General features: G+C 63.2%; 93 protein-coding genes and 3 pseudogenes (2 of these 96 cut by a window edge). 53 read left to right on the top strand and 43 right to left on the bottom strand.

The features are described 5' to 3' along the window. The 5 genes from AC3WR3_RS04325 to tauD form a co-directional block, all read left to right on the top strand. A protein-coding gene (locus AC3WR3_RS04325; protein WP_492291363.1) for an ElyC/SanA/YdcF family protein crosses the window boundary here: on the top strand, nt 1-646 show its 3' portion. The gene continues 458 nt to the left of window position 1, outside the view; the window shows 646 of its 1,104 coding nt (coding positions 459-1,104); its start codon lies off the left edge, out of view; its stop codon occupies nt 644-646. Between the two features lie 322 nt (nt 647-968). Continuing rightward, nucleotides 969-1,943: a taurine ABC transporter substrate-binding protein gene (gene tauA / locus AC3WR3_RS04330; protein ID WP_492291263.1), complete on the top strand. Its 975-nt coding sequence runs from the start codon at nt 969-971 to the stop codon at nt 1,941-1,943. Between the two features lie 16 nt (nt 1,944-1,959). Continuing rightward, a complete protein-coding gene (tauB, locus tag AC3WR3_RS04335; RefSeq protein WP_139436404.1) occupies nt 1,960-2,727 on the top strand; it encodes a taurine ABC transporter ATP-binding subunit in 768 nt (255 codons plus the stop codon). Next, on the top strand, nt 2,724-3,554 hold the full coding sequence (gene tauC / locus AC3WR3_RS04340) for a taurine ABC transporter permease TauC (RefSeq protein ID WP_492291264.1): 831 nt from the start codon (nt 2,724-2,726) through the stop codon (nt 3,552-3,554). The genes tauB and tauC overlap by 4 nt, the downstream gene beginning before the upstream one ends. A 189-nt stretch (nt 3,555-3,743) precedes the next feature. Continuing rightward, entirely contained in the window at nt 3,744-4,595 is an 852-nt protein-coding gene (gene tauD / locus AC3WR3_RS04345) for a taurine dioxygenase (RefSeq protein ID WP_492291265.1), read from the top strand. A 156-nt stretch (nt 4,596-4,751) separates the two neighbouring features. On the opposite strand, the gene AC3WR3_RS04350 is transcribed toward tauD, so the two are convergent. The 8 genes from AC3WR3_RS04350 to AC3WR3_RS04385 form a co-directional block, all read right to left on the bottom strand. Next, the gene (locus tag AC3WR3_RS04350) at nt 4,752-5,120 is read right to left on the bottom strand and encodes a DUF1428 domain-containing protein (RefSeq protein WP_043133720.1); all 369 of its coding nucleotides are present in this window, start codon (nt 5,118-5,120) and stop codon (nt 4,752-4,754) included. Between the two features lie 74 nt (nt 5,121-5,194). Beyond that, entirely contained in the window at nt 5,195-6,556 is a 1,362-nt protein-coding gene (locus tag AC3WR3_RS04355; RefSeq protein ID WP_492291266.1) for an MFS transporter, read from the bottom strand. A gap of 165 nt (nt 6,557-6,721) precedes the next feature. Then, nucleotides 6,722-7,615: a heme o synthase gene (cyoE, locus tag AC3WR3_RS04360; RefSeq protein ID WP_010673685.1), complete on the bottom strand. Its 894-nt coding sequence runs from the start codon at nt 7,613-7,615 to the stop codon at nt 6,722-6,724. A gap of 10 nt (nt 7,616-7,625) precedes the next feature. Then, nucleotides 7,626-7,958, bottom strand: coding sequence for a cytochrome o ubiquinol oxidase subunit IV (locus AC3WR3_RS04365; RefSeq protein WP_492291267.1), 333 nt, complete (start codon nt 7,956-7,958; stop codon nt 7,626-7,628). A gap of 75 nt (nt 7,959-8,033) precedes the next feature. After that, the gene (locus AC3WR3_RS04370) at nt 8,034-8,645 is read right to left on the bottom strand and encodes a cytochrome o ubiquinol oxidase subunit III (protein ID WP_025327640.1); all 612 of its coding nucleotides are present in this window, start codon (nt 8,643-8,645) and stop codon (nt 8,034-8,036) included. A 107-nt stretch (nt 8,646-8,752) separates the two neighbouring features. Further along, nucleotides 8,753-10,729, bottom strand: coding sequence for a cytochrome o ubiquinol oxidase subunit I (gene cyoB, locus AC3WR3_RS04375; RefSeq protein WP_408804151.1), 1,977 nt, complete (start codon nt 10,727-10,729; stop codon nt 8,753-8,755). Between the two features lie 3 nt (nt 10,730-10,732). Continuing rightward, on the bottom strand, nt 10,733-11,806 hold the full coding sequence (cyoA, locus tag AC3WR3_RS04380) for a cytochrome o ubiquinol oxidase subunit II (RefSeq protein ID WP_139436390.1): 1,074 nt from the start codon (nt 11,804-11,806) through the stop codon (nt 10,733-10,735). Between the two features lie 500 nt (nt 11,807-12,306). Next, complete coding sequence (locus tag AC3WR3_RS04385) at nt 12,307-12,750, bottom strand: carboxymuconolactone decarboxylase family protein (protein WP_319913329.1); 444 nt, start codon at nt 12,748-12,750, stop codon at nt 12,307-12,309. Between the two features lie 119 nt (nt 12,751-12,869). Here AC3WR3_RS04385 and AC3WR3_RS04390 point away from each other — a divergent pair, with 119 nt between their 5' ends. After that, on the top strand, nt 12,870-13,778 hold the full coding sequence (locus AC3WR3_RS04390; protein ID WP_492291268.1) for a LysR family transcriptional regulator: 909 nt from the start codon (nt 12,870-12,872) through the stop codon (nt 13,776-13,778). 103 nt (nt 13,779-13,881) lie between these two features. Here AC3WR3_RS04390 and AC3WR3_RS04395 read toward each other — a convergent pair whose 3' ends face one another. Both AC3WR3_RS04395 and AC3WR3_RS04400 read right to left on the bottom strand, forming a co-directional pair. After that, nucleotides 13,882-14,211: a DUF3634 family protein gene (locus tag AC3WR3_RS04395; protein WP_202046731.1), complete on the bottom strand. Its 330-nt coding sequence runs from the start codon at nt 14,209-14,211 to the stop codon at nt 13,882-13,884. 102 nt (nt 14,212-14,313) lie between these two features. After that, the gene (locus AC3WR3_RS04400; RefSeq protein WP_492291269.1) at nt 14,314-15,282 is read right to left on the bottom strand and encodes a nucleoside hydrolase; all 969 of its coding nucleotides are present in this window, start codon (nt 15,280-15,282) and stop codon (nt 14,314-14,316) included. Nucleotides 15,283-15,545: 263 nt separating this feature from the next. Between AC3WR3_RS04400 and AC3WR3_RS04405 the strand changes: the two genes are divergently transcribed. Further along, the gene (locus AC3WR3_RS04405; RefSeq protein ID WP_492291270.1) at nt 15,546-16,103 is read left to right on the top strand and encodes a HutD family protein; all 558 of its coding nucleotides are present in this window, start codon (nt 15,546-15,548) and stop codon (nt 16,101-16,103) included. A gap of 25 nt (nt 16,104-16,128) precedes the next feature. Here AC3WR3_RS04405 and AC3WR3_RS04410 read toward each other — a convergent pair whose 3' ends face one another. Both AC3WR3_RS04410 and azu read right to left on the bottom strand, forming a co-directional pair. After that, on the bottom strand, nt 16,129-16,332 hold the full coding sequence (locus tag AC3WR3_RS04410) for a hypothetical protein (RefSeq protein WP_408804146.1): 204 nt from the start codon (nt 16,330-16,332) through the stop codon (nt 16,129-16,131). A 202-nt stretch (nt 16,333-16,534) separates the two neighbouring features. Then, a complete protein-coding gene (gene azu, locus AC3WR3_RS04415; RefSeq protein WP_492291271.1) occupies nt 16,535-16,975 on the bottom strand; it encodes an azurin in 441 nt (146 codons plus the stop codon). Between the two features lie 301 nt (nt 16,976-17,276). Here azu and AC3WR3_RS04420 point away from each other — a divergent pair, with 301 nt between their 5' ends. Continuing rightward, nucleotides 17,277-18,314, top strand: coding sequence for an FAD:protein FMN transferase (locus AC3WR3_RS04420; RefSeq protein ID WP_492291272.1), 1,038 nt, complete (start codon nt 17,277-17,279; stop codon nt 18,312-18,314). Nucleotides 18,315-18,356: 42 nt separating this feature from the next. Here the strand turns inward: AC3WR3_RS04420 and AC3WR3_RS04425 are convergent, their stop codons facing one another. Then, nucleotides 18,357-18,782 carry an Hsp20/alpha crystallin family protein gene (locus AC3WR3_RS04425; RefSeq protein ID WP_139436372.1) on the bottom strand — a complete coding sequence of 142 codons (426 nt, stop codon included), beginning with the start codon at nt 18,780-18,782 and terminating at the stop codon, nt 18,357-18,359. Between the two features lie 257 nt (nt 18,783-19,039). Here AC3WR3_RS04425 and AC3WR3_RS04430 point away from each other — a divergent pair, with 257 nt between their 5' ends. The 9 genes from AC3WR3_RS04430 (at nt 19,040) to AC3WR3_RS04470 (ending at nt 33,361) form a co-directional block, all read left to right on the top strand. Then, nucleotides 19,040-20,686 carry a response regulator gene (locus tag AC3WR3_RS04430; RefSeq protein WP_492291273.1) on the top strand — a complete coding sequence of 549 codons (1,647 nt, stop codon included), beginning with the start codon at nt 19,040-19,042 and terminating at the stop codon, nt 20,684-20,686. A 59-nt stretch (nt 20,687-20,745) separates the two neighbouring features. Then, nucleotides 20,746-21,708 (top strand): ion channel, encoded by a 963-nt coding sequence (locus AC3WR3_RS04435; RefSeq protein ID WP_492291274.1) that lies wholly within the window; start codon nt 20,746-20,748, stop codon nt 21,706-21,708. 252 nt (nt 21,709-21,960) lie between these two features. Then, nucleotides 21,961-22,767 carry an exodeoxyribonuclease III gene (xthA, locus tag AC3WR3_RS04440; protein ID WP_139436366.1) on the top strand — a complete coding sequence of 269 codons (807 nt, stop codon included), beginning with the start codon at nt 21,961-21,963 and terminating at the stop codon, nt 22,765-22,767. A gap of 271 nt (nt 22,768-23,038) precedes the next feature. Then, complete coding sequence (locus AC3WR3_RS04445) at nt 23,039-24,238, top strand: efflux RND transporter periplasmic adaptor subunit (RefSeq protein WP_139436364.1); 1,200 nt, start codon at nt 23,039-23,041, stop codon at nt 24,236-24,238. Between the two features lie 9 nt (nt 24,239-24,247). Next, nucleotides 24,248-27,367: an efflux RND transporter permease subunit gene (locus AC3WR3_RS04450; RefSeq protein ID WP_492291275.1), complete on the top strand. Its 3,120-nt coding sequence runs from the start codon at nt 24,248-24,250 to the stop codon at nt 27,365-27,367. 153 nt (nt 27,368-27,520) lie between these two features. Beyond that, complete coding sequence (locus tag AC3WR3_RS04455; RefSeq protein ID WP_139436360.1) at nt 27,521-27,970, top strand: hypothetical protein; 450 nt, start codon at nt 27,521-27,523, stop codon at nt 27,968-27,970. A gap of 273 nt (nt 27,971-28,243) precedes the next feature. Continuing rightward, nucleotides 28,244-29,761 (top strand): efflux RND transporter periplasmic adaptor subunit, encoded by a 1,518-nt coding sequence (locus tag AC3WR3_RS04460; protein ID WP_492291276.1) that lies wholly within the window; start codon nt 28,244-28,246, stop codon nt 29,759-29,761. Between the two features lie 73 nt (nt 29,762-29,834). Further along, on the top strand, nt 29,835-32,963 hold the full coding sequence (locus AC3WR3_RS04465; protein ID WP_492291277.1) for an efflux RND transporter permease subunit: 3,129 nt from the start codon (nt 29,835-29,837) through the stop codon (nt 32,961-32,963). 41 nt (nt 32,964-33,004) lie between these two features. Continuing rightward, nucleotides 33,005-33,361, top strand: a complete 357-nt coding sequence (locus tag AC3WR3_RS04470) for a copper-binding protein (protein ID WP_492291278.1) — start codon at nt 33,005-33,007, stop codon at nt 33,359-33,361. A 76-nt stretch (nt 33,362-33,437) separates the two neighbouring features. Here AC3WR3_RS04470 and AC3WR3_RS04475 read toward each other — a convergent pair whose 3' ends face one another. Both AC3WR3_RS04475 and lplA read right to left on the bottom strand, forming a co-directional pair. Then, complete coding sequence (locus tag AC3WR3_RS04475; protein WP_202046745.1) at nt 33,438-35,132, bottom strand: pyridoxal phosphate-dependent decarboxylase family protein; 1,695 nt, start codon at nt 35,130-35,132, stop codon at nt 33,438-33,440. Between the two features lie 173 nt (nt 35,133-35,305). Next, the gene (lplA, locus tag AC3WR3_RS04480; protein ID WP_492291364.1) at nt 35,306-36,322 is read right to left on the bottom strand and encodes a lipoate--protein ligase; all 1,017 of its coding nucleotides are present in this window, start codon (nt 36,320-36,322) and stop codon (nt 35,306-35,308) included. Between the two features lie 408 nt (nt 36,323-36,730). On the opposite strand from lplA, the gene AC3WR3_RS04485 reads away from it, so the two are divergent. Then, nucleotides 36,731-39,187: a diguanylate cyclase domain-containing protein gene (locus tag AC3WR3_RS04485; protein WP_492291279.1), complete on the top strand. Its 2,457-nt coding sequence runs from the start codon at nt 36,731-36,733 to the stop codon at nt 39,185-39,187. Here the strand turns inward: AC3WR3_RS04485 and AC3WR3_RS04490 are convergent. From AC3WR3_RS04490 to AC3WR3_RS04530, 9 genes are read right to left on the bottom strand one after another with little or no spacing between them, the layout of a single operon-like run. Next, complete coding sequence (locus AC3WR3_RS04490; protein ID WP_492291280.1) at nt 39,184-40,383, bottom strand: ABC transporter permease; 1,200 nt, start codon at nt 40,381-40,383, stop codon at nt 39,184-39,186. The two genes, AC3WR3_RS04485 and AC3WR3_RS04490, sit on opposite strands and share 4 nt — an antisense overlap. Continuing rightward, on the bottom strand, nt 40,383-41,597 hold the full coding sequence (locus AC3WR3_RS04495) for an ABC transporter permease (protein WP_492291281.1): 1,215 nt from the start codon (nt 41,595-41,597) through the stop codon (nt 40,383-40,385). The genes AC3WR3_RS04490 and AC3WR3_RS04495 overlap by 1 nt, the downstream gene beginning before the upstream one ends. Next, nucleotides 41,598-42,287, bottom strand: coding sequence for an ABC transporter ATP-binding protein (locus AC3WR3_RS04500; RefSeq protein ID WP_429107481.1), 690 nt, complete (start codon nt 42,285-42,287; stop codon nt 41,598-41,600). It lies immediately after the preceding gene. Next, a complete protein-coding gene (locus AC3WR3_RS04505) occupies nt 42,280-43,419 on the bottom strand; it encodes an efflux RND transporter periplasmic adaptor subunit (protein WP_492291282.1) in 1,140 nt (379 codons plus the stop codon). The genes AC3WR3_RS04500 and AC3WR3_RS04505 overlap by 8 nt, the downstream gene beginning before the upstream one ends. 27 nt (nt 43,420-43,446) lie before the next feature. Beyond that, entirely contained in the window at nt 43,447-46,599 is a 3,153-nt protein-coding gene (locus AC3WR3_RS04510; protein ID WP_492291283.1) for an efflux RND transporter permease subunit, read from the bottom strand. Further along, nucleotides 46,592-47,647: an efflux RND transporter periplasmic adaptor subunit gene (locus AC3WR3_RS04515; RefSeq protein WP_492291365.1), complete on the bottom strand. Its 1,056-nt coding sequence runs from the start codon at nt 47,645-47,647 to the stop codon at nt 46,592-46,594. Before AC3WR3_RS04515 ends, AC3WR3_RS04510 begins: the two co-directional genes overlap by 8 nt. 41 nt (nt 47,648-47,688) lie before the next feature. Continuing rightward, the gene (locus AC3WR3_RS04520) at nt 47,689-48,135 is read right to left on the bottom strand and encodes a DUF6691 family protein (RefSeq protein ID WP_492291284.1); all 447 of its coding nucleotides are present in this window, start codon (nt 48,133-48,135) and stop codon (nt 47,689-47,691) included. Nucleotides 48,136-48,148: 13 nt separating this feature from the next. Continuing rightward, a complete protein-coding gene (locus AC3WR3_RS04525) occupies nt 48,149-48,562 on the bottom strand; it encodes a YeeE/YedE family protein (protein WP_262110909.1) in 414 nt (137 codons plus the stop codon). Then, nucleotides 48,562-48,876 carry an ArsR/SmtB family transcription factor gene (locus AC3WR3_RS04530; RefSeq protein ID WP_247625900.1) on the bottom strand — a complete coding sequence of 105 codons (315 nt, stop codon included), beginning with the start codon at nt 48,874-48,876 and terminating at the stop codon, nt 48,562-48,564. Before AC3WR3_RS04530 ends, AC3WR3_RS04525 begins: the two co-directional genes overlap by 1 nt. A 91-nt stretch (nt 48,877-48,967) precedes the next feature. On the opposite strand from AC3WR3_RS04530, the gene AC3WR3_RS04535 reads away from it, so the two are divergent. The 3 genes from AC3WR3_RS04535 (at nt 48,968) to AC3WR3_RS04545 (ending at nt 50,836) form a co-directional block, all read left to right on the top strand. Further along, entirely contained in the window at nt 48,968-49,153 is a 186-nt protein-coding gene (locus AC3WR3_RS04535) for a YgaP family membrane protein (RefSeq protein ID WP_043132505.1), read from the top strand. Between the two features lie 365 nt (nt 49,154-49,518). After that, nucleotides 49,519-49,884: a hypothetical protein gene (locus tag AC3WR3_RS04540; RefSeq protein ID WP_247625899.1), complete on the top strand. Its 366-nt coding sequence runs from the start codon at nt 49,519-49,521 to the stop codon at nt 49,882-49,884. A gap of 223 nt (nt 49,885-50,107) precedes the next feature. Continuing rightward, complete coding sequence (locus tag AC3WR3_RS04545; protein WP_139436338.1) at nt 50,108-50,836, top strand: MgtC/SapB family protein; 729 nt, start codon at nt 50,108-50,110, stop codon at nt 50,834-50,836. Nucleotides 50,837-50,905: 69 nt separating this feature from the next. Here the strand turns inward: AC3WR3_RS04545 and AC3WR3_RS04550 are convergent, their stop codons facing one another. The 8 genes from AC3WR3_RS04550 to grpE form a co-directional block, all read right to left on the bottom strand. After that, nucleotides 50,906-51,916 (bottom strand): LacI family DNA-binding transcriptional regulator, encoded by a 1,011-nt coding sequence (locus AC3WR3_RS04550; protein WP_492291285.1) that lies wholly within the window; start codon nt 51,914-51,916, stop codon nt 50,906-50,908. 27 nt (nt 51,917-51,943) lie between these two features. After that, a complete protein-coding gene (locus AC3WR3_RS04555; protein WP_492291286.1) occupies nt 51,944-53,359 on the bottom strand; it encodes a glycoside hydrolase family 32 protein in 1,416 nt (471 codons plus the stop codon). Further along, nucleotides 53,359-54,723, bottom strand: a complete 1,365-nt coding sequence (locus AC3WR3_RS04560; protein ID WP_479758741.1) for a sucrose-specific PTS transporter subunit IIBC — start codon at nt 54,721-54,723, stop codon at nt 53,359-53,361. The genes AC3WR3_RS04555 and AC3WR3_RS04560 overlap by 1 nt, the downstream gene beginning before the upstream one ends. Nucleotides 54,724-54,805: 82 nt before the next feature. Next, the gene (locus AC3WR3_RS04565; RefSeq protein WP_492291287.1) at nt 54,806-55,741 is read right to left on the bottom strand and encodes a carbohydrate kinase family protein; all 936 of its coding nucleotides are present in this window, start codon (nt 55,739-55,741) and stop codon (nt 54,806-54,808) included. Between the two features lie 133 nt (nt 55,742-55,874). After that, the gene (locus AC3WR3_RS04570) at nt 55,875-57,362 is read right to left on the bottom strand and encodes a carbohydrate porin (RefSeq protein ID WP_492291288.1); all 1,488 of its coding nucleotides are present in this window, start codon (nt 57,360-57,362) and stop codon (nt 55,875-55,877) included. A gap of 262 nt (nt 57,363-57,624) precedes the next feature. Further along, nucleotides 57,625-58,761, bottom strand: coding sequence for a molecular chaperone DnaJ (gene dnaJ, locus AC3WR3_RS04575; protein ID WP_139436326.1), 1,137 nt, complete (start codon nt 58,759-58,761; stop codon nt 57,625-57,627). A 253-nt stretch (nt 58,762-59,014) separates the two neighbouring features. Beyond that, nucleotides 59,015-60,940, bottom strand: coding sequence for a molecular chaperone DnaK (dnaK, locus tag AC3WR3_RS04580; RefSeq protein WP_139436324.1), 1,926 nt, complete (start codon nt 60,938-60,940; stop codon nt 59,015-59,017). Nucleotides 60,941-61,274: 334 nt separating this feature from the next. Then, nucleotides 61,275-61,850: a nucleotide exchange factor GrpE gene (grpE, locus tag AC3WR3_RS04585; RefSeq protein ID WP_492291289.1), complete on the bottom strand. Its 576-nt coding sequence runs from the start codon at nt 61,848-61,850 to the stop codon at nt 61,275-61,277. Nucleotides 61,851-62,113: 263 nt separating this feature from the next. Here grpE and nadK point away from each other — a divergent pair, with 263 nt between their 5' ends. Then, nucleotides 62,114-62,998 carry an NAD(+) kinase gene (gene nadK / locus AC3WR3_RS04590; RefSeq protein WP_005332581.1) on the top strand — a complete coding sequence of 295 codons (885 nt, stop codon included), beginning with the start codon at nt 62,114-62,116 and terminating at the stop codon, nt 62,996-62,998. Between the two features lie 39 nt (nt 62,999-63,037). Here the strand turns inward: nadK and AC3WR3_RS04595 are convergent, their stop codons facing one another. Next, nucleotides 63,038-64,198 carry a GGDEF domain-containing protein gene (locus AC3WR3_RS04595; protein WP_492291290.1) on the bottom strand — a complete coding sequence of 387 codons (1,161 nt, stop codon included), beginning with the start codon at nt 64,196-64,198 and terminating at the stop codon, nt 63,038-63,040. Between the two features lie 334 nt (nt 64,199-64,532). On the opposite strand from AC3WR3_RS04595, the gene recN reads away from it, so the two are divergent. The 8 genes from recN (at nt 64,533) to AC3WR3_RS04635 (ending at nt 75,609) form a co-directional block, all read left to right on the top strand. Then, entirely contained in the window at nt 64,533-66,197 is a 1,665-nt protein-coding gene (recN, locus tag AC3WR3_RS04600) for a DNA repair protein RecN (RefSeq protein WP_492291291.1), read from the top strand. Between the two features lie 527 nt (nt 66,198-66,724). Then, nucleotides 66,725-67,606, top strand: coding sequence for a DHHA2 domain-containing protein (locus AC3WR3_RS04605; RefSeq protein ID WP_492291292.1), 882 nt, complete (start codon nt 66,725-66,727; stop codon nt 67,604-67,606). Nucleotides 67,607-67,999: 393 nt separating this feature from the next. Beyond that, nucleotides 68,000-68,440 carry a universal stress protein gene (locus AC3WR3_RS04610; RefSeq protein WP_492291293.1) on the top strand — a complete coding sequence of 147 codons (441 nt, stop codon included), beginning with the start codon at nt 68,000-68,002 and terminating at the stop codon, nt 68,438-68,440. Nucleotides 68,441-68,685: 245 nt separating this feature from the next. Further along, a complete protein-coding gene (locus tag AC3WR3_RS04615; RefSeq protein ID WP_492291294.1) occupies nt 68,686-69,849 on the top strand; it encodes an efflux RND transporter periplasmic adaptor subunit in 1,164 nt (387 codons plus the stop codon). Continuing rightward, a complete protein-coding gene (locus tag AC3WR3_RS04620; RefSeq protein WP_492291295.1) occupies nt 69,846-71,909 on the top strand; it encodes a MacB family efflux pump subunit in 2,064 nt (687 codons plus the stop codon). The genes AC3WR3_RS04615 and AC3WR3_RS04620 overlap by 4 nt, the downstream gene beginning before the upstream one ends. After that, nucleotides 71,906-73,303 carry an efflux transporter outer membrane subunit gene (locus AC3WR3_RS04625; protein WP_492291296.1) on the top strand — a complete coding sequence of 466 codons (1,398 nt, stop codon included), beginning with the start codon at nt 71,906-71,908 and terminating at the stop codon, nt 73,301-73,303. Before AC3WR3_RS04620 ends, AC3WR3_RS04625 begins: the two co-directional genes overlap by 4 nt. A 133-nt stretch (nt 73,304-73,436) precedes the next feature. Next, nucleotides 73,437-74,243 (top strand): siderophore-interacting protein, encoded by an 807-nt coding sequence (locus tag AC3WR3_RS04630; RefSeq protein WP_492291297.1) that lies wholly within the window; start codon nt 73,437-73,439, stop codon nt 74,241-74,243. A 259-nt stretch (nt 74,244-74,502) separates the two neighbouring features. Further along, on the top strand, nt 74,503-75,609 hold the full coding sequence (locus tag AC3WR3_RS04635) for a 3-deoxy-7-phosphoheptulonate synthase (RefSeq protein ID WP_492291298.1): 1,107 nt from the start codon (nt 74,503-74,505) through the stop codon (nt 75,607-75,609). A gap of 476 nt (nt 75,610-76,085) precedes the next feature. Here AC3WR3_RS04635 and AC3WR3_RS04640 read toward each other — a convergent pair whose 3' ends face one another. Further along, a complete protein-coding gene (locus AC3WR3_RS04640) occupies nt 76,086-76,493 on the bottom strand; it encodes an H-NS family histone-like protein (protein ID WP_042653861.1) in 408 nt (135 codons plus the stop codon). Between the two features lie 393 nt (nt 76,494-76,886). Beyond that, nucleotides 76,887-77,831, bottom strand: a complete 945-nt coding sequence (dsdC, locus tag AC3WR3_RS04645) for a DNA-binding transcriptional regulator DsdC (protein ID WP_139436306.1) — start codon at nt 77,829-77,831, stop codon at nt 76,887-76,889. Between the two features lie 230 nt (nt 77,832-78,061). On the opposite strand from dsdC, the pseudogene dsdX reads away from it, so the two are divergent. From dsdX to AC3WR3_RS04660, 3 genes and pseudogenes are all read left to right on the top strand, one after another. After that, a pseudogene (gene dsdX, locus AC3WR3_RS04650) lies at nt 78,062-79,398 on the top strand (D-serine transporter DsdX). A gap of 17 nt (nt 79,399-79,415) precedes the next feature. Next, the gene (dsdA, locus tag AC3WR3_RS04655; protein WP_492291299.1) at nt 79,416-80,747 is read left to right on the top strand and encodes a D-serine ammonia-lyase; all 1,332 of its coding nucleotides are present in this window, start codon (nt 79,416-79,418) and stop codon (nt 80,745-80,747) included. A 323-nt stretch (nt 80,748-81,070) separates the two neighbouring features. Further along, entirely contained in the window at nt 81,071-81,247 is a 177-nt protein-coding gene (locus AC3WR3_RS04660) for a hypothetical protein (RefSeq protein ID WP_080675191.1), read from the top strand. An 84-nt stretch (nt 81,248-81,331) separates the two neighbouring features. Here the strand turns inward: AC3WR3_RS04660 and icd are convergent, their stop codons facing one another. After that, nucleotides 81,332-82,585 carry an NADP-dependent isocitrate dehydrogenase gene (gene icd / locus AC3WR3_RS04665; protein WP_025327693.1) on the bottom strand — a complete coding sequence of 418 codons (1,254 nt, stop codon included), beginning with the start codon at nt 82,583-82,585 and terminating at the stop codon, nt 81,332-81,334. 197 nt (nt 82,586-82,782) lie between these two features. Continuing rightward, nucleotides 82,783-83,658 carry a helix-turn-helix transcriptional regulator gene (locus tag AC3WR3_RS04670; RefSeq protein WP_162519189.1) on the bottom strand — a complete coding sequence of 292 codons (876 nt, stop codon included), beginning with the start codon at nt 83,656-83,658 and terminating at the stop codon, nt 82,783-82,785. Between the two features lie 129 nt (nt 83,659-83,787). Here AC3WR3_RS04670 and manA point away from each other — a divergent pair, with 129 nt between their 5' ends. Together manA and AC3WR3_RS04680 are read left to right on the top strand one after the other, a co-directional pair. After that, on the top strand, nt 83,788-84,987 hold the full coding sequence (gene manA / locus AC3WR3_RS04675) for a mannose-6-phosphate isomerase, class I (RefSeq protein ID WP_492291300.1): 1,200 nt from the start codon (nt 83,788-83,790) through the stop codon (nt 84,985-84,987). Between the two features lie 185 nt (nt 84,988-85,172). Further along, nucleotides 85,173-85,721 carry a YgjV family protein gene (locus AC3WR3_RS04680; protein ID WP_492291301.1) on the top strand — a complete coding sequence of 183 codons (549 nt, stop codon included), beginning with the start codon at nt 85,173-85,175 and terminating at the stop codon, nt 85,719-85,721. A 140-nt stretch (nt 85,722-85,861) separates the two neighbouring features. Here the strand turns inward: AC3WR3_RS04680 and AC3WR3_RS04685 are convergent, their stop codons facing one another. Continuing rightward, complete coding sequence (locus tag AC3WR3_RS04685; protein ID WP_005328920.1) at nt 85,862-86,011, bottom strand: hypothetical protein; 150 nt, start codon at nt 86,009-86,011, stop codon at nt 85,862-85,864. Nucleotides 86,012-86,683: 672 nt separating this feature from the next. On the opposite strand from AC3WR3_RS04685, the gene AC3WR3_RS04690 reads away from it, so the two are divergent. Next, the gene (locus AC3WR3_RS04690; RefSeq protein WP_492291302.1) at nt 86,684-88,585 is read left to right on the top strand and encodes a PTS fructose transporter subunit EIIC; all 1,902 of its coding nucleotides are present in this window, start codon (nt 86,684-86,686) and stop codon (nt 88,583-88,585) included. Between the two features lie 203 nt (nt 88,586-88,788). Here AC3WR3_RS04690 and AC3WR3_RS04695 read toward each other — a convergent pair whose 3' ends face one another. The 4 genes from AC3WR3_RS04695 to AC3WR3_RS04710 form a co-directional block, all read right to left on the bottom strand. Beyond that, entirely contained in the window at nt 88,789-91,110 is a 2,322-nt protein-coding gene (locus AC3WR3_RS04695) for an Ig-like domain-containing protein (protein WP_492291303.1), read from the bottom strand. A gap of 277 nt (nt 91,111-91,387) precedes the next feature. Next, complete coding sequence (locus AC3WR3_RS04700; protein ID WP_492291304.1) at nt 91,388-92,245, bottom strand: aldose 1-epimerase; 858 nt, start codon at nt 92,243-92,245, stop codon at nt 91,388-91,390. Next, the gene (locus AC3WR3_RS04705) at nt 92,242-93,693 is read right to left on the bottom strand and encodes a sugar porter family MFS transporter (RefSeq protein WP_492291305.1); all 1,452 of its coding nucleotides are present in this window, start codon (nt 93,691-93,693) and stop codon (nt 92,242-92,244) included. The genes AC3WR3_RS04700 and AC3WR3_RS04705 overlap by 4 nt, the downstream gene beginning before the upstream one ends. 81 nt (nt 93,694-93,774) lie before the next feature. Continuing rightward, nucleotides 93,775-97,053 carry a DUF5107 domain-containing protein gene (locus AC3WR3_RS04710; protein WP_492291306.1) on the bottom strand — a complete coding sequence of 1,093 codons (3,279 nt, stop codon included), beginning with the start codon at nt 97,051-97,053 and terminating at the stop codon, nt 93,775-93,777. Between the two features lie 119 nt (nt 97,054-97,172). Between AC3WR3_RS04710 and AC3WR3_RS04715 the strand changes: the two genes are divergently transcribed. Continuing rightward, nucleotides 97,173-98,387, top strand: coding sequence for an ROK family protein (locus AC3WR3_RS04715; RefSeq protein WP_492291307.1), 1,215 nt, complete (start codon nt 97,173-97,175; stop codon nt 98,385-98,387). On the opposite strand, the gene AC3WR3_RS04720 is transcribed toward AC3WR3_RS04715, so the two are convergent. Further along, nucleotides 98,377-99,630 (bottom strand): NADH:flavin oxidoreductase/NADH oxidase family protein, encoded by a 1,254-nt coding sequence (locus AC3WR3_RS04720; RefSeq protein WP_492291308.1) that lies wholly within the window; start codon nt 99,628-99,630, stop codon nt 98,377-98,379. The two genes, AC3WR3_RS04715 and AC3WR3_RS04720, sit on opposite strands and share 11 nt — an antisense overlap. Before the next feature lie 215 nt (nt 99,631-99,845). Between AC3WR3_RS04720 and AC3WR3_RS04725 the strand changes: the two genes are divergently transcribed. From AC3WR3_RS04725 to pykF, 16 genes and pseudogenes are all read left to right on the top strand, one after another. Next, complete coding sequence (locus tag AC3WR3_RS04725; RefSeq protein WP_247625873.1) at nt 99,846-100,265, top strand: MerR family transcriptional regulator; 420 nt, start codon at nt 99,846-99,848, stop codon at nt 100,263-100,265. A 133-nt stretch (nt 100,266-100,398) separates the two neighbouring features. After that, nucleotides 100,399-100,680: pseudogene (locus tag AC3WR3_RS04730) on the top strand (hypothetical protein). A 55-nt stretch (nt 100,681-100,735) separates the two neighbouring features. After that, the gene (locus tag AC3WR3_RS04735) at nt 100,736-101,209 is read left to right on the top strand and encodes a GNAT family N-acetyltransferase (RefSeq protein ID WP_492291309.1); all 474 of its coding nucleotides are present in this window, start codon (nt 100,736-100,738) and stop codon (nt 101,207-101,209) included. Nucleotides 101,210-101,625: 416 nt separating this feature from the next. Beyond that, nucleotides 101,626-101,730 (top strand): annotated as a pseudogene (locus tag AC3WR3_RS04740) (ATP-binding protein); the annotation flags it as partial. A 273-nt stretch (nt 101,731-102,003) separates the two neighbouring features. After that, a complete protein-coding gene (locus AC3WR3_RS04745; protein WP_492291310.1) occupies nt 102,004-103,002 on the top strand; it encodes an ATP-dependent nuclease in 999 nt (332 codons plus the stop codon). A 583-nt stretch (nt 103,003-103,585) separates the two neighbouring features. Beyond that, the gene (locus AC3WR3_RS04750; RefSeq protein WP_492291311.1) at nt 103,586-105,493 is read left to right on the top strand and encodes a PTS fructose transporter subunit IIABC; all 1,908 of its coding nucleotides are present in this window, start codon (nt 103,586-103,588) and stop codon (nt 105,491-105,493) included. Between the two features lie 460 nt (nt 105,494-105,953). After that, nucleotides 105,954-107,360 carry a hexose-6-phosphate:phosphate antiporter UhpT gene (gene uhpT, locus AC3WR3_RS04755; RefSeq protein ID WP_139439364.1) on the top strand — a complete coding sequence of 469 codons (1,407 nt, stop codon included), beginning with the start codon at nt 105,954-105,956 and terminating at the stop codon, nt 107,358-107,360. A gap of 213 nt (nt 107,361-107,573) precedes the next feature. Next, nucleotides 107,574-107,879, top strand: a complete 306-nt coding sequence (locus tag AC3WR3_RS04760; RefSeq protein WP_247625868.1) for a PTS fructose transporter subunit IIB — start codon at nt 107,574-107,576, stop codon at nt 107,877-107,879. Further along, the gene (locus AC3WR3_RS04765) at nt 107,880-108,647 is read left to right on the top strand and encodes a PTS sugar transporter subunit IIA (RefSeq protein ID WP_492291312.1); all 768 of its coding nucleotides are present in this window, start codon (nt 107,880-107,882) and stop codon (nt 108,645-108,647) included. A gap of 96 nt (nt 108,648-108,743) precedes the next feature. Continuing rightward, the gene (rluE, locus tag AC3WR3_RS04770) at nt 108,744-109,682 is read left to right on the top strand and encodes a 23S rRNA pseudouridine(2457) synthase RluE (RefSeq protein WP_492291313.1); all 939 of its coding nucleotides are present in this window, start codon (nt 108,744-108,746) and stop codon (nt 109,680-109,682) included. Nucleotides 109,683-109,746: 64 nt separating this feature from the next. Continuing rightward, nucleotides 109,747-110,214, top strand: coding sequence for an NUDIX hydrolase (locus AC3WR3_RS04775; RefSeq protein ID WP_247625865.1), 468 nt, complete (start codon nt 109,747-109,749; stop codon nt 110,212-110,214). A 157-nt stretch (nt 110,215-110,371) separates the two neighbouring features. Then, nucleotides 110,372-111,478: a tRNA 2-thiouridine(34) synthase MnmA gene (gene mnmA / locus AC3WR3_RS04780; protein ID WP_005328710.1), complete on the top strand. Its 1,107-nt coding sequence runs from the start codon at nt 110,372-110,374 to the stop codon at nt 111,476-111,478. 23 nt (nt 111,479-111,501) lie between these two features. Continuing rightward, entirely contained in the window at nt 111,502-112,113 is a 612-nt protein-coding gene (gene hflD, locus AC3WR3_RS04785; RefSeq protein ID WP_247625864.1) for a high frequency lysogenization protein HflD, read from the top strand. 190 nt (nt 112,114-112,303) lie between these two features. Then, nucleotides 112,304-113,674, top strand: a complete 1,371-nt coding sequence (gene purB / locus AC3WR3_RS04790; RefSeq protein ID WP_139439357.1) for an adenylosuccinate lyase — start codon at nt 112,304-112,306, stop codon at nt 113,672-113,674. 152 nt (nt 113,675-113,826) lie between these two features. Continuing rightward, nucleotides 113,827-114,957, top strand: coding sequence for a ribosomal protein uL16 3-hydroxylase (locus AC3WR3_RS04795; RefSeq protein WP_492291314.1), 1,131 nt, complete (start codon nt 113,827-113,829; stop codon nt 114,955-114,957). 378 nt (nt 114,958-115,335) lie between these two features. Next, a protein-coding gene (pykF, locus tag AC3WR3_RS04800; RefSeq protein ID WP_202046793.1) for a pyruvate kinase PykF crosses the window boundary here: on the top strand, nt 115,336-115,343 show its 5' end (the start). Its footprint extends 1,405 nt past the window's final position; 8 of the gene's 1,413 nt are visible here — the first part of the coding sequence; its start codon is at nt 115,336-115,338; its stop codon lies beyond the right edge, outside the window.

Raw genomic sequence — 115,343 nt, forward strand, 5'->3', positions numbered from 1 at the left:
CAAGCGGGTCGGCGAGCTCAACGCCGGTCGCGCCGCCGACTTGCAGCGGCTGTTCGCCACCGTGGACAGGGTGATCGCCACCCCCCTCAAGGAGCGTCAGGGACGGGGCGAGAAGAAGGGGCGCCGCGCCATCGTCACCCTGGGCTATGCCCTCAATCCCGATGGCTCCATGCACGAGATCCTGCTGGGGCGCCTCGAGACCACCCGCGCCCTGGCCCAGGCCGATCCGGCGGCCCTCGTCATCCTCACCGGCGGCGTGCCCCAGAACCGCCAGACCGAGGGCAAGCTGATGGCGGACTGGCTGGCGAAGAAGGGCATCGATCGCTCCCGCATCATCGAGGAGAACTACGCCACCAGCACGGTGGAGAACGCCCTCTACAGCGGCTATGCCCTCGCCCGCCACGAGATTGAATACGCCACCCTGGTGAGCTCGGCGAGCCACGTGCGCCGGGGCCAGACCCTGCTGGAAATCGCCTGCTGGCAGAGCGGCCCGGCCAATATCCGCATCGACAGCGTCGCCTACCCGGACAAGCCCCTCTCCGCCCTGGCCAAGGCAAGCCCCGAGGAGCTGCTCGGCATCTACCGCGACGCCCTGCGCACCTATGGCCTGTGGAGCTACCGCTCGGCCCCGCTGGTAGAGCGCTGATCCCCCGGCCCCGCCACCCTGGCGGGGCCCAAGCCTCTCTCCTCCCCCTGCTAGTCACTGCGGCCCCTCTGCCCTCCCTGCTGACCTGCCCCTGCACGCACTTTACGGCACCTGGGATCTGGCGCTGTGCCCCTTGCGCCAGCCATTCGATAGACGGCGGGCGAGCAAGCTATTCACCTCCTGGCATATCTCAAACAGATCATTGATTTACCGTTCTTTTTCTAAGAACCAAACGACATGAGAGCACCCTTCTCGTTCCTTCGCACTCGGGGATGTTCAGATAAAGATGTGGCTTCCAACCCCCTGAACAAGGAAGTGCATCATGACAGCAAAAGGCATCTCTCTGTGGCTCGCAGCCTCCATGCTGCTCGGCCAGTCCGCCCAGGCCCTCGAGGTCACCGTGGCCTACCAGACCTCGGCCGAGCCCGCCAAGGTGGCCCAGGCCGACAACACCTTCGCCAGGGAGAGCGGCGCCACCGTGGATTGGCGCAAGTTTGACAGTGGCGCCAGCGTGGTACGGGCGCTCGCCTCCGGCGATGTGCAGATAGGCAACATCGGCTCCAGCCCCCTGGCGGTGGCGGCGAGCCAGAACCTGCCCATCGAGGTGTTCCTGCTCGCCTCCAAGCTCGGGGAGTCCGAGGCCCTGGTGGTGAAACAGGGGCTCACCGGGCCAGAGGATCTGGCGGGCAAGCGCATCGCCGTGCCCTATACCTCCACCACCCACTACAGCCTGCTGGCGGCCCTCAAGCACTGGAACGTCGACCCCGCGACGCTGCAGATAGTGAACCTGCAACCACCGGCCATCATCGCCGCCTGGCAGCGGGGCGACATCGACGGCGCCTATGTCTGGGCCCCCGCCCTCAACCAGCTCACCAGGGAGGGCAAGGTGCTGACCGACTCCGCCCAGGTGGGTGACTGGGGGGCGCCGACCCTGGATGTCTGGGTGGTGCGCAAGGACTTTGCCAAGGCCCATCCCGAAGTAGTGCAGGCCTTCGTGAACAGCACCCTGGCCGCCCAGCAGGCCTACCTCGCCAACCCGGACGGCTGGCTGGCCCAGCCCGAGCATCTTGGCAAGCTCGCGGCCCTGAGCGGCGTTCCCGAGGCGGACGTCCCCGCCCTGGTGAAGGGCAATACCTATCTCGATGCGAAGGCCCAGAGCGCCGAGCTGGGCAGCCTGGTCAACCAGACCATCATCGACACCGCCCGCTTCCTCGAGAGCCAGGGCAAGGTGCCAAACGCCGCCTCGGATTACCGCCAGTTCGTGACCGATCGCTTCGTGAAAGCCGTGGCCCAGTAAAACGGAGGAGACGACCATGCTGCAGCTCTCTCATGTGTCCGCCGAGTACGCCGGCAGGCGAGTGCTCGACAACATCAGCCTCTCCCTGCCCGAGGGGGAGCTGATGGTGGTGCTGGGGCCCTCGGGCTCGGGCAAGACGACCCTCCTCAACCTGGTGGCGGGCTTCGAGCCCTGCCACCACGGCCAGATAAGTCTCGAGGGAAAACAGGTCACCGGCCCCGGCGCCGAGCGCGGCGTGGTGTTCCAGAGCGAGGGGCTGCTGCCCTGGCGCAACGTGCTGGACAACGTGATCCTCGGCCTGCAACTGGCGGGGGTGCCCAGGGCCGAGCGCACCGAACAGGCCCAGGCACTGCTGCGTCAGGTGGGGCTGGAAGGCGCCGGCGATCGCGCCATCTGGCAGCTCTCCGGCGGCCAGCGCCAGCGGGTCGGCATCGCCCGGGCCCTGGCCACCCGGCCCCGCCTGCTCCTGCTGGACGAGCCCTTCGGCGCCCTGGACGCCTTCACCCGGGAGCAGATGCAGACCCTGCTGCTGCGCCTGTGGCACGAGCATCGGCGCCAGGTGCTGCTCATCACCCACGACATCGAGGAGGCCATCTTCATGGCCACCGAGCTGGTGCTGCTCTCCTCCTCCCCCGGACGGGTGATGGAGCGGCTGACCCTGGAGTTCGGTCGCCGCTTCGCCGCCGGGGAACCCTGCCGCAGCATCAAGTCCGACCCGGCCTTCATCGAGCGTCGTGAATACGTGCTGGGACGGGTGTTCGCAGAGCGGGAGGCCTTCCCATGACCCTCGCCCTCGCCCGGCAGCGGGATGTCACCCACGCACGCGCAGCGGGCTGGCCCCTGCCCCGCCGTCTGACCCTGAGCCTAGCCACCCTGCTCGTCCTGCTGGCCCTGTGGTGGCTGGTAGCGCACCTTGGCTGGGTCGACCCTCTATTCCTGCCGCCCCCGCAGCAGGTGCTGGCACAGCTCATCACCATCGCCGGGCCCCAGGGCTTTATGGACGCCACCCTGTGGCAGCACCTGGGGGCGAGCCTGGGCCGCATCCTGGTGGCCCTGGTCGCCGCGGCTTTCTTTGGCATCACGGTGGGCATCGCCATGGGGCTGAGCCCCACGGTGCGCGGCGTGCTGGACCCCCTCATCGAGCTCTACCGCCCGGTGCCGCCGCTGGCCTACCTGCCCCTGATGGTGATCTGGTTTGGCATAGGCGAGACCTCCAAGGTGCTGCTCATCTATCTGGCCATCTTCGCCCCCGTGGCCCTGGCGACCCTGGCGGGGGTGCAGAGCGCCAACACGGTGCGAGTACGGGCGGCCCAGGCGCTGGGAGCATCCCGGCCCCAGGTGCTCTGGCACGTGATCCTGCCAGGCGCCCTGCCGGACATCCTGACCGGGCTGCGCATCGGGCTCGGGGTAGGCTGGTCCACCCTGGTGGCGGCCGAGCTTATCGCCGCCACCCGGGGGGTGGGCTTCATGGTGCAATCCGCCAGCGAGTTCCTCGCCACCGACGTGGTGTTGGCAGGCATTCTGGTGATCGCCCTGATCGCCTTCCTATTGGAACTGGGCTTGCGCGCCCTGCAGCGCAGGCTGACCCCCTGGCACGGAGAAGGACAATGAACCACAAGCTGACCGCTCCCATGGTGATCCTTCACATCGCCTTCGTACTGGAACTGGGCTTGCGCGCCCTGCAGCGCAGGCTGACCCCCTGGCATGGAGAAGGACAATGAACCACAAGCTGACCGCTAGCCTTCACATCGCCTTCGTATTGGAACCGGGCCTGCACGCCCCCTGGCATGGAGCAAGACAATGACCGACAAGCTGACCATCAGCCCCCTGGGCCCCCATATCGGCGCCGAGATCGCCGGGGTCAATCTGGCCGAGCCCCTGACCCAGGGGCAGTTCGAGCAGATCCATCGCGCCCTGCTCAAATACCAGGTGCTGTTCTTTCGCAGCCAGCCCATCACCCCGCGAGCGCAGCGGGCGCTGGCGAACCGCTTCGGGGATCTGCATATCCACCCCGTCTACCCCCACACGGAGGAGGCCGAGGAGATCATCGTGCTCGATACCCACGACGACAATCCGCCGGACAACGACAACTGGCACACCGACGTGACCTTTATCGAGACGCCCCCGGCGCTGGCCATTCTGGCCGCCAAGCAGCTGCCTCCCACCGGGGGGGACACCCTCTGGGCCAGCGGCATAGCGGCGCTGGCAGCCCTCTCCCCACCCCTGCAAACCCTGCTGGCGGGGCTGGAAGCCGAGCACGACTTCACCAAGTCCTTCCCGGCCCACCGCCACGACGGCAGCGAGGAGGAGCGACAGCGCTGGCAGGCGGCCGTGGCCCGTCACCCTCCCCTGCGCCACCCGGTGATCCGCACCCATCCGGTGAGCGGCCGGCAGGCACTGTTCGTCAACGAGGGGTTCACCACCCGCTTGCCTGGGCTGCCCCCCAAGGAGAGCGAGGCACTGCTCGGCTTTCTGTTCGAGCACATCCGCCGCCCCGAGTTTCAGGTGCGCTGGCGCTGGCAGGAGAACGACATGGCCATCTGGGACAACAGGGTGACCCAGCACTATGCCAATGCCGACTACCTGCCGGCACGCCGGGTGATGCACAGGGCCACCATACTCGGGGACAAGCCATTCTGGCGCCCGAGCTGACTTGCGCGACTTCGCCTCGCCCAATGAAAAAGCCCGCCAAATGGCGGGCTTTTTGTACCGGCGGCGGACCCTCAGCCCTTGAGCTCCAGCCTCCAGCCACAATGGTGAAGCCCCAAGATCAGGCTGAATGGCGTGCTTGGGCGTCGCTGACGGCCCTCAGCCCTTGAGCTCCAGCACAGTGGTGAAGCCCCCGAAGATCATGCGGGCCCCATCGAAGGGCATGGTCTGGTGCATGGGGCTGGCCGGATCCATCCTGGGATCCTTCATCATCTTGGTCATGGCCTCGTCCCGCACCGCCTTGCTCGGCCACTCCACCCAGGAGAAGACCACGGCTTCGTCCTCCTTGGCCGCCACCGCGCGGTAGAAGTCGGTCTGCTTGCCGTGGGGCACGTCATCCCCCCAGCACTCCAGCACCCGGGTGGCGCCATACTCGAGAAAGATGGGGTCAAACAGCCCCGCATGATCGATCAGGGCCTGCTTGTTGACCGTGGGCACGGCGATCACGAATCCGTCTACATATGACATGAGAGGTTCCTCCTGTGGTTGAGGATCTCAGCATAGCAGCCGTGCCCCTGGCCGCCCTCGGGGCCCGGTCACCCTCAGAGAGAGACCAGCCGCTCCAGATCGCTGCGGGTCAGGCGCTTGCTGTCCACTTTCACGTAGAGGGAGTGCTCCTCGCGCACCAGCAGCACGTCGCTCACCCCGTCGCAGGCGCGGATCCGCTGCTCCAGCGCCGGGGTGGCCTCGACCCCCTCCGGCAACACGATGCGCAGGCTGCTGACGTAGGGAGGCTCGGCCATGGTGAGGCTCACCCCGAGCCAGAGCAGGGCCAGCACGGCGCAGCCGCCAAACACCAGGGGGCCGCCCCCCAGGCTGTAGAGCAGGCCCCCCAGGCTGCCGCCGATGGCGACCCCGAGGAACTGGCTGGTGGAGTAGACCCCCATGGCGGTGCCCTTGTAGCCGGGCGGGGACTCCTTGCTGATAAGGGATGGCAGCAGGGCCTCCATCACGTTGAAGCCGATGAAGAAGAGCTGCAGCCCGGCGAGCAGGCCCCAGAGCTGCAGGCCGCTCTGCCAGAGCACCAGCTCGGCGGCCAACATCACCCCCACGCACCCGATGAAGACCCGCTTCATCTGGCGGTGCTTCTCGGCATAGATGATGAAGGGCACCACACTCACGAAGGCGACCAGCATGGTGACCAGGTAGGCCTGCCACTGGTGCTCCCGAGCCAGGCCCGCTTGTTCGAGCAGAGGCGGCAGCGCCACGAAGCTCGACATCAGCAGGGTGTGAACGCAGAGGATACCGAGGTTGAGCTTGAGCAGGCGCGGGTTGGTGAGCACGGTGCGAAAACCGCCGCGCACCATGGCGGACTCGCGATTCTGCAGGTGGGCCGCCGGGGTCGGCACCACCCAGATCACCATGGCGATGGCCGCCAGCGCCAGCAGGGCGATGAGCCAGAACAGACCGGATAGTCCCACCGCCTGGGTGATCAAGGGGCCTGTCACCATGGCGATGGCGAAGGTGATGCCAAAACTCACCCCGATGAAGGCCATGGCCTTGGTGCGATTCTGCTCCCGGGTGAGATCCGACAGGAGCGCCATGACGGCGGCGGAGATGGCGCCGCTCCCCTGCAGGGCGCGCCCGACGACAACTCCCCAGATGGAGTCGCTCAGGGCGGCGATGACGCTGCCCAGCGCAAACATCAGCAGGCCGCCGACGATGAGGGGCTTGCGGCCGATGCGATCGGAGAGCAGGCCGAAGGGGATCTGGAACAGCGCCTGGGTCATGCCGTAGATGCCGATGGCCAGACCGATGAGCGCCTCCGAGGCGCCCGCCAGGGACATGCCGTAGGTGGTCAGCACCGGCAGGACCATGAACATGCCGAGCATGCGCAGCGAGAAGACGGAGCCGAGCGCCCAGGTCGCACGGCGCTCGCCCCTCGTCATGGTGAAATCATTCATGATGGCCTCGATAGGTCAGGGAGAGGAGACAGAAAGGGGCGGATGACAAGGCACGCCACACCCGAAAAAACCGACAAGGTGCCCCGTGGGGCGGGCCTCATAATAACAGAGCCGGGAAGGTTCCCGGCTCTGGATTTCATGCATTTAGGGGTGCAGTTCACACTATCAGGGCAGCATGCTCACCAATACAGGCGCGGCGTCCGGCTGGAAGTCCACCGACATCATCACGCTCAAACAGGTGATGGTGACGATGGAAAACATGAACAGCTTGCGGGCCCAGAGGGAGTCATCCACCGCCGCCTTGTAACCGGACAGCGCCATCCCCAACCACCAGACGCTCACCGCGGTGGCCACCACCAGATACTTGTAACCGGCGTAGCCGCCGAGGAACAGCATCAGGGTCGGCACCATGAACGCCAGTATGTAGAGGGTGATGTGGAGCTTGGCCACCGGGATCCCCTTCACCACCGGCAACACCGGGATGTTGGCGGCCTGGTAATCCTTGAAGCGGAAGATGGCAATCGCATAGGAGTGCGGCATCTGCCACAGGCTGAAGATCGCCAGCAGGATAAGCGCCCCCGAGTCGAACTGGCCGCTCACCGCGCAGTAGCCGATGACGGGTGGCGCGGCGCCGGAGAGGCTGCCGACCAGGGTGCCATAGACCGAATGACGCTTCATGTAGAGGCTGTAGACCCCCACATAGACCAGGAAGCCCAGCACCGCCAGCAAGGCGGCCAACGGATTGGCCGCGAAGTAGAGCAGTGCAATGCCCGCAACGCCCAGGGCCGTCGCATACCAGAGCGACACACCGGGGGCGATCAGCCCCCTCACCAGGGCGCGGTTCTTGGTGCGCTCCATGATGCAGTCGATGTCCCGGTCGATGTAGTTGTTGAACACGCAACCGGAGGCCACCACCAGTGACACCCCCACCATGGTCAGGATGAACAGGGGCACATCCAGGCTCCCCTTCGAGGCCAGCAGGAAGCCGCCGATAACCGAGATGAGGTTACCGAAGATGATGCCCGGCTTGGTCACTTGCAGGTATTGCTTCATCATCACATCAACCCGCTCAGTGAACCATCATGTTGATGTTGAGGTTGTACATGATCCACAGGGAACCCACGACCACGATGGCGATGATGAGCACGGTAAAGACCAGTGCCACCAGGTTCCAGCGCTCCTCGGAGGAGGTGTTCATGTGCAGGAAGTAGATCAGGTGCACGAAGATCTGCACCACCGCCATGCCGACCACGGTGCCGAGCACCATGGCATGGGACGCGGAGCCGTCCATCACCATCCAGAACGGGATTGCGGTCAGGATGAGTGACAGCACGAAGCCTGTCATGTAGGACTTGATGCTGCCGTGGCTGGCGCCGTGATTGTCAACGGAATGAGTGCTCATTTACATGACCCCCTTCAGATAGGTTCTGACACTGTCGTGGCTGGCACAGTCAATATTGTCAACGGAATGACTCATTTACATGACCCCCATCAGATAGACCACGGTGAAGACGCAGATCCACACCACGTCCAGGAAGTGCCAGAACAGGCTCAGGCACATCAGGCGCGTGCGGTTGCGCTCGGTCAGCCCCTTCTTGCTGATCAGTACCATCATCACGATGATCCAGATAAGGCCGCTGGTCACGTGGATACCGTGGGTACCGACCAGGGTGAAGAAGGCGGAGAGGAAGCCGCTGCGATCCGGGCCCGCATCATTGACGATCAGATGATGGAACTCGTAGATCTCCATGGCGATGAAGCCGGCGCCAAGAATGAAGGTGACCAGCAGCCAGGTGTTGACCGCGGAGACCTTGTTCTTGTTCATGGCCAGCATGCCGAACCCGAAGGTGATGGAGCTCAGCAGCAGCAGCATGGTTTCGGCGAACACGAACGGCAGTTCGAAGATGTCCTTGCCGGTGGGGCCGCCGGCGGTGCCGTTGACCAGGACCGCATAGGTCGCGAACAGGGTCGCGAACAGGATGCAGTCACTCATCAGGTAGATCCAGAAGCCGAATACCTTGGTGGCACCGGCATCATGGTGCCCATCCTCATGGGCACCGTGAGAGTGATGTAGAACGTCAGTCGCCATGGAGTTAAGCCACCTTGTTGATATTGTCGAAATGCTGACCTTCGGGTGCCCATGTTTTCTGGGCACCGTTGAGGTGAATGTGATCTGGAGCGCCAGTTGTCATAGCGTCAGGCCACCTTGTTGATATTGTCGAAATGCTGACCTTCGATGCGCTCGATCTCGTCAACCTGTACGTAGTAGTCCACATCGTCGTTGAAGCTGTGGATGATCCAGGTGGCGATCATGCCGACGAAGCCGGCGATGGCCATCCACCAGATGTGCCAGATCATGGCAAAGCCAAACACCACGCTGAAGGCGGCGATGATGACACCGGCACCTGAGTTCTTCGGCATGTGGATGGGAGCGTACTTGGCCGGCTGGCGATAGGCGCTGCCGTCCTCTTTCGCTTCCCAGAAGGCGTCCAGACCGGTCACCTTGGGCTCGATGGCGAAGTTGTAGAAGGGCGGCGGAGAGGAAGTGGCCCACTCCAGGGTACGGCCACCCCAGGGATCGCCGGTCCAGTCACGGTTCTTCTCGCGGTCACGGATACTGACCACGACCTGGATGAGCTGGCACAAGACGCCGATGGCGATGAGGCCGGCGCCGCAGGCGGCAACCACCAGCCAACCGTGGAACTCGGGATCTATGTTCTGGCTGACACGACGGGTCATGCCCATGAAGCCCAGCACGTAGAGCGGCATGAAGGCCACGAAGAAGCCGGTGATCCAGAACCAGAACGCACGCTTGCCCCAGACGTCATCGAGCTTGAAGCCGAACGCTTTCGGGAACCAGTAGGTGATACCGGCGAAGCAACCGAACACCACGCCGCCGATGATGACGTTGTGGAAGTGGGCGATCAGGAACAGGCTGTTGTGCAGCACGAAGTTGGCGGCCGGCACAGAGAGCAGTACCCCTGTCATGCCACCCACGGTGAAGGTGATGATGAAGCCGACGGTCCACAGCATGGGCGAGCTGAACTCGATGCGACCGCGGTACATGGTGAACAGCCAGTTGAAGATCTTCACCCCGGTCGGGATGGAGATGATCATGGTGGTGATGCCGAAGAAGGCATTGACGTTGGCGCCAGACCCCATGGTGAAGAAGTGGTGCAGCCAGACCACGAAGGAGAGCACGGTAATGGCCACGGTCGCCCACACCAGGGAGGTGTAGCCGAACAGCTTCTTCTTGCAGAAGGTCGCCACCACTTCGGAGAAGATCCCGAACACCGGCAGCACCAGGATATACACCTCGGGGTGGCCCCAGGCCCAGATCAGGTTGATGTACATCATCATGTTGCCACCCATGTCATTGGTAAAGAAATGGGTACCCAGGTAGCGGTCTGCGGTGAGCAGGGCGATGGTGACGGTCAGGATCGGGAAGGAGGCGATGATCAGGATGTTGGCGCACAGGGCGGTCCAGGTGAACACCGGCAGACGCATCATGGTCATGCCGGGGGCACGCATCCGGATGATGGTGGCAAAGAAGTTGACACCGGTCAGCAGGGTACCCAACCCGGAAATCTGCAGACTCCAGATCCAGTAATCGACCCCGACCCCGGGACTGAACTCCAGCCCCGACAAGGGCGGATAGGCCAGCCAGCCGGTCTGGGCGAATTCACCGACCCCGAGGGAGACGTTGATCAGCACCACGGCCGCGGCGGTAAACCAGAAGCTCAGGTTGTTCAGGAAGGGGAAGGCGACGTCACGGGCACCGATCTGCAGCGGCACCACGATGTTCATCAGGCCGATCACCAGCGGCATGGCCACGAAGAAGATCATGATGACGCCGTGGGCGGTGAAGATCTGATCGTAGTGGTGCGCGTTCAGGTAGCCTTCGCTACCGGCGGAGGCCATGACCTGCTGACCACGCATCATGACCGCATCGGCGAAGCCGCGCAGCAGCATGACCATCCCTAAGATGAGATACATGATACCGAGGCGCTTGTGGTCTACCGAGGTGAACCACTCTTTCCACAGATATTGCCACTTGCCGTAATAAGTGATGAGACCGGCAAGCGCCAGCCCACCCAAGATGATACCGGCTATCGTGACCATGATGATGGGTTCATGGTACGGAACAGCCTCGAGTGTCAATTTTCCAAACATCGATTATTCCTCGGATCCTGCTTTCACACTCTTGTCAGCCATGGACGTGGCCATGTGTCCGGCATGCTCGTCGTGACTCATGGCCGCGTGGTCCATGGGTTCTGCTTTTGCAGCGTCATGGTTCATGGCCTTGTGGTCCATGGGTTCTGCTTTCGCGGCGTCATGCTTCATGGCCTCGTGGTCCATGGCGCCATCTTTTGCAGCGTCATGGCCGCCATGGGACATGCCGCCCATGAACTTGTTGATCACATTGACGAACAGCTTGGGATCGGCGCTGGCGAAGTACTCAACCGGGTGGTTTTCGCTCTTCTTGGCCAGGGCATCGAACTCACCCATGGTGCTCAGCATCTTGGGAGACTGTTTCACCTTGGCGACCCAGGCATCGAAACCGGCCTGGTCCTGGGTGGCAATCGCCTTGAACTTCATGCCAGAGAAACCGGCACCGCTGTAACTGCCGGAGATCCCCTTGTACTGACCCGCCTCGTTGGCAATCAGGTGCAGCTTGGTCTGCATCCCGGCCATGGCGTAGATCTGACCGCCCAGCTGGGGGATGAAGAAGGAGTTCATCACTGTGTCTGAGGTCACCCGGAAGTTGATCGGGGTGTTGACCGGGAAGGCCAGCTCGTTGACCGAGGCAATCCCCAGCTCCGGATAGACGAACAGCCATTTCCAGTCCAGCGAAATCACATCGACCTGGATCGGCTTGACGTCAGATTCCAACGGCTTGTAAGGGTCGAGGGAGTGGGAGGTTTTCCAGGTAATCACCGCCAGGATGGCGACAATAATGACGGGCACGGTCCAGACGACCGCTTCAATCTTGTTGGAGTGGGACCAATCCGGGGTGTATTTGGCAGTGGTATTGGATGCTCTGTATTTACGAGCAAATGCCACCGTCATAATAATCACAGGAATCACCACGATTAACATCAACCCGAGTGCGGTCAATATCAGTGACTTCTGTTCCAGACCAACCTGCCCCTTGGGGCTCATCAGAGCCATGTCGCAGCCACTCAGCAAGCCAGCGGTTGCCATCAACAGCAAAGCGCCCAAGCCCCTCTTTACTTCAAAAGGTCTCATGCAATGTCCTCATCGTTTCAAGGCTTATTGGTATAATAAAAATGCCGCATTTTATTGCATCAGACCGGCATGTGAACAACATGAAAAATTAATCCCAAAAATGTTCCAAGGGTGGTGAAAACAGGTATCAGATGTTAATCGCTTGACAGCGACCAATTTATTAAATTCACAGATCCTCAATTCATCTCCCGTTAATTTATCTCCCCGCCAAAATCGCTCACCAATTAATCAAAATGGTCCATTACCCTTATTTCAAGAGTGAGAAATAGGGCAAAAAAGAGCCATTCAACCCTCTCTTGATGCACAGGCGCCCTCTCCATTCCTTGATCTGGATGCGTATATTCCGAGGGGAAATAAAAAAATAATTAATCAAACGAATGTATGATTAACTTCCCGGGACCGAGAGAAGCGCAGAAGGGGCTGCCCTGTCTGGGGCCCGCCATGAAAAACGGGCCTCATGTAAGGCCCGCTTAAGACGACATCCCACCACGGGGTCTCCCTCAGGGGTGTTTATGCTCCATTCGGGTCGCCACAGCGATGCGGTTCCAGGCATTGATGGTGACCACCTGCATCAGGCACTGGGCCAGCAGGGTTTCCCCCAGCAGGGCCAGGGCCTGTTGGTAGGTCTCCTCGGTAAGCCCTCGCTCGCCGATCAGGGTCACCTCGTCGGTCAGGGCCAGCACGGCCCGTTCTCGCTCATCGAACAGCGGGGATTCGCGCCAGGCGGACAGCGCCAGCAAGCGCTGGGGGCTGTCGCCGTGATTCATCGCCACCTCGGCGTGCATCTCGATGCAGTAGGCGCAGCCGTTGAGCATGGAGGCCCGCAGCTTGATGAGCTCCTTGAGCGACAGGGGAATGTCGGTGCCGCCGAGATAGGTTTCCAGCCCCCGCATGGCCTGGATAGCGGCGGGGATCTGGCTGGCGAGCTGGATACGGTGGGACATGGCAAGACTCCTTGGATGAGCGCCCCCATGGGCGATGAGCACATTGTTCACGCTTTCATCCATGGATAGAATACCGCCACAACCTGCAACAGTTTTGCATTTACCGCAAAGGTATACCCATGCTGGATCGCGTCCGTATCCTGGCTCAGGTGGTGGAGTCGGGGAGTTTCTCCCGGGCCGCCCGCGCCCTCAACCTGGCCCCCTCCTCGGTGACCCGCACCATAGATGCGCTGGAGCAACAGCTGGGGATCCCCCTGTTCAAGCGCAGCACCCGCCAGCTGGTGCTGACCGAGCAGGGGGAGTACTTCCTGGCCCGCTCGGTGCGCCTGCTGGAGGAGGCGGATCAGCTGGTGCAATCCCTGCAGCCCCTGCCGGTGGCGCCAGAGGGCCCGCTTCGGGTCTCGGTGTTCGAGAGCTTCGGGACCACCTGGCTGGCGCCGCGCCTGCCGGCCTTCCTGGCCCGCTACCCCGGGGTGCGGCTCGAGATCGAGCTCGACAACCGGCTGGTGGATCTCGACGCCGAAAACGTGGACCTGGCGGTGCGCATCGGGCGCCCCGTGGACAGCGGCCTCCATAGCCGCCATCTGCTCACCAACCGGACCCTGCTGGTCGCCTCCCCCGCCTATCTGGCCCGCCACGGCGAGCCCGTCCACCCCGATGAGCTGGCACACCACAACTGCCTGATCCGCGGCCATGGCCGTCAGCGCCAGCACTGGTATTTCCGGCAAGAGTCGCAGCGGCACAGGGTCGCGGTGCGGGGCAACCTCGCCTCGGTCGGCGGCACGCCGCTGCTGTGCGCGGCCGAGGCGGGCGCCGGCATACTGCTGCTGTCGAGCTGGATGGTGCAGCAGGGGCTGGACAACGGCACCCTGCTGCCGCTGTTGCCGGACTGGCAGGCCTCCCCGTACGAGGATCGTCATGACGAGATCCATGCGGTGTTTCGGGGCGGCCGCTTCTTGAAGCCCCAGACCCGCGCCTTCATCGACTTTCTGATCGAGGTGATGGCGCCCTTGCAAGGGCCGCGCTGATGGCTGCATCCTGGCCATGGCTTATGGGAAAAGCAGACGCCGGGCAGAGTGCCCGGCGTCCGGTGTGAACAACACGTTCAGCGCAAGAGTTCAGCCCGCGGGTTCAGCGAGCATTGCGCCCATCCGGGGGTGAGGTGACACCGCGATAATCCCCGTAAGGGAAGACGCTGCGCAGGCGCTGGGCCACGGGCTCCGGGATGGAGCGGGAGAAGACCAGCCTGACCCCGTTGTCGTCGCGCTGACCCAGGATGCGGCCCCGCACCGGATCCTGCTGCAGGATCTGCTTGGCCTGGGCCAGGAAGCGCGGCGGCACCGAGCCTCGCTTCACCTGCACCTTGCCAGGGGCAAGCCGGATCTCGAACAGGGCACCACGCCCCAGCTTCATCAGCCACCAGATGAGGGCTATCGCCACCAACAAAGACAACCAGGCCATCCGCTTGCTCCTTGAATACCTCAGTTTTCGTCAGTATAGGCCAGCGTCGGCTGGCAATTATTTGGTGAGCCTCACGCTTTGTCCATCACGCTGGCGAGCGTCTCAGCAATCCTTCCCCCAGGCCACCAGCGTCTCACGATAGAGCGCCAGCAGGACCTGATCCCGCACCGCCACCCCGACCCGCTGGGCCGGATAGCCCGCCCACTCATCGTGGGGGTGGGACTTGCCGTCGAACTTCTGCAGGGTGTGGCCGATGGCGGGGCCATGGTCGATGACCCGCACCGGTCCCTCCCGCAGGGTGAACAGCTCGGGATCGATCACGTAGGCGATGGCGGACGGATCGTGCACGTGGCAGCCATTGAGGCCGATGCGCTCGGAATAGAAGCGCAGGTAGAAGCGGCTCACCGCCCACAGGAAGCGGCCGGGCTCACCGGCGTCGTCCCGCAGGGCATCCAGGTAGGCACTGCTGAAGAAGCTCTGCTGGGTCACGTCCAGCCCGATGATCACCACGGGCCAGGGGGCGGTGAACACCCGATCGGCCGCCTCGGGATCGTCGTGAATGTTGGCCTCGGCATAGGGGGTCACGTTGCCACGATGGCCGTTGACGCCAAAGGCGCCCCCCATAACCACCACCTGCTTCACCAGCGAGGTGATCTCGGGGGCGGCCTCGAGCGCCAGCGCCAGGTTGGTCAGCGGCCCGATGGTTACCAGGGTGATCTCGCCGGGATTGGCCTTCACCGTCTCGACTATGTATTGCCAGGCCGGGCGGGGATCCGGGGTCAGGGTCACCTCCCCCGCCTCCACGTCCCCCAGCCCGCTCGGGCCGTGCACCACGATCGTCGGCCCCACGGGCTCGCGCAGCAGCGGCGCAGCGGCGCCCTGAGCCACCTCTGCCTTCATGCCGTATTTCTGCTTGAGCCAGAGGGCGTTGCGGGTCCCGTTCTCTATGGTGGCGTTGCCAAACACCGTAGTGATGGCGAGCAAGTCGATGGCGGGGTGGGCCTCGGCAAAGAGTATTGCCATGGCGTCGTCGATACCGGGATCGGTATCCAGAATGATCTTGTGGGTCATGGGGCCTCCATACGGCAGAAGTGCCAGTGTAGCGACCCCGGGCCCGATTAACAGCGTCAGGATCACAGCCTCGGGGTTTGGCCTGCCATCCCCCTGCCGACCGGCGACATCTTGAGCACCTCATCCGGGGCCTGTCATGGTCAGGGGTCTGAGTGGCGACATTCTGGGCAGTCGGCCTGCCCTCAGACCCCCGCGCCTTGTGGGTAGGTCTGCGGGATGGTATCACTGGCCCCTCTCTCCCCACTCCTCGCCGAGGCGCCAACGTGATCACCCTGATTAAAGAGTCTGAGCAGCTGAAGATGCCCTGGAAAAACAGGCAGGGCACCACGGCCCAGATCCTTGTCTCCCCCCCGGGCTCGAGCCTGGAGAAGCTCGACTTTGACTACCGGCTTAGCTCGGCCCCCATCAAGGCGGCGGGCCCCTTCTCCAAATTTCCCGGTTATCAGCGCATCCTGCTGCCCGTCAGCGGCGCCGGTTTCGTGCTCAACGGCCACCCCTATGCCACCTTCGAGGCGGCCCATTTCAGCGGGGATGACGAGACCCACTGCGAGCTGCTGAAAAAGGAAGTGACGGATCTGGGGCTCATCTACGACCCAGCGCGCATCGGCGCCAACGTGCGGGTGCTCATTGTGCCCTTCCCCCTGACCCTCACCCTGGAGGCGGACAAGACCTACCTCTGCCACCTGCTGAGCGGCCAGCTGACGGTGGCAGGCCAGGCCGTGGCCATCAACGAGACCCTGGTGGTGCAGGGGGAGGAGAGCATCCACTTCGAGTGCGGCAAGAAGACCACCCTCGCCTTCTTTACCCTGCAGCCCAAATAGGCGGCAGGAGCAGGCCTGACGCCGGTCAGCGTTTGGGCGTCCGCCCGCCGCTGTCGAGGCAGGCCTGCATGGAGTCGTAGGGGGTGTAGTGCTTGGTGCGACTGTAGTAGGTGCCGCCCTGGGGATGGCAGATGCCGCTTCTGCTCTTCTTGACCGGGGGCTCTGCCGCCAGCGCGATGGCGCATACCAGCAGCAGGCAACCGCTGATCACCCATTTCATGGCTTTCATGACGACCTTGGTTCCTCTTGGGCAGGCCCATCAGGCCCGAAAGGCGCCCATCTTACCCTTTCACTCCCCTGCTCACCCGGCGCCGGATCATAAAACGGCGCGCGATACCGCCCGCACGGGCATCCGACTGATGCTGCAATCACGGCAAGCGGGCACAAAAAAGCCGGGATATCCCGGCTTTTTCCTGTCAGGCCAGCGCGGCTCAACCGACCTTGAAGGCCCCCTTCATCATGGCGAAGTGGCCGGGGAAGGAGCAGAAGAAGGTGAGATCCTTGCCCGCCAGCCCGTCGGTCTTGAAGGTGACGCTGGTGCTCTCGCCGCCCCCCACCAGCTTGGTGTGCGCCAGGATACGGGCGTCGTCCTTGGGCAGGTAGTCGTGATCGACGCCGGCGCTCATGCCCGCAGTGGCGACGGCCTGATAGTCGGCGGTGTTGGTCAGCACCCAGTTATGACCCATGTTGGCCACCGGCAGCTTGCCCGTGTGATTGAGGGTGACAGTCACCTCTTTGCAAGTGGCCGGCACGCTCATCTCTTTGAGGTTGTACTGCATGGCGTCATTGCCTTCGATGACCAGGGCGCACTCATCGGCCAGCGCCGGGGCAGCCAGGGAACTCAGCAGCAGCAGGGTTAACACCTTTTTCATCATCTTCTCCTTTGATTGGCGAGGAATGGCAACACCCTTGTCTGGCGAATCGCACGTCGACACGCAAAGATGCTGTCATGATCGATCTTCATTGTACCCAAATGTCACCGAAGGGCTGCCGCTTTTGCTCAAAGCTGCGGACCAGGTCACTTCCCGAGTCCATTGAACTGTGGAACAGATCGGCCGGCTTCACCCCAGCACGGCTTAATTATTTTCACCCGGACCCGGCCCCCGGGGCTCGTCAATGGCGGCGCCCTTGGCTAAGCTGCTCCCCCGTCGATGACTCCCGCGAGAATGCAAGATGAAGACCCTCTCCCTGGCCCCCCGCGGCCTGCTGCTCTCCCTGATGCTGCTGCTGACCGCCTGTCAGCCGGCGCCGACCCAGACCCGCATTCAGGGCAACACCATGGGCACCTACTATGCGGTGACCCTGAGCGACCCCTTCCCCGGCGGCCAGGCCGCGCTGCAGGGGGAGGTCGATGCCCTGCTGGCGCGCATCAACCAGGAGATCTCCACCTATGATCCTGGCTCCCTCATCTCCCGCTTCAATCAGGATGCGGGCAAGGCCCCCATGCCCATACCGGCCAGCATGGCGAAGATTGTGCAGCAGGGCATGGATGCGGGGCGCCTTACCCTGGGCAAGCTGGACGTCACCGTGGGCCCTCTGGTCAACCTGTGGGGCTTCGGGCCGGACAAGCGCCCGGTCAAGCGGCCCACCGCAGAGCAGATCGCCAAGGCGCGGGAGCGGGTCGGCATCGACAAGCTCAGCCTGACGCCGCAAGGGGACCATTTCCTGCTTGGCAAGGCCATCCCCGATCTCTATCTGGATCTCTCCACCCTGGGGGAAGGGGCGGCATCCGATGAAATCGCCGCGCTGCTGGAGCGCAAGGGGGTGCACAACTACCTCGTCGAGGTAGCGGGCGCCGTGCGCAGCAAGGGGCACAACGACAAGGGCAACCCCTGGCGGGTGGCCATCGTCGAGCCCTCGGACAGGCCGGGCGCCATCGAGGACGTGGTCACCCCGAACGGCATGGCCCTGAGCACCGCCGGCAGCTACCGCAACTATTACGAGCTCGATGGCCGGCGCTACTCCCACATCATAGATCCCGCCACCGGCGAGCCCGTCACCCACAAGCTGGTCTCCGCCAGCGTCATCACCCCCACCGCGCTCGAGGCCGACGCCCTCGACACCGCCCTCATGGTGATGGGGCCCGAGCAGGCGATGGCCTTTGCCACCGAGCACAAGCTGGCGGTCTATCTCATCGAGAAGACGGCCACGGGCTTTGCGGCGCGCCACACCCCTGAGTTTGCCCCCTACCTGGTGCGCAGCCAGCCATGAACGACGAGGCCCCGCAATGCGGGGCCTTTTCATGACGGCGCGCTATTCGATGGGGACGCGATGGGGCGCCGGGGTGACCGCCTGCTTGGGCAGTTGCAACGTGAGGATGCCGTTCTCGAAGCGGGCGCTGACCTTATCCGGCGCCACCTCCACCGGCAGCTCGACGGTGCGCGACACGCTGCCATAGTAGCGTTCGCTGCGCAGGGATCTCTCCTCCTTGCTCTGGCTGTCGTGCTGGCGGATCTCCGCCTTCAGGGTCACCAGCTTGCCGTGCACGTCCACGTGGATGTCCTCCTTGGCCACCCCGGGCAGCTCGGCCTGCAGCAGGTAACCGCCGTCGCTCTCCCTCAGATCCAGCGTGATCCGGCTGGGCAGGGGATCCCCGTGCAGGGGCCGGATGTAGAAGCCGGAGGCCATGTCGTGGAACAGGTCATCAAACAGGCTGGTGCGGCTCGGTAGCAAACTCATTTGATTCCTCCTTGTGGTGCGGGTGATGTCTGCAGATCGCCGGGATCTGCCTCCCTTCAAGTCTAAAAACCGGGTCGAACCGCGCCACTGCCATCTCGCGTCCGGTTGACGAAGATCAAGGGCGCACCATGATTTTTTTGCGGACTGCCTCTTGCCCTGGCGGGAAAAACGGGGCCCCTTCCCATGTTCAATTGCCTGTCTGCGGACTTTGGTGGCACACTTCTCCCACCAGCCCGCAGCGCCTCGATGCAAGACAGATGCAGACACCGGATCCCGCACCAGAGAAGAAAGCCCAGCCCAAACCCAGGCGCATCCTGCTGGTCAACGAGCAGCGTTCCTTTCAGATGATGATGAAGGCGATGCTGATCAACATCGGCATCAACCGCATCACCTACATCAATTCTGCCGACGAGGCACGCCGCCGCTGCCAGAAGGAGAACTTCGACATCTATCTGCTGGACTACGAGCTGGGAGCGGGCGAGAACGGTCGCCAGTTGCTGGAGAGCCTGCGGGACCAGCAGCTGATCCCGCCCCAGAGCGTGGTGATCATGGTCAGCAGCGACAGCTCCCGCGCCATGGTGCTGAGCGCGCTCGAGGCCGAGCCCGACGAATACCTGATGAAGCCCTTCTCCCAGGAGCAGTTCTCGTTTCGCTTGAAGCGCGCCCTCGCCCGTCGCCAGTCCCTGGAGAGCGTCTTCATCGCCCTCACCCAGAACGATATGCCGGCGCTGATCGAGGCTTGTGCCAGACAGGCCGATGCGGTGCCGCGCTTTGCCAACTTCTGCCGCTGCCTGCAGGCCGACACCCAGCTCAAGCTCGGCCAGGCCAAGGAGGCGCGCAGCCTGATGCGCCAGCTGCTGGCCGCCCAGGAGAACAGCTGGGCCAGATTGACCCTGGGCAAGGCCTGCTACCGTCTGGCGCTCTATGACGAGGCGGTGAGCCACCTGCAGGCGACGCTCAAGAACACCCCCCTGATGGTGGAGGCCCACCTCTGGCTGGCGGAATCCCTGCTCTCCCTTGGCAAGGAGGAGCTGGCCCAGCAGGAGCTGCGCCGTGCGGTGGACATCTCCCCCCAGTCGGTGCAGCTCTCCCGCCGGCTGGCAGAGGTGTGCCTGCAGCGCCACGACTACGGCCAGGCCAAGGATGTGCTGCTCGCCCTCATCGACCTGTCGCGCAACTCCATCCACCGCACCCCCCATTATCTCGGGGCCTACATCCAGACCCTGACCCTCTACGCCCTCAACAGCAACGACGGCTATCACATCGCCAACCTGCAAAAGCAGGTGAACTCGGCCCTGTCGCGCATTCGGGACTCCCTGATGATGTCGGAGTTCAACTACCCGGTGTTCGAGCAGATCTGTCAGGCCAGGGTGCGCATCGCCCTGGGGGAGCTGCTCAAGGGCAAGAAGATGCTCTATCGCGCCAACCAGAACTGGCTCGACAAGCCCGAGACCATGCCCCCCGCCCTGCTCGGCGAGACCATACTCGCCCTCTACCAGCTCGGGGAGTTCGAGTACGCCGAGAGCCTGCAATCCCTGCTGGCGGAGGATGAAGACAGGCTGCTCACCACCTGCATCCAGGTGACCCGCGACGACAAGACGGTGCAGGAGCGCCGTCAGCGCTACCAGCAGCTCAACGATCTCGGCATCAAGGCCTACCAGAGCGGGGAGCTGGAGCAGGCCCTCGGCCATTTCCGCGAGGCCCTGCGCCGGGCTCCCGCCAATACCGGCGCCGCCCTCAACAAGATCCAGGTGCTGCTGCAACTGATGCAGAAGAACCGCAAGAGCCCGGAATTCGGCGCCGAGTGCAAGGAGACCCTGGAGGTGCTGGAGGGCATCCCCCTCAATCCCGCCCAGCAGGATCGCTTTCGCAAGCTGCGCCAGGAATTTAACCAGCTAGCCTAGCCAGCGGCGCCTCTCCCTCACCTATGCTGATACAGACTCAGACAAGGAGGAGCGACAGCATGGGGATGTGCCGATACCTGGTGGCAGATGGCCGCCACTGCAGCGAAGAGGCGGGGGATCACGACCTGTGCCACTGGCACGACCCCCACGCCTCCCACTCGTCACCGGACACGGCCGCGGCGCTGGAGCGCTATGTGCGCCAGGGGGGCCTGTGCCACGGATTGCAACTGGCCCGCGCCGATCTCGCCGGCCTCAACCTGGTGAACAGAGAGGGGCCACAGGGGTTCCTGCTGGAGCAGTGCAACCTCTATCGCGCCAACCTGAGAGGCGCCCACCTCTTTGGCATTCGCATCAAGGGCGGCAGCCTGATGAAGGCCGACCTCAGCGAGGCCAACCTGCACTGCGCCGAGCTGCACGACGTCAACCTGCTCGGCATCCGCTGGAAGAACACCCGGCTCGACAACCTGGATACCGGCAGGCGCCTGATGCAGGACAGGAAGGGACGACGCGAGCGGGATCCGGTGCAGGCCCGCGTCTGGTTCAAGGAGGCGGAAGAGACCTATCGGGATCTGCGCAAGGCCTCGGAGGCCCAGGGGATCTTCACCATGTCAGGCCGCTACATCCAGCAGGAGCTCACCATGCGCCGCCTGCAGATGCCGTTCTGGTCCTATCACCGCTTCGCCTCCTGGATAGTGGATCTCTTCTGCGGCTACGGCGAGGCCCCCATGCGGGTGGTGCTCTTCTCCCTGCTGCTCATCTTCATCTGCAGCATCTTCTACTTCTTCTGCGGCCTCAACTTCGCGGGCAACCACCTCATCTATCGCCCGGAGGCGACCCTCGAAGAGAACGTCATCTTCCTGCTCGAATGCCTCTACTACAGCGTGGTGACCTTCACCACCCTGGGCTATGGCGACTTCACCCCGGTCGGCCTGTCGCGGATCTTCGCCGCCTTCGAGGCCTTCACCGGCAGCTTCACGCTGGCGCTGTTCGTAGTGGTGTTCGTCAAGAAGATGACCCGCTAAAACCTGTCCACGATCTTGCTGCGAGGCCGCTTCCAGGGCTCATATGCGGCTCGCTGATGTGTCACCAGGCGCTCTCATGCATACATATACACTCAGGTTCCTGCGCTTCACCTTGCCGGCGACCTCTCGCGACAGATAGTGAACAGGTCCGATGCAAGTTCAGGAGCGGCGCCGGGCGTCCCCCGGAACTTGCATCCAGACCGGATTCCTAGTCCAATAGCGACTAATAAAAACGACATGAGCACCCCGAACATGAAGATCATCTCTTTCAATATCAATGGCCTGCGCGCACGTCTTCATCAGTTGCAAGCCATCATCGACAAGCACCAGCCGGATGTGATCGGCCTGCAGGAGATCAAGGTGCACGACGAGGCCTTCCCGGTGGCGGACGTGGAGGCCATGGGCTACCACGTGGTGTTCCACGGCCAGAAGGGTCACTACGGGGTCGCCATCATGAGCAAGCAGGCCCCCATCGAGGTGCAGAAGGGGTTCCCCACCGATCCCGAGGATGCCCAGCGCCGCATGATCATGGCCAGCTTCAAGCGGGAAGACGGCTCCGTCATCAAGGTGATGAACGGCTACTTCCCGCAAGGGGAGAGCCAGGATCACGAGACCAAGTTCCCGGCCAAGCAGAAGTTCTACGAGGACCTGCAGCACTACCTCGAGACCCACCACAGCCCGGACGACCAGATAGCGCTGATCGGGGATATGAACATCTCCCCCACGGATCTCGACATCGGCATCGGCGAGGCGAACCGCAAGCGCTGGCTGCGGGATGGCAAGTGCTCCTTCCTGCCCATCGAGCGGGAGTGGATGGAGCGCCTCAAGGGGTTCGGCCTGACCGACACCTTCCGCGCCGCCAACCCCACCGAGTGCGAGCGCTTCTCCTGGTTCGACTACCGATCCAGGGGCTTTGACGAGAACCGGGGCCTGCGTATCGACCTCATCATGGCCTCCGACGCCCTCAAGGACAAGGTGACCGAGACCGGCATCGACTACGAGCTGCGCGGCATCGAGAAACCCTCCGATCACGCCCCCATCTGGACCTGCTTCGCCTGATGATCGCCCGCCAGTGGGGGCATCAGGCCCCCACTGGCACTTGCTTGCTCCTTGCTGCCTACCCTTTCACCGTCCCTGTCACAGGCTGTCGCGCCCCCCCTCTCCTCCCGCCGTCAGGACCCGGGCCAACAGCTCTGGCTCAACTTTGTCACTCTATTATTAAAAAACCCTTGTATTGCAAAACGTTAAATGTGCAAACATGTCATTAACAGCCCCCATTGATATCCAATTTGCACACAACCATAGTGGCTCAACCGGCAGGAGTGTGAAGATGAAGGTTTCAGGCGCCAGGAAAGAAGCATTCAAACGCGGTTTTATGGCCCTGGCACTCGCCAGTGCGCTCACGGGTTGTGGCGACGACAAAAGCGCTCAGGCCCAGACACTGCCCCCGGTCCCCGTGGTGGTGGCCACCGTCACCCCTGCCGATGTGCCCCTCACCACCGAAGTGGTCGGCGAGACCGCCGGCTTTCGCGAGATCGATGTGCGCTCCCGGGTCGGCGGCATCCTGCTCAAGCGCACCTATGTGGAGGGCCAGCCGGTCACCGAGGGACAAGAGCTGTTCCTGATCGATCCCGCCCCCTATCAGGCGGCGCTGGAGCAGGCGCAAGGCAGCCTGGCCCAGGAGCAGGCCCGCCTCAACAAGGCCAGGGCAGACAAGGATCGCACCATTCCCCTCTATCGTCGCCAGGTGGTGAGTCGCAAGGACTATGACGACACCATAGCGAACTACGAGGCAACGCTGGCCTCCCTGCAAGCCGCCCAGGCCAAGGTGAAGGAGGCAGCGCTCAACCTCGGTTACACCAGGGTCACGGCCCCCATAGACGGCATGGCGAGCAAGAGTTCACAGTCCGAGGGCAGCCTCATCACCACCAGCGGCGACAGTGGCCTGCTCACTACCATCACCCAGTTCGATCCCCTCTATGTGAACTTCTCCTACTCGGAGCAGGATCGCCTCACCTTCGAGAACTCCCTCAAGAGCGGCAAGCTGCAAGCCCTGGACAGCACTAACTGGCGTACCCATATCCGCCTCGCAGATGGCTCCGTCTATCCCGATGCGGGCAAGATCAACTTCTCGGATAACAGGGTCGATCCCCAGACAGGCACCATTCGTGCCCGCGCCATCTTCGACAACAAGCAAGGCAAGTTGCTGCCCGGCCAGTTCGTGCGCATGACCATAGAACTCGGGGTGCGCAAGAATGCCATCCTGATCCCCGAGCGCGCCATACAGCAAGCCCAGGCCGATCGCATGGTGATGGTGGTCGGTGCCGACAACAAGGTTGAGCCTCGTCTGGTCAAGCTCGGACAGAGTGTCGAGGGCGGCGTCCTGATCGAAAGCGGCCTCAAGGCGGGAGAACGCTATGTGACCGAAGGCCTGATGAAGGCGCGTCCCGGCGCCATCGTCAAGCCCGTCAGTCCGGAACAGATGAAGGCGATCAGCGCCGAGGTCATCAGTCGCAGCGGCGCTCAGTAAGGAGTTTCTATGTTTTCCAAGTTCTTCATCGAGCGCCCCATCTTCGCCAGCGTGATCTCCATCATCATAGTGCTGGCCGGGCTGGCGGCGATGCGCTCCCTCTCCATCGAGCAGTATCCCCAGATCACCCCACCCGTGGTCTCGGTCACCACCTACTACCCGGGGGCGACCCCGGAAGTGATTGCCAAAACGGTCGCCGCGCCTCTGGAGCAGCAGATCAACGGGGTGGAGGACATGATCTACATGCAGTCCTCCTCCGCCTCCAATGGCCAGATGAACCTCAACGTCTACTTCAAGATAGGGACGGACCCGGATCAGGCCACCATCAACGTCAACAACCGGGTCTCCGCCGCCATGGCGCAGATGCCCGATGACGTCAAACAACAGGGGCTCACGGTACGCAAGAAGTCGACCTCCATCCTCCAGGTCGTCACCCTGGCCTCGCCCAAGGGAACCTTCGATACCACCTACCTCTCCAACTACGCTCTGCTCAACATCATCGATGAGCTCAAGCGCATCCCAGGGGTCGGCGACATCACCTTGTTCGGTGGCACCGACTATGCCATGCGTATCTGGCTGCGGCCGGACCGGCTGGCTCAGCTCGAGCTCACCCCGAGCGACGTGATAGGCGCCATCCGCGAGCAGAACACCCAGTTCGCGGCCGGCAAGATAGGCGCCCAGCCCACCACGGCGCCCATCGACTTCACTTACACGGTGCAGACCAAGGGCCGGCTCGAGGACGTGACCGAGTTCCAGAACATCATCGTCCGCTCCATGCCGGATGGATCCAAGATCCGTCTGCGGGATGTGGCCAGGGTCGAACTCGGCGGCAAGGACTACGATGTGACCGCCAGCCTCAATGGCAAGCCGGCGGTGGGGATCTTCACCTACCTGCAGCCGGGGGCCAATGCCGTCGCTGTGGCCAACCAGGTCCATGAGACCATGGAGCGCCTCAAGGCCCGCTTCCCCCAGGATGTGGATTACCGCATCCCTTACGACACCACAGAGTTCGTGAAGATCTCCATCGAGGAGGTGGTGCACACCCTATTCGAGGCGATCGTGCTGGTGTTTATCGTGGTCTATCTGTTCCTGCAGAACCTGCGTGCCACCCTGATCCCCTGTATTGCTGTGCCGGTGTCGCTCATCGGCACCTTCGCCGGCATGCTGGTACTGGGCTTCTCCATCAACCTGCTGACCCTGTTCGGCATGGTGCTCGCCATCGGGATAGTGGTGGATGACGCCATAGTGGTGCTGGAGAACGTCGAGCGGATCATGCGCGAGAAGAAGTGCTCCCCCAAGGAGGCGGCCATTCTCGCCATGCAGGAGGTCTCAGGCCCTGTGGTGGCCATAGTGCTGGTGCTCTGCGCCGTCTTCCTGCCGGTCGCTTTCATGGGCGGCATGACCGGGGTGATGTACAAGCAGTTCGCCATCACCATCGCCGTCTCGGTCGCCATCTCGGGTCTGATAGCCCTGACCCTGTCGCCAGCCCTGTGCGCCATCTTGCTCAAAGAGGGCCATCATGAACCCGCCCGCTTCTTCGTCTGGTTCAACCGGATGTTCGACAGCCTCACCGCCCGCTACGTACGCGGGGTGGCCTTCCTCAACCGCCGGGTCGGGGTGGCGTTCACCATCATCGCGGTGATCCTGGTCTCCATCTACGGCCTGCTGATGAAGGTGCCGGGGGAGCTGGTGCCCAACGAAGATCAGGGTTACCTGCTCTCCGCCGTCATGCTGCCGGATGCCGCCTCCCTGACTCGCACCCAGGCGGTGGCCAATCAGTACGACCAGATCGCCATGGCCAACCCTCATGTGCAGGACGTGGTGACCTTCTCCGGCTTTGACATTTTGTCGAGCTCCATCGTCAGCAACCGGGGGGTGAGCTTCCTCCCCCTGAAGTCCTGGGGCGAGCGCGAGGGTGAGGGGCAGGACTCCTTCTCCCTGGCCAAGACACTGCAGGGGCTCAGCGCCATGGGGCAGTCCGATGGTTTCGTCGCCTCCTTCAACCCGCCCCCGATCCAGGGCATGTCCACCACTGGCGGACTGGAGGCCTATCTGCAGAACCGCGGCAGCGGCGATGCGAAATCCTTCGCCGCCGAGGTCGACAGCCTGCTGGAGGCGGCCAAGCAACGCCCCGAACTGGCCAGCGTCACCAGCACCTATCGCGCCAATGTGCCCCAGGTCTTCCTGGATCTCGACCGCGAGAAGGCCAAGGCGCTGGGGCTGCCCATCAACGCCGTGTTCGACACCATGCAGGCCACCTTCGGCCAGGTCTATGTCAACGACTTCAACCAGTTCGGCCGCACCTACCGGGTGCAGTTGCAGTCCGAGGCGGACTACCGCGCCAGGAAGAGCGACATTCGCAACGTCTATGTGCGCTCCAACAAGGGGGATATGATCCCCCTCAGCAGCCTGGTGACGGTGCGTGACACCACGGGTCCCGAGCTGGTGGAGCGTTTCAATATTTTCCAGGCGGCCAAGATCATGGCCCAACCCGCACCGGGCTACAGCTCGGGTCAGGCCATAACCGCACTGGAGGAGGTTGCCAACGACACTCTGGGCAATGAGGCCACCCTGGCCTGGACCGGCTCCGCCTATCAGGAGAAAGAGGCCGCTGGCAGCGCCGGCACCGCGTTCGGTTTCGGCATCCTGATGGTGTTCCTCATCCTGGCGGCCCAGTATGAGCGCTGGACACTGCCGTTTGCGGTGATCACCGCCGTGCCCTTCGCCCTGTTCGGCGCCCTGCTCGCCACCTGGACTGTGGGGCTGACCAACAACGTCTACTTCCAGATAGGGCTGGTGACGCTCGTCGGCCTTGCCGCCAAGAACGCCATCCTCATAGTGGAGTTCGCCGTGATGAAGCACGAGGAGGGAATGAACCTCCTCGAGTCGGCATTGGAGGCGGCGCGGCTGCGTTTTCGTCCCATCGCCATGACGTCGCTCGCCTTCATCCTCGGCTGTGTGCCGCTGGTGACCTCGAGCGGCGCCGGTGCCGCCAGCCGCCATGCCCTCGGCTGGCCTGTGATAGGCGGCATGCTGGCGGCGACCTTTATCGCCATCTTCTTCATCCCGCTCTTCTTCCGCCTCATCATGAAGCGATCGGAGTCGCAAGCCCAGCCCCCCAAACCCTGAGCCTGAGCCCCCGCCACGCGGGGGCTTCTTCGTCTGCCAATCCGGCATTTCTTAATCCATATCAACTCTTTGGCAGATGGTACAGGCCGAACCTTGACCTTCTCCTGTAGGTAAGGTTTACATTCATCCCATACGTCACAGGAAAGATGCACCATGTTGTCATCGAGATTGCCCACAGAACTCATCGCCCGGCTGTTGCTGGCGTTGTTGCTCGTCTGCAATCTCACCCTCTGCATCAGCTGGCATGGCGCGGCGGCAAGGGAGGAGGCGACGTCCTCCTCCCTCGCCATGACCGGGGCCGCCACCATGCCTGCGGCCATGCAGGGGCTCTCCTGTCACGACGGCGGTGATGGCTACGCTGCCGCCGACCCCAATCAGGACGAGTGCCAGATGCACGGCGGCCTCACCTCGCCCATGGGGGCCGGGCTGCCGCTGCTGGCCGCCCTGCTGACCCTGCTCGCCCTGCCCCTGTTGCTGCTGCCCCTCGGGACGGCGAGCAGCGTGCTGGACAACTGGTTGCGGGATCCCTTCCTGCGATCCCGCGGTACCCACCCACCCTCCTGGCCGCGCCGACACCTGATGTTGTCGGTGCTGCGCCACTAGAAAGCGCTTCTCTCGCGGCGGCGGCAAGCCTCGGCTTGCCCGTTTTCTGCCGCCTTGCCTGACCCTGTGCCCTGGCCAAACCGGCCCGCTCGCAGGGAGCCGTGCGCGCTGACACAGCTGCGCCCCGTTCGCCGCCCGTGATGCCTTGCCCATCACCCACTCGGCGGCCTGACAGAAGAGAAGAGATACCATGTCATCCACCCCAGTTACCCGGTCTGCCAGCGCGCGGCCGTGCCAGCCGCCCCTTCGCCTCCCGCGCGCCGGAGGCTTGTCATGAACAAGACACTGTTGATGTCCGCCCTGCTGCTGGCCCTCGGCGCCGGTGGCGGCTACTGGGTCGCCAGACACCTGCCTGGCGATGGCGCCAGCGCCGAGAAGACGCCCCTCTACTGGGTCAACCCCATGGATCCCCGCGACAAGCGCGATGGCCCCGCCAAGGACAACATGGGGATGGACTTCATTCCCGTCTATGAGGAGCAAAAAAGCGGCTCCCCCGGCACCGTCACCATCAGCCCCGAGATCCAGCAAAACCTGGGGGTGCGGCTCGCCAAGGTGGAGAAGCTGCCCATCCACCAGCAGATCGAGACGGTGGGCTACGTCGGCTATGACGAGGACAGGCTGGAGGCGGTCAACGCCCGCATGGCAGGCTGGATCCGCACCCTCGCCATCAAGAGCGAGGGGCAGCAGGTCAGCAAGGGGAGCCTGATTTACGAGCTCTACGCCCCGGATCTCGTCAACGCCCAGCACGAGTATCTGCTCGCCCTCAACACCGCCAACCCCCTGCTGCTGCGCGCCGCCGAGGGCAAGCTCAAGTCCCTGCAGGTGCCGGCGGATCAGATAGCGGCCCTCAAGCGCAGCCGCCAGGTGCAAGAGACGGTGCGCATCTATGCCCCGAGCAGCGGTTATGTCTCCGAGCTCAAAGTGCGCGAGGGCCAGTATGTGGAGCCCGCCGCTGCGCTCTTTAACATCAGCACCCTCAAACAGGTGTGGGTCAGTGCCGAGGTGTTCGAGCGCCAGGCCGCCCAGCTGAAGGTGGGGGATCCAGTCACCATGACCCTGGACTACGCCCCCGGCCGCCACTGGCAGGGCAGGGTCGATTACCTCTACCCGACCCTGGATGCCGCCACCCGCACTCTCAAGGTACGGCTGCGCTTCGCCAACCCGGACGAGTTCCTGAAACCCAATATGTTCGCCAAGGTGAGCATTCGCACCGGGCAGGGGGAACCCCGGCTGGTGGTGCCGAGCGAAGCGGTGATCCGCACCGGCAGCCAGGACAGGCTGGTGCTGGCGCTGGGGGATGGCAGCTTCAAGTCGGTCGCCGTCACCCTGGGCCCCCAGTTTGGCGACAAGGTGGCCATCCGGGAAGGGGTCGAAGCGGGGGACAGCATAGTCAGCTCGGCCCAGTTCCTGCTCGACTCCGAATCGGCCATCGATTCTGACTTCCAGCGCATGACGGCGGTGCGCCCCGCCCAGGTGTGGACCCAGGGCGAGGTTGAAAGCATCGATCTGGCCAACCGTACCCTGATGGTCTCCCACCAGCCCATCCCCGAGTGGCAGTGGCCCGCCATGGAAATGGAGTTCACCGTGGCGGACGGGGTGGACATCAGCAAGCTGGCCGAGGGGCAGACCCTGCACCTGCAGGTGTTGCAGGAAGGGGATGAGTACCGCATCACCACCATCCATCAGGAGAGTGCTCCGGCCAGCGCTGATGCGCCGGCAAAGGATGAGATGGAAGGCATGGACCATAGCCAGCATCAGATGGCGATGCCCGAGATGGAGAAGAAGTCATGACCCCCTCCATCATTCGCGGCTTTGCCAACAACCGCTCTTCACTCTCTGCGCCCCATGAGCAAGGAGTCCAATCATGATTCCTGCCATCATTCGCTGGTCCGTCGGCAACCGCTTTCTGGTGCTGCTGTTGACCCTCATGCTCACCGCCTGGGGGCTCTGGTCGGTGAAGCAGACCCCGGTGGACGCCCTGCCGGATCTCTCCGACGTCCAGGTGATCATCAAGACATCCTATCCGGGCCAGGCGCCTCAGGTGGTGGAGGATCAGGTCACCTACCCGCTCACCACCGCCATGCTGGCGGTGCCGGGGGCCACCACGGTGCGCGGCTACTCCTTCTTCGGCGACTCCTTCGTCTATGTGCTGTTTGACGACGACACCGACCTCTACTGGGCCCGTGCCCGGGTGCTGGAGTATTTGAGCCAGGTGGCCCCCAATCTGCCCGCCTCTGCCCGCCCCCAGCTCGGCCCCGATGCCACCGGGGTGGGCTGGGTCTACCAGTACGCCCTGGTGGACAGAACCGGCAAGCATGACCTCAGCGAGCTCACCTCCCTGCAGAACTGGTTGCTCAAGTTCGAGCTGCAGACGGTGGACGGCGTCTCCGAGGTCGCCACCGTGGGCGGCATGGTGCGCCAGTATCAGGTACGGGTCGACCCGGACAAGCTGCGCGCCTACGGCATCCCGCTCTCCCTCATCGAGACCGCCATCCAGCAGGGCAACCAGGAGACCGGCGCCTCCGTCATCGAGATGGCGGAAGCGGAGTACATGGTGCGCTCGAACGGCTACCTGAAGAGCGTGGAGGATCTGAAGCAGATCCCCCTCGGCACCAATGTGCGCGGTGCCCCGCTGCTGCTGGGTGACGTGGCGGATGTGGTCACCGGCCCCCAGAGTCGACGCGGCGTCGCCGAGCTCAACGGCGAAGGGGAAGTGGTCGGTGGCATCATCGTCATGCGTTTCGGCGAGAACGCCCAGCACACCATAGACGGGGTCAAGAAACGGCTCGCAGAGCTGAAAAGCAGCCTGCCGGAAGGGGTGGAGATCGTCACCGTGTACGATCGATCCGATCTTATCCAGCGCGCCATCGACAACCTCTCCGGCAAGCTGGTGGAGGAGTTCGCCGTGGTGGTGCTGGTCTGCCTCGCCTTCCTGTTCCACCTGCGCTCATCCCTGGTGGTGGTCATCACCCTGCCCATCGCCATTCTGGTGGCCTTTATCGTGATGCACCTGCAGGGGATCAACGCCAACATCATGTCGCTGGGGGGCATTGCCATCGCCATCGGCGCCATGGTGGATGGCGCCATCGTGATGATCGAGAACGTCCACAAGCATATGGAGCGGGAGGCGCTCACCGACAAGAACCGCTGGCGCATCATCACCGAGGCGAGCATAGAGGTGGGGCCCGCCATCTTCTTCTCCCTGCTCATCATCACCATCAGCTTCTTGCCGGTGTTCGCGCTGGAGGCGCAGGAGGGGCGGATGTTCCACCCCCTCGCCTACACCAAGACCTACGCCATGGCCGCCGCGGCCGCACTCGCCATCACGCTGGTGCCGGTGATCATGGGTTACTTTATCCGCGGCAAGGTGCTGGCGGAGCAGGCCAACCCGCTGAACCGCTGGCTGAGCCAGGGCTATGTGCCGCTGCTCAAGGCCGTCTTGGCCCGTCCGAAAACCACGCTGATGCTGGCGGCGGTGGTGACGGTGGCGGGCTTCTGGCCACTCAAGTACCTGGGCTCCGAGTTCATACCGCCGCTCGATGAGGGGGACATCATGTACATGCCCACCACCGCGGCCAATATCTCGGTGGGCAAGGCGCGGGAGATCCTGCAGCAGACCGACAAGCTCATTCGTACCGTGCCCGAGGTGCAGAACGTGTTCGGCAAGGCGGGGCGCGCCGAATCGGCCACCGACCCCGCCGATCTGGTGATGATGGAGACCAGCATCCAGCTCAAGCCCCGGGATCAGTGGCGCCCCGGCATGACCCCGGAGAAGCTCAAAGAAGAGCTCGACTCCCTCATCCGCTTCCCCGGCCTCACCAACGCCTGGGTGCCCCCCATCAAGACCCGCATCGACATGCTGGCCACCGGCATCAAGACCCCGGTCGGCATCAAGATTGCCGGGCCCGACCTCAAGGTGATCCAGCAGCTCGGCCAGCAGCTGGAGCAGATCGTCGGCAAGGTGGAGGGGGCCTCATCGGTCTATGCCGAGCGGGTGGCGGGCGGTCGCTACGTCAAGGTGGATATCGATCGGCTGAAAGCGGCCCGCTACGGCCTCAACATCGCCGACGTGCAGGCGGTGCTCGCCACCGCGGTGGGCGGCATGGAGGTGGGGCAGACCATCGAGGGGCGCGAACGCTACCCCATCAACCTGCGCTACCCCCAGAGCTATCGCGACTCGGTAGCCAGTCTGGAGCTGCTGCCGCTGGTGACCCCAAGCGGCGCACGCATCGCGCTGGCGGACGTGGCGCGGGTCTACATCAGCGACGAGGCGCCCATGCTGCGCAGCGAGAATGCGCGCCTCAACGGCTGGGTCTACGTCGACATTCGCGGCCGCGATATCGGCTCTTTTGTGGCAGAGGCCAAGGCCGAGGTAGACAAGCAGCTGGCGCTGCCGGCGGGCTATGCCCTCACCTGGTCTGGGCAATACGAATACATGGAGCGGGCCAAGGCGCGCCTCGCCTACGTGGTGCCATTGACCGTCGCCATTATCGTGTTGCTGCTCTATCTGGCGTTTCGCCGCTTCCAGGAGGTGCTGCTCATCCTCACTACCTTACCGCTGGCGGTGGTGGGCGGGATCTGGACCCTCTGGCTGCTGGACTTCAACCTCTCGGTGGCGGTGGGGGTGGGCTTTATCGCCCTGGCCGGGGTGGCGGTGGAGACAGGCGTGCTGATGCTGGTCTACCTCAACCACGCCTGGGATGACCTGGTGGCGAGCGGCAAGCCGGACAAGGCAGGCCTGCACCAGGCAGTGATCCACGGCGCCGCCCTGCGCCTGCGCCCCAAGATGATGACGGTGGTGACCATCATCGCCGGCCTGCTGCCCATCATGTGGAGCCACGGCACCGGCTCCGAGGTGATGCAGCGCATCGCCGCCCCCATGATCGGCGGCATGGTGAGCGCGCTGGTGCTGACCCTGCTGGTGTTGCCCGCCGCCTTCTATCTGTGGAAACGCCGTGCCCTGGACCAAAGCGTGAATGAACAGGCCGAATAACCCTGCTGCACAACCAAATCAACGACGTTAAGGAAAATCAGATGAACTACAAGACACTCACTTTGACCCTGCTGCTCGGCCTTGGCGCCATGCAGGCACAGGCCGAGATGACCATGAACCACGAGGGGCACGACATGTCCCAGATGAAGGGGATGACCATGGCGGAGGCGGGCGACGTGACCATGACCCGCGGCATCATCAGCCGCATCGACGCACCCAACGGCAAGGTGGGGATCAAGCACGAGGCCATCGCGAACCTCAAGATGCCCCCCATGACCATGGTGTTTCGGGTGGCCGATCCGGCCCTGCTGGAGGAGCTCAAGGTGGGGGATGCGGTGCGCTTCCACGCCGAGAACCCGGCGGGCAAGCTGACGGTGACGCAACTGCAGAAGCAGTGAACGCTGGCCACGGTAATAAAAAAACGGCGGGATAATCCCGCCGTTTTGCTATCCGGGCCCTGGCAATCGAGGCCGTTCAGCCGCGAATATGGTCGATAAAGGCGTCGATCTGCTCGCGGGTGCAGGCGGGGTTCATAAAGACCGCCTTCTCCCCGGCGATATAGGAGTACTTGCCGCGCGCGTCGTACTCCGAGTGGGCCACCGCCTCTACCCAGTTGGTGTAGAGCCCCACCTTGCCGCGCTGCTTGAACAGGTTGCGGTGGTATTCGGTGTTGCGGGCCAGCCGCGCCTTGTAGGCCGCGTCCGGGCTGCGGGCCAGCTCGAAGGCGAACTCGGCTTCCGGGTCGCTCACCCACTCGGGGTTGTAGATCTTGAAGCCCACGCTCGGCCCCTGATTCTCCTGGGCCACCAGTTTGACGTTGCCGAGCTGGCTCAGGCGGAAGCGGAAGTAGTTGGCATTTTGCAGGCAGTGGGCCAGCACGGTGCGATACCCCTCCACCCCCAGGTAGTTGAGGGCGGCATAGGCGCCGAACAGGCCGCTCGCCCCCCGGGAGCACTCTATGGTGGACTGCAGGTGGGTCTGGCCTTGGATGTCCCGCTCGAAGTAGGAGAAGTTCTCCGGGTCGTTCTCCATCGCCTTGAGATCCTCCTGCTCCCTGATCATCACCAGGCTGGAGGTATAGGGCACATAGCCCCACTTCTGGAAGTCCACGGTGAAGGAGTCGGCGTATTTCAGCTCCGCAAAGCGCGCCACGTTGCGCTCTATGCCCGCCAGGGTCGCGCCGTTGATGGCGAGCGGGTTGGCGGCAAAGTCGTAATCCAGGAAGAAGATCATCGACCAGCCGATGGCGGCGTCCACGTGGATGTGCGGCTTGACCGCCACCTCGAAGCGCTCGCACAGCCGGTCACGCAGCTCGACCACGGGTTTGACCCTGTCCACCCCGAAGGTGTCCGTGGTGCCCATGGTGAGCATGATGGTGGGCACCACGTGTTTGAGGGCGAAGCAGGCGGTCAGGGTGCGCTCGAGATCGGCGAGATCGATGTCGTTGTTCTCGCCCACCTGGATGCGGATGGTCTTGTTCTCTATGTCCACCCCGAGCAGGGAGAGGTTGGTGATGTTGGAGTAGTGGCCGCCCTGGGAGTTGATGATGCGGTAGTCCTGATAGTGGCCGAGCCCCTTGTGCTTGGCCTCCGGCAAACTCTTGCGAATGCCGAGCAGGTAGCCATAGAGGTTACAGAAGGTCCCCCCCTGGGTGAAGATGCCGGTGGCACGTGCCGGATCGTAACCCGCCAGCAGGGCAATCTGGCGCACCACCTTCTTTTCGAGCTCCTCCGCCACCCCGGCATACTCGGAGTAGACCAGGTTGGGGTTGGCGAGGATCCCCATCTGGGCGCCGTAGATGGCGGGATCCGCCGACATGGTGATGACGTTCTCGACGCTGGAGGGGTTCTCCCAGTCTTTCGACAGGGCGCCGGCAAACAGCAGCTCCGTCATGGGCTCCCCCGGGGTGCGCATCTGCGCGGGCACCGGCATGGTCTCGCAGAGATCCGCGAGGCGGGCGCGGCCATCTGGCCAGGCGTTCAGGCGCGCATCCGGCGCCAGGCCACGGGCGCGAAACTCGTTGAGGGTGGCGAAACCGGGCTCGCGAAACACCGGCCAGAGATCGGGATTGCGGGAGAAGAAGTTGGCTTTGACGGTGGCGAAACGGGCGGAGAATTCGGGGTGGACGGCGTTGACGCCGTCATCTTTCAGATAGACAAGATCGCTCATGATAAGACCATTAGTACTGCAAATGTGCCCCGGTTATACCCCCGGGGCGGCGCAGGAGACAGCGACAATAACTAATGGCCTGCCCTACTTTTTATCATGACCACGGCAGTCGGGGGCTGGCGAGCCCCCTGCGCCGGAGCCCGTGCTCCGTTTCGTGATCCGGGTCATGCCTCTCAGCGCAGGGCCGTCACCAGCCAGGCCTCCAGCTCCGCCAGCTCATGGGCCCTGGCCGGGAACTCGTCCATCAGCGAGTGCAGCAGCGCCGCCATCGCCTCGGGTCGGTAGGGCGCCCCCACCAGCCGCTCGACCAGGGCATCCAGGGGGGCTGGATCCAGGCTGTCGCTGAAGATCTGCGCCCGTCCTATCACCCCCTTCTCCACGTCGAAATGCAGCTCCACCCCGCCCCAGCCGAAACGTTCGTCCAGCTGATGGCTGAACGCCGGGGCATGGCCGAAGTTCCACTCCCAGCTGCGCTGGCGGGCGAAGGTCTCGGCGAAGCCGGGCAGGTCCGGCATCCGCTCGGGGGAGATATGCTCGGGCGCCACCCGCTCACCGTAGTAGTGGAAGAAGGCCTCGATGAGGGCGTCATTCACCTGCTGATGATCTATCCCCGGCAGCAGCTCGCACAGGTTCGCGACCCGGCTGCGCACCGAGGTGATCCCCTTGGCCGCCAGCTTCTTGGGGTCGGGGTTGAGGTAGTTGGCCAGACGGCCGAGGTCTGCGTCCAGCAACAGGGTGCCGTGGTGAAAGCCGCGATCCTGGGTCTCCCGGTAGGCCGAACCCGACACCTTGCGATCCCCGTCCGCCGTGGCCACCAGCAGATCGTTGCGCCCCGAGGCAGAGGCCGCTATCCCCAGCCGCTTGAGCGCGTCCAGCACTATGGCGGTGGAGACGCCCTTGTCATAGCCGGGCTTGCCCGCCATGAAGGTGAAGCAGCTGTTGCCAAGGTCGTGGAACACGGCCCCACCGCCGCTGCTGCGCCGCGCCAGGGTCACGCCGTCCTCTTCCATGCGGCGGGTGTTGCACTCCTTCCAGGGATTCTGGGCCCGGCCTATCACCACGGTATTGGCGTTGCGCCACAGGAACAGCACCCGCTGGGCGGGGTCCATCTGGCGGAAGATGCACTCCTCCACCGCCAGGTTGAACAGGGGATCGTGGGAGTCGGAGACGAGCAGGCGCAAGGGAGACATGGGAGGAGACATAGGGGGACCTCATTGGAAAAAGGGGAGACTACCATACCACCCTGCTCCCGGGGCGTCCTCCCCTGACCACGGCCCCAGCCACCCGTTCGGCCATCCACTATGGCTGCGATGGCCGGAGTTGACCTGAAAGCGCCGAAAAAATGCAATCTATCAGCAACGGGGCAGCCTGCAAGCATGAAGAGGTGCATGAAATGACTCTCTTTTTCATCCACCAGGGGCCGCTGCCAGGCCAGATTAAGTGCCAAAACGCACTGTTCCTCCACCCAGCGTGATGAATGACACAAAAATGAGTTTTAATAGTCCGCATTCCTTTGCTTTATGGGCTTTCCTCCCCTTGCGAAGGAGAAGAAATTGTCTGACTCTAGCCAGCAGAGCACCTCCCGAGAGAATAGCGGTATGACGGAGTCCGATGCATCCTGCCAGCCTGGCCGCTGGCTACTGTCGATATGGGTGGTGATATCCGCCCTGATCACCCCCTCCCTGCGCGCAGACGAGCACGTCACAGTGCAACTGCCCTGGCAGCACCAGTTCCAGTTTGCCGGTTACTATGCCGCCATCGCCAAGGGCTTCTATCGGGACGCCGGTCTGCAGGTCAGCCTGCGCGAGGCCGGTCCCCGCACCGACGTGATCAACGAGGTGACCACGGGCCGGGCCCAGTTCGGCATCGGTGGCAGCGATCTGCTGCTGGCCCGGGCCGCCGGTCGCCCCGTGGTGGTGCTCGCCGCCATGTTGCAGCACTCCCCCCTGGTGCTGCTGACCCTGGACAGACCCGATATCCGCACCCCGGCGGATCTGGCCGACAAGCGCCTGATGCTGGAGCCGGGATCCAACGAGCTGCTGACCTATCTTCATCACTATACGCAGACCAGGCAGTGGAACACCCTCCCCTACGAGCAGGGGCTGCAGGCGCTGCTGACCGGCAAGGCGGACGCCATCAGCGCCTACAGCTCCACCGAGCCCTTCGCCCTGACGCAGCGACACATCCCCTACCGGGTATTTAATCCCCGCGACATCGGCTTTGACTTCTACGGCGACAACCTCTTTACCTCTGAGCACGAGCTCGCCACCGGGCAGGAGCGGGTCCATGCCTTCCTGCAGGCGAGCCTCAAGGGGTGGCGCTATGCCATGGACAATCCCGAGGAGATGATAGATCTCATCATGACGCAGTATCCGAGCGGGGCCGGACGCGAGCAGCTGGCGTTCGAGGCCCGCGAAACCCGGGCGCTGATGCAGCCCGACCTCATAGAGCCGGGCTACATGCAGCAGGAGCGCTGGCTGCAGATCGCCAGAACCTATCTGGATGCCGGCATGATCAAGGCGGTGCCCAACCTGGCCCCCTTCATCTACAACAGTGCCCAGGCCAGCCTGCGCCAGCAGCGGCAACTGCTCGACAGGAGTGTGGCGGTGGCCATGCTGATCACCTTCTCCCTGCTGGCCCTGCTCGGCATCTTCCTGTATCTCCATCTGCGGCTGCGCCAGGAGGCGCGGGATCGCCAGCGGCTCACCCGGGAGCTGGTCCAGCGCGAGCAGCACTATCGCTTCGTGGCGGAGAACAGCGCCGACGTCATCTGGACCATGGATACCGCCTCCTTGCGTTTTCGCTACGTCAGCCCGGCCATAGGCCCCCTCAGCGGTTACGAGCCCGACGAGCTCTTCACCATGTCCCTCAAGCAACTGCTGCCCGACGAATCCAGGCGACAGCTGCGCGAGGAGATGAGCGCCGCCCTGGCCGCCTGGCAACGGGGTGAGCAGGCCCAGACCCGCTGCGTCATCCACTCCCAGCTGCGTCACAAGGATGGGCATCTGGTGGCCATAGAGACGGTCACCACCCTGCACGGCAACACCCGGGCGCGACCGGACGCCATCCTGGGGGTGACCCGGGATATCACCGAGCGGGCGGCCCGGGAGGAGATGATGCGCCGCCTCGCCTTCCACGACCCCCTCACCGGCCTGGCCAATCGCCGCCTGCTGCAACAGCGGCTGAAAGAGAGGCTGCAGCAGGCGCCCGAGCGTCCCCTGGCCCTCATCTTCATCGATCTCGACCACTTCAAGCCCATCAACGACACCTTCGGCCACGAGACCGGGGATCTGCTGCTCAAGCTGGTGGCCGAGCGCATGGGCCATTGCGTGCGCGAGGAGGATCTGGTGGCGCGGCTGGGGGGCGACGAGTTCGTGATCCTGCTGCCCGATACCGGCGACGCCGCCCTGGGGGTGGCCGACAAGCTGCACCAGAGCCTGCACCATGCGTTCTTGCTCGAGCAGCAGGCGCTGCGCATCTCCAGCAGCATAGGGGTGGCCCTCTATCCGCAGCACGGCGCCGACCCCAAGACACTGATGCACCACGCCGACCAGGCCATGTATCAGGCGAAGAACCAGGGTCGTGGCCGGGTCTGCCTGTTCACGACCGCCTGGGATCCGGCGCAGGGGGCCCTGCTGTGGCATCCCGGCCATGAGTGCGGCCATCCCCGCATCGATGCCGAGCATCACCGGCTCTTCATGCTGGCCAACCGCCTGCTGGAGCACATCAAGGATCCGGGCGAAAATCCCGAGCCGTTTCTGGAGAGTCTGGCGAGCCTGTTCGAGATGGCCCGCCAGCACTTCGCCTTCGAAGAGCAGTTGCTGGCAGAGTACGACTATGGGGAGCTGGCCAGCCATCGACAGGATCACCAGAGGCTGCTGGAGAAGGCCTCCCAGCTGATGGCCGCCGCCAGGGCGGGGACGCTTGGCAACGACGAGCTGCTCAACTTCATCCTTCAGGAGCTGGTGGTCGGCCACATGAGCCAGGCGGACAGGCGCTACTTCCCCCTGTTCACACCAGAGCGCCCCGCGCAGATGACCGGGATCGTCGCCTAGTCCCCCCGCAGGGCGACCACGGGGTCCAGGCGCACCGCCCGCAGCGCGGGGGCGACCCCGGCCAGCAGACCGACCAGGGCGCTGCACCCCAGGGCCAGCAGCAGATAGAGGGGATGGAGGCTGAGCGGCAAGCCGGCCGCCAGCAGGGCGAGCAGCAGCTTGAGCCCCCCGAGCAGGGCCAGCCCCATGGCGCCCCCCAGCAGCGCCAGCACCACGGCTTCGAGCAGAAACAGCAGCAGGATGCGCCGCCGCGGACAGCCCAGCGCCATCAGCAGGCCCACCTCTGGGATCCGCTCCTGCTGGGCGATGCTCATGATGCTGAAGATGCCGACCGCCCCGATCAGCAGCGAGATGATCCCGAGCCCCCCGACCGCCAGCTTGATGATGGTGAGTATCTTGTCGAGGCTCGCCAGCATGTCCTGCTGGGAGGTGAGGGTAAAATCCTCGGCGCCGTGGCGGGCCGTCAGCACCCGCCGGATCTGGGCCGTGATCTCGGCCTCCCCCTGCCCGGCGCCATAGATGACGTCTATCTCCTGCAGCCCCTCCTTGTTGAACAGCGCCTGGGCATGGGCGGCAGGCAGGTAGATCATGTCGTCCAGATCGAAGCCGAGAAACTGCCCCTTGGGGGCCAGCACCCCGGCCACCCGAAAGCGGCGATCCCCGGCCCGCAGCAGGCTCCCCGGCCCGTCTCCATCAGGGAACAGCTCAGCGGCCACCTTGGCGCCCAGCACCGCATAGGCACGGGGCATGGCGCTGTCGTCCGCGGGCAGAAAGCGCCCCTGCACCAGGGTGAGGCGCCAGCCGGAGAGCGCCGCCGAGCCGGTGCCCAGAATGGCGGTGCTGCGGGTCAGCCCGCGGCTGCGCACCTCCCCCTGCCCCTGCACCACCGGCAGGGCGGCTTCTACTCCTGGCAATCTGGCGAGGGCATCGGCATCCTCCAGCAGCAGGGGGCGGCTGCTGGAGAGGATGCCGGGCGGGCCGCCGGCGGTCTCGGTCTTGCCCGGGGTCACGGCGATCAGCCGGGTCCCGAACTGGGAGAAGCTGTCGAGCAGATAGAGTCTGAGCCCCTCGCCTATGCCGGTGAGCAGGGTCACGGAGGCGATCCCGATGGCGATGCCGAGCGCCGACAGCAGGCTGCGGCTGCGCCCTGCCAATAAGGCGCGCCACAACCAGAACAGCAGATCGGCGAGGCGCATCAGCCGCCGCTCCATTGCCCGCTGCGCAGGCTGCTGACCGGATCCTGCCGCGCCGCCCGGGAGGCGGGCAGCCAGCTGAAGAAGAGCCCGGTCAGCAGGGCTGCCGGTATGGTGCAGAGGGTCGCGAGCAGAGGGACCGCCGCCGGGAAGCTGGGCCAGATCAGCGCGGCGAGGGCCACCAGGGCATAGCCCAGGGCCGTGCCAAACAGGGCGCCACCGCCGCTCAGCAGCAGCGCCTCCCACAAGAACAGCTGGCGGATCTGGCGGCTGTCGGCCCCCAGCGCCTTGAGCAGGCCTATCTCGCCGGTGCGCTGGCGGGTGCTGATCAACGCCAGATTCATCATCATGATGCCGGAAACCAGCAGGCTGATGGCCCCGATACCGGCGACCGCCAGGGTGAGGGTGGCCAGAATGGTAGAAAAAGTGGCCAGCATGGCGTCGCGCCGCACCAGAGTCACATCGAGCACCCCGTGGCGCCCCTGCATCAGCTGCTCCAGGCGCGTGATCAGCGGGGGCACAGCTTGCCCGGCCAACGGCTGGATCAGCAGGCGAAACAGCCCCTCGGTGTTGAACAGCCCCATGGCGCTGCCCACCGGGATCAGCGCCGCCTCGGCCATGTCCATCCCCAGATTGCTGCTCTGGCTGGTGAAGACTCCCACCACCCGAAAGCGACGATTGTCAAAACGCAGCCACTGACCGACCGGATCCGCCTGACCGAACAGCTCACGGGCCGCCACGTCTCCGAGCAGGGCGACCGGTCTGTCCTCTGTGGCCTCCCCCGGCAGCCAGCGGCCGGCGAGCAGGGTCAGCCCGTGGGTATGCCGCAAGTCGTTGCTGCTGCCAAGCAGCATGGTCTGACGCACCCGGGCCCCCTGCTTGGCCTCGGCAAAGCCCATCACCAGCGGCACCAGCCTGAGCTGGGGATGATGCTGGCCCAGGTAGTGCATGTCATCCAGGGTGATCTCCCGCAGGCTGTTGCCGGTCACCGGCGGCAGCCCGCCCGTGGTCTCCTTGCGGCCCGGGAACATCACCAGCAGATCCTTGCCAAGGGAGCTGAACTGCTCGGCCACATAGCGCCTCGCCCCCTCTCCCAGCGCGGTGAGCAGCAGCACCGAGGTGACGCTCAGGCTCACCGCCAGGATCAGCACCAGCGCTCGCGTGCGCTGGCGCAGCAGGGCCACGGCGGCGAAGCGGAGGGCATCGGGGCGCCGCATTCAGCCCCCGCCGCTGTCGCTGCTGATGCGGCCGTCATCCATCGAGAGCCGCCTGCCCGCCCGCTCGCCGAGGCGGGGGTCGTGGGTCACCACCACCAGGGTCATGCCCTGCTCCCGGTTGAGCCCCTCCAGCAGGGTGATCACCTCCTCCCCGGAGCGGGAGTCCAGGTTGCCGGTGGGCTCGTCCGCCAGGATGAGGCGCGGCGCCATGGCCATGGCCCGGGCGATGGCGACCCGCTGGCGCTGACCGCCGGAGAGCTCGGCGGGCCTGTGGTCGGCCCTATTGTCCAGCCTCAGCTCCTCCAGCAGGCGCTGGCTGCGACTGTGGCGCTCGGCGGGGGCGACGCCGCACAGCATCAGCGGCAGCTCGACGTTTTCCCGGGCGGTGAGGCGGGAGATGAGGTGAAACGACTGGAACACGAAGCCGATGCGCTGGCCCCGCAGCCGGGCCAGCGCGGGCTCTGACAGGGTGGCCGTGTCCTCCCCTCCCAGCCAGTAGCGCCCCTCGTCTGGCCGGTCCAGCAGCCCCAGCACGTTGAGCAGGGTCGACTTGCCGGAGCCCGAGGGGCCCATCACCGCCAGATACTCCCCCTCGGCGACCCGCAGGGAGACTTGCGCGAGGGCCGCCACCTCAGTGCCCCCCAGGGTGAAGCGACGGCTGACGGCCTCGAGGCGAATGAGATCACTCATCCGTCTGCTCCTTGGCGGCGCTGAAGGGCCCCTCCCCGACTATCTGGCCGGGCTGGGCCGCCAGCCTGTCACCGGCGGCCAGCCCCTCCGCCACCTCAATCCAGTTCCAGTTCTCCACCCCCCAGCGGGGCAGCACCCGCACCAGCCGATCCCCCTCCAGCCGCAGCACGCTGCCATCGTCGGCCCGGCTGCTGGCCGCCACCCGCAGCACATCGGTGGCGCGGGTCACCTCCACCTCGAGATCGGCGCTGTAGCCGATGAGCAGGGGCACGTCGCTCGACGGGGCGGTGAGCGCCGCCTCCACCTCCACGGTGCGGGCCTGCTTCTCCAGCTCCTTCACATAGGGGGCGATACGGGTGACAGTGGCGGCAAGGTCGCGCCCGGGCATGGCATCGAGCAATACCCGGGCCCTCTGGCCCACCCTGAGGCGGGCGGCATCCACTTCATCTATGGGGGCCGAGACATAGAGGCAGCGATCGTCGATGAGATCGATGACGGGGGGCATGGCCACCCCTGGGGGGGAAGGAGTCATGTATTCGCCAAGCTTGCTGTTGACCTCGGCCACCACCCCGGCAAAGGGCGCCAACAGTCGGCGCTCGGCCAGGCGGGCCTCCACCTGGGCGACCAGCGCCTCGTCCACCCGCTCCTGCTGGCGGGAGGCCCGGCAGATATAGCGGCGGGTATCGGCCAGGTTCTGGGCCTGCTCGGCCAGGGTGCGGGAGGTGAGGTTCTTGGCGAGCAGGGTGGCCAGCCGGTTGGCCTCCCGCTCGTAGTAGGCGGCCTCGCTGCAGCGCTCCTCGCGCTGGGTCTTGCCGAGGGCCTGCTGGGCGCGGGCGCGGCTGAGATCGGCGCGGATATCGTCGCTCCAGAGGGTCAGCAGCAGATCCCCCTGCGCCACCCTGTCCCCGGCCTTGACGGCGATCTGCGCAACCACGCCGCCACCGGGCAGACTGAGCCCGGCCCGCTGGCACGACTTGATGGTGCCGGCCCGGGTGTTGACCAGGGTCACCAGCACATCTCCCCGCCCGACCGCCACCAGCTTGACCGGCGTCCCCTGGGGTCGCCACCACCATGCCAGGGCCGCCACCGCCACCCCGGCACCCGCCGCCCACCACAGCCAGCCTCTCTTCATCGCGCATCCTTTCGCTATTGGCTCCCGTCACGTCTGGCAGGAGAGCAGGGCATAATAGAGCAAGGGTATCACCACCAGGGTGAGCAGAGTGGAGACCAGGATCCCGAAAATCAGGCTGATGGCCAGACCGTTGAAGATGGGATCATCGAGGATAAACAGGGCCCCGATCATCGCCGCCAGCGCCGTCAGCATGATGGGTTTGGCCCGCACCTGCGCCGCCTTGATCACCGCCTGCTCGAATACCACTCCGGCGCTGCGCTGCTGTTCGATAAAGTCCACCAGCAGGATGCTGTTGCGCACTATGATCCCGGCCAGGGCGATCATCCCGATCATCGAGGTGGCGGTGAACTGGGCCCCCAGCATGGCGTGGCCCGGCATCACCCCGATGAGGGTGAGCGGAATGGGGGCCATGATGATGAGCGGCACCAGATAGGAGCGGAACTGGGCCACCACCAGCAGATAGATGAGGATCATCCCCACCCCGTAGGCAATGCCCATGTCGCGGAAGGTCTCGTAGGTGATCTTCCACTCCCCGTCCCACAACAGCGCCACCTCCCCCAGCTTGTCGGGCTGCTGCACGTAATACTGGGGCAGATCGATATCGGCGCCAGCGCTAAACATGCCATAGAGCGGGCTGTCGGTATGGCCGCCCATGTCGGCCACCACCATCACCATGGGCTGCATGTTCTTGTGCATGATATAGCTGGGGGCCACCTCATCACGGCGACACACCAGCTCGGAGACCCGCACCAACTGGCCGCTCTGGCTGCGCACCTTGAGGGCCAGTACGCCCGCCAGATCCCGTTTGTCACCGGGGGCCAGTTCGATGCGGATCGGCACCGGATACTTGGCGCCATGCCCCTGCAGCCAGCTGGCATCCTGATAACCCACCCCGCCATTGAGGGTGTTCACAAGGTCGCCGAGATCGACCCCGAGCAGGGCCGCCTTGCTGCGATCCACCACCAGCCGCCACTTGGGCTGCGGGTCGGTCAGATAGATATCCACGTCCACCAGATCCGCCGTAGCCACAAAACGGGCCTGTACGGCGCGCGCTGCCGCCTCACGGGCTGTCGGTGTCGGGCCATACACTTCTGCAACGATGGGGGACCAGACCGGCGGGCCGGGGGGTACCTCCACCACCTTGAGATTGCCCCCCACCGCGCTGGCGATGGCCTGCAGCGGTGCCCGGACCGACTGGGCAATCTGGTGGCTGCTGCGATGGCGCTCATGCTTGTCCACCAGATTGACCTGAATATCCCCCACGTTGGCGCCGCTGCGAATAAAGTAGTGGCGCACCAGCCCGTTGAAATTGATGGGGGCCGCGGTACCGGCGTAGATCTGGTAATCCTTCACCTCCTCCACCTTGGCAAGCTCCCGCCCGACTGCCAGCAGGGTGCGCTCGGTCTGCTCCAGGGTCGCCCCCTCCGGCATATCGAGCACCAGCTGGAATTCCGACTTGTTGTCAAAGGGGAGCATCTTGAGCACCACCCACTGCACCACCGGCATGGCGGTAGCCGCCCCGACCAGCAGCAACACCAGCAGCCAGAGCTTGCGTCTGGCACGCTCGGCGCCATCACCGATCAGGAAAGGGGTCATCAGCCGGTGAAAAAGGCCAGCCTTGGCCTCGCCGTGGGCAGCGTGCACGTCCCCCTTGAGCAAATGGTTCGCCAGCCAGGGGGAGAAGATAAAGGCCACCAGCAGGGAGATCAGCATTCCCATGCTGGCATTGATGGGGATGGGGCTCATGTAGGGGCCCATCAGGCCACTGACAAAGGCCATCGGCAGCAGGGCCGCGATCACGGTCAGGGTCGCCAGTATGGTCGGCCCACCCACCTCGTCCACTGCCCCCGGAATCAGATCCTTGAGGGATCCCTTGCCCAGGCCGCGATGGCGGTGGATGTTCTCCACCACGACTATGGCGTCATCCACCAGAATGCCGATGGAGAAGATCAGCGCAAACAGCGACACCCGGTTGAGGGTAAAGCCCCAGGCCCAGCTGGCAAACATGGTCAGTGCCAGGGTGATGACGATGGCAACGCCCACCACCAGCGCCTCGCGCCAGCCCATGCTTACCAGCACCAGCAGCACCACCGCCGTGGTGGCAAAAATCAGCTTGCCGATGAGGGTGTTGGATTTGGTCTCGGCGGTAACGCCGTAGTCCCGTGTCACCGTCACCTCGACCCCAGCCGGAATAAGCCGATTTTTGAGACTTTCGACCCGCGCCTCCACCCGCTTGGCCACCTCCACCGCGTTCTGGCCCGGCTGCTTGCCGATGGCCAGTGTCACCGCCGGATAACTGGTTTGCCCCTGCCCCATCCAGCTGCGTTTGGTCGGGGTCTCCTGACCCAGAGAGACCTTGGCAACCTCCCCCAGATAGACAGGCCGGCCGTCGTGCAGCCCCACCACCAGTTCTCTAGCCTCCTGCTCGCTTTGCAGGAACTGCCCCACCTGCACCTTGATCTCACTGTTGTCCTGCCAGGTGGCCTGTGTCGTGCCCACCTGATTGGCGGCCGCCAGTCGCTGACTCAGCTCGCCCCAGCTGATGCCATGGGCGCTCAAGGCCGCCGGATCCGGCATCACCCGCAGCACGGCACGCTGGCCCCCCAGGCTGTAGATATCGCGGGTGCCAGGCAGTCGCTTGAGCTCGGTCTCCAGCTCATGGGCGACCCGGGTCAGCTCGGGGGCGCCCAGTTGCTTGCTCCAGAGCGTGAGGCTGACGATGGGGACATCATCGATCCCCCGGGGTTTCACCAGTGGCTGACCGACCCCGATCCCCTGTGGCAGCCAGTCGCGGTGGGAGTCGAGCTGGTTGTTGAGATCGACGATGGCCTGTTCGCGGCTCACCCCCACCTTGAACACCACCACCAGCAGGGCCCCATCGGGTTGGGAGAAGGAGTAGAGGGTATCGATCCCTTTTATCTGGGAGACCACCTGCTCGGCAGGGGTGGTAACGAGAGAGGCCACTTCAGCAGGGGTGGCCCCCGGGAAGGGAATGTAGACATCGGCGAAGGTGACATCGATCTGCGGCTCCTCCTCCTTGGGGGTCACCAGCACCGCAAACAGGCCGAGCAACAGCCCCACCAGCGCCAACAGCGGAGTGATGGCCGAGCCCTGAAACAGCGCAGCCAGCCGACCGGCGGGCCCCAGCCTCTCCCTGTTGCCGTTCAGCTCGCTACTCATGGGCCACCTCCTGCTGCTGCGCCCAGGCATCGGGGGCCAGCTTGTCACCGGTTTGCAGCCCGGCCAGGATCTCGCACTGTCCCTCGACGCAATGGCCGACCCGCACCGGCGTCAGGGCCCAGCCAGCGGGCTGCTGCAGATAGACGCCATTGAACTCCCCTTGCCGCAGCAGGGCGCGATCCGGCACCTGCAACACCTGACGCTCACCCTGCTTGAGCTGCACCTTGAGCCACATGCCGGGCAATACCCCGGCGGTGTGCGGCGGCAAGTCGAGGCGCAACCTGAAGGCGTGGCTCTGGCTGTCGGCATAGTTGAAGCGGGTCAATTTGGCGGGGGTAACGGTCTTGCCATCGGGCAGCAGCACCTGCACATCCGCAGGTTGACCGGCGAGGGCGAGCGCGGATTGGGGCAATTCCACCTCCACTCGCAATTCATCAAGGGAGAAGCCGGAGAGCAGCGGCGTACCTGGGGCGACCGTCTCCCCCAACTCCACCAACCGTTTGGTCACCACACCGGCGTAGGGGGCCAGTATGCGGGTATAACCGTAGGCCTCGCGGGCCTGAGTGAGGGCCGCATCGGCCGCATTCACCTCGGCGCGGGCGGCGCGATCGGAGGCCTCGGCATTATCAAGCTGGGCGCGGGTGATCACCCCCTTGGCAATCAGCGCCTGAAAGCGGGCGAGCTGGCGCTCTGCCTCCACCTGCTGGGCCTGCGCCCGGGCTAGCCGCGCCTCGGCACCCGTGACGGCGGCAAACTGCTCTTTGCCGCTGATCTCCAGCAACGGTTGCCCCGCCACCACCTCGTCGTTCACATCCACCAGCATGCGGGAGACCCGGCCGCTGGTCTGGGCCGCCACCGTCCCCTGATGGATGGCGCTGACGGTACCATCCAGCGTCAGCCAGTCGGTCACCGGCTGTGGCGCCACTGTCAACAAGGGCTCTGTCAGCGGGGCAATCGGCTCCGCGTCTGCAGCCAGGGCCCGGGGGGATGTCATGGCCTGCGATGTCATCACCAGCAAGGTGATCCCCAGCAACCGGATCTTTTCCATCATCACTCTCCTTCCCTGGCGTCATCAGTCACTTCACGGGATCAGGCGGTATGGGGCTGGCGAGCCTTGTTCCGTGCGTGAACCAGCACCCGGTCGACCAGCAAGATCCCGGCCACCATGGCCGCTATAAACAACATTATCATGGGCTGCCCGCTGGAAATCAGACTCAAGGCTGGCCCAGGGCAGATGCCCGCCAGCCCCCAGCCGATGCCAAACAGCGCGGCCCCGCCGATCAGGCGGCGATCCAGCCTGGGGGTGGGGACGGCGACGATGGGCTCCCCCAGCAGACTCTGGCGGCGGGGTTTCACCAGCAGAAAGTAACCCGGCATAAAGACCAGCAGGGCGCCCCCCATCACGAAGGCGAGGCTGGGATCCCAGGCTCCCGCCAGATCGAGAAAGGCGATGACCCGGGCAGGATCCACCATGCCGGAGATGGCCATCCCCAGCCCAAACAGCAAGCCCGCAAACAAACTTGTCAGCAACTTCATGGCGATCAGCTCCTTACAGCAGATGATGAGTGACGAAGACGGTGATGAAGCCTGCCGCCATAAAGGTCAGGGTGGCGACGATGGAGCGCAGGGAGAGCCGCCCCATGCCGCAGATGCCGTGACCACTGGTACAGCCATTGCCAAGACGGGTACCGACGCCCACCAGCAGACCGGCCAGCAGCACGACGGGCCAGCCGGGCAGGGTGGTGAATGCGGGCATGCTGGCCCAGCCCAGGGTCAGCGCCAGCCAGGCACCGCCCCCCAGCCCCAGCAGAAACAGCACCCGCCACGGCGCCCGGTGTTGCAAGGCGCCGGCCAGAATGCCGCTGATCCCGGCGACCCTGCCGTTGAACAACATCAGGATCAGGGCCGACAGCCCCGCCAGCATGCCGCCGCCCAAAGAGAGCAGCCATTGGCTTTCCATCATCAAGATTCCTTATTTTCTGAGTGACAAAAATGGGTTTGCAGCGCCGCCAGCACATCGGCGGCCGCCTCGCTCACCAGCGAGTAGTAGATCTGCTGTGAGACCTTGCGCGAACGGATAAGGCCATGGCGCTTCAATACCGAAAGTTGCTGGGAGAAGGCCGACTGCCCGAGCTGGCTGTGGGCCAACAGCTCCCCGACCCCCTTCTCCCCTTCCACCAGTTGGCAGAGCACCATCAGGCGCTCAGGGTGGGCCAACGCCTTGAGCAGGGAGGCGGCCGCCGTCGCGTGTCCGGTCATCTCGTCGAATGGGCTCATAAGCATAAATTAGCAATTGCTGATATTTAGTCTATTGTATAAATCAACACTAAATTAGCAACAACTAAATAACCAGGAAGAGGAGAGACACATGACAGTCGATAACGGAGTCAGAGTGGTCGCAGGCTGCATCTTGCTGCTGTCGCTGCTGCTCACTGCCTGGGTCCACCCGGGCTTCGTCTGGCTGAGCGTCTTTGTCGGGGTCAACCTGATACAGAGTGCGTTCACCGGCTTCTGCCCCGCCGCCATGATCCTGAAGCGCATGGGCATGAAATAGCCCAGACCGGACGATGAAAACGAGGGAGCTATGGCCCCCTCGTGGTAAAACCTCATTTTGTTTCAATATGTTGCTGTCTGGGGCCCAGGGTTTACCCCGGCGGCCGTATCGGCTACCATGTCGCCTCTAATCAATAGCGGAGACCGTCGGTGGGCAACTCATCAAGTGACAGATCCACGCCGACTCCTGTCGTCGGCACCCTGGTCGCGAGCTAGCCGCAGAGTCCCTCTGCCGCAACTCGCAGCCCTGCGAGAAGCGGAAATCCACTCCCCTCTTCTCTTTATACACTTGACGTCGGGTGACTCCTGGCCAATGGCCATGGGCGCCTTGCCTGCATAGTTTCTGCTTCCCACAAGGAGGCTGCTATGCGTTTGATATCAACCCAGTCTGTATCGACTCACCCCCTGCTGAACAAGCTGGGCCTTGGCATGCTGCCGCGCTGGCTTCGGGGCAAACGGCGCCAGCACCACTACCGGCTGCAGATCCGCTGCGAGGATCGCGCCGATCTGGAGCAGGTGCTGGAGATGGTGAACCACACCCTGCAACCGGCCGGGCTGCACCCAATGCAGTCCATGACACCGGGTCGCAGCGGCGGGCGTGAGCTGGTGCTCAACCTCCAGTGCACCCCGCCCCAGCGCCGCTATCTGGTGCAGTTTGTCCATCAGGTCGGGGCAGCTCACCCGGTTCGCTGGGAACTGCGCCCTCGCGGTGGCGATCCCGGGCGTACCTGACAGCACCATACTGTGTTAACCAGAGTTCAGGGGCCGGCCACGCTGGCCCCTGAACTCTGGGGCGCGCTCTCTACCCGGCGTCCTATGGGGATGTGCAGGCCCCGCACGCCGTGTTTCATTTTTTGCTGGCCAGCAGCGCAATCATCGCCGGGCTCTTCCGCCCTCTTGTGCGGCGTTTCATCATGGATTGCGTGCAGCCATCGCTCATCAGAAGGAGTACCCCATGAGAATGTGGCAACAATTTGATCTGCTTGCCCTGATCGACACCCTGGCCAGCCTGCTGCTCGCCTTCGTGCTCGGCAGCCTGGTCGGGCTGGAGCGCCAGTACCGCCAGCGCACCGCCGGCCTTCGCACCAACGTGCTGGTCGCCGTGGGGGCGGCCCTGTTCGTCAACCTGGCCCAGCGCATCTATGACCTGCACGGCGGCAGCTATGGGGTGGTGCACGTGGTGGCCTATATCGTCTCCGGCATCGGCTTTCTCGGCGCCGGTGTCATCATGCGCGAATCGGGCAACATCCGCGGCATCAACACCGCCGCCACCCTCTGGGGCGTGGCGGCGGTGGGGGCGGCCAGCGGCGCCGGCTTCGCCATGGAGGCCATCCTCGGCGCCCTCTTCGTGCTGGCAGCCAACACCCTGCTGCGCCCCCTGGTCAATCAGATCAACCGTCATCCGGTGGACAATACCGACACCGAGGTGACCTACCGCGTCACGGCGCTCATCCGCCGCACTCACCAGAAAGAGGTGCTGCCCTGGCTGGAGCAGAAGCTGGAGCAGGCCAACTACCCCCTGAGCGAGCTGGATATAGAACCCTTCGGGGAGCAGGACATCGAGATCTCGGCCGTACTGCTCGCCACCTCCATCGACGGCGACGAGCTGGACGCCCTGATGAAGACGCTGGGGGAGCATCCCCGCATCAAGCAGATCTTCTGGCGAGCCAGCACCACGGACTGAGCCCGCAGCCCACAGCAAAAAGCCCCGCCAGCAATGGCGGGGCTTTTTCATATGAGACCTGATGGATAACTAGCGGCGACTGCGCCAGCGCACCCTGGGGAGGATCACCTGGGCGGTCTGCTCAGGAGGGTTACCCGCAATCAGCTGCTGCATCAGCTCGAAGGCGGCCCGGGCCAGGGCCGGACAATCCTGGGCCACCGAGTCGATGCGCATGGGAATGCAGTCGAGCAGATCGTGATCGTCGAAGGTGCACAGGCGCATGCCTGTCTCCATCAGCCCCGCCTCGTTGAGGTAGCGCAGCACCCCTTCCAGCAGGGTGAAGGAGGCGGTGAAGAGCCCGCGGGGCGGCGCCCCGAGCTCCTCCACCAGCTCGGCCATCAGCTGATAACCCGAGCTCGGCTGATAGTCGCGATGGCGCACCCGGGCGGGATCCGCCTCCAGCCCGGCCCGGTGCAGACCCAGCTCATAGCCCGCCAGCCGGTGACGGCTGGGGGAGAGATCCAGCAGGCCGCCGAAGTAGTAGATCTCGGCGTCGCACTCGATCGCCATGTCCCGCACCAGCTCGGCGGTGGCCTTGCAGGCGTCCGAGATCACCATGGGCAGGCGCGACTCGCCGATGTGGCGGTCGAGCTGCACCACCGGCAGGCGGTCGTGAATGCGGGCATAGATGTCGTCGCTGTGGCCGCTGGAGGCGACGATGAGGCCGTCCACCTGGCGGCTGATGAGGTTGTCCACCACCCGCTGCTCCAGGGTGGGATCATCTTCTGAACAGGCGATCAGCAGCTGGATCCCCGCCTCCCGGCAGTGGGCCTCCAGGGCGCGCGCTATGCTGGCAAACCCGAAGTTGGTGAGATCGGGGATCACCAGCCCCCAGGTGTAGCTGCGGCTCTCGCGCAGGGAGCGGGCATGAAAGCTCGGCTGATAGTGGCACTCGTCCGCCACCGCCTGGATCCGCTTGCGGGTATCGTCGGCAATCCTGTACTCCGCACTCTTGCCGTTGAGCACCAGACTGGCGGTGGCCTTGGAGACCCCCGCGAGCTCGGCTATCTGGGCAATCGTGATCCGTTTCTTCTTCTCCACCTGACCTCCCGGCACACTGAGACCGGGCTATTGTACTAGGCAGGCCGCCAGCGGCCAGTGATCGAGGCAAATTTTGCTGCCATCACCACCGCAACGTGCGGAAAGTACTGGGTTTTCACCGGGGAAGTAGCGGGTAGACAGGGTCTGGCGGCCGCTATCCACAAAACACTCCAGGCTGGAGCTGTCGCACAGGACGGTGATCTTGCCTCCAAGCCAGGGGCAGCATCGCTCCTCCCAGGCCCCGCTCTGCCAGTTCTGGCGCCGTAGTGTGATGCGTCCCGGCTGCCAGCGCAGCTCGACCTGGGTGCCGAACCAGAGGCTCCCCTCCCCGCCGAGGTGCAGATCGAGCCAGGCCGAATCGATGGCAAGGCCAGGCAGCTCGTCCACAGCCCCCTCGAAGCGGGTCTGCTCCCCCTTCAATGCCGCGAGCTCCGCCACCGGGCGCTGGCAGAGCCACTCATCCTGCCAGAACAGCTCCCGCGGGCAGCTCATCTGGTGCAGCCAGCCATAGGGGATGGTGGGCTGGCTCATCTCGTTCTCCTCCGGCAACCCCAGCCAGCCGAACAAGAGGCGCCGCCCCTGGCTGTCCTGGGTGGTTTGCGGTGCATAGAATTCGAAGCCCCGGTCCAGCTCGTGGAAAGCGCCGTGCTCGAAGCGCTCGCCGTCGAAGTTGCCCGCCAGCCAGCCGCACTGGTAGAGGTTGCGATAATCGTCCCCCACCGGGGCAATCCCCTGGGGGCAGCTGATCAGCACATGGCGATCCGCCAGCGGGAAGAGATCCGGGCACTCCCACATATAGCCAAAGTCCCCCAGCCCCCCGCGCCCGCTGCCTGCGATGGGGCCCACCAGTTGCCAGTTTTGCAGGGTCTCACCGCGATAGAGCAACACTTCGCCCCGATCGTCCAGGGTGCGGGCTCCCAGCACCATCAGCCACTGCCGGCCGTCGTGCCACACCTTGGGGTCTCGCACATGGCCGCTGTAGCCTTGGGGCAGATCCAGCACGGGGCCCAGCTTGGCAAAACCGCCCTCACAGTCGGCGCGAGCCAGACACTGATAGGCGGTGCGGCCGCCATCCGGGTATTTGACGTTGCCGGTGTAGACGAGGGTCAGGCGCCCCTGCTCGTCGCTCACCGCCGAGCCGGAATAGCAGCCGTGGCTCTCATACTCCTCGGTGGGCAGGAGCGCCACCGGCTCGTGCTGCCAGTGCAGCAGATCGGTGGAGGTGACGTGGCCCCAGCCCTTGTTGCGATGCTCGCAGCCGAGCGGATTCCACTGGTAGAAGAGGTGGTAGCGCCCGTCGTGCTCGATAAAGCCGTTGGGGTCGTTGAGCAGCCCCACCGGGGCTGCCAGGTGCCAGCGGGGCCGATGGGGATCGACCGCCGCCTTGAGCTGTCCGGCCAGCAGGGACCGGACAACCTGGTTGAGGAGATAGGCGTCCTTCATCACTCCACCTTGTACTTGAGCAGGTAGGAGGCGGCGAAGGCGGCACCGAAGGCGATCACCAGCCCGATGACGTAGTGGATGAGGCTCATGGGCTGGACTATGGCCATGCCTGGAATACCGGTCAGCCCCACCGCCGTCATCCCCACCTTGGCCGCCACCACGTAGGCGCCGCCGCAGGCCCCGCCGAACAGACCGGCCAGGAAGGGCTTGATGTAGCGCAGGTTGACCCCAAAGATGGCGGCTTCCGTGATGCCGAGCAGGCAGGACATGGCCGCCGGCACCGTAATGGCCTTGATCTTCACATCCCGGGTCTTGAAGTAGACAGCAAGACAAGCCCCGCCCTGGGCCACGTTGGCCATGGCCCAGATGGGCAGCAGGAAGTTGACCCCGATCTGCGGATTGGCCAGCAGCCCCGCCTCGATGGCGTGGAAGCTGTGATGGATGCCGGTGATGACGATGAGGGAATAGGTGCCGCCGAACACCAGGCCTGCCAGCCAGCCCGCCTGCTCATAGAGGGCGCTCAGGCCGAACGAGATGCCATCCCCCAGCACCCGACCCGCCGGGCCGATAAAGAGCAGCGCCACGAAGCCGGTGATGATGACGGTGAGAAACGGCGTGAGGATGAGATCCAGAGCATCCGGGATGCGCCTTCTCAGCTGTTTCTCCAGGTGCGACATGAACCAGACCGCCAGCAGCACCGGGAAGACGGTGCCCTGATAGCCGATCATGGCCACGTCCAGCCCGAAGAAGTCCATGGTCTTGAAGCCACCGGCCACGCCCCAGGCGTTGGTCAGGGCCGGGTGGGTGAGAATGCCGCCGAGGGTCGCCCCGAGGTAGGGGTTGCCACCAAACTCCCGCGCCGCCGTGAAGCCGATCAGAATGGGCAGTATGATGAAGGCCGCCGAGCTGAACATGTCGAGCATCACGAACAGCGCACTGTCGGCATTGACCCAGCCGTAGGTGCGCACCATGCCGAGCAGCCCCATCAGCAGGCCGGACGCGACTATGGCCGGAATGATGGGCACGAAGATGTTGGAGAGGGTCCGCGCCAGGCGCTGGGCCACATTGAGCTTGGCCGTCGCCATGTCGGTCAGCTCCGCCTTGCTGGCGGTGCCTGTGCCGGTCAGGGTGACGAACTCCGCATAGACCTTGTTGACCAGGCCGGTGCCGAAAATGACCTGAATTTGGCCCGCGTTGCTGAAGCACCCCTTGACCCCGTCCAGCTTGTCGATGGCGGCCTTGTTCACCTTGCTGTCGTCCGCCAGCACCAGCCGCAGCCGGGTGGCGCAGTGGGCGGCGCTGACGATGTTCTCCCTGCCCCCGAGCAGGGGCACCAGATCCTTGGCTATCGCACTGATATTCATAATCTTCCTCTTATGACCCGCCAGCTGGCGGGCCCTTGTCACATGAGAGTAGGGGCTGTCGACCCGGGCTTCTAGCCGCAGATCAACGGCCGCTTGCGCCCGATCGCAAAAATTCATCCAGCTGGGTGCGGGTGGGCAGCGCCGTCATGGCCCCCTTGGCGGTGGTGGCGAGCGCCCCGCAGCCGTGGGCCTGGGCCAGGATGGCGGGCAGCTCGGCCAGCGTCGGCAGCGACGAACGCCCGGCCAGGGCCGCCAGGAGACCGGCGACGAAGGCATCCCCCGCCCCCGTGGTGTCGATGGGTGTCACTTTGGGCCCCACCCACTCCAGCCGCTCGCCACCCACACGGGCCACCACACCGGCCGCCCCCCGGGTCACCAGCACCAGGGCCGGGCCTGAAATGGTGGCGAGCCCTGTGGCGAGATCGTCCAGGCCGCTCAGCAGTTGCAGCTCCTCCACCGAGAGCTTGATCACGTCCGCCAGGGCCATGGCCTGACGTACCAGAGGCAGCATCTCGGCCGGGTTGCCCCACACCTCGGGCCTCAGGTTGGGGTCAAAGCAGACCCGCCCCCCGACCGCCCGGATGGCCGCCATGGCCTGCAGGCAGCTGCCGCGCACCGGCTCGTTGGCGAGCGCAATGGAGCAGGTGAGCAGCCACTGACCGGCCTCGAAGCGGGGCAAGTCAGCCAGTTCGAGGAACTGGTCGGCACTGGGCCGCACCATAAAGGTGAAGCTGCGCTCCCCCTCGTCATCCAGTTCCACCAGCACGGTCGAGGTGTTATGGGCCGGATCCTGGTTCAGGTGGCGAATGTCGACGCCCTCCCTTGTCAGGGTCTCGGCCATAAAGCGACCGAAGGGATCGGCGCCGACCCGGCCGATAAAGGCCGATTCACCGCCGAGCCGCGCCACCCCGACCGCCACGTTGGCGGGTGCACCACCCGGACACTTGAGGTAGTGCACCTTCCCTTCCGGGATAAGATCCACCACCGCATCCCCCATTACCCACACACGATTCCCCACCTTGCTACTCCACTGCTGCACAGGATTTGCCAGAGCCGGGCTCTGTTCTCTTGGTCCGCATTATCAGCTAAACCGTTTTAGCTAACCAACAGATCCCGGCGCCTGCTGCCATTTTTGTGATCGGGATAACGAACTAGAACCAGGTTTCCATCTGCACGCCAAAGTTCCACTCGCCACCGGCGGTGAAATCGCTCTGGCCCATGGCATCTGTGCTGGCGTAGTTGTCGAGCTCGGAGGACCAGTCCATCCAGGTGGCGAATACCCGCAACTCGGGCCGCTCGAAGAAGCCGGCGGTCTGCGCCTTGAAGGTGGGGGCGAAGGTGAGCTTGGTGAAGTTGCCGCTTACCGCCTGACGCCCCTTGTAGCCCTGGGGATCCAAGTCCATGTACTGCCAGGCGGCCTCGTAGACCAGCTCCACGTTCTGGCTCAGCACCTGGGCCACCCGGGTGTTGAGGGTCAGCCACTGATACTCGTCCCCCTTCACGTAGCGATCCTGGCTCTGCTCCGCCAGCAGGGCCGGGGCGACACGCCAGCGCGGATTGAGGTCGGTGGCACCAAACACGGCGACCCGCACCGCGTCGGCATCCGGCAGCAGCTCGCTGTCGGAGCCCAGTCCCTTGAGCTCGGCCCCCAGGCCATGGCCGTAGAGCACGGCGGCCTTGGAGAAGCCGGGGTGGATGCCAAAGAAGCTGTCGGCGTGGTAGGCCACCAGGGTGTGCGCCCCCTTGTCCGCCGCCTCGCTGCCAACGCCGCCGTCGTTGATGCGCGCCTCGTTGTCCTTGGCCGAGAGGCCGTTCACCATCCACTGCCAGTTGCCGAAGCGGTTGTTCATGGTGAGGATGTAGCTCTCTATGTCCGACAGGCCGCTGGCGCTGATGTCGCCGTAGTCGCGCCCGTAGAGGGAGAAGTTCGCCTTCCAGCTGTCGGCCAGCTGCACGTCGTAGACGCCGCCGCCGGTCCCGGCCAGGAAGACCACGTCGGAGTCGAGCCAGTGGATGTCGAAGTTGTCCCGATCGAAGCGCTTGCCCGCCCAGAGCACCGAGTGCTGGAAGGGGCCGCTGAAGCTCGCCAGGTCGCCGATTTCGGCAAACACCTGGCGGGTGTTGAGGCTGGAATCGCTGGCGGTCCAGTCGTTGCTGGTCTCCACCCCGTCCGCCAGCATCAGCTTGTAGCGGGCCCAGCTGCCATCGTCGAAGGTCTGGGTCTTCAACAGGTTGGCCTCCATGTAGGTGTCATCCTCGTTGCCAAGACGACCCACGGCCCCGCCCACAGAGCCGGCTGGCGTCACGTAGGGGCCGCCGCGCCCGCCGCTGCCGTTGCCGTTGACCAGCAGGCCGGAGCGGGCGTAGCCGTGGAACTCGAAGCCCTGGGCCCCGGCGGTCTGCTTGTCCACCTTCTCGCTCTGGGCCTTGGCCACCACGGCGGCCTCCCGGGCCTCGCTCGCCTTGCTCTGGGCCTCATCTGCCCGCGCTTCGGCGGCGGCGCGGGACTCTGCCGCCTGCACCCGTGCCTCCAGCGCCGCCAGTCGGGCTTCGATACCGCCATCCGCCGCCCACAGCGGGCTGCTCATCCCCAATCCCAGCGCCACCGCCAGCGCCAACTTGCTCTTGAACATCGTCATCTTCCTCACCTGTCATCTGCCGCCCGTCCGGGCGCTGTTGTTATGGACGAGCAGAGGATAGCTAAACCGCTTTAGCTGATTCAATATGCCAGCTAAACCGTTTCAGCTACTTGTGATCAGAGTAACGTTTGCACAGGGAAAAGCGCCGGGAGTTGTGAGGAGGATCCCTCATCGGGATCCACTCAATAGAGGGGATCCAGGGCAAATGGCAGGCAAAAAGAAAGCCGGCACTGAAGGCCGGCTTGGGTCACGCGAGTCGCGGTTACTTGGTCAGGTCGTCGAAGAAGCGTTTCACCCCTTCGAAGAAGCCTTCGGATTTCGGCTTGTGAGTCTTGGCGGCGGCACCGCTGAAGGACTCGTCCAGCTGGCGCAGCAGATCTTTCTGGGTCTCGGTCAGCTTGACCGGGGTCTCGATCACCACCTTGCACATCAGATCCCCGACCTGGCCGGAGCGCACGGACTTGACGCCCTTGCCCCGCAGGCGGAACAGCTTGCCGGTCTGGGTTTCCGCCGTGACCTTGAGCTTGACCCGGCCATCCAGGGTCGGTACTTCGATCTCGCCACCCAGGGCCGCTGCGGTGAAGCTGATGGGCACCTCGCAGTAGAGATCGTTGCCGTCACGGACGAAGATCTCGTGCTCCTTGACGTGGACCTGTACGTAGAGGTCGCCGGCCGGTGCGCCGGCCTCCCCCGCTTCCCCTTCGCCGGAGAGGCGGATGCGATCCCCGGTGTCGACGCCCGCCGGGATCTTCACCGACAGTGTCTTGGTCTTCTGGTAGCGACCCTCGCCATGACACTTGCGGCACGGATCCTTGATGATCTTGCCGCGACCATGACAGTGGGGGCAGGCCTGCTGCACCGCGAAGAAGCCCTGGCGCATCTGCACCTGACCGGAGCCATGGCAGGTCGGGCAGGTATGGGCCTGGCTGCCGGTGTGGGCACCGGACCCGTTGCAGACCTCGCAATGGACCTGGGTCGGGATCTTGATCTCCTTGGAGACCCCGCGCACCGCCTCTTCCAGGGTCAGCTCCATGTTGTAGCGCAGGTCGGAGCCACGGGCCGGGCCGCGACGACCACCACCACGACCACCGAAGATGTCACCAAACACATCGCCGAAGATGTCACCGAAATCGGCACCACCGCCGAAGCCGCCGTGGCCGCCGCCCTGGCTCTGATCCACGCCGGCATGACCGTACTGGTCATAGCGGGCACGCAGGTTCTCGTCGGTCAGGACCTCGTAGGCTTCCTTGACCTCTTTGAACTTCTCTTCCGATGCCGCATCACCCTGATTGCGATCCGGGTGATACTTCATCGCCAGACGCTTGTACGCCTTCTTGATCTCGCGCTCGTCGGCACCTTTCGATACCCCGAGCACTTCGTAGAAATCGCGCTTCGACATACTCATCCTGTTCTACTTGAGCCGTTATGCAGACGGGCGTTGGTTACCCAACGCCCGTAAATTCATTGACGAATCTGCTCACACTCTTACTACGAAGCCGTGATCAAGGCTCATGTGCTGCTCGGAATCCTCATGTATTCACATACACTCCGGTTCCTGCGCTGCTCTTTACCTTGCTGACGGCCTCTCGCGACAGACCGCGAACAGATTCTGAGCCGATGGGCAGAGTCTGCTCTGCCCATCTGGGTTGGGCTTATTTCTTGTCGTCTTTCACTTCTTCGAACTCGGCGTCGACTACGTCGTCGTCAGCCTTGGCGGAAGAAGAGGAGTGACCGGCCTCGGCACCGGCGCCTTGCGCCTGAGCCTGCTGCTGGGCAATCTCCATCAGCTTCTGGGACGCTTCCATCAGGGCCTGTTGCTTGGCTTCGATGGCAGCCTTGTCGTCACCCTTGATGACGGCTTCCAGCTCGGACAGTGCAGTCTCGATCTTGGCCTTGTCATCGCTTGGCAGGGCTTCACCGGCTTCGGTCACCTGCTTGCGTACCGAGTGGACCAGACCGTCAGCCTGGTTGCGGGTCTGCACCAGCTCTTCGAACTTCTTGTCTTCCGCCGCGTTGGCTTCCGCCTCGCGTACCATGCGTTCGATCTCTTCATCAGACAGACCGGAGGAGGCCTGGATGGTGATCTTCTGCTCCTTGTTGGTCTCCTTGTCTTTCGCAGAGACGTGCAGGATGCCGTTGGCGTCGATGTCGAAGGTCACTTCGATCTGCGGCAGACCACGCGGTGCCGGACGGATGCCTTCCAGGTTGAACTGGCCCAGGGACTTGTTGTCGCTGGCGCGCTTGCGCTCACCCTGCAGCACGTGAATGGTCACGGCAGACTGGTTGTCTTCGGCAGTGGAGAACACCTGGGACTTCTTGGTCGGAATGGTGGTGTTCTTCTCGATCAGCGCAGTCATCACGCTACCCATGGTCTCGATACCCAGCGACAGCGGGGTCACGTCCAGCAGCAGTACGTCGGTCTTGTCACCGGACAGTACGGCACCCTGGATGGCGGCACCCATGGCCACGGCTTCGTCCGGGTTGACGTCTTTACGCGGCTCTTTGCCAAAGAAGTCGGCAACGGTCTTCTGAACCAGCGGCATACGGGTCTGACCGCCCACCAGGATGACGTCGTCGATTTCGCCGACCGCCAGACCGGAGTCTTTCAGGGCGACACGGACCGGCTCTAGGGAGTCTTTCACCATGTCTTCCACCAGGGATTCCAGCTTGGCGCGGGTCACCTTGATGTTCATGTGCTTCGGACCTGTGGCATCTGCAGTGATATACGGCAGGTTCACGTCGGTCTGCTGGGCGGAAGAGAGCTCGATCTTGGCCTTCTCGGCGGCATCTTTCAGACGCTGCAGAGCCAGCTGGTCGTTGCGCAGGTCGATGCCCTGCTCGCGCTTGAACTCTTCAACCAGGTAGTTGATGACGCGGTTGTCGAAGTCTTCACCACCCAGGTGGGTGTTACCGTTGGTCGCCAGCACTTCGAAGGTGGTTTCGCCTTCCACTTCGTCGATCTCGATGATGGAGATGTCGAAGGTACCGCCGCCCAAGTCATACACGGCAACCTTGCGCTCGCCCTTGACCTTGTTCACGCCATAGGCGAAGGCCGCAGCAGTCGGTTCGTTGATGATGCGTTTTACATCCAGACCGGCGATGCGACCGGCATCCTTGGTGGCCTGACGCTGGGCGTCGTTGAAGTAGGCCGGTACTGTGATGACGGCTTCGGTCACCGGCTCGCCCAGGTAATCCTCGGCGGTCTTCTTCATCTTCTTCAGCACTTCGGCAGAGATCTGCGGCGGTGCCATCTTCTTGCCTTTGACTTCTACCCAGGCGTCACCGTTGTCAGCCTTGGCGATGGCGTACGGCATGATCTTCAGATCGCGCTGTACTTCTTCATCTTCGAAACGACGGCCAATCAGACGCTTGATGGCGAACAGCGTGTTCTTCGGGTTGGTGATGGCTTGGCGCTTGGCCGGCTGACCAACCAGGATTTCGCCGTCATCGGCATAGGCAATGATGGACGGAGTAGTACGGTCGCCTTCCGCGTTCTCGATCACGCGAGCATGGTCGCCATCCAGAATAGCAACGCAGGAGTTGGTAGTACCCAGGTCAATACCGATGATTTTACCCATTTGACGAATCTCCAAATACTTTGAATAAACTGGCGAGGGGCTCGCCTTAAATACGTTAACGGCTAGGTGGGGCCTGACACTGTGGCTTTCAAGCACCCGACATCAAATTCTTTCCGTGTCACTCAAGTTTCCATGCCACTGAAATCAGATGCCGCCGTGGCCTTGCCACCTATATGGGGTCTCAAGCCGACGCTTCAAGCCCTGACCTTAAAAAACCGCGCATTCTTGCCACTTGGGCGCAAGAGTGCTTGCCAAATGGCGCCATTGCATATTCTGATGGCGCCGCTACCAATAAAAAGCCCGCCGAGCGGCGGGCTCAGCACAGGGACGGGACTCAGGCCGGGGCCTTGGAGACCATCACCATGGCCGGACGGATCACCCGACCGTTGAGTTCATAGCCCTTCTGCATCACGGCGATGACGGTGTTGGGCGCCAGTTCGACGTTCTCTATCATGCTCATGGCCTGATGGGCGTTGGGGTCGAACGGCTGGTTCTGCGGATCCAGGGCGACCAGGCCAAACTTGGCCACCGAACTCTGCATGGATTTGAGGGTCAGCTCGACCCCTTCGATCATCGGCTTGAGCGCCTCGCTCTCCTTGTCGGCCAGCTCGATGGCGCGCTCCAGGTTGTCCAGCACCGGCAAGAGCTCTGCGGCGAACTTCTCCAGCGCGAACTTGTGGGCCTTCTCCACGTCCTGGGCGGCACGACGACGCAGGTTTTCCATCTCGGCGACGGCACGCACGGCGCGCTCGCGCTCTTCCAGGGAGGCCTGCTGGGCCGCTTCCAGTTGGGCCTCCAGCTCGGCAATGCGGGCCTGCTCGGCTGTCACTTCACTGTCTACATCGGTCGGCTCGACTGGCTGGACTTCCACTTGCTCCATCGCTTCAACCTTTTGTTCTTCGTGGCTCATGACATCTCCAATATTCAGGGTTGCTTATGAGGGGCTGCTGACGTTCAGACAAGCGACACGCGTCAGCGGACCCTGTGTTGGCGCTATTATGGGGACGCAGCCCCGGCTTTCAAGGGGAAAAGGGCATATCGGGCACAATGCCTGCCGCCAGCCGGCCAGCTTGCCGCTTTTCGGGGCCGATTGCGCCAAGGGGCATGGAGACAGACAAATCCCCGGCAAAGCGCGGTATACTCCCCGCAAGACTTCCCCAGACCCGATAACCTATGGATTCTCCGTTCAAAACCGTTGCCCTCATCGGCAAGCCCCATCATGAAGGGGCCAACCAGACCCTCAGCGGCCTGTATCAATACCTGAGTACCCGCGGTTTTCGGGTGCTGCTCGAGAGCCGGGTCGCCCAGACCTTGGGGATCCTGGGTGACAACGTGATGGATCTGGTGCAGCTCGGCGAGCAGGCGGATCTCGCCATCGTCGTCGGCGGTGACGGCAACATGCTGGGGGCCGCCCGGGTGCTGTCGCGCTTCGATGTGGCGGTGATAGGGGTGAACCGGGGCAACCTCGGCTTCCTGACCGATCTCTCGCCCCAGGACTACCTGCTGCCCCTGGAGCAGGTGCTCTCCGGCCACTTCAAGAGCGAGCACCGCTTCCTGCTGGAGGCCGCCGTCTATCGCCACGGCGAGCGCAAGTCGAGCAACCTGGCGGTCAACGAGGCGGTGCTGCACCCGGGCAAGATAGCCCACATGATCGAGTTCGAGGTCTATATCGATGGCAGCTTCATGTACAGCCAGCGCTCGGACGGCATCATAGTGGCCACCCCCACCGGCTCCACCGCCTACTCCCTGTCGGCGGGGGGCGCCATCCTCACCCCCAAGCTCAACGCCATCACGCTGGTGCCCATGTTCCCGCACACCCTGAGCAGCCGTCCCATAGTGCTGGACGCGGACAGCGAGGTGCGGCTGCTGGTCTCCCCCGACAATCAGGATGACGCCATGCAGGTGAGCTGCGACGGTCAGGTGACCCTGGCGGTCCACCCGGGGGACGAGATCCTCATCAAGAAGAGCCAGCACAAGCTGCACCTGGTGCATCCGCTGGATTACAGCTATTTCCACGTGCTGCGCAACAAGCTCGGCTGGGGCAGCAAGCTGTTCTAGCAAGCGGGCCCGGGCCGACGCTAGCCTGAAGGCGAGGGCCTAGCCCTCGCCCCCCTCAACCAGCCGAAGCGGTCCGGGTTCGAGCTGCAGATGCATGCCATTTCTCCCCGCTGCCTTGACCCTGTACATGGCCTCGTCGGCCTTCGTCAGCAAGTGCGCCAACCCTGTCTCTGCACAGGCGCAGACGCCCCCCACACTGACCGTCACCCCCTCGCACGGCGGGCAGGCCCCCTGACGGGAGCCCGTCTCTATCTGACGGCGGATCCGGTCGCAGATGTCATGGGCCATCTGGCCGTTCACCCCTCCCATGATGAGGGCGAACTCCTCGCCACCTATGCGCCCCACCAGATCATCCTTGCGCGCCTCGGCCAACAGCACCCTGGCCACGTAGCGGATCACCTCGTCACCGCAGCCGTGGCCAAATCGGTCATTGACGCTCTTGAAATGGTCTATGTCGAGCACCACCACGCAGCGCATCTGCCCCGGCAGCGCCCACTCCCCCAGCCTGAACAGGCCGCGCCGGTTGAGCACCCCGGTGAGGGGATCCCGCTCCGAGAGGGCCAGCAGCGCCTGCTCCGCCTCCACATAGGCCACCAGGGGCAGCAGCAGTACCGAGCCTATGGTCAGCACCATGTGCATGAAGAAGATGCCATCCAGCAGCCCGTCCCCGTTGCCTATGCGACTATCAGGCCCCAGCAAGAGCAGCAGCCCCTGGCTCAGCAGTATGGTGAAATGCAGCAGATAAATGGCAGCGACGGCATGGAGCACCCGCTTCTGGTGCCGGCTGAGGGAGACGATGAGACAAGCACACCAGAGGTAGACCACCGACTCCATCAGGGCCAGCACAATGCGCACCTCGAAGCGGCTCGACAGCCCCAGATAGGCAAGCAGCAACAGGACAACCCCTCCCCACAGGGGACGGGGGCGCCAGGACCGACCATAGAGGGCATAAAAGCCGGCCAGCAACAGCAATATGCTCATGAGGGAGACCAGGCCACCGACTCTGATCCCCAGGGCCGGATGACCATTCCCTATTCCCAGACTGAGCAGCAGGATGGAGAGGGAGAAGAGGAAGGCCGACAGGGACCAGAACAGGAAGTTGCGCCGACCCGGCTTCAAGAAGTGGATAAACAACATGAGCAGTGCCGACATCAGATTGATTGCCAGGGAGATCAACAGCAGGGTCGGGGTGTGGATCATCTGGACGCATCCTTGGTGTGAGGCACGGTGGCCTGCCCTTGAACCTGAGCCATGCCTGTCTCGAGTGTGTCTCAGCTACCCCGATTCCACAAGTTCACCGCCGCGACAAGACCCCATAAAGGTGAACGAATACAGGCTCATCGCGCGACTGCCCCAGGCTCACATCCCCCATGGAATGCCATGGCGGCTCAGCGCCTCTCCCAGTGCAGCCCCCCTCGCACAGCCCCTCATCCCCTTGCCCGGCAAAAAATCCCGTCACGCACACTTTACTGTATATAAGACCAGTATATACTGGATGCATACACAGTAATGTTGACCCATACAGGATGAGACCATGCTGACCCAGCTGACCGTCAACAACTTCGCCATCGTCAAGTTTCTCGAACTCGATCTGCAATCCGGCATGACCTGCATCACAGGGGAGACGGGGGCAGGCAAATCCATTGCCATCGACGCCCTCGGCCTCTGCCTCGGCGAGCGGGCCGAAGCCAGCATGGTGCGGCCGGGCAGCGACAAGACGGAAGTCAGTGCCCGTTTCCTGCTGGACGGCAACCCCGCCGCCCGCGCCTGGCTCGCCGCCAACGAGCTGGAGAACGACGGTGAGTGCATCGTTCGGCGGGTGCTCTCCGCCGAGGGGCGCTCGCGCAGCTACATCAACGGCGTCCCCGTCCCCCTGGTGCAGCTCAAGAGCCTGGGTCAGTTGCTGGTCAACGTTCACGGCCAGCACGCGCATCAGCTGCTGCTCAAACCCGACTATCAGCTCGCCCTGCTGGACGGCTATGCCGGTCACCACCTGCTGCTCGATGAGGTGCGCCAGCACTATCAGCAGTGGCGCCAGCTGCAGAACGAGCTCAACCGTCTCAAGGCCGAACAGCAGCAGCGGGAGGCCCGCCGCCAGCTCATCGAGTATCAGGTGCAGGAGCTGGACGAGTTCGCCCTGCAACCCGGGGAGTTTGAGGCCATCGAAGAGGAGCACCAGCGTCTCGCCAACGGCACCGAGCTGATGCAGGAGTGCGGCTATTGCCTCGACCTGCTCTATGACAACGAGGAGACCACCATAGCCGGCCTGTTGCAGGTGGCGGTGGACAGAGCCGAGACCCTGGTCGGCATGGACAGCCGCCTTGGCAACGTGCTCGGCATGCTGAACGAAGCCCTGATCGGCGTGCAGGAGAGCCACAGCGAGCTGCGCAGCTATCTGGATCTGCTGGAGCTGGATCCCGAGCGTTTCAACGAGCTGGAGGCCCGCCTCTCCAAGGCGATCAACCTGGCCCGCAAGCACCACGTCAAACCCGCCGAGCTGGCCCAGTTCCACCAGGATCTGGCCAGCGATCTCGCCCGCCTCCACTCCGATGAGGAGCGGTTAGAGGGGATGGAGGATGAACTGGCCGAGGCCCGTCAGGCCTTTGTCCAGGCGGCAGAGGTGCTCAGCCAGAGCCGTCAGCGCTATGCCCAGGAGCTGGCCACCCAGGTGACCGCCAGCATGCACGAGCTGGCGATGCCCGACGGCCGCTTCGCCATCGAGGTGCGCCCCGACGCCCAGAGCAGCCTCTCCCCCCTTGGTATCGATCGGGTGGAGTTCATGGTCACCACCAACCCCGGGCAGCCCATACAGCCGCTGGGCAAGGTGGCCTCCGGCGGCGAGCTGTCGCGCATCAGTCTCGCCCTGGTGGTGATCAGTGCCCGCAAGATCTCCACCCCCACCCTGATTTTCGACGAGGTGGACGTGGGGATCAGCGGCCCGACGGCGGCCGTGGTGGGCCGCCTGCTGCGTCAGCTCGGCGAATCCACCCAGGTGATGGTGGTCACTCACCTGCCCCAGGTGGCCGGCAAGGGTCACCAGCATATGGTGGTCAGCAAGCACACGGACGGCAAGACCACGGAGACCCAGATGCAGGCGCTCAACCAGGGTGCCCGCCTCAACGAGCTGGCCCGTCTGCTGGGGGGGGATCAGATCACCGACAACACCCTGGCCAATGCCCGCGAGCTGCTTGCCTCCTGAGGGCGGTGCGGCAAGCCATCGACGCCGCTCGCCGCCTCTGGGGCGGCGAGTCATCCAGCCTTCGTCGACATGAGCGGGAGTGAGTCATCAACCTTCCGAGGCCAGCCCTAAACGGCATGTCATCCACCTTCATGGTGACCTGACCGGAAGGAGAGCCACCAAGCGGCCGGTACGGGGGTAGTGATCAACCTCCCCGGTTGCCTGTCCAACGCGGCGGATCTTGGCCCCAGGTACGATCTGCCCGAGGCTCCGAGTCATCGCCCCCGGCAATCTGCCAGGGGGGGCGGGCACCGGCACTAGCGGACCACCCTATGCCTTGGCTGCCAGGCGCCAAGTGCCACCAAGGGCTTGGGTCGATGGCGTGCTCCCGGCACCTCCCCAACCCTCGGCGCCCCGAGCGAAGAGCGGCCGAATTTGCCCCCCTGGCCGCCAGACAGTAGAGTGGAACCGACTCGGGCCCCATGGCCCTCTCTGGCCCGCGCCGCGACATGCGGCCGAGACCATCACCCGACATCAGGAACCACCTCATGCTTCATGTCTTTGGCCACAAGAATCCCGACAGCGACAGCATCTGCACCGCGCTGGTCACCGCCGACTGGCTCAACCGTCAGGGTCGACCCGCCCAGGCCTATGCGTTGGGTGAACCCATTGCCGAGACCCGCTTCATCCTGGAGACGGCGGGCGTGGCGGCCCCCCCGGTTCTGACGGGCAGCGTCGCCAACAAGCCGGTCTTTCTGGTGGATTTCAGCGAATTTGAGCAGGGGCCGGAGGGGCTGGCCGAGGCCGATGTGCAGGGCCTCATCGATCACCACCGCATCGGCACCCTCATCACCCGTGGCCCCCTCGACGCCTGGATCAGAGCAGTCGGGTGCAGTGCCACAGTGCTGCTGGCGCTGATGGGCCATGACAATCTGTCCCGCGCCCAGGCCAGGCTGTTGCTGGGGGCCATCATCAGCGACACCTTCAACTTCACCTCCCCCACCACCACGGCAGAGGACAGGCTCGCGGTCGAACGGCTGCTGCCCATCGCCGATCTGGCCCTGGCCCCCTTTGCCCAGACCCTGCTGGAACGGCGCACCCAGTTGGGCGATACCCCCCTGTGCGAGCTGCTCGTTGCAGACGAGAAGGCCTATCAGATAGCGGGCCATTCCCTCATGGTCAGCCAGATCTGCGTAATGGACCCGAGCCAGATCCACAACCGGATGGAGGAGCTGCATCACGCCATGGCGCAGAGGCTGACCCTGGACTCGCTGGATGGCTATGTCTTGATGCTGACCGATCTGGCCAAGGGGAGCAGTGAGCTCCACTTTGCCAGCAGGGGCATACTGCCAGCCGAGCCGGTTCACCTGGCGGGGGCCCTCAGCCGCAAGAAAGAGGGGCTTCCCTGGTTGACCCGACAGCTGTCATAAGCCCCCAGCCAGCCCCTATCACAGTGGCGGCCCGCCGACCGCCACTGGGATTCCCCCCTTCGACATCGGCTCCCTGCACCTTGGCTCGAAGCCGGGCGAGCAGCATGATCACCAGGCACAGCCAAGACAAACCCCACGGCTGTGCTACCCATGGACCATTTACCCATCCCATTCCTCCATCAAGGGGGCCATGGGCGGCATGTCTTCATTCTCCGTTCAACTGCGTCTGTTATGCTGATGTAAACAAAGGTGATCTTGCGCGCCCTCACCGACAAAGGATGACGTCTGGCGCCCACAGACAAGTGAGAACCATGCAATACAGGGCGGGATCACTGTGGTAGGGGGCAGCTCCTTTGTCCCCGGTGACCCGCGCCATGCCAAGGAGAACTGCTGATGACCCACACCAACATAGTGCTGTTGCTGGAAGGCAAGGATTACGAGCAGGAGACGCTGGCCAAGGCGAGCCGCCTGGCGCAGGGGCTGGGGTGCGGTCTGACCCTGTTGCACCTGACGCACAGCAGCAAGGTGCGCCGCAATAGTCTGTCGCTGTCCGAGGAAGAACGCAGTGCCCAGGGCACATTGGATGCCAAGGCCATCATCAGCGAACTCATCACCCTGCTGCCTCATCCGGTGGATTACCACTGCCTGGTGGTCGATGACGTGGTCAGGGATCTGGGCCAGTGGCTGAGTTCCCACCCGGCCTCGCTCCTGCTGGTCGGCAGCCGCCACCACTGGATGGAGGGATCCTTGGCCCGCCTGCTCATCTACAAGCTGCCCGTCGATATCCAGATCTGCCACGAGCCCTATGCCGAGCAGCTCAAGGCAGTCGGCTGAGTACCCGGGAGCCCGCTCAACGAGCGGGCTCCCTGCATTTCTCCCCTAGGTAGACCTCCCGGCCCCTTGCACTGCCCCCAGCGGGTATCCTGCAGGGCTCGCCTCCCCTCCTCCGGCGGTCACCCGGCCCCTTAATTGACAACTTCATCTACATGATTTCTTACACATTGCTCGCTTCTTTTTAAGTGCCATTTGCTGCAGGATATCGCCCTTGCACGCCTTCGCTCGTTTCGTTCAGGTGATAAATGAAGACTCTTCCAAAACCGGGCAAATATGCCCTGCTTGCCCTGGCACTGCTGGCCCTCGTGGTCTGGCTGGCCTGGCCCGGCAAGACCCCGGACCCCGTGCTGACCGCCACCGTGACCCGTCAGGATGTGGAGCAGACGGTGCTGGCCAGCGGCGTACTGCAGGCCATAGAGCAGGTGGATGTGGGGGCCCAGGTCTCGGGTCAGGTCACCTATCTGGCGGTGGAAGCCGGGCAACAGGTCAAGCAGGGGGACCTGCTGGCAGAGATAGATCCCCTGATAGCCCAGAACAACCTCAAGACCGCCGAGGCCGAGCTGGCCAGCCGCCGTGCCCAGCTCAAGATCAAGCAGGCGCAGCTCAAGCAGAACGAGCTGGCCTGGCGCCGCCAGCAGCAGATGTTCAAGCAGGAGGCGAGCTCCCGGGCCGATCTGGAGAGTGCAGAGGCGCAGCTCGCCGTCACCCGGGCCGAGCTGCAGAGCGCCCAGGCAGACATCGACAACGCCCTGATCAAGGTGGAGCGCACCAAGACGGAACTCGGCTATAACCGCATTCAGGCCCCCATGGATGGCACAGTGGTCAGCATAGTGACCCGCCAGGGGCAGACCCTGGCCGCCAGCCAGACGGTCCCGACCCTGCTCAAGCTCGCCAACCTGGACACCATGACGGTCAAGGCGCAGATCTCGGAGGCGGATGTCACCAAGGTCAGGGCCGGCATGCCGGTCTACTTCACCCTGATCGGAGACCCGGACCGCCGCTATCACGGCACCCTGCGCACTGTCGAGCTGGCCCCCACCAACATCAACGAGCAGAGCGCCAACACCACGACCACCAGCAATGCCGCCATCTACTATTACGCCCTGTTCGATGTGCCCAACCCCGACCATCAGCTGAGGGTTGCCATGACCACCCAGGTCACCATAGTGCTGGGGGAACGCAAACAGGTATTGGCCATCCCCCAGACCGCCCTCGGCAAGAAGCTGGGGGATAACGAATATGAGGTCACCCTGCTCAAGGAGGACGGGCAGAAAGAGACCCGCCGCATCAAGACCGGCATGAAGGATGACATCAAGATAGAGGTGGTGAGCGGTCTTGACGAACAGGACAAGGTGACCCTGGAGCAGGGCAAGCCTGTCCAGAACGATGAGATGGAGATGGTCCCGTGAGCGAGCCCCTGATCCAGCTCAAGGGCATAGAGCGCCGCTACCAGAGCGGGGAGCACGAGGTGACGGTGCTGCACCCGCTGGTTCTGACCATAGCGGCGGGGGAGATGGTGGCCATAGTCGGTGCCTCCGGCTCCGGCAAGTCCACCCTGATGAACCTGCTGGGCTGCCTCGATCGTCCGAGCGGCGGCCAATACCTGTTTCGTGGTCAGGACACCGCCGGCCTGGATGCCCTGGCCCTGGCACGGCTGCGCTGCCACCACTTCGGCTTCATCTTCCAGCGCTACCACCTGCTGCCCCATCTGGATGCGGCCGCCAACGTGGAGATCCCCGCCATCTATGCCGGCACCTCCCGCCCCGAGCGCCAGATACGTGCCCGCACCCTGCTGACCCGCCTGGGCTTGAGCGATCGCAGCCACCACAGGCCGGGCCAGCTCTCCGGCGGCCAGCAGCAGCGGGTCAGCATAGCCAGGGCGCTGGCCAATGGCGGCGAGGTGATCCTGGCCGACGAGCCCACCGGCGCCCTCGACAGCCACAGCGGCAAGGAGGTGATGGCCATCCTGAAGGAGCTGCACGCCCAGGGTCACACCATCATTCTGGTGACCCACGACATGGCGGTGGCCAACCACGCCAATCGCATCATCACCCTGCGGGACGGGCGCGTGGTAGAGGACAGCGGCCAGCCGGCTGCCAGCCCCCCCATTTCCCCGGATAAGGCCCACGGGGTGGAAGAGCGTCAGCAGATCCCGCAGGCCACTGTCGAACAGCTATCTTGCGCCCTCCCCCGGCCAGCTACCGGGCAGAAAGCCCGCGAGCCGGCGCCGGACCGGCTCCCCACTGCCTCCGTCGCCAAACGCGGCAGCCAGGGCTGGGATCGCTACCGGGAGGCGGGTCGCATGGCCCTGCACGCCATGCTGGCCCACCGCATGCGCACCTTCCTCACCATGCTCGGCATCATCATCGGCATCGCCGCCGTGGTCAGCGTGGTGGCGCTCGGCCAGGGGGCCCGCGCCAAGGTGATCGACGACATCAACGCCATGGGCACCAATACCATCGACATCTTCCCCGGCAAGGACTGGGGCGACGAGAAGGCCGCCAGCATCCAGACCCTGAACGAGCGGGATCTCGACGCCCTGCTCGGCCAGCCCTATCTGGAGGGGGCCAGCCCCCAGATCGCCACCTCGGGCCAGTTGCGCTATCGCAACAAGACCAGCAGCGGCAGCGTGGTGGGGGTCGGCAGCGACTTTTTCCGGGTCAAGGGGATGACCCTCACCCAGGGCCGCCTGCTCGACGAGCGGGACATCCGCAGCCGGACGGCGGTGGCCGTGGTGGATGGCAAGACCATCACCAGCCTGCTAGGCAAGACTGATCCCGTCGGCCAGGTAGTGCTGGTCGGCACCCTGCCGGTGCGCATCGTCGGCGTGGTGGCCCAGGAGACCGGCTTTGGTCCCAGCAGCCAGTCGGTCAATGTCTGGCTGCCTTACAGCGCCGTGATGAGCCGCCTCATCTCCCAGAACCACTTCAGCCAGATCACCATCAGGGTCAAGGACGGGGTCCAGCCGGCGCTGGCAGAGCAGGCCGCTGTGGCGCTCTTGACCCAGCGCCACGGGGTGAAGGATTTCTTCACCTTCAGCAGCGACAGCATCGTCAAGTCGGTGGAGAAGACCACGGCTACCCTGACGCTGCTGGTCTCCGCCATCGCGGTGATCTCCCTCATCGTCGGCGGGGTCGGGGTGATGAACATCATGCTGGTGTCTGTGGTGGAGCGCACCCGGGAGATAGGGATCCGCATCGCAGTCGGCGCCCGTCAGTCCGACATCCTGCAGCAATTTCTGATCGAGGCTGTGATGGTCAGCCTGCTGGGGGGCCTGCTCGGCATCGGCCTGGCCATCTTCATCGGTTTTATCTTCTCCCTGCTCGTGGAGAGCTTCCAGATGCGCTTCTCGCTCTTCTCCATCCTGATGGCCTTCGGTTGCTCCTCGCTCATCGGGATCCTGTTTGGTTACCTGCCCGCCCGCAATGCGGCCCGGCTCGATCCGGTCGAGGCACTGGCGAGGGAATGATGATGCACAACTTATCCGGCCGGGGGCTGCGCCTCTCGTCAAAAACGGCGCTCAGCCTGGTGCTCACCGCCTGCCTCGGTGCCTGCAGCCAGCAGAGCACCTACCAGAGACCTGAACTGGATGTGGCGCCAGCGTGGCAGCAGGACGCCCGGGATCTTGGCGGCCAGCAGGCCGGGCTCTGGTGGCAGGGGTTCCGGGATCCCGCCCTCGACCAGCTGGTCGATGAGGTGCTCGCGGCCAACCCGGACATGCAGGTCGCGGGGCTCAGGCTCAAGAGCGCCCTGCTCGGCGCCGATCTCGCCGACACCAACCTCACCCCTTCGGTCAACGCCAGCCTGGGGGCGAGCGGCAACAAGAACATGAAGGATGGCAGCGCCAGCAACAACCTGGGCCCCTCCTTCAACCTGAGTTATGAGGTGGATCTCTGGGGCCGGCTCGCCTCGGTGCGGGATCAGGCGCAGTGGGAGGCAGAGGCCAGCGAGCAGGATCGCGCCGCCACCCGCCTGATGCTGGTAGGCAAGACCCTGGAGCAATACTGGCAGCTGGCGTATCTCGGCTCGGCCATCTCCCTGGGCGAGCGCCAGCTGGCCAACTACGAGCGGATAGAACGGCTGACCCGGGCAAAATATGACGCTGGGGCTGTCACCCGCCTCGATCTGGTGCAGGCCAGCCAGCAGAAAGCCGGCAAGCAGGCGGAGCTCGCCTCTCTCACCCTGCAACGGGAGCAGGCCGGCAACGCTCTGCGCCTGCTGCTCGGCCGCAGCAGCGGCCCGCTGGAATTTGCCCCGACTTCCCTCGCCATGGGCCCCATTCCGACGCTGGCGGTCGGCATCCCCGCCGATGTGCTGGCCAGGCGCCCCGACGTGCGGGCAGCCGAGCTGCGCCTTCGCAAGACGCTGGCCAGAGGGGACGAGATCCGCACCGGTTTCTACCCCACCCTCAGCCTCACCGGCGGCGCCAGCACCACCTCGGACACCCTGACCCAGGTGCTGCAGAACCCGGTGGGGACCCTGGGTGCGACCCTGGCACTCCCCTTCCTCGAGTACAACAAGACCCGGCTCTCCATCGCGAGCTCCGAGATTGACTATCAGATAGCCGAGACCGAGTTTCGCAAGCAGCTCTATACGGCCCTGCTGGAGGTGGAAGACGGCCTGGCCGCTCGCCAGCAGGGGGAGCAGCGGCTGCGTTATCTCGAGCAGCAGCTGGCCTATGCCAAAGAGGCCGAGCGGCTGGCGGGGGCCCGCTTCCTGGCGGGCGCCACCGGGGTTCAGCCCTGGCTGGACGAGCAGAATCGACTGTGGGATGCCGAGCTCGGCGTGCTGGCCCAGCAACAGAGCCAGCTCAAGACCATGGCCGGGATCTACCGGGCACTGGGAGGGAGCGATCGGAGCTAGAGCCCGGTCAGCCCCCAGGGTGGCTGGCATGACCTCCATGCTGGCCGCCCTTGTATCCTCTTCATAACAAAGCAATTGATAATAGTTTTCATTTAATGAAAAATGAGCGCTCTCGTCTGTCAGGAGTACTCAAATGTCACAGCCCGCCCCGGTCAATCGCCCTCGCCTGCTCACCGTCAAGCATGTTCACGATGTGAGCCCACATCTGCGCCGAGTCTGCCTGACCAGCCCTGAACTGGCGGATTACCCCTTCAGCTGTGGCGGTGCCCATATCAAGATCATGCTGCCCCGGCCGGGCCAGAGCGAGATAGTGCTGCCAACCCCGACCCCCAAGGGTCCCCGCTGGGAGGATCCGAGCCAGAAGCCCATACTGCGCACCTTCACCATCCGCGCCTTCCGCCGCGAGGCCCTGGAGATCGACATCGACTTCGCGCTGCACGGCGACATCGGCCCCGCCAGCCGCTTCGCCCTCCACGCCAAGCCGGGGGACAGGCTCGCCATCTCGGGCCCGGGCGGCCCGGACCCCATGTTGCAGCTGGCCGCTCACTACTACATGGCCGGCGATCTCACCTCCCTGCCCGCCATCAGCGCCATGGCCGAGGTGATGCCGACAGCGGCCAGGGGCCATATCGCCCTGCTGGTGCCCCATCAGGAAGATGTGCAGGATCTGTCGCTGCCCGAAGGGGTCAGCCTGCGCTGGTTTGTCGGCACACCGGACCAGACCGGCCCCCTGGTGGAGTACTTCACCTCCCTGCCCATGGCCGCCGAGGAGAGCTATTTCTGGTTCGGGGGGGAAGAGGGTCTGGTGGTGCCCCTGCGTCGTCATGTCAGGCGGACCCTGGACACCGATCGCCAGCGGGTCTACGCAGTGCCTTACTGGCGCAGCGGCAAGGATGAAGATGCCTACCATCAGGATCGCCATGTCGTGATGGATAGCTGATAACACCCTGTATTCCTTACTCTTATCAGGCCCTCTCCCGCTCGGGAGCGGGCCTGGTTGCCATGCTTCCCTCCCTTTTTTACGCCCCGCCCCCCATCTTTGGTGATCCTCTCGGTAGTGCTTGCATTTGAGACGAACAGCAAGATAATGATAATCACTCTCAACAAAGATGCTGTGTGCCGGGCGCAGATCCCTGATCCAGACACCCGAATGCTCCGGACACATCGTCGACCCCATTTGCACTGCAAGGTAACCCCAGATGGCTGTTTTGAATTCGGTAATGCGCGCCTTCGCGGTGGAGGCGCTCCCCACCCCTGCCGACCTGTTGGCACAGCATCCCTGCCCGGCCGATATGGCGCAGCACATTGATCACCACCGCCACCAGGTGCGCCAGATCCTGAGCGGGGCAGACGATCGTCTGCTGCTGGTGATAGGCCCCTGCTCCATCCATGATCCCGTCGCCGCCCTCGACTATGCCAAGAGGCTGGCACGGCTCGCCACCGAGTATCAGGAGAGCCTGCAGATAGTGATGCGCACCTATTTCGAGAAACCGCGCACCACAGTCGGCTGGAAGGGGCTGGTCTTCGACCCTCATCTCGATGGCAGCAACGACATCGTTCACGGGCTCCACCTGGCCCGTCAGCTGCTGCTCGACATCAACCGGCTGGGGCTGGCCACCGCCACCGAGTTTCTCGATACCACCAGCTTCCTCTATCTGGCGGATCTCATCAGCTGGGGGGCCATCGGTGCCCGCACCACCGAATCCCAGGTACACAGGCAACTGGCCTCGGCCCTGCCCTGCCCGGTTGGCTTCAAGAACGGCACGGACGGCAACATCCGGGTGGCCATCGATGCCATCCTGGCCAGCGAGGCCTCCCACCTGTTCACCGCCCCTGGTAGCCAGGGGGGCATGGTGGTGATCAGGAGCGAAGGCAATCCGGGCGGCCACATCATACTGCGCGGCGGCACCCTGCCGAACTATCACCAGAGCGATGTGATGGACGCGGCCGAACGCCTGGCGCGCCAGGGGCTCAACCCTCGGCTGATGGTGGATTGCAGCCACGGCAACAGCCAGAAGCTGCACCAGAACCAGCTCCTGGTCGCCGGGGAGCTCTGCCGCCAGTTGCGGGGCGGGAGCACGGCCGTTGCCGCCGTCATGGTCGAGAGCTTTCTGCAAGGGGGCAGCCAGAAGCCGGCGCCACTGAGTGAGCTGCAATATGGCTTGTCGGTCACCGATGCCTGCCTTTGCTGGGAAGAGAGTGAGAGCCTGCTGGCCATGCTGGCCGATGGGGTCATGGCGCGCCGTCAATGTGCAAACGGTCGCGCCATTCCCCTTCACCGCGATCTCGGCCAACCGGTCAGCTGACCTATTTCCTATTTATTCGCAGCGGGGTCGTCAGACCCCTATTCAATCTCTATACCGATAAATGACATTCACATATTGTCTGGACAGGGGTGTCAAATAGGGCAGTGATGACGAAAGAGAAATAGTGCGAGAGGGACAAGCACTTCCCCATTGATAGGAAGATGGGCGGCCAGGCAAAGCGGGAGGCATGCCCACAAATCCACCTATATCATCCCACTGCGACGGGCCATTATTTGGCATCTTCTGTCATCAGAGATAACAAACGGGCTGTATGAGTCCTCATTGTGTCGCAGGCGAGACACGACAGCGATTGGCTTACCGCCAATGGATACTTTTTATTGGCCCATGATGGTCATGGCTATTGTGGACAGGCGATCCTATTTAGGTGGCTTCTTCGATGGGCAATAGATAGACAGGATCCTGAAAATAATAATGCCGCCTCTTGGGCGGCATTATTGACGACGCTATCCTGGCAATCAGATCAGGAAGTCGTTCAGATCCTTGCCCAGCGCAACTTGCTCGGCAATGGCTTTGGGCATACGGCCCTGGCCGGTCCAGGTCTTCTCCTGGCCATCTTCCTGATACTTGTATTTGGCAGGGCGCGGGGCACGCTTGCTCTTGGCTGCACCAGCGGCTGCCGGAGCGGCCACGCTGCCGATCAGCTCACGCGGGTCGATGCCGGCTTGTTGCAGCATCTCGGTAAACTCGCTCAGCTTGCGCTGACGCTCTTCCTGCTCGGCACGTTCCTGTTCAACAGACTCGGCACGCTCGTTATATACCAGATCAAACTTTTCTTTCGCTTCTTGCAGTTGCTCAAACGGCAGTTCACGAATGGCAGCGCGCAAGCTGCGAATGTTCAGCAGAACCTTCAGAAACTCGTTCATTACTTCCTCACAGAATTATTTTTGTATGTCACAGGGATAACTCATTTTGAGAATAGCATGTCCACTCGATAACAACATAATGATTTTATAGCGCCAGCGCTATTCCTGACAATCTCATGGTCATTATTCACAGTGGTTAATTCACATCAGGGATCTTATCGGATCGCCACTCAACAGACATTATTTCTTCAACATGGGTTAATCGGTCCCACTTCCTCAGGTATTTGTCACAGAGATAAAAGGGGTGTCATCCAAGCACCTGCATTCATATATAACAAACCATACCGCGGCCCACAGCCGCCAGCACGGAATGTACAAATATCGTCCACTTCATGCCAGGGTCGAATGAAATGAGATCGAGACCGGGCAGCACTCTGTATCCCTGTCCCTGGTTCAATCAATTTCCTTTGCCTGAGCGCTTATCCATTCGATGAATGCCTGGATCTTGGGGCACTGGCGATGGGGGAGCGTCGCCATGTAGTAGCGTTGATTGCAGCGAACCGCCTTGCCCGGGAAGGGCTCCACCAGTTCGTTGCGCTCCAGCCGCTGGCGCACCAGGTTCTTGCGGCCCATGGCCACGCCGGCGTGATTCATGGCGGCGATGATGGCGAGATCGGAACGATCGAAGCCCATGCTCGACTGGCAGCCATCGAGGGAGATCCCGGCCTGGCGAGCCCAGCTGCACCACTCGTCGGTGTCGGAGTCATATCCCCAGGCCTGCCGGTCGTGCAGCAGGCGGCAGTGGTTCAAGTTGTCCGGGTTGTTGAGCAGCTGGTGCCGCTCGGCATATTCGGGGCTGCACACTGGCACCATGTATTCATCCATCAGCGGGTGGATGGCGAGCCGCTCCGGCACCTTGTCGTCGAAATAGATCGTCAGATCGATGCCATAGCCGTGCAGATTGACGTTCTCGTTGCCGGTCATGATGTTGAGATCGATCTGGGGATGCAGGCGGGAAAAATCCGCGAGCCGCGGCACCAGCCAGCACTGGGCGATGGAGGGGCGGGAGTAGACGGTCAGGGAACCGGACAGCTCCTGGTTCTTGATCTCCAGGATCTCCTGATTGATGAACTCCAGCGACGACTTGAGTGCCCAGAAGACCCGTTGCCCCTCAGTCGTCAATACCACCTTGCGGTGAAAGCGCTGGAACAGCTTGAAGCCGAGCTCCTCTTCCAGCGCACCTATCCGGTGGCTCACCGCACTCGGGCTGAGCGCCAGCTCATCCGCCGCCAGGGCGAAGGAGCTGTGGCGGGCCGCCGCCTCGAAGGTGTGCAGCTTGGAGAGCTGATAGCCGCTTAGCAGCTTGTTTCTCGATACGTAGTTGTCTTCGGTATACATCCGCCTTCCCCGTCACAGCCTCAACATCGCCGTCATGATATCCCGGATGACCCGATTCAGGATGACGTAACCGAACCCAAGTCACATAAATACCGCTAAATGTGATGAATGTGGCACCTTTGCATCAACTCAGATCATCCAAGAGGCCATTTTCATCATTTGTCAGCCCGACCCCCTTGCCGTTCAATAGGCCCATCATTTATCTCTTATCATCCCTGTCGAGGCGCAGTATGAATTCTGAAATGTGGGTCGTCGGTACCTTGCTGACAAGCATCATCCTGATCGTCTTCACCATAGTGAAGGGCAAGGTGCACCCCTTCCTCGCCCTGCTGCTGGCGAGCTTCTATGTCGGCACCATGATGGGGATGAACCCGGTCAAGATGGTCAACGCCATGGAAGAGGGCATAGGCGGCACCCTGGGCTTTCTCGCCGCCGTCATCGGCCTTGGCACCATACTCGGCAAGATGATGGAGGTGTCGGGGCGGCAGAGCGCATCGGTCTCGCCCTGCAAAAGTGCCGCTGGCTCTCGCCCCAGGTCATCATGGTGCTGGTGGGTCTGGTGTGCGGCATCACCCTCTTTGTCGAAGTGGGGGTGGTGCTGCTCATTCCGCTCGCCTTCTCCATCGCCCGCAAGACCAACACCTCGCTGCTGACCCTGGCCATTCCGCTCTGCACCGCCCTGATGGCCGTGCACTGCATAGTGCCGCCCCACCCGGCCGCGCTCTATGTCACCAATCAGCTGGGTGCCGACATCGGCTCCGTCATCGTCTATGGTCTCGCGGTCGGGCTCTTCGCCTCCCTGGTGGGTGGCCCCCTGTTTCTGAAGCTGCTGGGCAAGCGGGTGCCGTTCAAGGCGGTGCCCGCCGCCTTTGCCGACATCCAGGCCCGCGATGAGGCAAGCCTCCCGACCCTCGGCGCCTCCCTCTTCACCGTGCTGCTGCCCATACTGCTGATGCTGGTCAAGACGGTGGCCGAGCTCAACATGGATCACGCAAGCCACCTCTATACCCTGCTGGAGTTTATCGGCAACCCCATCACCGCCATGTTCATCGCCGCGTTTACCGCCTACTACGTGCTGGGGATCCGTCAGCGCATGAAGATGGAGGGGCTGCTGGACAAAACGGAAGAGTGCTTCTCCTCCATCGCCAACATCTTGCTCATCATAGGGGCGGGGGGTGCCTTCAACGGCGTGCTCAAGGCGAGTGGCCTGGGGGACAGCCTGGCGACCATACTCTCCCAGCTGGACATGCACCCCATACTGCTCGCCTGGCTGGTGGCCATAGTGCTGCACGCCGCCGTGGGCTCGGCCACCGTCGCCATGATGGGGGCCACCGCCATCGTCTCCCCCATGATGGTGCACTACCCGAACATCAGCCCGGAGATCATGACGCTCGCCATCGGCTCAGGCGCCATCGGCTGCACCATGGTGACCGACTCCCTGTTCTGGCTGGTCAAGCAGTATTGCGGTGCCACCCTGAACGAAACGCTCAAGTACTACACCAGTGCCACCTTTGTCGCCTCCCTGATGGCGCTGGCCGGTACCTTCCTGCTCTCCTGTATCCTGTAACAAGACCGAGACATCCCATGAAACACATCGACGTCCAACAACTCACAAGCCAATATCCGCTGCTGCAATCCCTGATCGCGCTCGAGCCCGTCACCTGGTTCAACCCCAAGGCCACCACATTGGCGGTCGGTCTGCCCCATGTGGGCCTGGATGGCAGCGATGTGGCGGATGCCTCCGCCCGGCTCGCCCGCTTCGCCCCCTACATGTGCGACGCCTTCCCGGAGACCCGCGCCAGCAACGGCATTCTGGAGTCCGAGATAGCGGCCATCCCGGCGATGCAGGCCACCCTGAACCAGCGCTACGGCGTCGAGCTGACCGGCAAGTTGCTGCTCAAAAAAGACAGCCACCTGCCCATCTCCGGCTCCATCAAGGCCCGTGGCGGCATCTACGAGGTGCTGACCCACGCCGAACGGCTGGCCATCAAGGCCGGTCTGCTCTGCAAAGAGGACGACTATCGCAAACTGTTCAGCGACGAGTTCCGCCAGTTCTTCGGCCAGTACAGCATTGCGGTGGGCTCGACCGGCAACCTCGGCATGTCCATCGGCATCATGAGCGCCAAGCTCGGCTTCACCGTCACCGTCCACATGTCTGCCGATGCGCGGGAGTGGAAGAAGCGCAAGTTGCGCGAACACGGGGTGATCGTGGTGGAATATGCCGAGGATTACGGGGTGGCGGTGGAGCAGGGGCGCAAGGAGGCCGAGCGCGATCCCAACTGCTTCTTCATCGACGACGAGAACTCCCGCACCCTCTTCCTCGGCTACTCGGTCGCGGGCGAGCGGGTGAAAAAGCAGTTCGACGAGATGGGCCTAGTGGTGGATGCCGAGCATCCGCTGTTCGTCTATCTGCCCTGCGGCGTCGGCGGCGGCCCGGGGGGCGTGGCCTTTGGCCTCAAGCTCGCGTTTGGGGACCATGTTCACTGCCTGTTTGCCGAACCCACCCACTCCCCCTGCATGCTGCTCGGGGTCCACACCGGATTGCACGATGCCATTGCGGTGCAGGATCTGGGGATAGACAACCTCACCGCCGCCGACGGCCTCGCGGTGGGGCGCGCCTCCGGCTTCGTCGGCCGCGCCATGGAGCGGCTGCTCGATGGCTTCTACACCCTGAGCGATCAGGAGATGTATGACCTGCTGGGACTGCTGGCGCGGGACGAGCAGATCAAACTCGAACCGTCCGCCCTGGCCGGTATGGCAGGACCTTGGCGCGTGGCGGCCGATCCCGAGTGGCAAATGGGGCGCGGTTTCGATGCCGCGACCATGGCAGGCGCCACCCACCTGGTGTGGGCCACCGGTGGCGGCATGGTGCCCACCGAGGAGATGGCAAAATACCTCGCCGCCGCCCACCTCTGATCTTTTTTTCAACCGAAAGACCCGCCACCCTGGCGGGTTTTTCTCTTCTGGGATCAGCAAGATGGCATGCTCTTTGCCCAAGTGTGGCCACCCTTCATGCCCTTCCCCTGCCGTCAATCCCCCCAAGTTGGTTATTTTGTGATACGATAGAGGCCGTTTTTTGACATCTGCGCCCCGTTGTCGCCTTGATCCTGCAAGATCACCACCCAGTCCGGTGGGCACAACCGCGGCGGCGCAGCACCACAAGTGACCCGGTTGAGTCAATGCTGGCGGCCTGTGCCAGCGAGCGACACCAGGGGCACCTTAGATAAGGAGATCGGGCTATGAAACAGTATCAAAGCTGGCTTGGACAATATCTGATGAGCCGTCGCGATGGCGATCACGCCATGGCTTCCGAACTCGCCAACTCCATCTGCGAGTTCTGGCAGGCGCAGGGGGATGAGGCCGAAACCAGCAAATGGCAGCAGCTCTACCAGCAGCACGTGGAAAAGACCACCTGACGGCGGCACCTTCAGGCTTTCTGGCCTGTCACCCATAAAAAAACCGGCGCTCATGGCGCCGGTTTTGCATTTCAGCGACCCGAATTACATCTGGTCGACCATGTCCTGGGCGAACTGGGAGCAGGAGCGCAGGGTGGCGCCTTCCATCAGTCGCTCGAAGTCATAGGTGACTGTCTTGTTGGCGATGGCCGCTTCCATCCCCTTGACGATGAGATCCGCCGCCTCGGTCCAGCCCAGGTGGCGCAGCATCATCTCGGCGGAGAGGATGAGGGAACCCGGGTTCACCTTGTCCTGACCTGCGTACTTGGGTGCAGTGCCGTGGGTTGCCTCGAATAGGGCCACGCCGTCGCCGATGTTGGCGCCCGGGGCGATGCCGATGCCACCGACCTGAGCGGCCAGGGCGTCGGAGATGTAGTCACCGTTCAAGTTCATGCAGGCGATGACGTCATACTCGGCCGGACGCAGCAGGATCTGTTGCAGGAAGGCATCGGCGATGACGTCCTTGACGATGATGGTCTTGCCGGTCTTCGGGTTCTTGAAGGAGCACCAGGGGCCGCCGTCGATGAGCTGGGCATCGTACTCTTTCTGGGCCAGGGCATAGCCCCAATCCTTGAAGGCACCTTCGGTGAACTTCATGATGTTGCCCTTGTGCACCAGGGTCACGGAGTCGCGATCGTTGTCGATGGCGTACTCGATGGCGGCACGGACCAGACGCTCGGTACCGGCCTTGGACATGGGCTTGATGCCGATGCCGCAGGACTCGGGGAAGCGGATCTTCTTCACGCCCATCTCGTTTTGCAGGAAGGCGATCACCTTCTTGGCTTCGTCGCTGTCCGCCTTCCACTCGATGCCGGCGTAGATGTCTTCGGCGTTCTCGCGGAAGATCACCATGTCGGTCAGCTCGGGGTGCTTGACCGGGCTCGGGGTCCCTTCGTAGTAACGGACCGGGCGCAGGCAGACATAGAGATCCAGCTCCTGGCGCAGGGCCACGTTGAGGGAGCGAATACCGCCACCGACCGGGGTGGTCAGCGGGCCCTTGATGGCCACGCAGTATTCACGAATGAAATCCAGGGTTTCGGCCGGCAGCCAGGCACCTTCGCCATAGACATGAGTCGATTTCTCGCCGGTATAAATCTCCATCCAGGCGATCTTGCGCTCGCCCTTGTAGGCTTTCTCGACCGCAGCGTTCACCACGTTCAGCATGGCCGGGGTCACGTCCACACCGATACCATCCCCTTCGATAAACGGAATGATGGGGTTGTGGGGAACCTGCAGCTTGCCGCTGGCATCGACTGTGATTTTCTGACCCTGGGTCGGGATAACTACTTTGCTTTCCATCGGCATCTCCTAACTTCCGTTTGTTATCAATCTGATCGTTGATCGTTGCGCGCGGCCATCTTAGCCCATCCATTTGCATAATCAAATGGCGGGCGTGCATGTCCGACCATAGTCGGGGACTGGATCACAATGCGCCACTTCTCTTCGCGCCCCATGAGGCGCAAGCCAGTGCAGTCCCGCCATGGCGAGCGCCGCCGTCATGGCGTCAGACTCTCGCTCTGCCCCTGAGGCTGGCTCAGGGCGCGGTACTGGGAGGGGGTCAGCCCCGTCTTTTGCTTGAACACCCGGCAGAAATAGTTCACATCCATGTAACCACAGCGGCTGGCCACCTCTTCGAGGCGGAAGCGGTATTTTTTCAGCATGAACTTGGCCCGATCGATGCGTACCCAGCTGATGTAGTCCGCCAGGCGCATGTGGCCCTGCTCGCGAAACAGGTGGGAGAGGTGGCTCGCCGAGACGTTGAAGCGGTGGGCGATGGAGTCGCGGCTGATGGGACGGTGAAAGTTCTCCTGGATATAGATGCAGATGCCGTGAAACAGCTCAGCCCCTCGCGGCCGCTCGAAGGTGGACTCCGCCAGCAATTGACGGGCGCTGGTGAGCAGCGCCTGCAACAGGTGGTTGTCGGTGGGGGAGCGGCCCGGGTCTTCCACCAGCACGTTGAGGGCCGCCAGTATGTGTTCGTTCACATGGCCGGCCCGGGCCATGATGCTGTGCTTTTGCACATCGAAGAAATCCGGGTCTTCCCGGCGCTTGCTCACCAGGCTGAAACCGAGCTGGCGCTTGCCAAACAGCAGGCTCAGCACAGAGCAGTCCGTGGTCCAGAGCGGCTTGTTCCAGCCGTTGGGGGGGATGTAGAGCGCCTGCCCCGGCAGCACGCTTATCTCCTGGCAACCCGACTCCCTGTCCCAGATCTGGTTGAGGTATTCGCCGCTGAACACCAGCTCGAGACGCGGGAAGTTGACCTGGTAGCTGAAGCCGGGCGGCACCCCCTGATCCTGGGCAAACCAGATCTGCTCGAAGGGAACCTGGTCTTGGAGTGCGCCGTCGAGCAGCTGGCTGAAGATGAGTGACATGATGATCCCGATCAAGAGAGAGGCAAGCGATTGCGGCGGCAAAGGCCGCCCATGTTATAGTCCGGGCCGGACCGTCAATTCCACCCTTTTCTTCAAACCACTTTGTTCACACCAAATGAGGCGTCCCTTATGAGCAGTCGAGATCTGCCCTCTTTTTTGTTAATGCAAAATCCGATTCAAGGTTACGACTGGGGCAGCCATGACGCCCTCACCACCCTGTTTGGCATCCCCAATCCGGCTGGCAAACCCCAGGCAGAACTCTGGATGGGAGCCCATCCCAACGGCTGCTCCGAGGTGACGCTGGCGGGGAATGTGCAGAGGCTCTCGACCCTGATAGAGCGCGCCCCCGCCGCCGTGCTGGGGGATGCCACCGTCGCCCGCTTCGGCAGCCTGCCCTTCCTGTTCAAGGTGCTGTGCGCCGAGAAGGCCCTCTCCATCCAGGTGCACCCGAGCAAGGCCCAGGCCGAAGCCGGCTTTGCCAAAGAAGAGGCCGCCGGCATAGACCCCAAGGCAGCCAATCGCAACTACAAGGATCCCAACCACAAGCCGGAGCTGGTGTTTGCCCTCACCCCCTATCAGGCGATGAACGGCTTTCGCGCCATCCCGGCCATACTGGCGCTGTTCGACCGCATGGGGCTGCCGGCGTTGGCCGAACTGACCGAAGCGCTGCGCCAGTCACAGGATGAGGCGGGCTTGCAGCACTTCTTCCACCAGTTGCTGGTGCTGGAAGGGACGCGCAAGGATGAGGCCCTGGCCGGCCTGCTGGCCTATGCCGCCCAGCATCAGGATGAAGAGACCTTTGCGCTGATCACCAGCCTGGCCGCCCAGTACCCGGGGGATGTGGGGCTCTTCTCGCCACTCTTGCTGAACGTGGTGACCCTGCAGCCGGGTCAGGCCATGTATCTGGACGCCTGCACCCCCCACGCCTATGTGCGCGGCACCGGCCTCGAGATCATGGCGAACTCCGACAACGTGCTGCGCGCCGGGCTCACCCCCAAATACATAGACGTGGCCGAGCTGCTGGATTGCACCCGCTGCCTGCCCAAGCCGGACGACCAGATCCTGCTGGCCCCCCACCTTGACGGGGCGGTGCAGCACTTCGAGGTGCCGGTACCTGACTTCACCTTCAGCGTCTACCCGGCCGGTGAGCATGCACTCACCACCGCCAGCGCCGAGATACTGTTTGCCATCGATGGCCCAGTGACCCTCCAGCAGGGTGAGCAGTCACTGCGCCTCGAGAAGGGTCAGTCCGCCTTCGTCCCCGCCGCCACCGGTCACTACCGGCTGCTGGCCGAGGGGCGGGTCGCCCGCGCCGGCAACCGCTGCTAAGGACCACCACGACCCCCTAATGCACAAGGGCCATCTTCGGATGGCCCCCACTTCGAAGGCTTCCCCATGCATGCTCCCTTGACCCCATCAGTCCCGCTCATCGCCCTGCTTCCCAAGGTGCAGCCAATCCTTAGCCCGCGCAATGAGCGCAGGGCTCGAACACTGTTCCTGCGCGGGGGTGACCTGTGAGCCTGGATCTCGGCGAGCTGATGCCGCTCTGGGCGCTGTTCCAGCAACAACCCCTGGCACAGGGCATAGGCCTCGCCGCCATGCTGGTCGGGATCAGCGCCTTCCGGCAACGGGATGACGGGCGTTTTCGATTGCGGCTCTGCCTCTATCAGGCGGCCATCGCCCTCCACTTCCTCCTGATGGGGGCCAGCACCGCAGCCCTCAGTGCAGGCCTCAGCTGCATTCGCACCACCGTCTCTGGGCACACCCGCAGCCCCTGGGTGATGCTGTTCTTCCTGCTTCTGGTCTGGGGGCTCGGCATTCCCGGGATCACCAGCGCGGTACAGTGGTTGCCCATCCTGGGCACCACCATAGGGACCTGGGGACTGTTTCGGGCCCAGGGCATCACGCTGCGGCTCAGCATGCTGACGGGTGGCCTGTGCTGGACCAGCCACAACCTCCTGATTGGCTCCATCGGCGGCAGCCTGATTGAGCTGAGCTTCCTGTTCGTCAACTGTCACACCATGTACCGCATGTGGCGACAACCGCAGTCGAGCCCTGCCTGATCCCCCGCCCTCCGGTGTCGCTGGCCGCAGTCAAGGCGTGAGGAAGGCCGATAGCGGCCTTGAAAAAAAACCACCGCCCTGGGTCAGGGCGGTGGTTTTTCATTATCTGCTCAACCGATGGCCAGCATGGCCGTCGGGGGCTAGTGTTCTGCCGCTTCCGGCTGGGGAGCTTCCGAGCGTTCCCGCTGCAGTTCATCAACCCTGGCTTGCCATTTGTCATGGGCCTGTTTTTGCCCCTGTGACTCGAATTCCTGGCGCATGGTGTCGATTTCTTGGTCAAGTTTTTCCATCAGGATGTCTCCTTACATCTCGGGTTACACACTGGCTGACGGCACTGTTGGCCAACCTGCTCTACCCGATTGGACACCAAGTCTTCCCCGATTGTCCAACTAAATAAACGATTTATTATGCAAAAACCAATCTAAAAAACAGTGAAAGGCTTCTTATGAAACCACATAAAATGCTTCTGATCAGGTGTGGTAAAAACCTATTTTCCTTTCATTATCAATGCATTGAAAACATTCACTCCAGCCTTGTCGCCGTCCTTGTCCGGGGATGCTGGTTATGCACATTTTTTTCACGCCCCCCGCCTGGGCCCACCTCGCCCATGCGAAGCCGCCCCCGGGCCGCACTTTTGCCGGGCGGCTCACATTTCAGGGCGCGGTCACAGCACACAAATCTCCAACTCTCGCTCCTGACTTGGGCGCGGCATATGGCCACCCACTTCTGACAACCACATCAAAAACACACTCAAAGCATTGTTTTAAAATGAAATAAAAAATCACAAACCGAGTCGGCAAGCCGGCATAAAAATGCGAGCGGGGTCACAGGACGGGGTCACTGACACAAAAATCCAGTAAAGGGCACATATATCCGATTTCTACCCGTGAGCAGGGGCGAAACAATAGACGGGTCAATTGTTACCCATCGCAACGGCTCCAAGAAGGAGCCAGGAGACACCTATGCTCACCTCCTTGATAGACGAAGGATTGATCTGCCTCGACATAGCGGCCAACGACAAACAGGGGCTCTTTGTGGAGCTGGCCGCCCGGCTCAAGGCCTGCGGCAAGATAGCCAGTCAGGATCAGTTCGTGCGCGACCTCTGGGCGCGGGAAAACCTCGACAACACAGGGTTTGAACAGGGGGTCGCCCTGCCCCACGCCAAGAGCGAGGCGGTGCTGCAGCCCGCCATCGTCATCGGCATCAGCCGCCAGGGGATAGACTACGGCGCCGAAGATGGACAGCCCTCCAGACTCTTCTTCATGATTGCCTCCCCGGCGGGGGGCGCCAACCACCATATCGAGGTACTGGCCGAGCTCTCCACCAAGCTGCTGGAGCCGGGCTTCATTCCGCAGGTGCAAGCGGCCACCAGCAAGGCCGAGGTGCTCAAGCTGCTGGCAGCCCGGGCTCCCGCCAGTGCGGCCGGCAACCAGCCAGCCCGGACCAGGGCGCCGCAACCCAGCGCCCCCGAGCCCCGGGATCGCAGCCTCAAGGGCCAGCTCAACACCCTCAAGCAGCATTTGCTGTTTGGCACCTCCCACATGATCCCCTTCATCGTCGCGGGGGGCGTGCTGCTGTCGCTCTCGGTGATGATGAGCGGCAAGGGCGCCGTGCCCGAGGCGGGCGTGCTCAAGGACATGGCCGACATGGGCATCGCCGGGCTCACCCTGTTTACCGCCGTGCTCGGCGGCTACATCGCCTACTCCATGGCGGACAAGCCAGGCCTGGCCCCCGGCATGATCGGCTCCTGGATTGCGGTGCAGCAGTTCCACACCGGTTTTCTCGGCGCCATCCTGGTGGGCTTTATCGCCGGCCTCATCGTCAATCAGCTCAAGCGCATCAAGCTGCCGGACTCCATGAGTTCGCTCGGCTCCATCTTCATCTATCCGCTGATCGGCACCTTCCTGGTGTGCGGCATCGTCATGTGGGTGATAGGGGCGCCCATCGCCGCCATGATGGAGGGGATGAACCACTGGCTCTCCAGCATGGCGGGCTCCGGCAAGGTGATGCTGGGGGCCATCCTCGGCGGCATGACCGCCTTCGACATGGGCGGCCCGGTCAACAAGGTGGCCACCCTGTTCGCCCAGACCCAGGTCAACACCCAGCCCTGGCTGATGGGCGGGGTCGGCATCGCCATCTGCGTGCCGCCGCTCGGCATGGCGCTGGCGACCCTGCTCTCCCCCCGCCGCTACAAGAAGGAGGAGCGCGAAGCGGGCAAGGCGGCCGCCATCATGGGCATGATCGGCATCAGCGAGGGGGCCATTCCGTTCGCCGCCGCCGACCCGGTGCGCGTCATCCCGGCCATAGTCGCGGGCGGCATCGTCGGCAACATCACCGGCTTCATGATGCACAGCATCAACCACGCCCCCTGGGGCGGCTGGATAGTGCTGCCTGTGGTGGAAGGCAAGATGGGCTACATCCTGGGCACAGTGCTCGGCGCCCTGACCACGGCCCTTGTCGTCAACCTGCTGAAAAAACCGGTGACCGACGAGGAAGAGGTCACCACCCCGGATGGCGGCTATGAGGTCATCGAAGCGGAAGGTGAGGCAGAAGTGCTCGCCATCACCGCCTGCCCCTCAGGGGTGGCCCACACCTTCCTCGCCGCCAAGAGCCTGCAAAAGGCGGCCGCCAAGGCGGGCATCAAGCTCAAGGTGGAGACCCAGGGCGCCAACGGCATCATCAACCGCATCACCCCCAAGGACGTGGCCAACGCCCGCTGCGTCATCCTGGCCCATGACGTGGCCATCAAGCACAGAGAGCGCTTCAATAGTATCGAAATAATCGATGTCAAAACGAAGGATGCTATCCACAATCCAGATGGATTATTGGCCCGCACCCTGGCAGACAACAGCAAGGTCGCCTGACGAGGCAGGGTTGGCGTGCTGAACATAAGGGGCCGCTAGGCCCCTTTTTGCGGTGGCAGGAGATGAGGGGGCAAGCTCGCCTCCCCCTTGCCAGCCCCATAAAAATCCGGCGCCAGGGGGCGCCGGATAACGTCGTGGTGGGCGGCCGCTATCGGCCGGCTTGCCGGTCGGGATGGGGCGCGATCGCCTGTCACGCAGCCGGATCAAGGGGTCGGCTTGACCAGGGTATCCAGAGCGTTCACCGTCAGGGTGCCTCTGCCTCGGGTCATCTTGTGGAAGTTGGTGCCCTGCTGGGACGGGTTGTCTGTCCGGGTCAGCAGGGTGGCCCCGTTGTTGTAGTTCTGGATCTCGGTGGCGGTGAGCGGCCGATCCGACAGGATCAGCAGTAGGGTACGAAACGCCTTCTGCGAAGTGGCCGCACTCGGCACCCTGGGTTTCTGATCGGCCGGGATCAGGGCATAGGCATCGAGACTGGCGGGATCCGTCATCTCGGAGGCGTCCATCAACCCCATCAGGTAGAGCTCGATGTCGGCGTAGTTGGCACTCACGTTGTTCAGCTGGCCGACGATGCCGAGCCAGGGAGCCCAGTGCCCGGTAACGGGTGGCACCACCCAGTTCGCCCAGCGATGGGCCATCTCGTGCAGGATGGGGCCATAGGTCGAGGTCGACAGGTACTTCTTCTTGTAGAGGAAGAAGACCCCCTGCAGCTTGCCGTCCGAGTGAAACGCCGCCGTCTCATCAAACATGCCAAGGCCTATGCCCGCCACATCGTTTCTGACGTGGGCATATTCACCTGTGGGCATGCCCGCTGGGACATCGTCGTTGTTCATCACCACTGTGATGAAGTCGAAGGCATCGCTGAACTGGCTGTAGACCTGTCCGGTCAGATCTTTCAGCGCCGCCTGCCCCTCGGGGGAGTTGATGGAGGTCGCATTCCAGAATGCAAAGGCCTCCGGGCTCAGTTGCAGCGAAGCCAACTGGTTTTGCCGCGGCTCGATGAGGATGGGAGCCTCGGGGGCCGTTGGCATCACGGTCAGCCGGGCCGACGTGCTGGTGACGCCCCCCAGGCTGGCGGTGATGAGTGCCACCCCCTCGCTCAGGCCGCTCGCCTCCCCCCGGCTGCCAGAGGCATTGCTGATGGGCGCGACGGCGGGCGCATCGGAAGACCAGAGGATGGTGTCGTCGTCCGTCACCTCCTGGTTGCTGCCATCGGAGAGGGTCACCATGGCCTGAAATTGCACCTTGCCCCCCACAGTGACAGAGGCATCCGCCGGCGTTAGCTCCAGATTGGTCACCACGGCGGATGAGACGGTCACCGGGGTCGAGCCAGTGAAGGCGGTGCCGTCCAGGGTGCCGCTCGCCATGATGGCGGCAGTCCCCACCGTCTGGCCCGTCACCAGCCCCTTGCTCCCCGCCTGGTTGCTGACGCTCGCTATCCCGGGTTGATTGCTTTGCCACTGGATGAGGTCGTTGTCGGTGACATCGAACGAGGTGCCATCGGTGAGATTGGCCGTGGCGACAAACTGTGTTTGCAGGCCAGCCGCAATGGTGTCCCCCATGGACTGCACCTCGAGTCCGATGACGGCGGCCGAGCTCACCCTGAGCGGCTCGGTCGCCTCGAGGGAGACCCCGTTGATCATGCCGCTCACCCCTATGGTGGCACTCCCCGGCGTCAGCCCGGTGACCAGCCCGGTCTCGCTGATGCTCGCCACCGCAGGATCGCTGCTGTGCCAGGTCAAGGCGTCATGCTCGGTCACCTCTATGGGATCGCTGTCATCGGACAGGGTGGCGAAAGCGTGCAACTGCGCACTCAATCCCATGGGCAGCGGATCCTGGGGGGCATGGATATCCAGCCCGGTGATCACGGCATCCGTCACCGCCAGCGGGGCCGACGCCAGGAAGGACGCGCCGTTGAGGGTGCCGCTGGCCTCAATGTTCGGCTCCCCGACCGCCACCCCGGTGGCAAGGCCCTTGCTGCCGGCGTCGTTGCTGACCAGGGCACTGCCCTCGTCACTGCTGCGCCACTGCAGAGCCGAGGCATTGGTCACGTCTCGCGACTGGCCGTCGGAGAAGGTGGCGATGGCCACGAAGGGCTGGTTCAATCCCACCGGCACACTGGCCGTGACCGGGGTCAGTTGCAACTCTGTCACATAGGCATCGATCACCTCCACCCTGGCGGTGGCGCTATGAGACTCCCCGTTGACTGTGCCCGTGCTGGTCAGGGTGGCCGTGCCCGGGCCGATCCCCATGGCGAGGCCCTGTTCATCCACCCTGACCACGGCGGTGTCGCTGCTGCTCCAGACAAGGTCGGGGTGCCCGGTCACGTCCTGCACGGCGCCATCATCCCAGGTCGCCTGCACCTGGAACTGCTGCTCGACACCGACGGGAACCCTGATCTCTTCCGGACTCATCCGCAACGAGGCGAGGGAGGGGCCCTCCCCCGTTGAGCCTTCCTCGTCATCACTGCCACACCCCAGCAGCGCCAGCGCTGCCAATCCTGCTACCAACCACTTGCCCACTGCCATTACCCACTCCTCCCTAAATCACTCCCTTGCCGGCGCACTCGGCGTGCGCCGGGGCCGCCTGTCGCTGCGGCTGTTTGAACCAGACGGGGAGTAGAGCAACGGGGCATTTTGCCGTCCACCGAAAGCCACGGTGCAGACAGCCTGGGTTAAGAAAACCGCGATGAAACCTGGCAACCCGCCCCCAAGTCCCTGACAAACCGCCCTTTATCCGCCGCCGAACCCCGCCAGGTGCCAATGAATGAGGGCCTTTCGGCCCCCTGTCATTGCCAACCCGGAGTCATGGCGCCGGGCGCAGGCCGAGGGTCATGCCAAGGCTCATGCGATCCCCTCTGCCGAGCAGGCGCAAGCCGGGGTGACCGGCCATCTGGTGGGCATTGGCGGCATGGCTCTGGGGCTCCAGACAGACGAAGCCGCTCCCCTCATCGGGCTGGTAGAGCATCAGGAAGGCACACTCGCTTGAAACTAGCAGGCGCTGTTGGCGGGCAGGATGGTCAATCTCGGCCTGACCGCGCCAGCCGCTGTAACAGTGGTTGAGCCACCCTTCCGGGCGCTGCCACTGACGAAAATCGAGCTTGGGCGCCAGTCTGCTCGACCAGTCGGTCGGCAGATGATCCTCCCCCTCCTGCCAGACACCGCTCGCCAGAAAGCGAATCTTTGTCTGCTCATCGCGCCAGAAGAAGGGGTGAAAACCGGCGCCGTAGAGGCAGGGGCTCTCCCCGAGATGGGTCAGGCTGATCCGCGCCACCAGGCTCGCTCCCTGCAGCCGATAGTCGATCTCCGCCAGATAGTGAAAGGGGCCATTCTGGCTGGTGAGCTGCAAGGTCACCGAGCTGTCGCTCAACGCCACCGGTTGCCATGGCTGTTGCCAGCCATCCCCATGCAAAAAGAAGTCGGGATCGAGTTCGCTCGCGGGCAACGCACACACCTCTCCCCACAGCTCGAACCGATTGCCCGCGACCCGATTGGCCAGCGGCACCATGGGAAACAGCGCGCTCTGCCCGGGATGCCATGGCTGCGCTGGGTCAGTTTCTCGTAGCAGCGGGCGCCCTTTGTCATCTTCAAACCCCAGCAGACAGGCCCCTTGTGCAGAGACCCGCATCCTAAGATGCGGGTTGCTCAATGTGTAAACCGTCATGCCGAGACGCTCGCCTTGGTCGGCGTCAGTTCGACCTTGCCCTGGGCCAGTTGGGCTTCCAGCGCCTCCAGCGTCACCCCCTTGGTCTCGGGCACCTTGCGATAGATAAAGATGAGACCGGCGAAACAGATAAGGCCATAGAGCAGGAAGCTGCCTGCGGCACCCAGTCCTGCGTTGAGCAGCGGGAAGGTGTAGGTCAGCACGAAGCAGGCGATCCAGAGCGCCAGGGTACCGGCCGACATCGCCAGACCGCGCACCCGGTTCGGGAAGATCTCCGAGAGCAGCACCCAGGTCACCGGCGCCAGGGTCAGGGCATAGATGGCGATGGCCACCAATACCAGCAGCAACACCGGCAGCCCCAGTACGCCTGTGGCATAGGCCGCCGCCATCATGCCGTAGATGATGGTGAGACCGGCCGAGCCAATCAGCATCAGCTTGCGACGGCCAATCTTGTCCACCATGGGCAGCGCTATCAGGGTAAACAGCAGGTTGATAAGACCGGTGGCGACGATGGATTTGAGGGTACTGTTGATGTCAAACCCGGCGGAGGCAAAGATCTCCTGCGCATAGTTGAAGATGACGTTGATGCCGCACCACTGCTGGAACACCGCCAACACGATCCCGATGATGAGGATCGGCCGCACCGAGGGCTTGCCCAGCTCCGCCAGCGAGACCTTGTGGGTCTCACCCACCAGGGTCTGACGGATATCGGCCAGCGTCTGCTTGGCATAGGCATCACCGCCAATCTTGCCGAGCATGCGGGAGGCTTTCTCATACTGACCATCTTTGGCCAGCCAGCGCGGCGACTCCGGCACGAAGAACATCAACACCAGAAAGGCCAGTGCAGGTACCAGTTCGGCACCGAACATCCAGCGCCAGCCGGACTGACCATTCCAGGTCGCCAGAATATCGGCCTGAGTCGCGTTGCTCGCCACCGGATCGGCGATCATCAGGTTCACCAGCTGAGCCGCCAGCACCCCGATCACTATGGTGAGCTGGTTGATGGCCACGAACTTGCCCCGCTTGTCGGCCGGGCTGATCTCGGCGATGTACATGGGCGAGAGCGCAGAGGCCAGACCGATGCCGATCCCGCCGATGATGCGATAGACCACAAACAGATCGAAGTTGCTGGCCGCAGCCGTGCCCCAGGCCGAGATGGTGAAGAGGATGGCGGCCAGGATCAGCGGCTTCTTGCGACCGAAGCGGTCGGCTGACCAGCCGGAGATGGCGGCCCCCAACACGCAGCCCACCAGCGCCGAGCTCATGGCCCAGCCAGACTGGGCCGGGTCGGTGATGGCGAAATAGGCCTCATAGAAGGGCTTGGCCCCGCCAATCACGACCCAGTCATAACCAAACAGCAGGCCACCGCAGGCGGCCACCAAACAGATCATCCAGATGTAGCTCATATTGAGCCCATTCGTATCCAATTGATTTTTCGTGCGTTCCATGACTCATCCTTTCTATCTTGTCGATTGTAGGGTGCAGTGGCACCCCTCACCGTGGCGGGGCGCCGGTTTTTGTTATGAGAGTTATGAGTTGAGTGACAGCTCGCGGCAGATCAGGGCAAAGAGGTGCCCCTTGTCGTGAGCCGGGTTGAGGGCGAGCAGCTCTCGCAAGCTATGTTCACAACCATCCCGCTGACCCAGCCCCAACAGGCCGAGCGCCCTGACCAGCAGACAGTGCTGGCGATGTTTGTGCTGCGGGTCGTCATCGAGCACGATGAGATCCGGCAGTGAGACGGCGAAGAAGTCCGCCTCGACCGACTCGCCCATCGCCTGTTCGGCCCAGCCGACCATTCCTTCAAAGAGACGCTGCGCCTCCGCAACCCGACCAAGACGTGCCAGCGCCATACCCTGATAGAAGAGGTAATCCACCGGCTGATCGTTGTAGTAGCGGCTGGCCCCCAGCGATCCCTGACCGAGACAGGCCTGTTGCAGGCTCTGGGCCGCCAGACTCTGGTTGTCACAGGCCAGATGGCAGAGCGCCAGCAGGTAGTGGATATCGTTGTCGGTTTGCCCCACCAGACGCCCCTCCCCCAGATTGAGGGGGTAGTGCAGCGCCTGTTGCAGCAACGGAATAGCCTGCTCATGGCGTCCCTGAGTCATCAGTACCAGCGCCCGGCGCTGCTGGTTGATGAGGTACTGACCGGTCACCTTGCCCTCGCCCCCCTCCCAGGGGTGGAATTCACGCAGCCGCAAGATCTCTGCCGCCGCCTCCAGCTGGCCGGTGATGTGATAGAGGCTGAGCAGTTCGGCGGTCAGGTCGTCGCGCTTGAGGGCAACCTCACGATGCGCCTCCAGCAGCGCCAACCGCTCCCTTGGCGCCATGGCGCAGCGCTTGTGCAGCTGATCCAGTTCAAACAGCAGACGGGCATCATCCGGCTTGAGGGCAAACGCCCGACTTAGGCACTGCTCGGCCGCCACCGGATCGCCGCTCTTGTTGAAGTGATAGATGCCAAGGTTGCGCCAGGCCGGGGCAAACTCGGGCGCCTGCTCGCACACCTGCTGCCACAGGGCAATGGCTTGCGGGTAGCTGCGCTTGCTGTAGTGGAAGCAGCCCAGCAGATAGCTGGCAAACCAGCTGTGGGGCAGTTGCGCCAGCATGGCCACCTCGCCAAGGGTATTGGGGAAACGCACCTTGCGGCCAAAGGCCTGCTCGGCCCGTTGCAGCAGGGCATCCTGTGCCTCACCTTCCGGCAACAATGCAGCCTGGAACAGCAGCGGCAGGGTCTCCTCTACCGGCAGTGTTGAGAGCAGTTGCTGCGCCAGCTCGGGGCGTCCCAGCGCCAGCAGATTGCTCGCCAGGAAACAGAGGTTCACCCCGCGCCCGTTGCACAGGGTGCGCAGCGCCTCGAGATCGGTCGGCTGCTCGCTTGCCAGCCAGCGCAGGAAGGCGAGCTGATAGTGAAGTGGATAACGAACGCGCTGCTCGTCGATATAGGCGATGGCCGCCTCCTGCTGGCCAGACTCCAGCAGCGCCAACCCTTTGAGGGCGATGGCGCCGTAGTGGGTACCGTTGACCGCGAGGCTGCGCTCGACAAATTGCAGCGCCTGCGAGGCATCGCGCCGTACCATGGCGATGCGGGCCAACCCGAAGAAACCACTGTCGCGGCAGTTGCCACTCCAGGTCGCCTTGTAGAAGTCATCGAAGGCGGCATCGAACTGGCCCAAACGCTCCTCGATGTGGCCGCGCAGCAAGCTGGCCTTGCCACACTGGGGGTTCTTGTTGAGCCGATGGGCACGGGTCAGCGCCTGATTGACGTAGACCAGCGCCTGCTCATAGTTGGCACGGTTGTACTCCAGGGTCGCCAGTGCCAGGTTGCAGCGATAGTCGCCGCCATCGAGCTCCAGTGCCCGCAGGTAGTAATCAAAGGGCGAGCGGCTGGCGTGCAGATACTGCTCAAGATGCTGACCGATGAAATAGAGCTCGTCGACCGAGTCGAGATTGACGGCGGGCTCTGGCGCGGTGGCAGGATCCGGCAGGGCTTCGCCCGCGGGCTGATGCTCCAGATAGCTCAGGATCGGCTGGCCCTGCTCATCCAGCAGACGTACCTGCAAGCGTCCCTCGCTGGTGATGGCCTGCGGCTCAAGCCAGGCCTGACCCGGTTGCAACTCCAGAGGTTGCGTAAACAGCACGCCCCCCTCGTCACTCACCTCGAAACTGGCCCCGCGAAGTGGCGCCACCGCATAGACCCCGCAGACGATGCCGTCATCGCTGCGCTCCAGCTTGATGGCGGCGCGGGTGTTGGCGTTTTGCAGGGTGCCGAGGGTGTTGTAGGGCAGGAAGTTCTGCACGAACACCTTCTCCTCCCCCGCATCCAGCCAGGTGAAGTCGGGCTGGTTGTCGGTGTAGACCCCGGTCATCAGCTCGATGTAGGGGCCGTTGTCGTCGGTCAGGTTGCGATCCCAGGCCAGACCGAAGTCACAGTTGCCCCAGCTCCACTGCTTCTTGCCAGGGGATACGTGGTGGTCCGCCACGTGCAACAGGCCGCCCTGCTCGTCATGGCAGTAGGCACCGACGAAGTCGTAGTCGGACTTGTCCGCCATGTAGGAGGTGGGCACCGGAATATTGCGGTAACGGGAGATATCGACCCCGGCGGAGTAATCCACCTTGTAGTAGGTGCCGCGGGCGATGGGGAAGGCACTGACGTCGCGCTTGCCGTGGTCATAGACGGCGGTCACGTCGGGCGGGAAGACGCTCTGGTGGGCATCGCCCCCCTTCACCGCCGGGTTGGACCACCAGAGGAAGTGGCGCGGCGTATCGTTGCCGTTGAACACCTTGCCGGTGATCTCGATGAGCGCCTTGTCGGGATAGAGGGTGAAGCCCGCCATCACCTGCAGACCGCGCATCGGCTCCACCTCGCCGAGCCAGACGGTCTTGGCGCCGCCCTCCCGATCCGCAATGGTGACATCCACCGGCATGAAGGTGGTGGGTCTGTGGTGCTGCGGCCAGTTGAACTCGATGCCGCCGGAGATCCAGGGCCCCACCAGCCCCACCAGCGCCGGTTTGATCACCTCGTTGTAATAGACAAAATCCCGCTGCATCACCTTGTCGTAGGCACGGTGGATGCGGCCACCCAATTCCGGCAGCAACATCACCTTGATAAAGTCGTTCTCCAGCCAGACCGCCTGATAGGACTTCATCTGCTTCTGGCCGGTCAGGGTGTCGATCACGCCGTAGGGATAGACGGCCCCCGAGGAGCCCTGATAGACCCGCTTCTCGAGAAACATGGGGTTGGGATCTTCGGCACCGACCTCGTAGGTCGGCAGGGTGACGGCTTCGACCCAGACTCTTACATCAGCTCTCATCAATCTCGCCTCATTTAACATTTATTAGTAAACGTTTTGATGAGGCCAGTTTAGAATGGTGATTACAGCGATTTTCGCTTAAAGATCACGCAATACAGTAAGCGGAGTTTAGTGAACTGATGATCGTTGGCCTGAACAACCAGAAGGTACGCCACCACAACAAGCAGGTGTTGCTGGCACTGCTCTACCAACTCAAGGAGGCGAGCAAGTCCACCCTGGCCCGTCACTGCGAGCTCTCCATCCCGGCGGTCAGCAAGATCCTCGACGAGCTGGTGGCCGACGGCGCCATCAGCCACAGCGAACAGAACCTCTCCCTGCGCGGCATCAACGGCGGCAGCTACCGTATCGCCAGTGGCCAGGGGGCCATCCTCTGCCTCAATATCAGCCCCACCAGCCTGGAGAGCATACTGGTGGACAACCTGATCACCCCGCAGGATGAGTTCAGCGCCCAGAAGATAGCCCCGCAGACCCCCGATGAGCTGCTGCGCCTGATTGAAGCGCACTACTACCAGCACAAGCGCCGCCATAAGGGGCTGGCGATCCGGCTGGCGCTGGCGGTACACGGCCAGGTCAACCCGGCCACCGGGGTGTCGCAAACCATGCCGCAGGCCCCCTGGCACGCGCCGGTCGAGCTCAAGTATCTGCTGGAGGAGCGCCTCGGCTGCGAGGTGATGGTGGATAACGACTGCATCATGCTAGCGCTGGCCCAGAAGTGGCAGGGCCGGGAAGGAAACGGGGATTTTTGCGTCATCAACGTCGACTATGGCATAGGCTCCGCCTTTATCATCAACGGCCAGATCTACCGGGGCGCCCTCTTTGGCAGCGGCCAGATAGGCCACACCATCATCAACCCAGACGGCAGCGCCTGTGCCTGCGGCCGCTATGGCTGCCTGGAGACGGTCGCCTCGCTGTTTGCCATCAAGAAGCGGGCAAGGGTCTTTCTCAAGCAGCAAGCCAGTGCCGACAACCCGGCGCCGGCAGGCGGAGAGCTCGACACGGCCCAGCTGCTCGCGCTCTACCACCAGGGGGATGCCATGATCCGCACCCTGGTGGACGAGGGGGCACGCGCCATTGGCCTGAGCCTCTACAACTTCCTCAATATCCTCAACATCAACCGCATCTTGCTCTATGGCCGCAGCTGCGACTTCGGCGAGCCCTGGCTGCAGACCATCGTCAGCCAGACCGGTGCCAACCCCTTCGACTGCAGCGATGCCGTCAATGCGACCCAATTGCGCTTTGGCGAGCTCACCCGTCCCCAGCAGGTGGCGGGCATCGGCTATCTCTATGTGGAGCGGGCACTAGCGCAGCGTGATGCGGCAGGCTTTAGCCAGTGAAAACGGGTCGCCCCTTGATCCAGCGCCGATAGCGGGCGTTGCCACGCAGGGTCTGCCACTGCTGGCAGGCCAGCGCCAGGGCGGGTGCGACCTTGGGGCGGCTGGGCTGGCCGCGCCCCAGCCGCCGCAGCTGGTATTTCACCATCGCCATGTAGCCCACCGAGGCCAGCACCTTGTTGCGCCAGGGGATGGGTCTGAGTTCGGCGCTGGCCTCCTGCTCCCGGCGCCATCTGGCGGGCAGATCCGGGGCGATGGCAAGCGCGGTGGCCATGCCGACGACCGCCACTCCGCTGCCGAGCACCTGCTCCACCACCGGATAACGGCGGATCCCCCCGGTCACCATCACGGGCATGCGGGCGGCGCTCACTATCTCTTCGGCGAATGTCAGAAAATAGGCTTCCCGCGCCAGGGTGCGGCCATCGCGGGCCTGCCCGTGCATGGCGGGCGCCTCGTAACTGCCGCCGGAGAGCTCCACCAGATCCACCCCGAGGAGGTTGAGCATCTCCACCACAGCCCTGGCATCCTCGGTGCTGAAGCCGCCACGCTGAAAGTCGGCGGAGTTGAGCTTGACCGACAGTGAGAAGCGCTCCCCCACCTGCTCACGTATCCCCTGCACTATCTCCAGCAGCAGGCGGGCACGATTCTCAAGACTGCCGCCCCAACGATCGCGGCGCAGGTTGGTGAGCGGCGAGAGGAACTGGCTCAACAGATAACCGTGGGCGGCGTGGATCTGCACCCCGTCAAAACCGACACGCTGTGCCAGCCGCGCCGTGTTGATAAAGCGCGCCTTCACCTCGGCAATGTCGGCCTCGCTCATGGCCCTGGGCGGGGCGAACTGCCTGGAGAAACCGCCGAGCGCCATGGGCACGGCGGAAGGTGCCAGGGTGGGTTGCCCCAGCGCCGCCGGCATCTGGCGGCCGGGGTGGTTGATCTGCATCCAGATCTGGGCGCCGCCGCTCTTGGCCGCCTCGGCCCAGGCAGTGAAACGCCCGGCCAGCTGCGGGGATAGCTCCGGGGAGTCGAGCACCACGCCCCCCGCTCCCGTCATGGCGTGACCGTCCACCATCACATTGCCGGTGATGATGAGGCCGGCGCCGCCCTCTGCCCAGGTGCGATAGAGCTGGATCAGCGCCTCTGAGGGGGCATGGTCACGGTCGGCCATGTTCTCTTCCATGGCCGCCTTGGCGAGGCGGTTGATAAGCTGGCTGCCATTGGGCAAGGTCAGGGGAGTAAAGGGGTTCATGGCGATCTCCTCGGTAATGAGGGCCCCACCATAAGTTTGAAGCTGACTTGAAGGTCAAGCCCCTTTGTCGGGATGCCGTTGCGATGAGGGAAACGCATCCACCCACACCGCCCTTGCTCAGGGCCGTTGACATTCAAGCGGGCTTTAACCCTAGAATCCTCCCTGATCCCGCCCTTCGGCGGGCAGACCCGCCAACCCGCAGCCCAGGAGGCAAGATGAAGATAGGTGAACTGGCCAGACAGACCGGCATGGCGGCCTCGGCCATCCGCTTCTATGAAGCCAGGGGCCTGCTCAGCAAGGTGCGACGGGGTGCCAACGGCTATCGCGACTACCCGCCCGAGACGGTGCAGCTGCTGACCATCATCGGCCAGGCCCAGCAGGCGGGCTTCTCCCTCGACGAGATCAAGCAGCTGGTGCCGGCGGATATCGGCACCTGGCAACAGGCCCCGCTGCTGGCGGCACTCAAGGCCAAGGTGAGCGATATCGAAGCGCTGGAGGCAAGGCTTGCCCACAGCAAGCAGCAGTTGCAGACCCTGATCCGGCTGGTGGAGTCCAAACCCGACGAGATGCCGTGCGAGGAGAACGCCGCCCGGGTATTGGCCAGCATGGGCATCACATCCCCCAAACAGCCCTGATCGACGTTGCCATGCCCTCATGCCACCACACAGAAAAGGAGCTCCTCCCTCAATGGAGCCACACCATATGAGGGGAGGAGAGCCAAGTGGAGAGGATTATGATGGGCGCGCCATCAGCAGGAGAGTGCTCATCATGACAGCCCAGCGTGAACAGCAAAAACAATGTGAACAGCAGGCGCAGAGCGAAATCCATCGCTGCGACAAATGCGCTGAGCGCACCCGCCATATAGTGGCGCTGGTCCCTCGCGATCACAGTCAGGACATCGCGCCCAAGGATCCGCGCAAAGCCTTCTGGTAAGCCTTTACTTCCAGCAGCATCACCAACTGGGCATTCGGCTCGACCCTGGCCTATCAGGCCACCCATGTGAGGCACCTGATCTGCGAGCGCTGCGGCGAGAAGTTTCTCGAGTATTGAGGCCCAGAGGGCGGCGCGCCCCGGACAGTCAGAGCGAGATAAAAGAGAAATAAAGATGAGGTTTGTCGAGATAAACCCCGACCAACTGCCGCTGGCGCTGCTGCTGGAGGCCGATCCCGCAGAGCAGCGCATTACCGCCTATCTGCCCGGCGCCTGGGGCTTTGCCGCCCTGGCAGGCAACGAGGTGGTGGGAGCCTGTGTGGCCGGTCTGGTGGGGGAAAAAACAGCCGAGATCTTCAATATCGCCGTTTCCCCCAATCGCCAGCAGCAAGGCATCGGCTCCGGCTTGCTGCGCTTCGTGCTGACCAGCCTGGCCGGGAAAGGGGTAAACCGCGTCGAGCTCGGTACCGGCAGCTTCAGCCACCAGCTCACCTACTACCAGCGCCACGGCTTTCGTGTCGATGCCGTCGTAAAAGATCACTTCCTTATCCACTACCCCGAGCCCCTGATGGAGTACGGCATCCAGCACAAGGATATGCTGCGGCTATCGCTGGTGCTGGAGCCCAATACCCCACTCTTCAACGGCTAGTCACCTACTGGCACAGGTGCCACCTGACAGCAACCAATCCATTTCTCTTATCAAGAAATTTGTTGATCTGTGGCTAATTTTTATCAGCTTCCTGTTTTGCCATTGAATGACCTTGGTTAAGATGTCCAATTGACAACCAACGCCTAATTTTGAGTCATTCACATAGCAAACGTGTCGCCTCAATACGGGCATTCGTTCAAGTATATTGGAACACTAGCTGGTGATTAACTGGTAGGTAGGCAATCAATATATAAATAATTCATCGTAGAATACGACAATTCTCGGAATGGCTGTCTGTCACAATGTCCAACATTTTTTAAATTTCTTTTAAGGAGCAAAAAATGGCACTAAGCAAAGAAATTAGAAAGTTAGCAGGGAAATGACAACGAGGTGATTTTCCTAAGCATTTAGAATGGATTGAGCTTGATGGCGTCAGGGGATGGACAGGACAGAGAACAGATTTCAATTTCCCTATAGTTGCAATTTGTGGAGAGAATGGTGCTGGGAAAAGCACAATTATTCAAGCCGTAGCAAGCATTTATGAGTCAACAACTGAGGATAAATTCTTCGCATCAAATTTTTTTCCCGATACAGCTTGGGATTCCTTAGTTGGCGTTATCATAAAAGCATCAGTTAAAGAAGGACCAAACTCATCAGAGGTATCTGTTCGTAAACCAACAACTAGATGGCGTGGTAATGACACTAGGAAAAAACGCCCAGTTATTTATTTAGATCTAAGGCGTATCCAACCAATATCAGCACGTACTGGTTATGCTAGATTAGCAAAACCAGCTTTGAATGAAGCAAGTTCGCTAGCTTTTGCTGATGATGCTTTACAACGCTTTTCAAATATAATTGGCAAACCATATGTAGCTGCAAGACAAGCGACAACAAATTTAGATCAAACCAGAAACATACCTGTTGTTTCTCATAATGGAACTGAATACTCAGGATTTCATCAAGGAGCAGGAGAAGCAACAATTGCAGATATGATAGCAATAGACATTCCTATGTATAGTGTTGTTCTTATTGATGAAATTGAAACATCATTACATCCACGAGCCCAAAGAAGATTAATTAGAGATCTAGCTGAAATATCTAGAACCAAGCTAATTCAGTTTATTATAACTACACATTCACCGTATGTTCTAGAAGAACTACCTGCATCCGCTAGAGTTTATGTATTCAAAAACGGAGCTGAGAAATGTGTAGTTCCTGGTGTTAGTCCTGAATTTGCGCTGTCAAAAATGGATGAAGAAGTCCATCCTGAAATTGATGTCTACGTCGAAGATAATACCGCCAAGATTCTCGTCGAAGAAATTATGGCTAAAAGAGCATTGGATAACCTTTCTCGATGCTCAATTTCCGCATTTGGTGCAGCCTCTGTAGGTAAAGCACTTGGTCAAATGGTTGATGGAAATAGATTTTCTAGACCAACAGTGGTGATTCTTGATGGTGATCAAGATCCAGCCCCCGGATGCATGATCCTCCCAGGAGAAGATGCCCCGGAAAGAATGATATTCGAAGAGCTACGAGAGAAAGAATGGCAAGGGATAGCCATCTTAATTAACCGCTCTCATACCGATTTTGTTCATGCTGCAGAAAACGCTTTAACACTCCCTGATCACCATGAATGGATAAAATCCATTGCAGACAGAATAGTTTTAGGCTCTGATGAGTTATGGAGAGCTATGTGTCGTGTTTGGCTTCGAGAATGTGCAGATAATGATATTGCAAATGACATTATTGAGGCCATATCTGATCATTTGGATTCAGAGATTCAAGTAGCCTAAAACAAAGAATAAAGAGAAGACCTAGTCTCTTCCCCCAGCACTTCCACTGTGCTGGGGTCTCCAGCTCGGTAGAGTGCAATAAGCAGCGCGCATTGCACCTCTACCTCCCGATCACCGTGATAGGCGGTGCAATTCACTCCGTTCATTGCACCCTACGGTTACCCCCACAAATCCCGCTCGCCAAGCTTATTTCTCCAGTGTGCCCTCCCCCAAGCTCCCTTGATGACAGCCATTTATGTGCGTCGGATCACATCCGGCCCCATCATACACCCTCACAAATTTACAGAAAAAGCTTCTCTCTCCCGTCCAGACTGGTAGGGCCACAGCGATGTAGCTGCAACAAACAATTAAATAACCGCATGATTTTATTTATTAAAAAATGCAAACCTGATGTTCTCTATCCGACGCCTCGCTTTGGGATCCGGCTCACACTCGGGATCTTGCCGCACAAAAATCCAGTCATTCGCACATTTGTCCGATAGGGTGGCGTGCGACCCGGCGCGATAATAGTCGTGTCAATTTTGTCTGCATGCCGTGTGCACGGCATGCCAACAAGCTCCATCAAGGGAGCAGGGAGAACGCCATGATCACCACCCTTATCAACGAGCAGCTGATCGCGCTCGATTTAAAGGCCACGGGCAAGGAGGAGGTCTTCGCCGAGATGACCCGATTGCTGGTCGCCCAAGGCAAGGTCAGCGACGAGCAGCAGTTCATCAAGGACTTGTGGGCCCGGGAAGAGCTGGACAACACCGGCTTCGAGGAGGGCGTCGCCCTGCCCCACGCCAAGAGTGCGGCGGTGAGCACCCCGGCGGTGGCCATCGGCATCAGCCGCGCCGGTATCGATTACGGCGCCGAGGATGGCAAGCCCTCCCGGCTGTTCTTCATGATTGCCTCCCCGGCCGGTGGCGCCAACCACCATATCGAGGTGCTGGCCGAGCTCTCCGCCAAGCTGATCGAAGAGGGCTTTATCGATGCCCTGCTGGCCGCCAAGACCTCGGCCGAGGCGCTGGCGCTGCTGCTCGAGAAGAAAGAAGAGACGGTTGCCACCCCGGCCGCCGACAAGGGCTTCATCATAGGCGTCACCGGCTGCCCGGCCGGCATCGCCCACACCTATCTGGCGGCGGAATCCCTGGAGCGCGCCGCCAGGGAGTTGGGTTACGAGGTGAAGGTGGAGACCAACGGCTCCATCGGCGTCAAGAACAGCCCTACGCCTGCCGAGATCGCCCGCGCCAGCGCCATCGTCGTGGCCTGCGACAAGCAGGTGGACATGACCCGCTTCAACGGCAAGCCGCTCATCAAGACCGGCGTCAAGGCGCCCATCAAGGATGGCAAGGGCCTCATCGAGCAGGCGCTCAAGGCCCCCGCCTATGTGGCGGACAAGGATGAGCGCAAGAGCGAGGAGAAGAGCGCGGGCGGCAGTTCCGATCTCTATCGTTACCTGATGAACGGCGTCTCCCACATGATCCCCTTCGTGGTGACCGGGGGCCTCTTGATCGCCCTGGCGCTCGCCATCGGCGGTGACCCGACCCCGAGCGGCATGCAGATCCCGGCAGGGAGCATGTGGAACCAGATCCTCAACGTGGGGGTCGCCGCCTTTACCCTGATGATCCCCATACTGGCGGGCTACATCGCCTACGCCATCGGTGATCGCCCCGCCCTGGCACCGGGCTTTATCGGCGGCTGGATCGCCAACAACGGCAGCTTCTACGGCGCCGACGCCGGCACCGGCTTCATCGGTGCCATCATAGCTGGCCTGCTGGTCGGCTACCTGGTGCGCTGGATTGCGACCCGCCACTACCACAAGATGGTGCAGCCCCTGGTGCCTATCCTGATCGCCCCCATCGTCGGGTCGCTCTTTATCGCCGCCGTCTTCATCTTCATCATCGGCGCCCCCATCGCCGACATGATGACGGGCCTGAACGCCATGCTGCTCTCCATGAGCGGCGGCAGCCTGGTGCTGCTGGGCATAGTGCTGGGCGGCATGGCGGGCTTTGACATGGGCGGCCCGGTCAACAAGGTGGCCTTCCTGTTCTCCGTCGGCATGATTGCCTCCGGCCAGACCCAGTTCATGGGGGCCATGGCCTGCGCCATCCCGGCTGCGCCCCTTGGCATGTCGCTGGCCACCGTGCTCGGTCGCAAGCTCGGTATCTTCGATGCCTCCGAAATCGAGGCGGGCAAGGCTGCCGGTGCCATGGGTCTGGTGGGGATCTCCGAGGGGGCGATTCCGTTCGCCGCCCGCGACCCGCTCGCCGTCATCCCGGCCAACGTGCTGGGCAGCATGACTGCCGCCGTCATGGCCTTCCTGTTCGGCATCACCAACAGCGTGGCCCACGGTGGCCCCATCGTGGCCCTGCTGGGCGCCGTCAACAAGCCGCTGCTGGCCCTGCTCTGCATGATCTGCGGCGCCATCGTCACCGGCGTGGTGGCGGTCGCCCTGAAAAAACTGCGGGTTAAAAAGAGTGACGAGGTGACCCTGGCCAAGGCCGCCTGACCCTTGTTGACCCCACGCACTTGAGATGACAGCAGGCCACCCCCGGGTGGCCTGCTTGTTTTTGCGCCCCCCTTGCCGCCGGTTTGCGAGCCTGATGGCTCCCCTCCCTGCGGCGCCGCGCCACCCGGGGTGCGCAGGCCAGTGAGCCGACACTGTGATCCCCTTCACGCTTCAGGGCCACAAGCCGCCAAACTAGGAAATTTTCTTAAGTCCCCTAGGGATGGCTCTCACGCCATCCCCATCCCGCCTCTTTACAGTCGACCTACCTGATGTAGTTACCCGACCCCAGCGCAGGCGCCAGGGCCGGGCATGGGTTCAATCGACAGGGGAGCGCTCTGCAGTTCGCCCTCTTCCTGTCGCCCTTCCCGTGGCGTGACCTCCCATAACAGATTGAACGAGTTCAATACACAAATGAGGAACGCGGCGGGAATAGCGTCTATCTCGCAGAGGATGAACGAAGATGTTTAAACTGCTCGAACAGGTCCGGATCCCCACCCTGGACCTGCCGGTCGAAGCCCGGCGCAAGCTCTGGTTCAAGCCATTCATGCAATCTTATCTGGTTGTATTCATTGGCTATCTGACCATGTATCTGATCCGCAAGAACTTCAACATCGCCCAGAACGACATGATCCAGGAGTACGGTCTCTCCATGACCGAGCTCGGCATGATAGGCCTTGGCTTCTCCATCACCTACGGGGTGGGCAAGACGGTCGTCTCCTACTATGCCGACGGCAAGAACACCAAGCAGTTCCTGCCGCTGATGCTGATCCTCTCCGCCCTCTGCATGCTGGGCTTCAGTGCCAGCATGGGGGGCACGGGTTTTAGCCTCTACTTCATGATCTTCTTCTATGCCCTGAGCGGCTTCTTCCAGAGCTGTGGTGGCTCCTGCAGCTACTCCACCATCACCAAGTGGACCCCCCGCAACAAGCGCGGCACCTACCTCGGCATGTGGAACCTCTCCCACAACGTGGGCGGCGCCGGCGCGGCCGGTGTGGCGCTGTTCGGTGCCAACTACCTGTTCGATGGCAACGTGCTCGGCATGTTCATCTTCCCCTCCATGATTGCGCTCATTGTCGGCTTTATCGGCCTGCGTTTTGGCAGCGACTCGCCGGAGGCCTATGGTCTGGGCAAGGTGGAGGAGTTGTTTGACGAAGTCGCCAGCGAAGAGGACATCGCCACCGAGGAGCAGAAGCTGACCAAGTGGCAGATCTTCGTGAAGTACGTGCTGATGAACAAGGTGATCTGGCTGCTCTGCTTTGCCAACATCTTCCTCTACGTGGTGCGCATCGGCATCGACCAGTGGTCCACCGTCTACGCCCACCAGGAGCTCGGCTTCTCCAAGGAAGTCGCCATCCAGGGCTTCACCTTCTTCGAAGTGGGCGCCCTGGTCGGCACCCTGATGTGGGGCTACCTCTCGGATCTGGCGAACGGTCGCCGTGGTCTGGTGGCCTGCGTGGCACTGGCGCTCATCATCGCCACCCTGGGGCTCTACCAGCACGCCACCACCCAGTTCATGTTCCTGGGCTCCCTGTTCCTGCTGGGCTTCCTGGTATTCGGTCCGCAACTGCTGATCGGCGTGGCCGCTGTGGGCTTCGTGCCCAAGCAGGGGATCAGCGTGGCCGACGGGGTCAAGGGCACCTTCGCCTACCTCATTGGTGACAGCTTCGCCAAGCTGGGGCTGGGCATGATAGCCGACGGCACCCCCATCTTCGGCCTGACCGGCTGGACCGGCACCTTCGCGGCGCTGGACATGGCCGCCGCCGCCTGCCTGGTGCTGATGGCCTGCGTCGCCGTGGCCGAGGAGCGCAAGATACGCCGCATCAAACGGGAACTGCGCGCCGCCGAGCTGGCCACCCAGTCCGCCTGATAGCCGCCATCCGCTTTATCTCCTGATATGCATTCGGCTCGCCCTCTGGCGGGCCGTTTTTTTTACCCGCACAGCCCCACACTCAAACGGGGCCACACCTTGCGCAAAGCGGCACCAGAGCGCCGCCAAGATCCCACTTTCACCCCGCACCTTTGGCAAAAGCCGCCCCATGGCGCTATCTTGTTGCCCCACCTCAATTTGCTTCGAGAGCCCATGAAGATCCTCGCCGTTACCGCCTGCCCCACCGGCATAGCCCACACCTACATGGCCGCCGAGGCGCTGCAAAAAGCCGCCGACAAGCTGGGGCTCAAGATCAAGGTGGAGACCCAGGGCGCCATGGGGCTGGAGAACGTGCTGACCGCCAGGGAGATCGCCAGCGCGGATCTGGTGCTGATCGCCTCCGACATCGAGATAGAGCAGAAGGAGCGCTTCCTCGGCTGCAATGTGCGCCAGGTATCCCTGGAGTCCGTGCTGCTGGACGCCGCCGCCGTGCTCAAAGCCGCCACCCCCGGCGCCTGAATGCTCCGCCGCGAGCTCACCTTCTGCTGCCACCAAGGCTTGACCATCACCCAGGCCAAGCAGCTCTGTCGACTGGCCGGGCTGTTCAAGTCCCAGATCCTCTTCATCAACATCAGCCGTCGCCAGCGGGCAGAGGCGACCAGCCAGCTCGCCCTGCTCACCCTGGCCACCCAGCCCGGGGATCTCTGCCAGTTGCTGATCGAAGGGCTGGATGCCGAGCTCGCCCACATGGCCTTCACCTGCTGGTGCGTGGAGCTGGGCCAGCCGCTGGGGCGCCCCGCCACCTCGGCCCGGGCCGAGCAGCGGCTGGCCGCCGCCCTGCCCGACTACGGCTTTTCCCTCGCCCAGCTCGGCCACAGCTCGGCGCCCCTCGACAAGGCGCTGGCGTTGCAGATCCTGGTGGATCTGCTGCCGGGGGAGCGGGTGCGCGACAGAGCCGCGCTGGAGCAGGCCATCGCGGATCGGGAGCGGCTCGCCGCCACCATCATCAGGCCTGGCCTCGCCATGCCCCATGTGATCTGCCCCGCCATCACCAGGCCAAGCCTCTCGCTGCTTAGCTGCGATGACCCCCTCCCCTGGGGATCGGCGCTCGGGCCTGTGCAGACCATCATATTGCTGGCCATTCCGGCCGCTCTGGCCACCGAGCAGCTGCGCCCCCTCACCCGGCTGGCCCGCGCCCTGATGGACGAGGTGGTCAGCACGGCGCTCTTGCACGCAAGCTCGGCCCCCGCCCGCCAGGCCATCGTCATCGACAGCCTGCTCGGCTGAGAGGCGCAGGCCTGCCCGAGTGCGCGCATCCCCGATGCCCCATGGCGAGCGCCGCCGTGATACACTCCGGCATCCCCTGTTTTTGGTATGCACGCGATGAAACCTGCCCGTCCCCGCCTCTCCCTTTCCGGCCGCCCCAGCGCCGCTGGCCGCCCCGCACAGGATGAGGCCCACAAGCCCGGCCTTGCACGCTCACGAGCCGGTACCCGGCAGGCGGGCGACGCCAGAGTGGCGGGGCAAAAACCAGAGGTGGCACCGGCAGATCGCAGGCTCTTGCTGCTGAACAAGCCCTACATGGTGCTCTGCCAGTTCACCGACGAGGCGGGGCGCGAGACCCTCAAGGATTACATCAGGGAGCCCGGCATCTATGCCGCGGGCCGGCTGGACAGAGACAGCGAGGGGCTCTTGCTGCTCACCAACGACGGCAAGCTGCAGGCGCGCCTCACCCAGCCGGGGGAGAAGACCCCCAAGACCTACTGGGTGCAGGTGGAAGGCGTGCCGAGCGAGGCGGCACTGGCCGCCCTGCGCGCCGGGGTGGAGCTCAACGACGGCATGACGCTGCCCGCCGGGGCGCGCATCATGGCCGAGCCCGATCTGTGGCCACGCAATCCGCCCATTCGCGAGCGTAAAGAGATCCCCACCTGCTGGCTGGAGATCAAGATTGTGGAGGGTCGCAACCGCCAGGTGCGGCGCATGACGGCCCATATCGGCCACCCCACATTGCGCCTCATTCGCTACGCCATAGGTGACTGGACGTTAGATGGTCTGGCGCCGGGGGAGACCCGCGCCCTGCCCGCCCCCGAGCTGGCGCAGGCACCGCGATCAGCGCCAGCGCACGGCAAGCCGCGGGCATCAACCAAACCCGAGGGCACTGGCAGCAACGAGCCCCGAGCGGCTCGCAGCCCCCAGGCCCGGCGACAGCCTCAGGAACCACGCCAGGAGCGAGGCAACCACGAGGCAGACCCGCGCCCGGGCAATCGCAGCAGCGGGCGCGGCACCGCCCGCCGCCCGGCCCGCACCAAGCCGTCAGAATGATGGCGACAGCGGATCTGCATCGAACGCCCCCGCCGGGGCACGGCCAACGAGACAAGGAGTCCTTATGAGCGATCACCCACCGCTGCCCACCCGCCTCACCGTGGCCGCCCTGGTGCACTGGCAGGGCCGCTTCCTGCTGGTGGAGGAGGAGATCAGGGGCCAGCGCCGCTTCAACCAGCCCGCCGGCCACGTGGAGCCGGGGGAAAACCTGATTGAGGCGGCCTGCCGCGAGCTCAAGGAGGAGACGGGGCTCACCGCCACCCCCAGCGCCTGGCTCGGGGTCTATCTGTTCAAACCGGCGGACAGCGAGGCCACCTTCGTGCGCACCGCCGTCATCTTCGACCTTGAAAAGGCGCCGGGTCAGCACCATCCAGAGGATCCCGACGGCGATGTGCTGGCCTGCCACTGGCTCACCCTGGCGGAGATAGCCGAGTGCAAGCCGGCCCTGCGCAGCCCATTGGTGTGGCAGTGCATCCAGGACTATCTGGGGGGCACCCGCCTGCCCCTGTCGGCGCTCAAGGCCTTTATCTGAGGCCATTTGAAGCCGTTTTTTGCCCATCTTGGCAAACGACGGAAAAACGATTTCCCACCGCCAGGCTCCCGAGGGGAACGACGGCAGGGAGATGTGACCGGGGGCGCAAAACTCTGGTAGAATACGCCCCGTTTAAACGAACTGGTAACTTCGACTAATGACAGACAACAGCCAAATCAAGGTGATCGTCGGCATGTCCGGCGGCGTGGATTCTTCCGTCTCGGCCTACCTGCTCCAGCAGCAGGGTTATCAGGTCGAAGGCTTGTTCATGAAGAACTGGGAAGAAGACGACACGGACGAGTACTGCTCCGCCTCCCAGGATTTGGCTGATGCCAAGGCCGTCTGCGACAAGCTGGGCATGAAGCTGCACACCATCAACTTCGCCGCCGAGTACTGGGACAACGTGTTCGAGCACTTCCTGGAAGAGTACAAGGCAGGGCGCACGCCGAACCCGGACATCCTGTGCAACAAGGAGATCAAGTTCAAGGCGTTCCTCGAGTTTGCCGCCGAAGAGCTGGGTGCCACCTACATCGCCACCGGCCACTATGTGCGCCGTGACGACAGCACAGGCCGCCCGCGCCTGCTGCGCGGTCTGGACACCAACAAGGATCAGAGCTACTTCCTCTACACCCTGAGCGAAGCCCAGGTGGGTCAGAGCCTGTTCCCGGTCGGGGATCTGGAGAAGCCGGAGGTGCGCCGCATCGCCGAGCAGCTCGACCTCATCACCGCCAAGAAGAAGGACTCCACCGGCATCTGCTTCATCGGCGAGCGCAAGTTCAAGGACTTCCTGGCCAAGTTCCTGCCCGCCCAGCCCGGCCCCATCGAAACCGTGGATGGCAAGGTCATCGGCGAGCATCAGGGGCTGATGTACCACACCCTGGGCCAGCGCAAGGGGCTCGGCATCGGCGGCATGAAGGATGCGACCGAAGAGGCCTGGTACGTGGTCGACAAGGAGGTGGAGCGCAATACCCTGGTGGTGGCGCAAGGGGAGCATCCCCGCCTCTACTCCGATGGCCTGATCGCCAGCCAGCTGCACTGGGTGGATCGCACCCCGATCCGTGCGCCGCTACGCTGCACCGTCAAGACCCGTTACCGCCAGCAGGACATCCCCTGCCTCATCCAGCCCATCGACGATGAGACCATACGGGTCATCTTCGATGAGAAACAGGCTGCGGTGACCCCGGGCCAGTCCGCCGTCTTCTACGACGGGGAAGTCTGCCTGGGCGGCGGCATCATAGAACAGCGTTTCAGCCATCCGGTTTGAATCCTTAACAGAAGGCAGCAGACGTGAGCGACAAATTCCAAGACAGAACAATGGCTTTCGCCGGCATCTGCCAGGCGGCCTATCTGGTGCAAAAAGTGGCCCGTGACGGCACCTGTGACGAGGCCTCCCTGCGCGAGAGCCTGCAAAGCGTGCTGGTGACCAATCCCAAGCAGCCGCTGGAAGTGTTCGGCAGCCACCTCGCCATCCGCGACGGTTACCGCGCCCTGGTGGAGCAGCTGGGGGCCGACGGCAGCCAGAAGAACGCCGAACTGACCCGCTACGTGGTGAGCCTGATTGCGCTGGAGCGCAAGCTGGCCAAGCGCAAGGACATTCTCAACATGCTGGGGGAGCGGATCGGACAGATCGGCCGCCAGCAACAGCATTTCGATCTGCTCGACGAGCAGATCCTGGCCAACATGGCGAGCATCTACAGCGATCTTATCAGCCCGATAGGCCCCAGGATCCAGGTGGCGGGCACTCCGCTGTTCCTGCAGCAGCCCCTGGTGCAGCACAAGGTGCGCGCCCTGCTGCTGGCAGGCATCCGTGCCGCCGTGCTGTGGCGCCAGCTTGGCGGCAGCCGTACCCAGATCATCTTCGCTCGCAAGAAGATGGTGGAACTGGCCAAACGTTTCTAAGAATCGGCTCGAGCTCCGTCGTGAGAGGCCGGAAGCAAGGTGAAGCGCAGCACAGGTACCGGAGTTTATGTCGATAAATGAGAACTCTCGGTTACCAACAAGCGAGCAGCACATGAGCCTTGATAACGGTCTCGTAACAGGAGCGCGAGTTGATGAGAATCCCCCACACCAATCATCAGGAGTTCACCCCATGGAGCTGTCCGCGCTGACTGCTGTTTCCCCGATTGACGGTCGTTATGGCGACAAGGCCGATGCCCTGCGTCCCATCTTCTCCGAATTCGGTCTGCTGCGTTTTCGCGTCGAAGTCGAGGTGCGCTGGTTGCAAAAACTGGCCAGCCACGCCGGGATCCCGGAAGTCCCTGCCCTGAGTGCGGCCGCCAATGCCGTGCTGGACGGCATAGTCCTGAACTTCAACGAAGCGGACGCCGCGCGCATCAAGCAGATCGAGCGCACCACCAACCATGATGTGAAAGCGGTGGAGTACTTCCTGAAAGAGAAAGTGGAAGTGAACCCCGAGCTCGCCGCCGTCAGCGAATTCATCCACTTCGCCTGCACCTCGGAAGACATCAACAACAACTCCCACGGCCTGATGCTGAAAACAGCCCGCGACGAGGTCATCAAGCCTTATTGCGAGAAGCTGATCTCCGAGCTCAAGCGCCTGGCCGTTGAGTACCGCGACATGCCGCTGCTGTCACGCACCCACGGCCAGCCGGCGACCCCGAGCACCATGGGCAAGGAGATGGCCAACGTCGCCTATCGCCTGGAGCGCCAGTACAAGCAGATCATGGCGGTGGAGATCCTCGGCAAGATCAACGGTGCCGTGGGCAACTACAACGCCCACGTGAGCGCTTACCCTGAAGTGGACTGGCACCAGTTCTCCGAGGAGTTCGTGACCTCCTTGGGCCTTTCCTGGAACCCCTACACCACCCAGATCGAACCCCACGACTACATCGCCGAGCTGTTCGACGCCATGGCCCGCTTCAACACCATCCTCATCGACTTCGACAGGGACGTGTGGGGCTACATCTCCCTGGGTCACTTCAAGCAGCGCACCGTGGCGGGTGAAATCGGCTCCTCCACCATGCCGCACAAGGTCAACCCCATCGACTTCGAAAACTCCGAAGGCAACCTGGGTCTGGCCAACGCCGTGTTCCAGCACCTGGCGAGCAAACTGCCGATCTCCCGCTGGCAGCGTGATCTGACCGACTCCACCGTGCTGCGCAACCTGGGTGTGGCCGTGGGTTACTCCCTGATTGCCTATCAGGCGACCCTCAAGGGCATCTCCAAGCTGGAAGCGAACGCAGACGCCATGGCCGCCGATCTGGACGCCAACTGGGAAGTGCTGGCCGAGCCGATCCAGACAGTGATGCGCCGCTACGGCATCGAGAAGCCCTACGAGAAGCTCAAGGAGCTGACCCGTGGCCGCCGCGTGGATGCCGAAGGCATGCGCACCTTCATCGATACCCTGGAACTGCCCGAGGCCGTCAAGGTCGAACTGAAGAAGCTGACTCCGGCCAACTACCTCGGTCAGGCCCAGCGTCTGGTCGATCTGCTGAAGTAAGCGGCTAAACCGAACCGGCGGGGGCTCTGTCATGACGGCAGGGCCCCCGTTGATTTTGGCCCATTCGATGGCGTCACAGACTATCGGGCCATTTCAGAGCCCTTGCCCAAGCCCGACTTGGGCAAGATCTCTCACAAGATACGAGAAGCACCATGTACGAACTCAATCTGGATATTGCCCACTTCCTCGAGCATTACTGGCAGAAGCGCCCGCTCCTCATCAAGGGCGGCTTCACCGACTTTCAGGATCCCATCAGCCCGGACGAGCTGGCTGGGCTGGCCATGGAGGAGGTGATCGAATCGCGCCTGGTGACCCGCTTCGACGGCAAGTGGGCCGCCGAACACGGGCCCTTCGAGTCTTATGACCACCTGGGGGAAGAGAACTGGACCGTGCTGGTACAGGCCTGCAACCACTGGGCCCCCGAGGTGCACGAGCTGGCGCTGCCGTTCCAGTTCATTCCGGGCTGGCGCTTTGACGATGTGATGGTGAGCTTCTCCACCCCTCACGGCGGCGTCGGCCCCCACATCGACAACTACGACGTCTTCATCACCCAGGGCCAGGGCAAGCGTCACTGGCGGGTCGGCGATGCCAAGCCCCTCGAGGAGTTTGCCGCCCACGCCGCCCTGCTGCACTGCGAGCCGTTCGAGGCGATCATCGACGCCATCATGGAGCCGGGCGACATCCTCTACATCCCGCCCGGATTCCCCCACGAGGGCTACGCCATCGAGCCCTCCCTGAACTTCTCCGTGGGCTTCCGGGCGCCGGATGCCAAAGCGCTCATCTCCTCGTTTGCCGATCACCTGATCGACAACGATCTGCGCACCGAGCGTTACGGCGACCCGGACCTCAAGCCCCGCTCCCGTCACGGCGAGATCCAGCCCCATGAGCTGCACCGCCTGCGCGAGCTGATGCAACAGGCCCTGGATGACGAGACCCTGTTCAAGGAGTGGTTTGGCACCATGATCTCCGAGGCCAAGCACGATCTGGACGTGAGCCCCATGGAGCCAGACTACAGCGCCGAGGAAGTGGCCGACCTGCTGACCCAGGGCGAGCCCGCCATCAAGGTGCCGGGGCTGCGCTCCGTCTGGTTCAGCGGCGAGAGCCGTACCTGCTACATCGACGGCGAGGCCTGGACCCTGCCGAGCGAGGATGCGGCCGCCATTTCGCTCTTGTGCGACAAGGACATCATCACCCAGGCCGACATGGTGGAACTCGCCGATCAGGCCGGTTTCCTGCAGCTGCTGACCCGTCTCATCAACCGCGGTTACTGGTTCTTCGGCTAAGCCTGCGCAAAGGCGCGTCCCCTGGGTAGGTGACGCGCCTGGTCGAAAGCTGGTGCCTCTCCTGCGTGGTGGCGGTCCAATGACTACACTGGGTGACGGCCGAAGGGGGAAAGGGGCCCTGCCCCGTCGCGGCGCTCTCATCCCTTGTTTGTCATTTAACTACATGGGATCGGGTCATCGACGGGGGCGAAAAATGGGAACCAAATGGCCTCACTCGCGGAAAATCAATTATTTTAGCCCCTAAAATCAGCTGTGAGCGAAAACGTTATCTTTCAAATTGAGGCGTTTTTAGCTCAAAACGTTGTTTCTGGATCATAAAAAGTATCCAAAAACTGGTGTATATTGCACGGCGGAAACTCCTTAACCATGAAGACTGACATGAAAAA

It is taken from the genome of Aeromonas sp. EU05-FHT14A05 (genome assembly GCF_058791175.1).

What these genes read in the sequence shown, in the direction of transcription:
- dsdA (WP_492291299.1), top strand. Translation starts at nt 79,416, where the DNA reads ATGAAACACATCGACGTCCAACAACTCACAAGCCAATATCCGCTGCTG.
- uhpT (WP_139439364.1), top strand. Translation starts at nt 105,954, where the DNA reads ATGTTTAAACTGCTCGAACAGGTCCGGATCCCCACCCTGGACCTGCCG.
- AC3WR3_RS04350 (WP_043133720.1), bottom strand. Translation starts at nt 5,120, where the DNA reads ATGTCATATGTAGACGGATTCGTGATCGCCGTGCCCACGGTCAACAAG.
- AC3WR3_RS04690 (WP_492291302.1), top strand. Translation starts at nt 86,684, where the DNA reads ATGCTCACCTCCTTGATAGACGAAGGATTGATCTGCCTCGACATAGCG.
- AC3WR3_RS04450 (WP_492291275.1), top strand. Translation starts at nt 24,248, where the DNA reads ATGTTTTCCAAGTTCTTCATCGAGCGCCCCATCTTCGCCAGCGTGATC.
- AC3WR3_RS04625 (WP_492291296.1), top strand. Translation starts at nt 71,906, where the DNA reads ATGATGATGCACAACTTATCCGGCCGGGGGCTGCGCCTCTCGTCAAAA.
- AC3WR3_RS04490 (WP_492291280.1), bottom strand. Translation starts at nt 40,383, where the DNA reads ATGCGCCTCGCCGATCTGCTGTTCTGGTTGTGGCGCGCCTTATTGGCA.
- purB (WP_139439357.1), top strand. Translation starts at nt 112,304, where the DNA reads ATGGAGCTGTCCGCGCTGACTGCTGTTTCCCCGATTGACGGTCGTTAT.
- AC3WR3_RS04370 (WP_025327640.1), bottom strand. Translation starts at nt 8,645, where the DNA reads ATGGCGACTGACGTTCTACATCACTCTCACGGTGCCCATGAGGATGGG.
- AC3WR3_RS04605 (WP_492291292.1), top strand. Translation starts at nt 66,725, where the DNA reads ATGCTTCATGTCTTTGGCCACAAGAATCCCGACAGCGACAGCATCTGC.
- AC3WR3_RS04425 (WP_139436372.1), bottom strand. Translation starts at nt 18,782, where the DNA reads ATGAGTTTGCTACCGAGCCGCACCAGCCTGTTTGATGACCTGTTCCAC.
- nadK (WP_005332581.1), top strand. Translation starts at nt 62,114, where the DNA reads ATGGATTCTCCGTTCAAAACCGTTGCCCTCATCGGCAAGCCCCATCAT.
- cyoA (WP_139436390.1), bottom strand. Translation starts at nt 11,806, where the DNA reads ATGAGACCTTTTGAAGTAAAGAGGGGCTTGGGCGCTTTGCTGTTGATG.
- AC3WR3_RS04500 (WP_429107481.1), bottom strand. Translation starts at nt 42,287, where the DNA reads ATGAGTGATCTCATTCGCCTCGAGGCCGTCAGCCGTCGCTTCACCCTG.
- dsdC (WP_139436306.1), bottom strand. Translation starts at nt 77,831, where the DNA reads ATGTATACCGAAGACAACTACGTATCGAGAAACAAGCTGCTAAGCGGC.
- azu (WP_492291271.1), bottom strand. Translation starts at nt 16,975, where the DNA reads ATGAAAAAGGTGTTAACCCTGCTGCTGCTGAGTTCCCTGGCTGCCCCG.
- AC3WR3_RS04595 (WP_492291290.1), bottom strand. Translation starts at nt 64,198, where the DNA reads ATGATCCACACCCCGACCCTGCTGTTGATCTCCCTGGCAATCAATCTG.
- recN (WP_492291291.1), top strand. Translation starts at nt 64,533, where the DNA reads ATGCTGACCCAGCTGACCGTCAACAACTTCGCCATCGTCAAGTTTCTC.
- AC3WR3_RS04545 (WP_139436338.1), top strand. Translation starts at nt 50,108, where the DNA reads ATGAGAATGTGGCAACAATTTGATCTGCTTGCCCTGATCGACACCCTG.
- tauA (WP_492291263.1), top strand. Translation starts at nt 969, where the DNA reads ATGACAGCAAAAGGCATCTCTCTGTGGCTCGCAGCCTCCATGCTGCTC.
- rluE (WP_492291313.1), top strand. Translation starts at nt 108,744, where the DNA reads ATGAAACCTGCCCGTCCCCGCCTCTCCCTTTCCGGCCGCCCCAGCGCC.
- AC3WR3_RS04435 (WP_492291274.1), top strand. Translation starts at nt 20,746, where the DNA reads ATGGGGATGTGCCGATACCTGGTGGCAGATGGCCGCCACTGCAGCGAA.
- AC3WR3_RS04765 (WP_492291312.1), top strand. Translation starts at nt 107,880, where the DNA reads ATGCTCCGCCGCGAGCTCACCTTCTGCTGCCACCAAGGCTTGACCATC.
- AC3WR3_RS04470 (WP_492291278.1), top strand. Translation starts at nt 33,005, where the DNA reads ATGAACTACAAGACACTCACTTTGACCCTGCTGCTCGGCCTTGGCGCC.
- AC3WR3_RS04720 (WP_492291308.1), bottom strand. Translation starts at nt 99,630, where the DNA reads ATGAACCCCTTTACTCCCCTGACCTTGCCCAATGGCAGCCAGCTTATC.
- AC3WR3_RS04420 (WP_492291272.1), top strand. Translation starts at nt 17,277, where the DNA reads ATGAAGACCCTCTCCCTGGCCCCCCGCGGCCTGCTGCTCTCCCTGATG.
- AC3WR3_RS04710 (WP_492291306.1), bottom strand. Translation starts at nt 97,053, where the DNA reads ATGAGAGCTGATGTAAGAGTCTGGGTCGAAGCCGTCACCCTGCCGACC.
- cyoB (WP_408804151.1), bottom strand. Translation starts at nt 10,729, where the DNA reads ATGTTTGGAAAATTGACACTCGAGGCTGTTCCGTACCATGAACCCATC.
- AC3WR3_RS04460 (WP_492291276.1), top strand. Translation starts at nt 28,244, where the DNA reads ATGAACAAGACACTGTTGATGTCCGCCCTGCTGCTGGCCCTCGGCGCC.
- AC3WR3_RS04795 (WP_492291314.1), top strand. Translation starts at nt 113,827, where the DNA reads ATGTACGAACTCAATCTGGATATTGCCCACTTCCTCGAGCATTACTGG.
- AC3WR3_RS04390 (WP_492291268.1), top strand. Translation starts at nt 12,870, where the DNA reads ATGCTGGATCGCGTCCGTATCCTGGCTCAGGTGGTGGAGTCGGGGAGT.
- AC3WR3_RS04530 (WP_247625900.1), bottom strand. Translation starts at nt 48,876, where the DNA reads ATGAGCCCATTCGACGAGATGACCGGACACGCGACGGCGGCCGCCTCC.
- AC3WR3_RS04515 (WP_492291365.1), bottom strand. Translation starts at nt 47,647, where the DNA reads ATGGAAAAGATCCGGTTGCTGGGGATCACCTTGCTGGTGATGACATCG.
- AC3WR3_RS04670 (WP_162519189.1), bottom strand. Translation starts at nt 83,658, where the DNA reads ATGTCACTCATCTTCAGCCAGCTGCTCGACGGCGCACTCCAAGACCAG.
- tauC (WP_492291264.1), top strand. Translation starts at nt 2,724, where the DNA reads ATGACCCTCGCCCTCGCCCGGCAGCGGGATGTCACCCACGCACGCGCA.
- AC3WR3_RS04735 (WP_492291309.1), top strand. Translation starts at nt 100,736, where the DNA reads ATGAGGTTTGTCGAGATAAACCCCGACCAACTGCCGCTGGCGCTGCTG.
- AC3WR3_RS04520 (WP_492291284.1), bottom strand. Translation starts at nt 48,135, where the DNA reads ATGAAGTTGCTGACAAGTTTGTTTGCGGGCTTGCTGTTTGGGCTGGGG.
- AC3WR3_RS04635 (WP_492291298.1), top strand. Translation starts at nt 74,503, where the DNA reads ATGGCTGTTTTGAATTCGGTAATGCGCGCCTTCGCGGTGGAGGCGCTC.
- mnmA (WP_005328710.1), top strand. Translation starts at nt 110,372, where the DNA reads ATGACAGACAACAGCCAAATCAAGGTGATCGTCGGCATGTCCGGCGGC.
- AC3WR3_RS04715 (WP_492291307.1), top strand. Translation starts at nt 97,173, where the DNA reads ATGATCGTTGGCCTGAACAACCAGAAGGTACGCCACCACAACAAGCAG.
- AC3WR3_RS04485 (WP_492291279.1), top strand. Translation starts at nt 36,731, where the DNA reads ATGACGGAGTCCGATGCATCCTGCCAGCCTGGCCGCTGGCTACTGTCG.
- AC3WR3_RS04560 (WP_479758741.1), bottom strand. Translation starts at nt 54,723, where the DNA reads ATGAATATCAGTGCGATAGCCAAGGATCTGGTGCCCCTGCTCGGGGGC.
- grpE (WP_492291289.1), bottom strand. Translation starts at nt 61,850, where the DNA reads ATGAGCCACGAAGAACAAAAGGTTGAAGCGATGGAGCAAGTGGAAGTC.
- AC3WR3_RS04775 (WP_247625865.1), top strand. Translation starts at nt 109,747, where the DNA reads ATGAGCGATCACCCACCGCTGCCCACCCGCCTCACCGTGGCCGCCCTG.
- AC3WR3_RS04430 (WP_492291273.1), top strand. Translation starts at nt 19,040, where the DNA reads ATGCAGACACCGGATCCCGCACCAGAGAAGAAAGCCCAGCCCAAACCC.
- AC3WR3_RS04505 (WP_492291282.1), bottom strand. Translation starts at nt 43,419, where the DNA reads ATGAAGAGAGGCTGGCTGTGGTGGGCGGCGGGTGCCGGGGTGGCGGTG.
- xthA (WP_139436366.1), top strand. Translation starts at nt 21,961, where the DNA reads ATGAAGATCATCTCTTTCAATATCAATGGCCTGCGCGCACGTCTTCAT.
- icd (WP_025327693.1), bottom strand. Translation starts at nt 82,585, where the DNA reads ATGGAAAGCAAAGTAGTTATCCCGACCCAGGGTCAGAAAATCACAGTC.
- AC3WR3_RS04495 (WP_492291281.1), bottom strand. Translation starts at nt 41,597, where the DNA reads ATGCGGCGCCCCGATGCCCTCCGCTTCGCCGCCGTGGCCCTGCTGCGC.
- AC3WR3_RS04395 (WP_202046731.1), bottom strand. Translation starts at nt 14,211, where the DNA reads ATGGCCTGGTTGTCTTTGTTGGTGGCGATAGCCCTCATCTGGTGGCTG.
- AC3WR3_RS04445 (WP_139436364.1), top strand. Translation starts at nt 23,039, where the DNA reads ATGAAGGTTTCAGGCGCCAGGAAAGAAGCATTCAAACGCGGTTTTATG.
- AC3WR3_RS04725 (WP_247625873.1), top strand. Translation starts at nt 99,846, where the DNA reads ATGAAGATAGGTGAACTGGCCAGACAGACCGGCATGGCGGCCTCGGCC.
- AC3WR3_RS04705 (WP_492291305.1), bottom strand. Translation starts at nt 93,693, where the DNA reads ATGGAACGCACGAAAAATCAATTGGATACGAATGGGCTCAATATGAGC.
- AC3WR3_RS04525 (WP_262110909.1), bottom strand. Translation starts at nt 48,562, where the DNA reads ATGATGGAAAGCCAATGGCTGCTCTCTTTGGGCGGCGGCATGCTGGCG.
- AC3WR3_RS04615 (WP_492291294.1), top strand. Translation starts at nt 68,686, where the DNA reads ATGAAGACTCTTCCAAAACCGGGCAAATATGCCCTGCTTGCCCTGGCA.
- manA (WP_492291300.1), top strand. Translation starts at nt 83,788, where the DNA reads ATGAGCAGTCGAGATCTGCCCTCTTTTTTGTTAATGCAAAATCCGATT.
- AC3WR3_RS04610 (WP_492291293.1), top strand. Translation starts at nt 68,000, where the DNA reads ATGACCCACACCAACATAGTGCTGTTGCTGGAAGGCAAGGATTACGAG.
- lplA (WP_492291364.1), bottom strand. Translation starts at nt 36,322, where the DNA reads ATGTCTCCCTTGCGCCTGCTCGTCTCCGACTCCCACGATCCCCTGTTC.
- AC3WR3_RS04535 (WP_043132505.1), top strand. Translation starts at nt 48,968, where the DNA reads ATGACAGTCGATAACGGAGTCAGAGTGGTCGCAGGCTGCATCTTGCTG.
- AC3WR3_RS04660 (WP_080675191.1), top strand. Translation starts at nt 81,071, where the DNA reads ATGAAACAGTATCAAAGCTGGCTTGGACAATATCTGATGAGCCGTCGC.
- AC3WR3_RS04750 (WP_492291311.1), top strand. Translation starts at nt 103,586, where the DNA reads ATGATCACCACCCTTATCAACGAGCAGCTGATCGCGCTCGATTTAAAG.
- AC3WR3_RS04570 (WP_492291288.1), bottom strand. Translation starts at nt 57,362, where the DNA reads ATGACGATGTTCAAGAGCAAGTTGGCGCTGGCGGTGGCGCTGGGATTG.
- AC3WR3_RS04760 (WP_247625868.1), top strand. Translation starts at nt 107,574, where the DNA reads ATGAAGATCCTCGCCGTTACCGCCTGCCCCACCGGCATAGCCCACACC.
- AC3WR3_RS04555 (WP_492291286.1), bottom strand. Translation starts at nt 53,359, where the DNA reads ATGAAGGACGCCTATCTCCTCAACCAGGTTGTCCGGTCCCTGCTGGCC.
- AC3WR3_RS04695 (WP_492291303.1), bottom strand. Translation starts at nt 91,110, where the DNA reads ATGGCAGTGGGCAAGTGGTTGGTAGCAGGATTGGCAGCGCTGGCGCTG.
- AC3WR3_RS04685 (WP_005328920.1), bottom strand. Translation starts at nt 86,011, where the DNA reads ATGGAAAAACTTGACCAAGAAATCGACACCATGCGCCAGGAATTCGAG.
- AC3WR3_RS04475 (WP_202046745.1), bottom strand. Translation starts at nt 35,132, where the DNA reads ATGAGCGATCTTGTCTATCTGAAAGATGACGGCGTCAACGCCGTCCAC.
- AC3WR3_RS04410 (WP_408804146.1), bottom strand. Translation starts at nt 16,332, where the DNA reads ATGAAAGCCATGAAATGGGTGATCAGCGGTTGCCTGCTGCTGGTATGC.
- AC3WR3_RS04640 (WP_042653861.1), bottom strand. Translation starts at nt 76,493, where the DNA reads ATGAACGAGTTTCTGAAGGTTCTGCTGAACATTCGCAGCTTGCGCGCT.
- AC3WR3_RS04365 (WP_492291267.1), bottom strand. Translation starts at nt 7,958, where the DNA reads ATGAGCACTCATTCCGTTGACAATCACGGCGCCAGCCACGGCAGCATC.
- AC3WR3_RS04385 (WP_319913329.1), bottom strand. Translation starts at nt 12,750, where the DNA reads ATGTCCCACCGTATCCAGCTCGCCAGCCAGATCCCCGCCGCTATCCAG.
- dnaK (WP_139436324.1), bottom strand. Translation starts at nt 60,940, where the DNA reads ATGGGTAAAATCATCGGTATTGACCTGGGTACTACCAACTCCTGCGTT.
- AC3WR3_RS04510 (WP_492291283.1), bottom strand. Translation starts at nt 46,599, where the DNA reads ATGAGTAGCGAGCTGAACGGCAACAGGGAGAGGCTGGGGCCCGCCGGT.
- tauB (WP_139436404.1), top strand. Translation starts at nt 1,960, where the DNA reads ATGCTGCAGCTCTCTCATGTGTCCGCCGAGTACGCCGGCAGGCGAGTG.
- AC3WR3_RS04630 (WP_492291297.1), top strand. Translation starts at nt 73,437, where the DNA reads ATGTCACAGCCCGCCCCGGTCAATCGCCCTCGCCTGCTCACCGTCAAG.
- tauD (WP_492291265.1), top strand. Translation starts at nt 3,744, where the DNA reads ATGACCGACAAGCTGACCATCAGCCCCCTGGGCCCCCATATCGGCGCC.
- AC3WR3_RS04465 (WP_492291277.1), top strand. Translation starts at nt 29,835, where the DNA reads ATGATTCCTGCCATCATTCGCTGGTCCGTCGGCAACCGCTTTCTGGTG.
- AC3WR3_RS04540 (WP_247625899.1), top strand. Translation starts at nt 49,519, where the DNA reads ATGCGTTTGATATCAACCCAGTCTGTATCGACTCACCCCCTGCTGAAC.
- AC3WR3_RS04355 (WP_492291266.1), bottom strand. Translation starts at nt 6,556, where the DNA reads ATGAATGATTTCACCATGACGAGGGGCGAGCGCCGTGCGACCTGGGCG.
- AC3WR3_RS04700 (WP_492291304.1), bottom strand. Translation starts at nt 92,245, where the DNA reads ATGACGGTTTACACATTGAGCAACCCGCATCTTAGGATGCGGGTCTCT.
- AC3WR3_RS04455 (WP_139436360.1), top strand. Translation starts at nt 27,521, where the DNA reads ATGTTGTCATCGAGATTGCCCACAGAACTCATCGCCCGGCTGTTGCTG.
- dnaJ (WP_139436326.1), bottom strand. Translation starts at nt 58,761, where the DNA reads ATGTCGAAGCGCGATTTCTACGAAGTGCTCGGGGTATCGAAAGGTGCC.
- AC3WR3_RS04400 (WP_492291269.1), bottom strand. Translation starts at nt 15,282, where the DNA reads ATGACCCACAAGATCATTCTGGATACCGATCCCGGTATCGACGACGCC.